The organism is Dyella kyungheensis (assembly GCF_016905005.1).
GTDB classification, from domain to species: Bacteria; Pseudomonadota; Gammaproteobacteria; order Xanthomonadales; family Rhodanobacteraceae; genus Dyella; species Dyella kyungheensis.
In genome coordinates this window covers 56281-171623 of sequence record NZ_JADIKC010000007.1, presented here as the reverse complement: position 1 = coordinate 171623, position 115343 = coordinate 56281, and the positions used below count along the sequence as shown (strand labels likewise).

Sequence of the window (115343 nt, the reverse complement as noted above, 5' to 3'; positions counted from 1 at the left end):
GCGAGCGGCCCTGCAGGCGCTCGCGTGCGTAGTTCAAGCTGTTCTGCAGCGCGCGCTCGGACAGCGCCAGGCCCTGCACGCCCACGCCCAGGCGTGCGGCATTCATCATGGTGAACATGGCGGCCAGGCCCTTGTGCGGCGCGCCGATCAGGTAACCCTCGGCGGCGTCGAAGTTCATCACGCAGGTAGCCGAACCGCGCAGGCCCATCTTGTGCTCGATGGCACCGGCGGCGACCGCGTTGCGCTCGCCCAGCGAACCATCGGCGTTCACCTTGAACTTGGGCACGATGAACATCGAAATGCCGCGGCTGCCAGCCGGCGCGTCGGGCAGGCGGGCGAGCACGAGGTGGATGATGTTCTCGGCCAGGTCATGCTCGCCGGCGCTGATGAAGATCTTGGTGCCGGTGATCTTGTAGCTGCCGTTCTCGCCCGGTTCGGCGCGGGTCTTGAGCAAGCCCAGGTCGGAACCCGCCTGCGGCTCGGTCAGGCACATGGTGCCGGTCCAGCGGCCTTCCACGATGGGCTTCAGGTAGGTGGTCTGTTGCGCCTCGGTGCCGTGCACTTCCATCGCGTGGCAGGCGCCCTCGGACAACAGCGGATACAGGCTCCACGCCAGGTTGCCCGACTGGAAGATCTCGGTGGTGGCGGTGCCCATCACGTTCGGCAGCGCCTGGCCGCCGAAGTGCTCGGCCTGGGTCAGGCCGGTCCAGCCGCCTTCGGCGAACGCCTTGAACGCTTCCTTGAAGCCCTTGGGCGTGGTCACGGCATGCGTGGCCTTGTCGAAGCGGCAGCCTTCCTCATCGCCGCTGGCGTTGACCGGAGCCAGCACGGCTTCGCTCAGGCGACCGGCTTCCTCGAGCACGGCGTCCAACAGGTCGCGCGTGTGGCCTTCGCCACCCTGCAGCTTGGTCAGCACGGCTTCTGCGCCGAGCACGTCGAAGAGGGTGTAACGCTGGTCGTCGAGGGGGGCCTTGTAGATCGTCATGGCGATGTTCCTTCGTGGGTCATGCAAGCGCTGAGATCAGCGCCAGGTATTGGGGATTCCCGGCACCGGCGACAGCCAGTCATTGCCGTGGAAACTGAAATCGCGGTTGTCCTTTTCCTGCTCCGGCTTGGCGTTGGCCGTCCCGGTCACGTTGTACGGCACGCTGCCCGCGCTGCCCTTGACGGCGGCGGCCTTGAGCGCGGCGCTCATCTCGGGCGTGGGCAGCAGGTCGAGCTGGGTGACGTCGGCGGCGAACGGAGGGATGTCGAGATCGAAGCGGGCATGCAGGCGCACCGGCACGAGTTCGGCGATCTGCAGCTGGCCGTCGAGCGAGTGGAAGTCCATCGAGCCGTAGCTGTTGTTCTGGATGCGCAGGGTCAGGCGCCACTGGCCGTCGGGCCGGGTGGCCATCTCCTGGATGCTCACGGTCGGCGGAAACACGCTCTTCTTCGGCGGCCCGCAAGCCACCAGACCCACTACCAGCACGAGCAGCGCCACACAGCCGAGCAGTCGTTTCATGGAAGGCACCTCAAACGATTGTTTGAATCTTAGCAGGAGCACCTCGGCCTCTGTCCATGGCTGCCTGCGTGGAAATTGATCTCAGGCCGAGTGCGATGACGCCTTGACGGGCGATGCGCGTACCGGCAGGAGGTTCCCATTGCGCAACGCAGCAGGCATCATCGCGAGTTCATCCCTCACCACACGCTGCCCATGACCCGACGTATCGTTGCCCGCCGCTCTCCCATCCATGGCAATGGCGTGTTCGCCGTGGCCCCGATCAAGAAGGGCGAGGAAATCGTCGAATACAAGGGCACCCTGATGAGCCACGCCGAGGCCGATGTGCTGTACGGCGATGGCGGTGAAACCGGGCATACCTTCCTGTTCACGCTAAACGACGACTTCCTGATCGATGCCAATCGCAAGGGCAATACGGCGCGCTGGATCAATCACAGCTGCGACCCGAACTGCCAGGCGGTGATCGAAGAGAGCGCGAACGGCAATCCGCGCAAGGATCGCGTGCTGATCGAAGCGATCCGCAACATCAAGCCCGGCGAAGAGCTGACCTACGACTACGGCATCACGCTGGACGTGCCGCACACCGCGCGCCTGAAGAAGCTGTGGCAGTGCCTGTGCGGTTCGCCCAAGTGCAGCGGCACGTTGTTGAAGGGCAAGCGCTGAGTTTCAGTTCGCGGAAAAACTGTAGGAGCGCACCCTGTGCGCGACCGCGGCCTGTCAGTACATCTCAATCATCGCTTTTCGTTGCTTCGTCCGGCGTCCATGGGGCGCCGGTCGCGCACAGGGTGCGCTCCTACAGAGATAGCCGGCATCTTCGTCAGCTGTCCTCGGGATAATCGATCCCGGTCAGCTCGATGACCACATCGCCCGCCGGCCGCTGCCAGGTCACCTCGTCACCCACCCGTGCGCCGAGCAGGGCCTTGGCCAGCGGTGAGACGTAACTCACCAGACCGTGCTCCACGTCGGCCTCGTCCTCGCCGACGATGCGGTAGCGCGCTTCGCCTTCCTCGCTGTCCACCGTCACCGCGGCGCCGAACGCCACGCGGTCACGCGGCTGCTGAGCCGGTTCGATCTCGATGGCGCTGCCGACGCGGGTGGTGAGCCAGCGCAGTTCGCGTTCCACCTCGGCGAGTTCGCGTTGTTGCGGCAAAGTATCGGCGGCGGCGCGCAGGGTGTCGCGTCGTTCGCGCAGCGCGACGAGGCGCGCACGCAGCTGCGCCAGTCCGCGCGGCGTCACGTAGTTGGGGTGTTCGCTCAGCGGGATCTCCGGCAGCCGTTCGCCGACGGATTCGTCCGCATCCTTCACGAAGGAGCGGCTCATCGCATGCCTCCAGCGCCGCCAGTGTCGGCGCGTTTCCATTATTCACATGCGGCGTGATGGCGGCGCCTCAAGGGTGCGCGTCGGCATGGCACCACAGCGGCCGCGCCCATGACGGCGGGCCGCCGGTCAGTCCTCGTCCAGATGCGGTTTCCAGGCCTCGGCCAGTTGCTTCTGCACCGGCGGAGGCACCGGTTCGTAGTGACTGAGATCGAGGCTGTAGCGGCCGCGGCCACCGGTCATCGCCTTCAGTTCGGTGGGATAGTCGGTGAGTTCGGCCAGCGGCGCCTGCGCCTTGATCACCAGCTCGCCGCCACGCAGCGAATCGGTGCCCATGATGCGCGCGCGCTTGCCCGCGAGCCCGCCGGTGACGTCGCCCACGTTCGCTTCGGGAATCGCCACTTCCACGTCCACGATGGGCTCCAGCACGATCGGCCGCGCCTTGCCGACCGCATCCAGGAACGCTTTTTTTCCGGCACTGATGAAGGCCACTTCCTTGGAGTCGACCGGATGGTACTTGCCGTCGTAGACGGTGACGCGCACGTCCTGAATCGGATAACCGGCCACGGCGCCGGCTTCCAGCGCCTGCCGTACGCCTTTCTCGATCGCCGGCAGGAACTGTCCCGGAATCACGCCGCCCTTGACCGCGTCGACGAACTCGAACCCAGCGCCGCGATCGAGCGGTTCGACGCGAAGGAACACCTCGCCGAACTGTCCCGCGCCGCCGGTCTGCTTCTTGTGGCGATGATGGCCTTCCGCACGTCCGGCAATGGTCTCGCGATAGGCAATGCGCGGCGGGTGGGTGGTCACTTCCACGCTGTAGCGGTCCTTCATGCGCTCCAGCATGATTTTCAGGTGCAGATCCGAGAGCCCGCGCACCACCGTCTCGTTGAGTTCCTTGTGATGCTCGACGCGGAAGCAGGGGTCTTCCTCGGCGAGGCGGCCGATCGCCTGCGAGAGTTTCTGTTCCTGTCCCTTGTGCTTGGGCTCCAGCGCCAGGCCGAACATCGGTTGCGGAAAACGGATCGGTGCCAGGTGGATGCGGTCTTCCTCGTGCGAGTCGTGCAGCACCGCGTCGAAATGGATTTCCTCCACTTTCGCCACCGCCACGATGTCGCCGGGAATGGCCTGGTCGATTTCCTCGTGCGTCTTGCCGCGCAGGCGGAACAGGTGTCCCACCTTGAACGGTTTCTTGTTGTCGTCGATGAACAACTGCGTATCGCGCTTCACCGTGCCTTGCCAGACGCGGAACACGCCGAGCTTGCCGACGAAGGGATCGTTGACGATCTTGAACACGTCGGCGATCACGTGTTGCTTGGGATCGGCATTGACGGTGATCGCCTCGTCCTCGCCATTGAGGAACGGCGGTGCGTTGCCTTCGGCCGGATTGGGCAGCAGGCGTTCGGCCAGTTCCAGGAATTCCTTGACGCCGGCGCCGGTGCGCGCGCTGACGAAGCAGATCGGTATGAGGTGGCCTTCGCGCAGGCATTGCTCGAAGGCATCGTGCAATTCGGCCGGCGTGAGGTCGCCTTCGCCGGAGTCGAGGTAATGCCCCATCACCGTTTCGTTGATCTCCACCACCTGGTCGAGGATGCGCTGGTGCGCGTCGGCCAGCGAGGAGAAATCGGTGGCTCCTTCGCTGTGGAAAAAGCAGTCGAGCACTTTCGTGCCGCCCTCGGCAGGCAGGTTCACCGGCAGGCATTGGGTGCCGAATTCCTCGCGCAGCGCCTCGACCAGGGGACCCAGCCGGGCCACGTCGCAATCGATCTTGTTGATCACCAGCACGCGCGCGAGCCGGCGTTCGGCGGCGCGTTCCATGATGCGGCGGGTGCCGTACTCGATGCCGTTGCTGGCGTTGACCACGATGGCCGCGGTCTCCACGGCGGCGAAGGCGGACAAGGTGGGGCCGCGGAAATCGGCGTAGCCCGCCGTGTCGATGAGGTTGATGTGGCAGTGGCCGAACGGAATGCCGGCGATGGCGGTGTCGATCGAATGGCCGCGCGCCTTTTCCTGTTCGTCGGTATCGGACTGGGTGGTGCCGCGCTCCACCGACCCTTGGGTCTGGATGACGCCGCCCGCGTGCAACAGGGCTTCGAACAGCGTGGTCTTGCCGACGCCGGCGTGACCGGCGAGTGCGATGTTGCGGATGTTTTCCGTGTTGTACGACACGATGCGACCCTCCCATGGCTGGGCGCGGGTTCGTGCCGACGTGACCTGCGGCGCCGCACGAAGCCGCGCAAGCGGCTGACGATGGCGGGCCGTCATGGTCGTCCAGGCGTGCAGGACGCGGGGGCGGTCATGGCGGGTACGGCCGGGTGGCCGTCTGTCTAGGTTTTCGCCAATGCGCGCCCGGGTCAAGTTGCAGTGCGATGAGGGCGGTGGAATCGGCGCGGGAACCCTTGGCGCTTCCACGGGTCTCCACCCTGCCTGGCCGGCCCGGAGCGGCGGCCGGCTTTCCCCGTATGTCGAACGAGAATCCCATCGAGCACACCGAGCAGGTCGAACACCATCGCTGGACGTCGCCGGATCCGCATTCGCGCGGGCTGACGCCTCTCGATGGACCCACGCGCGCAATGCTGCACCAGCTGCGCTGGCGAAAGGCACCGCCCAACCGCGGGCGTCGCTGGCTGGCCCTGGGCATCGTGCTGGCCTTGCACGTCTTTTTCGGCTGGCTCACCTGGCATGAAATGCAATTGAAGAAAGCGGCGGAACGGGCCGAGGAGCAACGCACCGGTGCGCTGCAGGTGCGGCTGATTCCGCGAGCGGTGACGCCCGCCGGACCGGCGGCCCCGCCCGAGTTGCTGCCTCCGCCGCCACCGGAGCCCGCGCCGCCGCCGCGCCCGGTGAACAAGCCGGTCGTGCATGAAGCACCGGCGAAGAACGCCATGACCGTCAGTCTTCCGCCGGAACCGCCAGCGCCGGCCACCTCCAGTCCGCCTTCGCCGCAGCCGGACCTCTACAACGACGCCGGCCAGGAGGTACTTCCCGCCACCGCCAGTACGGCGCAGCCTGCGCCGGAAGCGGGCTACGTGCAGAAAATGCCGCAGGGCGATTCGAACATCATGCAGCACACCACCAGCGTGCCCTACAAAGCCACGCGCTTCGAGAAGGACTGGCAGAAGGGCGGTGGCAGCTCGGTCGACGACGCGCTGAAGAAAGGCGTGGACAAGAGCACTGTCTCGCACACTTTCCACATCGCTCCCGGCGTACGCATCCACTGTTCCGTTTCGCTGCTGGCGTTGGGCGGCGGCTGCGGTGGCGATCCGCCGCCACCGCCACCGTCCAACGACGGCGACATGCGCATGAACATGGCCCCGGCCAACCAGCTGGCGCCCGGTTCGCCGCCGCCCAAGACGGTGAGCGTGGAAGAGTGCATCGCCATCTATCGCGCCGAGAAGCCGCTGCCGTATGGCTGTCCGGTCGATACGCCCACGCGTTCGGTTGACGCCGAGATGCAGGAACGGGCCGCGCATCCCGCGAAGCAGGACGGCCATTGAGGCGTGCGCGCGAAGTACTTTTCAGAACCTCATCGGTGCCCGTTACACTTCCCCCATGGAGAGGGAATCCGCGGGCCGGCTGACAGTGACGCTTCCATCGCCCAAGTCGGCGGCGGAGGGTGCGGCCGTCTATCGTCGGCGCCGCGCCGAGCGGCCACGCGATCGCTGGCTGCGCATCGTGGCGCTGGTCGGCGCGCTGTTCGTGCACCTCGCTTTCCTGGTCGGCATCATCCTGGGTCCGGCCTACGAACTCGATGAGCCCAACGACGAGACGCCGCCGCTGGTCGTGCGCCTGATCGAGAAGCCCAAGGAAGAACCCCCGCCGCCACCGCCGGTGCGCGGTACGCCGCCCAAGCAGGTCGGGCCGGTGCACAAGGGCAATGCGAGCAACGCACCGCGCACGGCGCGGCAGAGTCGCTCCTCCACGCGCACCAACAACGAGCTGACGCCGGTCACGGTACCGGCGCTGCAGACCCCGGTGGTCACCGACGTACCCAGGTCCGCGGCGCCCAAGCCGGAAATCACCGCCGCGCCGCTTCCGCCAGTGACGCTGCCCAAACCCGCACCCGCCGAACAACTGCAACCCGTGGTCGCCGCCGCGGAGCCGCCGCAGGTGACCCTGGAGACGCCGGCCGTCGATAAGCCCGCGCCACCGAAGTTCCAGCCCGAACCCATTCGCAAGCCGCAGGCGGAAGGCAACCAGCCGGTGCAGCCGCCGGCGTCGCTGGCCGTTGTGGAGGTGCCGCCGCAATCCGCGCCGGTGGTGACGCCGCCCAGCATCGCGATGGACAAGGCCGTGCCCGCGATCGCGCCGCCCAGCATCGCGCCGGTGCCACGCCCCGAGGCGCCGGCATCGCCACCCGAGCCGGAGCTTCAGTCCGTACCCTTGCCGGCGCAGGCCGCCCCCACCGTGAACCTGCAGCCGCAGGACCATCCGGTGGCCCCGGTGGTGCCGCGCGAACAGCCGAGCATCCAATCGCCGGCCATCCGTGTCGCGGAAGAGCCGCAACTGGAAGCCGTGCCATTACCGCCCAATCCGCAGCCATCGCTGGAGCGCCCGCAGGCGCCGCGCCTGGAAGTGGCGGCGCCCAAGGCGATCGCGCTGGACAACGCACCATCGATCGAACGGCCGCAGTTGTCCGAGACGCCCTCGGAAGCGACGCCCACCCAGAACGCAGCGCCCTCGTCGGCAGCCAGCGCGTCGACGCAAAGCGCCGCCAGCGCGGCGTCGAACACGGCCAGCAGCGAGTCGAACCCCTCGTCCAGCGAGAGCGGCGAAAGCAGTGCGCCGAACGCCACGCCGCAGGGCAGCCGCACCGGCTCGCCCGGCCAGGCCAATGGCGTGAACCAATCGCCGAATGTGGCCGGCGGCAAGGGGCTCAACCTCTCGTTGCCGCCCGGTCAGGGCAACGGCACGAGCCAGGGCAAGGGCGACAAGGAAGGGAAGGGCGGGCAGGAAGGCGTCGTCGGCACCTACGTGCAGCTCAAGCCGCACGGCAATACTGAAGTGATGTCGCATGGCACGCCCAACATCGGCTATGCGCCGACGCGATTCGAAAAGGACTGGACACCCGAGGGCGAAAGCTCGATCGACACCGCGCTGCGTCACGCGGTGGAAAAGACCACCATGCGCCACACCTTCCATCTGCCCCGCGGCGTGCGCGTGGAATGCGTGGTGATGCCGCTGTTGCCGATGGCCCTGTTCGGTTGCGGCAGCGGCGATCCGCCGCCGCAGCCGGTGGACGATGTGGTCTACGAGCGGATGAAGCTGGCGCCGACCAATCCGCTGGTGCCGCCCGCGCCCGTCACTGCCGCGCCTGCGGTGGCCACGGTGAAGCTCGACAACAGCGCCGAGTGCGCCGCCGCGCGCGTGGCCGGTGGCCCGATGCCGCCGAACTGCCCTGCGGACGTGACCCTTCCCACCGGCCCCGCGCGCAGTAGCAGTAGCTGGATTCCGGCGAGCGATCAGTTCCACTGAGCCGACCGGCAACGCCGCCAGGTGTCTGCGTGGGTGCCGTCACCCACGCAGTCTTTGTCCCGCTCAGCGCAGGATGCCGTCGGTCTTGAGTTTCGGGATCAGCGTCTGTGCCAGTTCGGTGGTGGCCTTGGGAATGTTGTTGCTGCCGATGCCTTCGGTGGTCACCGTCCACACCAGTTTTTCCGTGCGCGGATCCCACACGCTGGTCTCCAGCGTTACCACGTCGTATTGCTGCACGTCGGGTACCGAGGCCCACGCGCCGCCGTACCAACCGTAGAAGCCGCCGTACATCGGCCCGCTGGGCGTCACGCTCACACGCTGCTCCACGCGCTGCACGCGGGTCACCAGCACGGCTTGTGCGCCGCTGGATTTGACCAGGTCGCGCAGTCCGATCGCGCCGGTGGTGCCCGCGGGAATCTGCGTATAGCTGGGTGCGGCCTGGATGCCTGCCGCCTGCAGCTGCTGCGAGAAGGTGTCTTCGAAGATGTGGCGCATCGCGTCGCTGCGCGAAATGCCCACCACCACTACATGGGATGCCGGCGGTCCCGGCCACGACGGATCGCGCCACTGGTTGGTGATGCTGATGGTGGAACACGCACTCAGCACGAGGCCGGCAACGATGACGAGCAGACGCAACGCTTTCATGGCGATGGCTCCTGGTGAAAGGCCCACCCCGACGGGTGGGGGCAGCGCGATTGTGCGGCGGCGATCGTGCAGACTTCGCGATAACCGCTGCACGCCTTCTTCATCGGATCAGGGCGACGGCCGCAACAGCGAGCCGAAGGTGAGGTAGACCGAGTTGTGGCCGCCCTGGGCATAGCCGTAGCCCAGGAACAGCGGCCCCAGCGGCGTCTGGATGCCCAGGAACAGGCTGCTCGCATAGATCAGCGAATCGAGCCGCACCTGGCTCTTGCTCTGCCAGGTATTACCCGCTTCCAGGCTGGCGCCGATGTAGATGGGCGTGGAGAACAGCGCATCCATCTTGCCGGTGCGCCGGTACAGCACCGCGCGCGCCAACGCCGACTGGTTGCCGTTCAACGAACGCTCGGGGTAACCGGACAGATCGAGGAAGCCACCCAGAAAGCCCTGGGTCTCGAAGAAATTCTCGTTGTTGAGCGTGCTGGACGCGCGCAGGCCCAGCAGCAGGTGATATCGGCTGTCGGCCATGCCGAAGTCCGGCACCCAATCGGCATTGAGCTTGACCACATCCGCATTCACGTTGCCGCCCAGCCACGGCCGGTACCACTCGTAGTCGAGGTTGATATGCGCGCCGCGCGAGGGGAATTGCGCGTTGTCGAGGCTGTCCCAGTCGATGCCGACCTTGGCCATCGAGTATTCGGCCGTCTGGCTGGGTGGAAATTCGGTGGGGCTGCCAATGCGCAGGTCGCCGCTGTCGCGCCCGCGCTGGAAGGCGGTGAGCACACGCCAATAGGTCGAGGGCGACCAACCGGTCTCGACGCCCAGGTAACGACGCTTGATGCGGTACTCGGCCAGCTGCCGATCGCCGTCGCTGGTGAATACCGGGTAGTCCTCGTTGCGCAGCAGCGCATAAGGCATCACATAGCCGCCCGCGCCTTGCCAGAACGGCTGGTAGAACTCGGTGGCGGCGCCGCCGATGCGGCCGGCCCACAGGGTGCTGCGCCATTCCGCGCCGAGCGTGTTGATATTGGTGGCGGTGATCTCGCCGGAGAGGAGGTATTCGCTGCGACCGGCAAAATCGTCGTCCAACTCGAAACCGATCTTGCCGTAGACCGGTCCCCACGGCTTGTCGCGCGGAATGATCAGCAAGCCGCGATCGTTGCCCTGCTGCTGCAGGCGATAGTCGATCTGTTGGTAATTGCCGCGCCCGTAGATGCTGCCGATCTGCTCTTCCAGCTTCTTCGGATCGAACGGCTCGCCCACGTCCTTGGCCAGGCGCTGATCGACGAACTCCGCCGTGTCCGTGTGTTTGGCATCGACCTTGAGGAAGGCCACCAGCCCTGGATCGAACTGGCGCTGGCGATGCTGGGCTTCGAACTGCGCCCACTCATCCGGGGTGACCGACAGGGCCTTCAGCCGGGGCAGCGCCGCTTCCGCGGCCGCACGGCCGATGGCGATCGCCTCGGGGCCGCGGTTGAACTCGGCTGCGGTGATGTTGCCGAGCGGCGGCGTGATCAGGATGTCGTTCGGCCCGAGCGTGGCGAGCTGGCGCTGGGTCTTTTCCTCCATCAACGCACTCACCATCTGGTTGAGCACGGCTACGGGATTGCTCAACTCCTCGCGCACCGCCAGCGGCGAGCCCACGTTCACCACGATCAACTGGGTGGCACCCATGCTGCGCGCCACGTCCATCGGAACGTTGTCCATCAAGCCGCCGTCGACCAGCAACTGATCGTCCACGTTGGTGGGCGCGAAGGCACCGGGCACCGACATGCTGGAGCGGATCGACAAGGCCAGGTCGCCCGAACCGAACACCACCGGCTTGCCCGCCACGATGTCGGTGGCCACCGCGCGGAACGGAATCGACAACTGGTCGAAGTCGTGCACGTCCCAGGTGGAAATCAGCAGGCGGCGCAACAACAGCAGCAGCTTCTGTCCTTGCACCACGCCGGCCGGCGTGATGATGCGCCCCTTCTTGTAGCCCACCTCGAAATTGAGCAGATAGCGGTAGTCCGCATCCTTTCGGCGCATCGGCATTTCACCGCGTGCGGGGTTGTCGGAGAACAGGTCGTTCCAGTCCAGCGTGGTGATGATCTGGTGCATTTCCTGCGGCGAATAACCCGCCGCATACATGCCGCCCACGATCGAACCCATGCTGGTGCCGGAAATGCGACAGACGGGAATGTGCTCGCGTTCGAGCACTTCGAGCACGCCGATGTGCGCGGCGCCGCGTGCGCCACCGCCGCCGAGCACGAGACCGATGCATCGTGCCGGTGCCGGCGCGGACTGCGCCCAGGCCGGCATGACGACGCACAGGCACAGCAAGGCGATCAACGCGAACCAACGGTGCATTCCCACCCCCGCGCAAGAAAACGGCGTTACTTGAAGTAGCGCCGGTTCAGGGCATCCTAAGGCAGAACGAAAGGCTGCGCGTCCGTGAAATTACTCAAATCCCCGGGGCAGAATGCCCCAGATTTGTACACGCATTCCTCACAAAGCTGTCTGCACATCCGGGCCTTGCCCGATGTGCGGGGCAGGGCCTGCGCCCTGCCGGTTACAGCATGCGCAGCATTTCCTTCAGCAGCGGCAAACGACGCACGCGCACGGCGCTGACCCGGAACACCGCATTGGCCAGCGCCGGTGCCGCCGTAGGCATGCCCAGGAAGCTTGCGCCGGTGGGATCGCGGTCGCCGGGCACGATGATCACTTCGGTGGTATCCGGCAGCTGCGCCATGCTAGCCAGCGGATAGTCCTTCCAGCCGCGCTGCTGCACTTCGCTGTCCTTGTAGCTCACCGACAGGTTCAGTGCGGTGGAGAGCGCATCGAGCGTGGCGCCGGCGACCTGGCCTTCGAGGCCGGTCGGGTTGATCACGCGGCCCACGTCGACCGCGCACACGACGCGTTCGATGTTGAGCTTGTTGCCCTGCAGCGATGTTTCCACCGCATGTGCCACGTACGCACCATCGACGTGCCAGCAGGCGATGCCCAGGCCATTCACCGTGCGCAACCAGTTCTTCCACTCGATGCGGTCGGCGACCAGCTTGAGCACGTTGATCAGGCGCGCGGTATCGAGCGTGCGACCGTCGCCCAGCGGGATCTGGCGCGGTTCGCCGAGCAGGCGCAGGCGCGTGACCAGCGGATCTTCCTTCAGCGACTGCGCGATTTCATCGACGAAGCTTTCGACGGCGAACGCGTTGTTGACGTGCGGCATGCCGCGCGAGGGGCCGCGCAACATCGCCGACGGCAGCGAATACCAGTCGTTGCGCAGGTTCGGCACCAGGCCGGCCGGCAACTGGTGGGCATCCACTTCGGACGTCCACAGGCGATTGTCGGGAACGCCGCGCATGGCCAGTGCCGACGCACTGGCCATGCGCTGATTCCAGCTGGTGACCTGCCGCTTGCCGTCGAGCGTGGCGCTGAACTTGTGCACCGTGGCCGAGCGGTAGTAGTCCTGCGTCATGTCCTCGTCGCGCGTCCACATCAGCTTGACCGGCTTTTCGACCGCCTTGGCGAGCATCACGGCTTCGGCCACATAATCGTGGTCCAGGCGACGGCCGTAGCCACCGCCGACGCGCGGCACGCGGATCTCGATCTGCGCCGGCGCGAGGCCGGTGAGTCGCTGCACCACTTTCCACGCCTGCTGCGGTGCCTGCGTGGGCACCACGAGCACGGCAGCGTCCTTGTCGATCCGCGCCAGGCAGTTCATCGGCTCGGGCGTGGCATGGGCCAGCCACGGTTGCACATAGGTCGCCTCGACGCGGCGAGCGGCTTTCCTGGCGACCGCATCGACATCGCCGTCGTTGCGCACGCGCATCGCGGGCTGGGCGTTCTTGTCGTTGACGACGTCGGCGGCCTGCTGCTCGAACCAGGCGCTGCTTTCGCTCTGCGCGCCGGCCTTCCACTGCAGCTTGAGCTTGGCGCGGCCCTGCAGCGCGGCCCAGGTGTTTTCCGCCAGCACGGCGACGGCCGGCGAGCGCACGGTCTGGCCGAGCGGAATGCCCGCCTCGGGTTTGATCTGCAGCACCTTCACCACGCCCTTCACTTTCAAGGTTTCGGTGGTGTCGAGGCTTTCCACGCTGCCGTCGGGCCAGGGGCAATGCGACAACACGGCAATCAGTGCTTCGGCGGTGTAGCTGTCGAGTGCGTACGGCGCCTGGCCGGTGACGATGGCGCGCGCATCGATATCGCCTGCGCCTTGGCCGATCAGCGTGTAATGCTCCGGCGACTTGGGCGGCACAGGCGTAGTGGGCGGCGCGATCTTGGCGGCGGCATCGGCCAGCGAACCATAGCCGAAGCGGCGGCCGTCCGGAGCGACGACGCTGCCTTCTTCGCACCGCAGGCGATCAGCGGGAACGCCAAGGCGACGCGCCGCGGCCTGCATCAGCAGCCAGCGTGCGAGTGCGCCGGCGCCGCGAAGATCGGCCCATGCCGCGGGAATGGAATCGCCCAGGCCACTGGTCTGATGGCCGTAGATCCAGCGCGGCTGGCCGTTGTCGTCTTCCACCCCAAGGCCGAGCGAAACCACGCTGACCCGCGTCCAGTCCGCATCGAGTTCGTCGGCGATGATGCGAGCGAGCGAGGTGGAGGTGCCCGTGCCGGTATCCGGATCGCGCACGCCGATCACGATGTTGCCGTCCGCATCGATGCGCACATAGGCGCCCAGGCCGTACAGCGTGTCGCCCAGCATGGCGGCGGGCACCGGCGCGTCGGCGGCGTCGACGGCATCCACGAAGGGAATGCCCACGATCAACGCGCCGGCCGTGCCCGCGAGCACCTTGAGGAAACGGCGACGCGAAAGCGGCACGGTGTTGTCGTTCGCGTGGCTCATGCGTGGGCTCCCTTGGCGACGCGCTTGATGGCGCGGCGCACACGGGTCTGGCAGCCGCAGCGGCAGAGGTTGGGCAACAGGTCGATGTCGTTGTCGCTCGGTTGCGAGTGACGATTGAGCAGATCGAGCGAAGCCATCAGCCAGCCGGGCGTGCAATAGCCGCAGCCGATGGCGTCTTCGTCCACGAACGCCTGCTGCAGCGGATGCAGCGTGCCGTCGGCAGCGGCCAGGCCCTCGACGGTAGTCACCGTCTTGCCGGCCAGCTTGGCCACCGGCAGGCTGGTGGCTGAGGCGAGCTTGCCGTCGACCAGCACCAGGTCGTAGCCGCCTTCGCCATGTTCGCCGCTGTACTTGGTGCCGGTGAGGCGCAGCACATCGCGCAGATACCACAGCAAGGGCATCTGGTCGTCACCGATGTGGCGATAGCTCCTGCCGTTGATCTCCAGGTCGACTCCCTCGCGCACCTTCTCGGGCACGATGGTGTTGCTAGTTCCGGGTGTCGGTAACTGGTCTTGCGCCTGCGCCATCGCCTGAGAGCTCCTTCGGATATCCGCTCATTGTGGCATCGCAGAGGGATGCTTAGGAGGTAACCCGGCTGAACAGGCGTCGCCACACCAGGTAAACCGGGATGCCAGCGGCCATGATCAGCAGGCCGATACCGGTGTTCAGGGGGCTGGTGCGCAGGCTCTGCACCATCACCAGGCCGATGGTGGCGATGAAGATCAGCGGCAGCAGCGGGTAGCCGGGTACGCGGAAGCTGGCCTGATCGCCTTCGCGGCGGCGATACCAGAACAATGTGCCGACGCCAAAGGCGCAGGCGAGCCAATCGCCAAAAGTGGCGTAATCGAGCAGCTGGCCGTAACTGCCCGACCATACCAGCACGATCGCCCAGCCCGAGAGCAGCAACAGCGCGACATTGGGCGTGCGGTGCTTCGGATGCAGCCGGGCCACGCTGCGGAAGAACAAGCCGTCTTCGCCCATCACCTGCAGCACGCGGGCGCCCGCCACCAGAGTGATGTTGCAGAAACCCAATGCCGAAATCGCCACGCCGACCGCGATCAGCTTGGCCCCTGCCGTGCCGAAGACACGCTGCATCACATCGGCGGCCGGCGCGCGGCTGGCGGCAAGCCCGGCGTGGCCCAGCACGGCGAGATAGGCCAGGTTGACCAGCGCGTAGGCCGCAATGACCAGCAGCATGCCGATGAACAAGGCGCGGGGCAGGGTGCGTTGCGGCTCGCTGACCTCGCCCGCGAGATTGTTGAGATAGGTGAAGCCGGAATAGGCAAACAGCACCGGCAGCGCGGCGCCCATGAAACCCACGTCCGCTGTCTGTGGATCGGTGGCCAGCATGCCGTGACCGCTCACGCCGGCCAGGAACAGGCCACAGACCACCAGCACCGCCACCGCCAGCAGCTTGAGCAAGGTGAACAGGTTCTGCACCTGGGCGCCCAGGCGCAGCCCGAACAGGTTGATCAGCGCCACGAAGACCAGCGCGCCGATGGCCAGCGGCGTGGCGGCGCTGGCGGGCAGGCCGAACAGGGAAGCGGCATAGCTGGCGAAAATGGTGGCCACCGCCGCCGTCGATCCCGAATAGATCACCAGCAACATGCTCCAGCCGAACAGGAATCCGGCCAGTGGGCCAAACGCCTCGCGCAGGTACACGTAGCTGCCGCCGGCATGCGGACGCCGCGCACCGAGTTCCGCATAGCAGAGTGCGCCGATCAGGGTCAGCAGGCCCGCGCCGATCCACATCAGCAGCAGCGACAAACCCGACGATGTACGCATCGCCACGACGTACGGATTGAGAAAAATGCCGCCGCCGATGATGCCGCCGACCACGATCATGGCCGCGTCCCACGGGCGGAGGCGACGGACGTAGCCGCCGGACGTCGAGGTTTCGCTCATGAATGCTTCGCTGCCGGAAAGTGCAGCGAGCATGGCAACTGGGGACGCCGGCAGCAAGCCCTTGCGGGGACCCGCTGAAAAAGGAAGGGCCGGCATGGGCCGGCCCTTCGTCGACAATCAGCTGCCGATCATCAGAACACCGTCATGAACAACGCCAGGTTGGTCACGTTGAGCGTGCCCAGGCCCGCGCCGGGTTCATACCCGGAGACACCCTTGTAGAACCAGTTGTCGCCCGCCTTGACGTCGTTGAACGGCGAGAAGGCGCCGTAGCGGAAGATGTTCTGGAACGCATACAGCTGCGGGTTCCACAGGCCTTGCCGGCCATGCGTGGCCTGCGTCAGCAGCGCGGAAATGCCGTTGAGCTGCGGCGCCACGAAGCTGGTGCCGCCTTGTCCGGTCAGCACGCCGCTGCCGTCTTCCGACGACACGAACGCATAGCCCGTTTCCGGGTCGGCGTTCAACGAGATGTCCGGCACGTTGCGACCCTTGAAGTTCGCCGGCAACGTGTAGTTGATGTCGAACTGCGGGAGCAACCAGGTCTGCTTCTTCTCGCTCTTGCGGATGCCCGGGGTGAATGCCTGGTAGGTCGGCAACGGCCAGAACACGCTCACGCCGCCGCCCGCACCAACCGAGAACACTTCGTCGGTGATATCCACGCCGAAGTTCTTCTGGAAGTAGCTGGAGATGTAATCCCAGCCCCAGACGCTCTCCTGCGTGATCGAGGCCTTCGGGCCGCCGCTGAAGCTGAAGCTCCAGGGCACCGTGGTGCCGCCCGCCGTGGTAATGAACGGGTCGGATCCCGGGGCGTCCGCGGTGAGCGGCGGCGGCACCGGATCGGTCAGCGAACCGCCGAACCCGCGCACGGTGTCGTAGGCACCCGAGTCGCCCGAGGTGGCGAACATCGAGATGCCCTGGACCGCGGCTTCCAGGAACACCTGGTGGAAGGCGCGCAACTCGTCGGTGTAGTCGACGCCGCCTTCGGTCTGCGGGAAATACAGGATTTCCGGCTGGCCCCAGCTCACCGACAGACTGTCGACCTTGTTGTCGGACACGGCCTGGTTGAACACATCGAAGAAGCCCGCGTCGGTGTTCGGCGCGTCATAGACGATGATGTCCGCCCACGGCGCCAGGCCGCCGGACTGCTCCACATCCAGCGAGGTTTCGCCCGAGCCTTCCACGCTGCCCAGCGGTCCGCCGCCGTCCACATGCACCTGGGTGATGCGATTGGGCTTCACCGGCAGGCCGATGGCGCTCCAGTACGCATAGGCGTCTGCCGGCAGGAAGTTCGCCAGCGTGGCGATGCCGATGGTGGAACCCTTGCCGTTCACGCCCGCTTTGTAGAGCGGATTGATGTTGTAGCGGTTGGCCACGTCGCCCACGGTGAACGCACCGGGCGTGCAGGTGGCGGTCGGGTTGCCCGTGCAGGCGGGCGCCGCCGGAGCGGGTGCCGCCGCGGTCTTGGCCATCGGACTCATGGTGGCGGCCGCGGCGGGTGAGGTCGAGCTGAAGGAGGAAACGCGGTGCGAGCGATACTTCGCTTCCGAGCTGAGGCCCGAGGCCACGACCAGCGTGCTCGACAGCGTCGACGGCAATTTCGGCGTCGCGTTCGGACGATGGTAGGTCGTGCCGTCGGCGTTGCGGTAATCGTGGATGGACGTCTGGAAGGCCTGGTTGAACTGCCCGATCGTGCCGCTCACCTTGAGCGCCAGATGATTGGGCAGCAGTTCGACCTGGGTCAGCCCTTGCTGCTTGACGAAGGCCTGTACCTTGGCGATGTCGGCGGCCGTGGCGCCGAAGCGATCCGCGAACTGCGCGGTGGTGAGGAAGCGGTGATAGGACGGACTACCCTGGGTCACCGTGCTGTAGACAAGGCTTTCCAACGCGTCCTGATTGCGAAGTCCCAGCACCAGCGTGACATTCACTTTCGTGTTCGTATTGCTAGGACCGAGATCGGCCGGTGACTGACTGCCCGCGGCCATCGCTACCGAAGTAGCGCCACCAAAGAGCAGAAGGCCGAGAGAGACCGCGAGCGACTTGCGATGCAACGTCGAGAGCATGTTGTTTCTCCAGGGTAGATACAGCCGACGCTGCGCATCGACGACGCCCCTGCGCGCCGCCGCGCCTCTCAGCGTGACCGTAAAAAACGGACGTAATCGCTTTCCCCAAAATCCCAGCCCGCCCCCTGGAAATACATCCGCGCTGGTCGGCCGAAACTAGCGCTGATGGCTGTAGTCGTGAAGTGCCTGGCGAATCGTATGAAAATACGAAATCTGCATCGGGCTTGAGGCTGACTGCGTAATATATTGCGGATAGGCCGTTTGGCCGATACGCGAATGAGAGTCCGGTCACGAAACGCGGATGGTCTTAGGGCTAGGTCCCCTGTAACTTCCCGGCTTCGCCGCGGATCGATTGACGCCCGCGGTTCATCAGGCAGGGAAGCTCGCATGAAAAAGTTTGGCTTTGCCGCGGCTGCGGCCATCGCGTTTGCAACGATTTCGACGTCCGCGGTGGCGGCGGATGGGCAGTTCTTCGTCGCCGGAAGTCTGGGGCAGTCCAACTTCAATAGCAGCTTTGCCGATTCCACAGGCAGTCACGACAGGACCGATACGCAAGGCGCACTACGACTGGGCTACGCCTGGCACAGCGGTTCGCTCGATTACGGAGTGGAGGCTGGTTACGCCGATTTGGGCAAGACGTCGACACAAGGAAGCTACGTGGCCCTGATTAGGGGGCTCCTCTTGGTTGAACGCGTCGACTACCGCGATCAGTTTTCGGCGAAAGGTGGGATGTTGGGTGGCAATCTGAAATACAGTTTCAGATCGTGGTACGTGTCCGGGCACGCGGGGTGGTTCAACTCGAAAGTAGCCAGCGAAAACAACCAGATCTTTACCCCTGTCTATTTCCCTGCAAACACCTTTCCATCGAATACCAGGTATTCGCATATTCGCGATTCGGTCACGTCGACTAACGAATACGTCGGGGTTGGAGCAGGCTACAACGTTTCCAGATCCTGGAGCATTGGCGTCGGTTACGACTACTACGACCTTGGAAGCGACTACGGTCACGTGAATGCCTATTCGGCTACGGCGGAATTTCGTTTCTGAGAATCGATCCTCGAAGTACGGTTCCATCGGAAATTTATGGCCTCAAGCGCTCTGAACTTGTCAGGGCAACGAGGGCTAACCTTAAAGACGCAAGGAAGCAGTTCCATGGGTAAGTATCCTTTTTTCGCTGCACTGTTCGCTGCGATGGTCTCTACCTCGGCCGTGGCGCAGGCCGGACAGTTCTTCATGGATGGCGGCATCGGACGATCCAGTTACTCCCTCTCCACCGGCCAGTACGACAACGACAAGACCGACTGGGCAACGTCGATCCGCGCGGGCTACATGTGGCACGGATTCGTGGACTACGGTGTGGAGCTGGGTTATGCGGACCTGGGTCAGGAGGTGGATCGAAACGTCCAATTTCACAACAGCGGATCGGATTATGTGCGTTATTCAACGGCCACCAATGGGTGGCTGTTTGGGGGGAGGCTGGAATATCTGCTGGGCCAATCCTGGTTTGTAATGGCGCGGGGAGGATGGTTTCGGCCGCGCGTCATTGAAGAGAGCGCAGACTGGACCCTTACAAGGGGAGGGCCTGTCCATACGGTTCCGGCGTCCAGTTACTTCCACTATCAGGACTCAGTCGACACGGGCACTCAAACCTATTTCGGCGTCGGCGTCGGCTATTGCCTGACACCGGATTGGCGAGTGGGCCTGAACTATGACTATTACGACCTGGGTTCGCTGTTTTCTATTCCGGGATACCGTCAGCCCTCGTCTCACGTGAAAACCTACTCGGCATCGGTCCAGTTCAGATTTTGATTTTGCGCCGGTAATGGCTCGCGATCGGGCCAGTTCGTGGCCCCGAAGGCTGTCTTTTGGGCCCCGAGAGCCATTTGCGGCACAATAGGAGGGTTGTGCGTCGTGGACATCCCCGTTTTCGACGCCCTGATCCTCCGGAGTCGAAGCAGCCGCCATGACCACCATCAAGCAAGACGATTTGATCCAGTCCGTCGCCGACGCCCTGCAGTACATCAGCTACTACCATCCCGTCGACTACATCAAGAACCTCGCCGCCGCCTATGAGCGCGAGGAGTCGCCGGCCGCGAAGGACGCGATGGCGCAGATCCTGATCAACTCGCGCATGGCCGCCGAGGGCCATCGCCCGCTGTGCCAGGACACCGGCATCGTCACCGTATTCCTGAAAGTGGGCATGAACGTGCGCTGGGACGCCACCATGTCGCTCGATGACATGGTGAACGAGGGCGTGCGCCGCGCGTACAACGGCCCGGACAACAAGCTGCGCGCCAGCGTACTGGCCGATCCGGCCGGCAAGCGCAGCAACACCAAGGACAATACGCCGGCGGTGATCAACGTCTCCATCGTGCCGGGCGACACCGTCGAGGTGATCGTGGCAGCGAAGGGCGGTGGCTCGGAGGCCAAGTCCAAGTTCGCGATGTTGAATCCGTCCGATTCCATCGTGGACTGGGTGCTCAAGACCGTGCCGACCATGGGCGCCGGCTGGTGCCCGCCAGGCATGCTCGGCATCGGCATCGGCGGCACGGCCGAGAAGGCAATGCTGCTGGCCAAGGAATCGTTGATGGAGCACATCGACATCCAGGAGCTGATCGCCCGCGGCCCGCAGAACCGCATCGAGGAGCTGCGCGTCGAGTTGTACGAGAAGGTCAACGCGCTGGGCATCGGTGCGCAGGGCCTGGGTGGCCTTACCACCGTGCTCGACATCAAGATCAAGGATTACCCGACCCATGCGGCGAACCTGCCGGTAGCGTTGATTCCGAATTGCGCCGCCACGCGCCATGCGCACTTCACGCTGGATGGCACGGGCCCGGTCGCGCTTGATCCGCCGTCGCTGGAAGACTGGCCGAAACTCACCTACGACTCCAGCAAGGGTCGCCGTGTGAATCTGGACACGGTCACCCGCGAAGACGTCGCCAGCTGGAAGCCCGGCGAAGTGCTGCTGCTCAACGGCAAGCTGCTCACCGGCCGCGACGCCGCGCACAAGCGCATGGTCGACATGCTCAACAAGGGCGAGCCGTTGCCGGTCGATTTCAAGAATCGCTTTATCTACTACGTGGGCCCGGTCGATCCGGTGCGCGACGAAGTGGTGGGCCCGGCCGGTCCCACCACCGCCACGCGCATGGACAAGTTCACCGAGCAGGTGTTGGCGCAGACCGGTTTGTTGGGCATGGTCGGCAAGGCCGAGCGCGGTCCGGCGGCGATCGAGGCGATCAAGCAGCATCAGTCGGTGTATCTGATGGCCGTCGGTGGCGCGGCCTATCTCGTGTCCAAGGCGATCAAGGCATCCCGCGTGGTCGGTTTTGCCGACCTGGGCATGGAAGCGATCTACGAGTTCACGGTTGAGGACATGCCGGTGACCGTGGCCGTGGATTCCGCCGGTACATCCGTGCATCAGACGGGGCCGAAGGAATGGCAGGGGCGGATTGGCAAGATCCCCGTGGTCGTCGCGTAACACCACACTTCTCCTTCTCCCCTCCGGGGAGAAGGCCGGGATGGGGGCGGGTGCTCGTCCGAACGTTGCTAACTTGAACTCTCGCTCGGCTAGAAACCGAGGCTGGATTAGCCCCTCACCCCAACCCTCTCCCGCAGGGGAGGGGGAGGGGGAGCGGACTGCGGTACTCCGAAATCTCTCCGCATTTAGCCATCCAAACGCCTGCCTTTTTGAGTGGTTGCATTCCTCCTGCTGCGGCGCAACACTCACCGGATTGTCTTTCCCAACCACCACCGAAGGTACTCGTGAACCCGCAAAGCCCCGCGTCGCTCACCAACGACGCTCCCTGGATCGTGATGAAGTTTGGCGGCACCAGTGTCGCCACCCTGCCGCGCTGGCAGAACATTCTGGAGCTGGTAGCCAGCCGCCGCGCCGAAGGCGCCCGTGTGCTGGTTGTCGTTTCGGCGCTCTCCGGCATCACCGACGCACTCAAACAACTGTGCGCACAGGAAGACAAGGGCAAACGCATCGAGGCTGCCAAGGCGATCGAGCAGCGTCACTACGACTTGCTCGGTCACATGCAGCTGGCGGTTCCGGACACCCTCGGCGCCCGGCTCGCCGAACTCGCGCAGTTGGCCGTAGACGGCCCGTCGCTGTTGGGCGAGCTAGCCTGGTCGGCGCGTGTGCAGGCGCATGGCGAGCTGATGTCCAGCGCGCTGGGTTCGGCGTTCCTCACCCATAGCGGACTGGATACACAATGGGTCGATGCACGCGACTGCCTGGCGGCAATTGCGCTGCCCAACCAGAACGAGCGCACCAAGCTGCTTTCGGCGATGGTGGAAACCAAACCCGATCCGGCGCTCAATGCGCGTCTTGCGGCGCTGGGCGAGGTGTTCATCACGCAGGGTTTCATTGCGCGTGAAGCGCAGGGCCGCACGGTGCTGCTCGGCCGCGGCGGCTCGGACACCTCGGCGTCGTATTTCGGTGCCCTGCTGAAAGCGCAGAGGGTGGAAATCTGGACCGATGTGGCCGGCATGTTCACCGCCAATCCCCGCCAGGTGCCCAGCGCGCGTCTGTTGCAGCGCCTGGATTACGAGGAAGCCCAGGAAATCGCATCGACAGGCGCCAAGGTGCTGCATCCGCGCTGCCTGTCGCCGCTGCGCGAACCCCGTGTGCCGCTGTTGATCAAGGACACCAATCGACCCGAACTGGAAGGCACGCTGATCGGTCCGGAAGTGCGCGAGCATGCCCCCAGCGTCAAGGCCATCAGCGCACGCAAGGGCATCACGCTGGTGTCGATGGAATCGGTGGGCATGTGGCAGCAGGTCGGCTTTCTCGCCGACGTGTTCGCGCAGTTCAAACAGCACGGCCTATCGGTGGACATGATTGGTTCGGCCGAGACCAACGTGACGGTGTCGCTCGACCCCACCGAAAATCTGCTCGATTCCGATGCGCTAGCCGCGTTGGCCAGCGACCTGGCCAAGGTCTGCCGCGTGAAGGTGATTGCGCCGTGCGCGGCGATCACGCTGGTGGGTCGCGGCATGCGTTCGATGCTGCATACGCTATCCAGCGTGCTGGCGGAGTTCGGTCAGCTGCGCGTGCACATGATTTCGCAGTCGTCCAACAACTTGAACCTCACCTTCGTGGTGGACGAGAACGTCGTCGACGAACTCCTGCCGCATCTGCACGAACTGTTGATCACGGCGGGCGCGCTGCGTACCGACGACAGCGCCTTGTTCGGGCCGAGCTGGCAGGCGTTGTATGGAACAGGCGAGGTCGTGTTGCCGACGGCGTCATGGTGGCGCGAAGAGCGCCGTGCAGACCTGTTGAAGATCGGCGCGGGCGCCACGCCGCGCTACGTTTATCACCTGCCCACCGTGCGCCAGCAGGCGCGCGAGCTCAAGACGCTGGGTGCGGTGGATCGCCTGCATTACGCCGTGAAGGCCAATACGCATCCGGCCATCCTCAAGGCGCTTGCCGACGAGGGCTTCGGTTTCGAATGCGTGTCGCCGGGCGAGCTGAGGGCCGTGATGGCGGTCGTGCCCGAGTCGGCACCGCTGTTGTTCACGCCCAACTTTGCGCCGCGCGAAGACTACGAGTGGGCGCTCGCCACGCGCGCCACGCTGTCACTGGATTCGCTCTATCAGCTGGAAAACTGGGGCGAGCTGTTCCGTGGCCGCGAAGTGGTGCTTCGTCTGGACTTGGGCCGCGGCCTGGGTCATCACGAAAAGGTGCGCACGGGAGGCAGCGGCAGCAAGTTCGGTCTGCCGGTGGAACAGCTCGATGCGTTCCTTCGTCTTGCCGACGCTCACGGCGTCACCGTTCGCGGCCTGCATGCGCACTTGGGCTCCGGCATCCTGGACGACAGCCATTGGGGCGAGGTCTATGGCCAGCTGGCCAGTCTCGCCGAGCGCATCGGCAGCGTGACCTTCCTGGACATCGGCGGCGGCCTCGGCGTGCCGTCCCACCCCGGTGAGGCGCGCCTGGACATCGCCGCGCTCGACAAGGTGCTGCGCGAGGTGAAGGCAGCCTATCCGCACTACAAGCTGTGGATGGAGCCGGGCCGTTATCTCGTTGCCGATGCCGGCGTGCTGATCACCAAGGTCACCCAGACCAAGGGCAAGGGCCACGGGCAGATCCGCTACCTCGGCGTGGACACCGGCATGAACAGCCTGATCCGTCCCGCGCTGTACGAGGCCTGGCACGAGATCGTGAATCTCACGCGGCTGGACGAGCCGGCGACCTCGCTGTTCCAGGTGGTGGGTCCGATCTGCGAAAGCGGCGACGTGCTGGGCACGGATCGCCGCCTGCCGGAGCCCCAGGAAGGCGATGTGGTGCTGGTGGCCCAGGCGGGTGCATACGGCAAGGTGATGTCCTCGCCGTACAACCTGCGCGATGAGGCGGAGGAGATCATCCTCGAATAGCCCCAGTCCCCATGCCTTTCTCCCTCTCCCCTCCGGGGAGAGGGCTGGGGTGAGGGGCGGGTGCTCGCGGCAACCTTTCAACCAGGGACGCTCACGGATGAAGCGTTTGAATGTGGATCGCGCTAGATCGTTACGCACCGTCCACACAGACGCCGAGCAAGGGCTTTGGTATCACCTGCGCAGCAGGGATCTGCAGGGATGGAAATTCCGACGTCAGCACGAAATCGGTCGTTACATCGCCGATTTCGTCTGTCCGTATGCTGGCCTGATTGTGGAACTTGACGGCGGCCAGCATGGCGAGCAGGTGATTTACGACGAACTTCGTACTCTGGAGCTGGAAGCGATGGGCTACAGGGTCCTGCGTTTCTGGAACAATGATGTCCTGAAGAACATAGAAGGCGTTCTTGAGGTGCTAGTGGAGGCTTTGGCTAGGCCGGCCCCTCACCCCAATCCTCTCCCCGCAGGGGCGAGGGAGTAGCGTCGACGGAGACTTGAGCGTGACCATCAACATCAACCCCCGCCTGACCCAGGTATTCCGCTTCGTGCGGTGCAGCTATGCCGATGGCGTGGCCGAGCTGGTGTATGCCTTCGACCACGGCGAGGAGCTGATCGAACGCGTGCGCTTCCCGCATGCGCCGGCCATCCCGGCCAGCCACCAGGCGGCCTTCGATCAAGTGTTGAAGCTGCTGCATCTCATTGCAGGCGTCAGCTACTACAAGGCCGGCGTGCCCCCGCGCATCGAGGTCGTGGATGGTCCGCTGGACGACAGCACGGCAGGCCTGCTCGATGAGCTCTATCTGCACGGCTTGGCCGAATTTGCCTATCGCAACGGCTTGGATCTGCGCGGCCGCATCAACTTCCCGCGTGGCGGCGCGAAGCAGCCAGAAGCCAAGGCGCTGGGCCTGCCGCATCGCACGCTCGTACCCATCGGCGGCGGCAAGGACTCGCTGGTCGCGGTCGAAGCGATCAAGTCCATTGGTGGCGATGCCACGGCGGTGTGGGTCGGCAATTCGCCCTTGATCGCCGCGTGTGCCGAGCGCACCGGGCTTCCCATGCTCAACATTCAGCGCGAACTGGCGCCGGGCCTGTTCGAACTCAATCGATCGGGTGCGTGGAACGGCCATATCCCGGTGACTGCGGTGAACTCCGCCATCCTCTCGCTGGCGGCCATCCTCTACGGTTTCGACAGCATCGCCTTTGCCAACGAACGTTCCGCGTCGGCGGCCACGCTCGAGTACGACGGCCAGCAGGTGAATCATCAGTGGAGCAAGGGCTACGCGTTCGAGCAGTTGCTGGGTGAATGGCTGCAGCGGCACGTCGCCGCGGATCTCGCTTACTTCTCCTTGCTGCGTCCGTTCTCGGAATTGGCGGTGACGCGCGCGTTCGCCAAGCTCACGCCGTATTTCGACGTGTTCTCCAGCTGCAACCGCAACTTCAAGATCCTCGGCCCCAAGCCGGCGGATCGCTGGTGCGGGCAGTGCCCGAAGTGCCACTTCGTGTTTCTCGCGCTCGCCCCGTTCCTCGCCAAGCCGCGTCTGCTGTCCATCTTTGGGCGCAATCTGCTGGATGATGAAAACCTGGCGCCCGGTTTCGATGCCCTCTTGGAATACCAGGATCACAAGCCGTTCGAATGCGTCGGTGAGGGGGCCGAGGCACGTGCCGCGATGCTGGCGCTGAGTCAGCGTTCGGAATGGCAGGAAGACGCGCTGGTCGCGCGTTTCATCCGCGAGATCCTGCCGCAACTCGATGCGAAGGAACTGGCGCTGGAACCATGGCTGCAGCCATCGGCGGAGCAGCGCATTCCTGGCCGCCTGCTGCCGGCACTGGCGTTCTTCGAGTGAGTGCGTCGGCGCTGCGCATCGCCGATCTCGCCGACAAGCGGGTGGCGATCTGGGGTTTCGGGCGCGAGGGCAAGGCGGCCATCGCTGCCATTCGTTCGCGCCTGCCTGCGTTGCCGCTCACGCTGTTTTGCAGCGACGCAGAAGTTGCGGCCGCGCAGGCTTTCGATGCATCGCTGCGCGTACGTGGCGAGGAACCCGATGCCACGGCGCTGGCGATGTTCGATGTGGTGGTGAAGTCGCCGGGCATCTCGGCCTACAAGCCTGCGCTGCTGGCCGCGAAAGAGGCTGGTATCCGGGTGACTTCGGGCACGGCGCTATGGTTTGCCGAGCAGCCCGGTGCGCGCGTCGTCGCGGTCACCGGCACCAAGGGAAAGAGCACGACCACCGCGTTGCTTGCGCATCTGGCACGCAGCCTGGGTGTACGTACCGCCCTGGCGGGCAATATCGGCATGCCGTTGCTTGAACTCATCGATCAATCGGCTGAGCTTTGGGCCGTTGAATTGTCCAGTTTCCAGACGGGTGAGGCAGGCCCTGTCGAGCTGGGCGTCGTCACCAGCCTGTATGAGGAGCACCTCGACTGGCATGGCTCGCGCGAGCGTTACATCGAGGACAAGCTCAAGCTGGCCGACGTGTCCCGACAGCTGTTGGTCAATGCCACGCAGCCGTCGTTGCTGGAGCGCACGGCAAAGCATCCGCACCGCATCGTGTTCGGCGACGCCGCCGGTTGGCATCTTGCGGACGGCTTCATTCGTCGCGGCACTCAAGCCGTGTTCGCGATCGCGAGCTTGCGCGCACCGGGCGAACACAACGCACTCAATGCCTGCGCAGCGCTCGCTGCGTTGGAAGCCATGGGCTTCGACGCCATGAAGGCGGCGCCGTCGTTGGCCGGTTTTCGTCCCTTGCCGCACCGTTTGCAGCCGCTGGGCGAGCACGAGGGGTTCGACTGGATCAACGACTCCATCGGCACCACGCCACAGGCCACGCTGGCGGCCTTGCGCACGCTGGAGGGACGCGCCGTCACGGTGATTGTCGGTGGTCACGATCGCGGACTCGACTGGAACGATTTCGTTGTCGCCATGAAGGCGCACGCGCCGCATGCCATCGTGGCGCAAGGCGCCAACGGCCCGCGTATCGCACGTGCGTTGCGTGATGCCGGTGTTGCCGTCGAGGAAACGGCGGATCTCGCCACGGCCGTGTCGCGCGCCCGCGCGGCAACGCCTGCCGGCGGCATCATCCTGCTTTCGCCGGGCGCCCCAAGCTTCGATCAGTTTCACGACTACGCCGACCGCGGTCGGCGCTTTGCCGAGATGGCGGGCTTCGATGCCCATGACATCGTGGGTATCGAAGGGCTGGGTATTCACTGAGAGGCCGCAATGAGCAGCGCATTTGAAATCCGTGTCGACGACCTGCGCGGACCCGAAGTCGCCGCGCTGTTGCAGGAACATCTCGACGAGATGGCCTTGTATTCGCCACCGGAAAGCATTCACGCGCTGGATCTGGGGCGGCTGCGACGCCCGGAAATCACCTTCTGGACGGTATGGCAGAACGGTGAGCTGGTCGGCTGCGGTGCCATCCGGCAGCTCGATGCCACGCACGGCGAAATCAAATCGATGCGCACCTCTTATCGTCATCGTCGCAAGGGTGTGGCAGCAGTGATGTTGCAGCACATCCTCGATGAAGCCGTGCAGCGCAATTATCGGCGCCTGAGCCTGGAGACGGGCTCGCCAGCCGCGTTTGAACCGGCGCGACAGTTATATGCGCGGTATGGTTTTACCTATTGTCCGCCGTTCGGCGATTACGTCGAGGACGTTTACAGCGTCTTCATGACGCGGACGCTCTAGGCCGTTTGTCGGGCGTAAAAGCAGGGCCTTGCAGCATAGACTGCGGCCCTCGCTAACAGAGACGGGTGACGGTCATGAGCGACGTGCAGCGCCTCAAGCTTCTTCGCATCGCCTTGGTAGCGTTGGGCATCGTTTGCCTGCTGATCTATCCGCTGATGCAGTTGTGGCCTTCGGGCTGGAGCTGGCACGAAGGCTATTCCGACTATCCGTTGATGATCGCCGGTGTGTACGTCACGCTTGGGGTGTTCCTGATCCGCGCAGCCCGCGACCCGCTGGCCAACCTCAGCCTGATCTGGTTCACGGTGTGGTCGAGCCTGGTGCACGGCGCAATCATGGCGGTGCAGTCGTTCACGCAGCCGCAACACATGGGTCATCTGGTCGGCGATGTGCCGGCGCTGTTCATCGCAGCGATGGTGCTGGCGTTGCTCACGCCACGCGGCGCCATGCGAGCGGCTTAAATGAAAAGGCCACGTCTCTGGCGAGACGTGGCCTTGGTTTCATCGTAGCGACGCTGTTACCAGATCTTCACACGATCGGCCGGTGCGAGGTAGAGCGTCTCGCCCGCCTTCGGCTGGAACGCGTCGTACCAAGCATCCAGGTTGCGCACGGTCTGCGCGCGGAAGCGACCCGGTGCGTGCTCGTTGCCGATCACCCGCTGGCGCATTGCCGCCTCACGGATCTTCTCGCGCCAACTCTGGCCATAGGCGAGGAAGAAGCGCTGGTCGCCGGTGAGGCCGTCGATCACCGGCGCGGGCTTGCCGCCCAGCGACTTGTGATAGGCGATGTAGGCAATGGCCAGGCCGGAGACGTCGGCGATGTTTTCGCCCAGCGTCTGCTGGCCATTCACGTGCAGGCCGGGCAGCGCTTCATAGGCGTTGAACTGCTCGACCAGTTTCTGGCCGGCCGCCTTGAAATGCGCCTGGTCTTCCGGCGTCCACCAGTTCGCCAGGTTGCCTTGTGCGTCGAATTCCGCACCGAGGTTGTCGAAGCTGTGGCTGATCTCGTGGCCGATTACGGCGCCGATGGAGCCGTAGTTGGCGGCAGCGTCTGCCTTCGGATCGAAGAACGGCGCTTCGAGGATGGCCGCCGGGAAATTCAGCGCGTTCTGCAACGGCAGGTTCACCGCGTTGACGGTTTGCGGCGTCATCCACCACTCGCCGCGATCCACCGCCTGGCCGAGTTTGGCGAGCTGGTGTTCGTACTCGTACTTGGTGGCGCGCTGCTGGTTGCCCAGTGCATCGTCGGGGCGGATTTCCAGCGTGCGGTAGTCGCGCCAGGTTTCCGGATAGCCCACGCTCACGCGAATGCTGGCGATCTTGGCCTTGGCTTTTTCGCGGGTGGCGGGCGTCATCCAGTCGATGTTGTTCACGCGTTCGTCGAACGCGGCAAGGATGTTCTTCACCATCTGCTCGACCTGCTGCTTGGACGAGGCGGGGAAGTATTGCTTGACGTAGATCTGGCCCACCGCGTCGCCCAGCGCATTGTTGGTGCTGGCGATGCCGCGCTTCCAGCGATCACGCTGCTTGGGTGTGCCCGACAGCGTCTGCCCGTAGAAACCGAAACTGAGATCGGCGTAGGCCTTGGGCAACAGCGAGGCGCTTTCGTTGAGTGCGTGGAAGGTGAGGTAGTCCTTCCACGCCTGCAACGGCTCGCTGGCGGTCAGCGCGGAAAGTGCCTTGATGGCGGGCACCTGCCACACGTCGACGATCTTCTGCTGGTCGAGGCCGGCTGCCTTGAAGTAGGCATTCCAGTCCAGGCCCGGCGCGTTCTTGACGAACGCGTCCATCGGCCACGGATTGTTCGCCTTATGAATGTCCTGGCTGTCGACGATGTCGACCTGTGCCTTGGCGATCTTGGTTTCCAGCGCAAGGATCGCCTTGGCCTTCGCCTCGGCATCGGCGATGCCGGCCTGCTTCAGCAATGCGGCGATATAGGTCTGGTATTTGCCGCGCGTCTCCGCCATCGCCTTGTCGTCGGACAGGTAATAGTCGCGCGTGGGCATGCCCAGGCCGCCCTGCAGCAGGTACGGAATATTGCGCGAGGCATCTTCCAGCCCGTGCGAGACGAACAGGCCGAACAGGTGTTCGGTCTGGAAATTGGTGGCATTCACCGGATCCACATCGGCGCGCAGGCCTTCGCCGAGCACGCGGGCGAGATCGGCCTTGCCCTGGATGGCGTCGATCTTCTTCAGCTGAGGCTGCAACGGTTCGAGGCCACGCTTCTCGATGGTGGCTTCGTCCATGAAGGCGGTGTAGTAGTCGGCGATGCGGCGGTTGTTGGTGCCCGCGTCCGCCTTGGTCTTGCCCGAGGCGAGGCCTTGGATCAGGTCCGCATTGCGCTTCTCGGTCTTCTGGAACACTTCCAGGAAGATGCCGGTACTGGAGCGGTCCGCCGGGATTTCGGCGGTCTTTTTCCAGGTGCCGTTGGCGAAATTGTCGAAATCGTTGCCGGGCTGCACGCTATGGTCTATGCCGGCCAGGTCGATGCCGCTGGCGCCGCGTGCCGCCGCGTGGGCCGGTGCCGGCTGCGGGGCCGTGGCTGCCATGGCGCAGGTGGTAGTGAGCGCCGCGGCCGTGAAGATCCAACGAAGTTGCCGCATGAGCGGTCTCCAGGTAAGGGAAAGCACTAACGATAGTCCCTCATCCCGCTGCCGTGGGCATGACTTCTGGGCTATGGGCGGTGGCCCACCATTTCACTGTAGGAGCGCACCCTGTGCGCGACCGCCGCCCTCGCACGGGCGGTCGCGCACAGGGTGCGCTCCTACCACTGCGTTCACCGCTCGATGCGGTAATTGAGCGACGCGCGGTTGAAGTCCGTCGCGCTTTGCGCCTCGAAATTCCAGCGCGCATTGAAGTGGTAGCGCAGGGTGATCACCTGGCCTGGGTCGAACAGGCCCACGCCGTAGCTGATGTAGAGGCGTGGCGACAGGTATTTGCCCACAGTGAAGGCCGAGCCGCCGTTCAGTGCATCGTTGCTGCTGACGCCGATGTCGTCCACGCCCAGGCGCGAGCCGATGCTCTTGGCCAGCAGGTTGCCGGTAGCCGAGCCCAGTGCCTGCGCGGCCGCGCCCACCATGCTGCCTTCGCCGCCCTTCACCTGCGACAGCGGCTTGCCGGTGATGAGATAGGAGAGCGCATCGGACTGTTCCATTGGCGGTTGCGAGAACACCGTGAGCACCGGTCGTTTCGCGGTGCCCGCGATATTGAGGCCCACCTGCTGGCCGTCGTCGATGGTGGCGTTCGGATTGAGTTTGCGGATCGCGCGGATGTTCAGGCCCGGGTTGTCGATCGGCGTGCTGGCGAACAGCAGCTGTCCGCGATCGATCTGCAGGTTCTGGCCATAGGCCTTGTATGTGCCTGCCACGTCGATCTGGCCCTGGCCGGTGGTGGCGCGTCCCGGTCGTTCGCTCACCACCAGTTGGCCGCTCAGCTTGCCGTCCAGGCCCATGCCGACCAGGTGCGTCTTCCTGCCCAGGTTCACTGTGACGGTGGCCGAGAGAGGCATCTGGCTGGCCGCTTCCTCCTGCTGCTTTTCATCGACCACCACGACGTCGGGCGACGCCTGGGTGGCGCCTGCGCCTGGCAGCTTGTCGAGATTCACGTCGGCGCTGTCCAGGGTGACGCTGCCGGTGATGTCCAGGCCCTTGTCGTCATGACGCACGGCCAGATCGGGCGATATCGCCACCTTGGCCGCGGGAATGTCGACCGCCTTGAAGTTGCTGCCCTTCACCGACAACACGCTTTGCGCATCCGCGCCGAGCGCCGCCGTGCCGGCAAGCACCACATTGCCATCACCCGAATGCAACGTGCCGTCGATGCGGAAATGCTTGGCATCGGTGGTGCCGATGGTGACGCGACCCTGGTTGAGTTTCAGTCCCAGGCCGGGAATTTCCGCCGAGAAATCGGTGAGGTTGGCCTGACCGCTGATGGCCGGCTGCGACACTGTGCCAGCCAGGTTGAAGTCGCCGTTCATGGCGCCCTTGGGGTTCACCACTTCGGTGGTGAAGATCTCCAGCAGCTTGAGGTTGCTTACGTGGATGCCGACGTGCCCGCCGAGCGACTGTTGCGCCCCGCTGATGCTGACCTGGCCGTCGATGCGTCCGCTGTTGGTCAGGCCCGCGTGCAGTTCGATCTGCTGGTTCGAGGGACTCAGCTGCGCGGTGAGCGCGAGATTGTCGTAGGTCACCAGCGGCTGGTCGGCGCGGTCCGCATAGGCCACGGAGCCGCGTGGCGAGGTGATCGATGCGTTGCCGGTCAACGCGCCGGCCGTATTGCGGCGAAGACTGCCGCTGCCGTCGAGCGAACCTTCCACCCGCATCGGTACCTTGCTGGTGCTCACAGCACTCATGATCAAGGCGATCGGCAGGTTGCGCAGCCGATAGTTGGCATCGAGGTTCCCCGCCTTGTCCTGCTTGGCCGCGGCACACAGCAATGGCTCGCCCGCGGTGAGGCAGAGCTCGGAGAGATTGAGTGCGCCATCGTTGTAGCCAAGCTGTGTCGATTGCTGCAGCCGCCAGCGGGGCAGGCCGGCAAAATCCACATTGAGCGTGGACAGCGTTCCATTCCACGCCGAACCCTTGAGGCTGCCGCTCAGTGCGAGATCCGTCGACAGCGGCGAGCCGTGCGCACTCAGCGTGAGGCTGTGCCGCTCAGCGGTGCCGTCGCCTTTCACATTGACCTGGGTAAAGGCGAGGCCGCCCGCATCGACACCGGTCGTCTGCAGGTCGAGCTTGCCGCCGGGATGGCTGATGTCCGGCACGTTGGCGAGCAGGCGCAGCGTGTCGACCTTCTGCCCCGCATAGCTCAATGCGTTGCCTTGCAGGTTGGCTTCGACGGCGAGCTTGGGTTGCTTGCCGCGCATCTGGATCGTGCCCTGCAGGCGACCTGCGGCATCGGGCAGCCAATCGCCCAGCGACGCCACCGCCAGCTTGATGGTGATGTCGTTGCTGTGGCCTGGCCGTGCGTCGATCTGCGCGTCGCTGCCGCCCGAGACGAGGCGCAGCTTGCCATCGATCACGCCTTCAGGCGGAAGATGCAGCTTGCCGTCGCCATGCACGGTGCGGTCGCGCAGGCGGCCGTCGAATTTCTTGATTTCCAGCGTGACGTCGGGGTGGTCTTGCGGCAGCGTGCCTTGCGAGGCGACGTCGAAATCGAGCGAGCCGTTCCATTTCGCCAGCAGATGGCCCGGATCGAACTTGTTGGCCACGGCTTCCAACTGCCAACCAAAGGCCGGCTGCAGGTTCAGTGTGCCCTTCAGCTGCAGATCGCCCTGCGGCTGCTTGACGGTGAGTGCATGCAGGTTGATCAGCTTCTGCGTGCCATCCAGATCGAGCGTGACATCGGCGAGCTTGCCCGCCGGTCCGATGGCAAGCGTGCTCTGGGCGCGGAATTGTTCCACGCTGCCCTTGGCGGTGAGGCTGCCGTGGCTGAGCAGGGTTTGGCCGGCCATCTGCTCGGGCAGCACCACGTCTTTCCACTCGACGGTCAGATCGGCGGTGAGCGGTTTCGCCGCCAGCTGCACCACGCCGTGCACGCCGACGCCGCCCCTGAATTGCGGCGAGGCGATGCCGAGCTGTTCGACCGTCAACGTGTCGAGGTCGTCGCTGAAGCGCGCGGACAGCGGCTGCAATTGCAGCTGGTAATCGTTGAGACCCAGTTGACCGTTGAGCGTGCCGCTGCGGCGGTCGCCTTTGCCGGTGAGAGCCACGGATAAGCCAGTAAGCGAACTCTCGCCGAGCCATGGCTTGGGATCGAAGGGTGGGGCATCGAGCGTGGCCGTCCACGCGTAATCGCCGCCTTGCGCCAGTTCCAGCTGAAGCCGCATGGCGGTGGGCTGGGTCAGTTGCAGGTCGACGTGCGCCTGTTTGCCGTCGCCGCGCGCGGCGAGTTCACCGGCGTATTCGGTGCCGTTCGCGGTCCAGGCAAAACTTGCCTTGCTGTCGCCCTGATATTTGCTGCCGACCACGATGTTGCCGGCGAGATCCGCGTGGCCTTCCGGTGCGCGCAGGGCGAGCTGGCGAAGTTCGATGCCGCGGCTGCCGGTCCAGCTGCCTGCGAGGTCGAGCGAATCGGAGGCGAATACGGCCTGTCCCGCCTGCGTGATCTTCACCGACCCGACGTGCGCGCGTTCGAGCAACATGTCCAGCGGCGGCTTCCACGAGAAACTGCTCTCGCTCTCGGGTTGCTCGGGTTCGCTGGGCGGCAGCGCGATATCGACCCCGTCCACGTTGAGGTCGAGCACCTGCAGTCGTTTGCGGAAGAGGGCGGGTACGCGCGGGTCCAGATGCGCCTTGGCGATCTTGACGTCGAGCCCCTTGCCATCGGCATAACGCAATCCGACAAGATCCAGCGGCCCGACCAGGCGCCCTTCTGCCGACTGCACGGTCAGTTGCCCATCGGTGAAGCCTTGTGCCCGCGCCAGCGCAAAGCGCAGGCCGGGCGCCGTGCCCAGCAGCCAGGCGAGGAAGCCAAGCAGCACCAGCAGCAGCGCAAGCAACGACAGCAGCGTCCAGCGCAGCCAATGGCGGCGTGGGCGTAGCGTCGGAGTGGTGGCGGTCTCAGTCATCACATCTGCTCACAGATCCGGGCCGATCACGACGTGCAGTTCCACGCCGCGCTCATCGGGGTTGTGCACCGGCGTGCCCAGGTCCACGCGGATCATGCCCACGGGCGAGAGCCAGCGTACGCCCAAACCCGCGCCGATCTTCGGTCGGTAATCGGTGCCATTGAACGCGTTGCCCGCATCGACGAATGCCGCCATGCCCCATTGCCGCGTGAAGTAGTGCTCCACTTCCGTGCTGCCCACCAGCAGGTTCTCGCCGCCGATCACGCGGCCGAACGCATTCTTGGGACCGATGCTCTGGTAGCTGTAACCGCGCACCGAGCGGTCGCCACCGGCGAAGAAGCGCAGCTGCGGCGGCAGGTCATCGAAATTGTTGGTCCAGGTGGCGCCGGCCGAGCCGCGCACGATGAAACGGTTGTTGCCCCAGAACGAGGTGATCCATTTGCCGTCCGCAGTTACCTGGCTGAAGCTCGCGTCGGAAAGCAGCGAACCCACGGTGGAGCGCGCCGTGAACACCAGCGACCAGCCGCTGCGCACGAAGATCGGGTTGTCGCCCGATTTGCGCGACAGCGAGACTTCCGGATAGAACAGATTGCTCTGGCCATGCTCCAGACCCGGCACGTTGTCCGATTCGCCGGCCTTCTGGCCCACGGTGAACGTGCCGTCCAGCGCGTGCACGCCGATCGTTCGCACCCAGCCATGCCATTCGCGGGTCTCGTTGGCGACCAGTTCCAGCGTCTTGGATTTGGAGGTGTCGGTGTTGGAGTCGCGGTAGGTGGCGCCGTAGTTGAAGCTGCGCTGGTTGGGCCCGGGCAGCGGCACGGTGTACAGCGTCGACAGCGTCTTGAGCTTCTGCGCCACGATCAGCTCGTTCTTCCATTTGTGGCCGTTGCGGTTCACCCAACGGCGTTCCATGTCGGCACGCACGCCAAAGCCGGTATCTGTGCCGATGAACGGGCCGCCGCTGTAGATGGTGCGCTTGGCCGGCGACAGTTCCACCTTCACGTCGACCACGCCGTTCTTCTTGTCGTCGATGTCGGGCAGCACGTTCACCACCGAGAAGTAATCCGCGCCGTTCAAGGCCTGCTGCAGCTGCAGCAGCTTGTCCTGCGCGAAATACTCGCCGGCCTTGAAGGGCACGTAACGCTGCAGGAAACCTTCGTTGAACTGCGAGCCCTCGAAATGCACCTCGCCGAACTTGTAGCGTTGGCCGGCCTGCCATTCGAGATGGATCACCGCGCTGCGTTCGCCGCGATTGACGTCCACCCGATGGGTGACCAGTCGCGCGTCGAGGAAACCGTTGGCGGTGAGTGTGCCGCTGAGCGCATCGCGGCTACTGTCGTATTCGCCGTGATTGAGCGTCTGGCCCTTGAGGTTCTCGATCGCGCGCTGGGCGCGACGGATGGCGCCGATCTTCGCCGCCGTGGGATCGAGCTTGATCTCCACCCCGGTGACCTTCACCGGCTCGCCTGGCGTGACATGCAGCGTCACGCGCCAGTCGTTGCCCACGGGTTCCAGTTGTCCCTGCACCTTCGCTTCGTAGTAGCCGTAGGGCTCCAGCGACGTCTTGGCCTGGTCGAGCGATTGCTCATAGAGGCGGCGCACCTGCGCCTCGGTCACTTCGCGATTGGCGTATTCAGACAAATCCACGCCCGAACTCACGGCGAGCTTGAGCGGATCCTCCACGCCATCCACCACCAGCTGCACACCCGCGTGCGCCAGCATCGGTATGCATAGGAGTAGCGCAGCAAGGCGTTGGACAATCTGCATTCTTCTGGATCCGTCCTCGCCACCCCATCCGTTAGTGGAGGGCAGACTTGCCGTGGATATCTAGCAGCTGGGATGTCTGCGATGTATCAAGGATGCGTACTATCGAATGCCCCGCAGGATATTCGGCAGCATCTTCCAGGACTCGGCCGAACTCGCGTCATCGACATGGAATCCTTCACGGGGGGCATAGCAGAACCCGGCTTCGGCACGACGGAAGCCGGCATTACGAATCTGCTCGAGGATGTCCCACCCGAAGTTGTGGAACGTGTAGATGCCACTGCGGCTGAGTCCATCGCCGTGGTACTCCGGTGGCTGCAGGTGCTCGATCTGGCCCGACGAATCCGGGCGGCCACGGAGTATCGACGTGGGGTGATCGACGAGAAACGGAACGGTGAACAGCATGACGCCGCCCGGTTTCAGTACCCGAGCCGATTCACGCAGGGCGGCCGCCGTATCGTAGACGTGCTCCAGCACATCGCTGTGCGCCAGGAGGTCTAGCGAAGCATTCCCATAGGACAACGAGGTGATCGACTCGTGCCGGGTACGGCGCCATCGCCACCAGCGAGTGGACCACCAGTAGCTGCGGCCAGGCTGGCGATCGTCGCCCAGATATTCCGATCCACGCAGCCACGGCATGCGCGCGCGGGATCGTGCGTACAGCCGGGTGGTCTTCTCAAGCAAGGCGCCCTGGACACCTGGTTGCCGCTGGTCGCCACCGTTTGCGAGCATGGCCGAAAGCATCAGGCGCTGCCGCGTATTCAGCCGGCAGCGGATGCAGCACAGGTTTTCGCGCACGTTGGCACGGCTTAAGTCCGAGCCGGCAAGACGGAAGGTTGTTTGGCCCCCGCAGGCGATGCAATAACCCTCGCGCGAACGCGGTTCGCCCAGCCATTCGCCTTCCTGCGCGACATCGGCTTGAACGCTCTTCGCTGCTTCCGTCCATGCCGCTTGGGTTTCGAACCAACGTATCGTCGCCATACCGAATTCCGTTCGTGAGCCCGTTGCGCAAAAGGCAGCAGGCGGGCCGCTCAACCCGCTTTATCGCCAGCCTTGTGCGCAATCCATGCGCCAATCACCGCCGACACGTACGGGATGGACTGTGCGCCGAGGATGAACATCCACAGCGTGCCTTCGACGTAATGCGTGCCGAAGCGCATGCCCATGCCGACGATACAGCCAACCAGCGCGATCGCCATCAGAAATTCCTCGCGCACCGGCGCGAACGCGGCGAAATTGCTGCCGCCCAGGCGTCGGCTCTTGGCGGTCACCACGAACGAGGTTTTCTCTCGCGTGAGGCCGTGCAGGATGCCGCGGGCGATGGCGTGCGAGAGACTCATGCTGGCCAGCGACGCCATCAAGGTGTCGTACCAGCTGCAAGGGACACGCACCCGGTACAGCACGATGCCGAAGATCGCCTTGGCGAAGAAGAAGCCGATCACCGGGATCAGGAACAACTGCATCGGCAGGTTGAAGAGGGTGGGGAAGGCCACCATGCCCGCGGTCCAGAAGATCGCCATCATGGTGAAGATCAGGTGCAGCGCATCGGCGAACCAGCTGAACCAGCCGGTGAGGAAGTGGAAGCGCTGGCCGGAGCTGAGCGGGCCCTTCTTGGTCATCCAGCTCCAGCGGCCCTTGAGGATCTGCATGGCGCCGAACGCCCAGCGGTAACGCTGGCTCTTGTATGCCTTGAAGTCCGCCGGCGTGAGGCCCTTGCCCATCAGTTCGTCGACATAGACCAGCTCGTAGCCGGCGTGCATCAGGCGCAGGCCCAGCTCGGCGTCTTCGCAGATGGTCCATTCCGACCAGTTGCCGGTGCCTTCCAGCGCCGAACGACGCACCATCGTCATGGTGCCGTGCTGGATGATCGCGTTGCGCTCGTTGCGGTGGTGCATGCCGATGCGGAAGAAGCCGTCGTATTCCCACGCGGTCATGCGGCGGAAGCGGTTGTGCTCGTAGTCGCGATGGGCCTGCGGACACTGCACCACGGCCACCTTCGGATCGTGGAAGTAACCCGTGAGCGAAGCCAGCCAGTCTTCGCGCACCACGTAGTCGGCATCGATCACCGCCACCACGTCGGCGCGCGGGTCGGTTTCCTTCAGGCCGAAATTCAGCGCACCGGCCTTGAAGCCCGGCCACGGTTCCAGATGGAAGAAGCGGAACTTGCTGCCGAGCTTCTCGCAGTATTCCTGCACCGGCTTCCAGATCGCCGGGTCCTTGGTGTTGTTGTCGATCACCAGGACTTCGAAGTTCTCGTACTTCAGTTCGGCCAGCGAATCGAGCGTGACGAAGACCATCTCCGGCGGCTCGTTGTAGCAGGCCAGATGGATCGACACGAACGGCTGCTTCTCCACCGGATCGGGCGGCAGCAGGCCGGCATGGCGCACCCAGCCGCGGCGCCACAGCACCTCAGTGAACTCGAAACCATTGATCAGCAGGATGGCGAGGATCGCGATCTGGGCCGGGAACAGCAGCACCAGCATGGTCCAGTCGATCCAGCTCAGGTAGAAATTGAACGGCAGCGTGGCCGACCAGGTGACCAGGCCGCAGGCCAGCTGGATCAGTGCGCAGAAGAAGAACCGGCCGGTCAGCTTGAAGCGGCTGTAGCGACGCGCGAACCAGACCATCGGGATCAGCGCGAGCAGGCTGGCGCCGAGCGCCTTCCACGGCCACGCGGTGTCCTCGGTCACCGGGCCGGTGAACGGGAACTTCGGCTGGCGGTCGGCGTTGAACATGCCCCAGTACGCCTCGGTACGACCCGACAGCGCTTCCTTCCAGGGCTGGTCGAACGCTTCCATCACGTAGTAGTCGATGTTGCGCTTCTTCGCTTCGTTGAACCACGTGCGCAGGAAGATCGCTTCGTTGGACACCGACGGGTCGGCATACTTGTAGCGATCGCCATTCGACGGCCAACCGATCTCGCCGATCACGATCGGCTTGTTCGGGAACATCTTCTTGAGTGCGTCATAGCTGCCGAGCGCATCGCTCACCGCAGGGAACGCTTCCAGCCCCTTGCCCTGGCCGGTGACCGCGATGCCGTTCCAGTACGGGAACAGATGCACGGTGATGAAGTCGACGTGTTCGGCCAGCTCCGGATACTTCGCCCAGATGTGCCAAGGCTCGGCAATCGTCACCGGCTGATGGATCGCCGCGCGAACGCGGTCGGCATACGCCATCAGCTGTTCCGGCGGGATGTCGTTGCGGAACAGCACCTCGTTGCCCACGACCACGCGGTTGATCGAGTTGGGATAGCGACGCGCCTGCGCGATCAGCGTGTCGATTTCTTTCTCGTTGTTGTCCAGGCGCCGGTCGACCCATGCGCCGGCCATCACCTGCAGGCCTTCCTTCTCGGCCAGGCGATAGACCTGCGGGTTCTGCAGCGTCGAATAGGTGCGGATGCGCGGCGTGTAGCGCTTGAGCAGCTTCAGGTCGCTATCGATCTCCTCATCGGAGGGGAAATCGTTCTTCAGCGGGTTCTGGTAGCGCTGGAAGGCGGACAGGGCGAAGCCGCCGATCGGTCCGTTCCAGTTCTCGGGGCCGTGCGGCAGATTGCTCCACCACCACAGACCGATGTTCATGGCCGCCACGACCAGGGCGAGCAAAATGGCTGCAAGCAGCGGGTGCCGACTGTCGTGGTTGCTTGATGCGTTGCTCAAAACGATCCCCGTGGCTGCCTCACACGAGGCCGAAAAGCATTGGAAGCTTAACCATCAGGGGCATTTGTCTCAATCAATAAGGGGACCGGATGGTCAGCGCAAGGTCAGGCCGCTGTTGGCGCGGGCGCGCTCAACGGCAGGGTGCGGCCATCCGGCACAGCGCCGCGACCAGGGTGGCCTGGCTGTGTTTGACGGTTTTCTCGAAGACGTGCTTGAGGTGATTGCGCGCCGTACCTTCGCCCATGGCCAGCAGGCGGGCGCAATCGCGCAACTCGTGACCGTCGGCAAGCATGCCGGCCAGGGCGGCCTCGCGCGGGGTCAGGCCAAAGGCGGCGGTCAGGGCTTCCGGCGGCAAGGGGCGCAGATGTTCAGGAGTCGTGACGAGCAGCACCACCTCGGGCGACGGGCCGGGCAGCGGCGACAGGCGCAGCAGCAGGGGCGCGGCGCGGCGGGACCGGCGCGGCAGGCCGAGATAGCGGGTGAGGGCGGGGGCATCGTCGGTGTGACCCGAGGCGGCCATCAGCGCCACGGCGTGCCGCAGACGGCGGGTATGGGCGGCCGTGCCCGCCTTGAGTCCGGCCGGCGCGTCGATCAAGCCATCGTGCCGCGCCAGCAGATCGCGGGCCTGGCGGTTGACGAAGGAAAGACGGGCCTGGGCGTCCACCACGATCACGCCGATCAGCAACTCATCGAGCAAGTGCTGCAGCAGCGCGGCGCGCACGTCACCCTGGCGTACCGTCGGTACGTCGGCTCCCCCTGCCTCCAGGTGTCCACGCAGGCGCGACATCACGGACTCCCGCCACCGGCCTAGTGCTTTCGCGCTGTCCGGTATGGGACAGGCGCCTTTGCCAGCCGCAGCGTATGCAGGAGTTTCATCCTACTCCGCCGTTTCGAAAGACGGCGTCGCGGAGCATCGTCATGGCTATCGATGAACAAAGACTTCACGCTTTCCTGGGCCGGGCGGTCGGCGACCTCGGTGCCGCCATCAGCGCCACCCTGATCCAGATCGGCGACGAGCTGGGCTTCTATAAGGCGCTGGCGAAGGAACGCCTGACACCCACCGAGTTGGCCTCGCGCACCGGCACCCATGAGCGTTACGTGCGCGAATGGCTGGGTAACCAGGCGGCCGGCGGCTACGTGGAGTTCGACGAAGCCTCCGGCCGTTATGGCCTGAGCGAGGAACAGGCGTTGTGCCTGGCCGATCCGCACGGACCGGTGGATGTGCCGGGTGCGTATGCCATCGTCGAAGCGTTGTTCCATGCGAAAGAACGCACGCTGGAACATTTCCGCAATGGCGAAGGCATGGAGTGGGGCGAGCATCATCCCTGCCTTTTCCACGGTACCGAGCGCTTCTTCCGGGCGGGCTACAACGCCAACCTGATCGGCGCGTGGCTGCCGGCGCTCGATGGCGTGGTGGATAAATTGCGCATGGGTGGGCGGGCCGCCGATGTGGGCTGCGGGCACGGCGCCAGCACGATCCTGATGGCCAAGTCGTTTCCGGCGGCGCATTTCGTGGGCTACGACTACCACGCACCGTCCATCGACGTGGCACGCGAACGCGCCGCTGAGGCCGGCGTGGTCAACGCCTCGTTCGAAGTGGCCGATGCCACCGGCTACAAGGGCAAGGATTTCGACCTGATCGCCTTCTTCGACTGCCTGCACGACATGGGCGATCCGGTGGGCGTGGCCAGGCACGCGCGCGGCGCGCTCAAGCCCGACGGCAACTGCATGATCGTCGAGCCATTTGCCGGCGACAGCGTGCGCGACAACCTCAACCCGGTGGGGCGGGTCTATTTCGGCGCATCGGCGCAAATCTGCGTGCCGGTATCGCTGGCCCGGCACGGTCCTGCCCTGGGTGCCCAGGCGGGCGAAGCGAAGCTGCGCGAAGTGGTGGTGCAGGGTGGCGGCTTCCAACGCTTCCGGCGCGCCGCCGAGACGCCGTTCAATATCGTGCTGGAGGCGCGGCCCTGAGCGTTCAGGGCCGCGGCTCGTTTTGATGCTTACTTCAGCAGCGAGCGCAACATCCAGGCGGTCTTTTCGTGTTCCTTCAGGCGACCGGTCACGATGTCGGCGGTGCCTTCGTCGCCGGCGTCGTCGGCCACCTTGATCACCTGGCGGGCCGTGTGCGCGGCGATTTCATGGCCTTCGACCAACTGGCCGACCATCTCCTTCCAATCCGGCACGCCGGCTTCTTCCTTGATCGCGGTGAGCTTGCCGAACTGGCTGTACGAGCCCGGCGCGAACACGTCGAGCGTGCGGATGCGCTCGGCCACTTCGTCCGCAGCCAGCCACAGTTCGTTGTACTGGGTCTCGAACATGGTGTGCAGGCTGTTGAACTGCGGACCGGTGATGTTCCAGTGGAAGCTGTGCGTCTTCAGGTACAGCGAATACGTATCCGCCAACAGCTTGGACAGCTGCTCGCCGATCTGTTCCCGGTCCTTCTTGGCGATACCGATGGAAATGGCCATGTCTTGCTCCTTGTAAGGGTGATGGCATTGGAAGCTGTGCTCAGGTTAGTGAGCGTCCTCCATGCGGTGAAATGAATCCTTCCGATGCCCGCGATAGCCTGCGTCGATCGGTCCGCAAATTTGCGGCACGCCCGAACATGTGGGGGTTCCTGCATGGCATTCCGATACGGGCGCGACAAGCTGCCACGTTTCACTATCGATTTTTCGTATCGGGCGCTAAAGCGCAGTTGTGCTCAATGGCGATGCGGGTCATATCAGCGCTTGATGAATGCTGCGCGATGCGCTCGTCTTCGTTCATGGTGCCCCATCGATCCACATCGACGCAGGCGGGGTCGGCGGTGCCCGTGAAGACCTGGAACAGGCGTGCTATGCCGGCCAGGCCCTGGGTCTGCGGATTGGCTATGCGGAAACGAGGCATGCCCTTTACCGGTGTGCCGTCCGGCAGCGAACGGGCTGGCGTAGTCGCCGCTGCAAGAGCGCTGGAGAAACTACGACCACCAGGGATGTACGCGGGTGCGCTGGAGCTTTGAGGGAGGGGTATTGGTGAGTCCGTCGCTGCAACGTGTGGCACCGGCGTAGCGGTCGATGTCGTTCGGCGACGCCTTGGCAAAACCCCCGAGCGCGGCCTGGGGGCGGACGGTGGCGCAGATTCGATCCTGGGCGGCACCCGAGGCAGCAAGCGCATCACCAGGACGTTGTTTTGATCGAATAGGCCGCGAACAGGCGTGGTCTGGGACGGTGTTGTGGGTTGCAATAGCACGGCCAGCAGCGCGACATGTCCTGCCATGGCTATGGCTAGAGAGAGGGCTCTCCGGAATGAAAAAGAGAGCTTCTGGTCAGCCTTCCTTACGTTCAACATGCCAACATCCTTGTGTGGCCAGCCCTCCGGTGGACCCACGTTTCGCGGATTAGTGCCCGCCGATGCCGCATATGCCCGGAGTGCCCGTCAGCGGCTATCATGTGCGGTCCGATGACCCCGACTGCATCCAACGCCGCCTCCACCGACGCGCGTCTGCGTCCGCTGCGCCAGGCGCTCGACGACGTCACCAGCCGCGACTATGGCCGCCTGCTCGGCCGGTGGCGTGAGCTGTCGCGCCGTTTCGACGAGAAGAAACTGGCCGCGCTCAGCGCCGATATCGAAGCTTCGGTGGCTAGGCGCAAGGCGCGAGCCGCGGCCAAGCCGGCCATCCGCCTCGACGAATCGCTGCCGATCACGGCGCGCGCCGAGGAAATCATCGAGCTGATCCGCAAGCACCAGGTGGTGGTGATCGCCGGCGAAACCGGCTCAGGCAAGACCACCCAGTTGCCCAAGCTGTGCCTGGCCGCGGGTCGCGGCGAAGCGGGCATGATCGGCTGTACCCAGCCACGCCGTCTGGCGGCGCGCTCGGTGGCTCGCCGCGTGGCCGAAGAACTGGCCACGCCGCTGGGCGAGCAGGTCGGTTTCCAGGTGCGTTTCAACGACCAGGTATCCGAGCGCACGTTGGTCAAGTTCATGACCGACGGCATCCTGCTCGCCGAAACGCAGGGCGATCCGTGGCTGAGTGCGTACGACACCATCATCATCGACGAGGCCCACGAGCGCAGCCTGAACATCGACTTCCTGCTGGGCTACCTGAAGCGGCTGGCGGTGAAACGGCCCTCGCTGAAGATCATCGTCACCTCGGCGACCATCGACACCGAGCGTTTTGCCGAGCATTTCAGCGGTGCGCCGATCGTGTCGGTGGAAGGGCGCACCTATCCGGTGGAAGTGCGCTGGCGCTCCGTCGATGACGTCGCCGCGCGGCGCGGGCAACGGGCGGGCGATCTGCAGCAGGGCGGTGCTGACCATGTGGCGGCCGTGCTCGATGAGATCACCCACGACGATCCGCGCGGCGACGTGTTGATCTTCCTGCCCGGCGAACGCGAAATTCGCGATGCACATCTGTTGTTGTCGCGACGCCAGTACCGTGAGACCGAAGTGATGCCCTTGTATGCGCGCCTGTCGGCGGGCGACCAGGATCGTGTGTTCAAACCTGGGAACAAACGGCGCGTGGTACTCGCCACCAACGTGGCGGAAACCTCGCTGACGGTGCCGCGCATCCGCTACGTGATCGACTCGGGCCAGGCGCGGGTAAAGCGCTACAGCCAGCGTAGCCAGCTCGAACGCCTGCACGTCGAGCCGATTTCGCGTGCTGCAGCCGACCAGCGCAAAGGCCGTTGCGGCCGCGTGGGACCGGGCATCTGCTATCGCCTCTACGACGAGGCCGATTACGAAAGTCGCGCCGCCTATACCGATCCCGAGCTGCTGCGATCGTCGCTGGCCAACGTCATCCTGCGCATGCTCGCCTTGCAGCTGGGCGAGGTGGATGAATTCCCGTTCCTCGAAGCGCCCGATCCGCGCGTGGTGGCCGATGGCTATCGCCGCCTCGCGGAAATTTCCGCAATCGACGATGCGCGCCGCCTGACGCCCATCGGCCGCACGGTGGCCAAGCTGCCGATCGACGTGCAGCTCGCCCGCATGCTGGTGGAGGCGCAGCAATTGCAGAGCCTGCGCGAGGTGCTGGCGATCGTCTCGTTCCTCAGCATCCAGGACCCGCGCGAACGCCCCGCCGATGCACGCCAGCAGGCCGATGCGGCACACGCGGCGTTTGCCGATCCGAAATCCGATTTCGTCGGCGTGTTGAACCTCTGGCGCGAGTACGGCAAGGCGCACGAAGACTTCACGCAATCGAAGTTGCGCGACTGGTGTTCGCGCCACTTTCTTAGCTTCATGCGCATGCGCGAATGGCGCGAACTGCACCGGCAATTGCTGCTGGTGGTGCAGGAATTGGGATGGAAGCTGGAAGCCTCCACTTCTCCTTCTCCCCTCCGGGGAGACGGTCGGGATGAGGGGTCAACCTCGCGGGGAATCACAAAATCGCGAGCTGTTCTGGCCACCAAGAAGGATAGGCAGCCAACCCGCGAGCACCCACCCCTCACCCCAACCCCCTCCCCGGAAGGGAGAGGGAGCCAAGGCAAGGGCGAGGACGAGGCCGCGCGCCAATACGAATCCCTCCACCGCAGCCTGCTCGCCGGCCTGCCCACGCAGGTGGGTCACAAGGACGAGAAGGGCGTCTATCGCAGCACGCGCGAGCGCCGCTTCCAGGTGTTCCCGGGTTCGTCGCTTTCCAAGGTGCCGCCGAACTGGATCTTCGCCGCGCAGATCCTCGATGTCGGCGGTCGCGTGTGGGGCATGATGTGCGCGCGCGTCGAGCCACTGTGGATCGAGCAGCAGGCCGCGCATCTGTTGCGCTCCTCGTGCCGCGATGCGCACTGGTCGCGCAAGCGCGGTCATGTGGTGGCCTACGAGCAGGTGAGCCTGTTCGGGCTCACCCTGGTCGAGCGCCGTCCCGTGACCTTCCAGAAACAGGATCCCGTGCTCGCACATGAGATCTTCCTGCGCGAGGCGCTGGTGCGTTGCGATATCGATGCACGCGCCGATTTCATCCGCGCCAATCAGCGCGTGCTGGAAGATGCCCGCGGCATCGAGGCCAAGCAGCGTCGCGAAGGACTGCTCCGCCACGAGGACGAACTGGTCGCTTTCTTCGAAGGGAAACTACCGCAGGACATCGCGGACAGCCGCGCACTCGACGCCTGGTACCGCAAGGCACGCCCGGCAGAGCAGGCTGCGCTGCGCTGGTCGCTGGACGACGTCATGAGCGGCGGGGCAGGGCTCGATCCCGAAGCGTTTCCCGCATCGCTGGATGTACCTCCGCAAAAGTACCGCCTCGAATACCGCTTCGTTCCCGGCGACGATGCCGATGGCGTGACACTGCACCTCCCGCTCGCCATGTTGAATGCGCTGCCAGCCGCGCGCTGTGAGTGGCTGGTGCCCGGACTGCTCGCCGAAAAGGTGGCCGAGCTGATCCGCGGTCTGCCCAAGGCATTGCGCCGCAACTTTGTACCCGCCCCGGATTTCGCCCGCGCCTTCGCGGAGGCGGAGGCGCCACGGGACGAGTCGCTGACGAAAGCGCTCGCCACCTTCCTCAAGCGCGCCACCGGTGTCGATGTGTCGGCGTCCGAGTTCGATGCGGTGGAATTGCCGGCGCATTTCCGCATGCGTTATCGCCTGCACGATGAAAGCGGCAAGACCCTGGCGACGGGACGCGACCTCGCCGCGATCCGTGGCCAATGGGAAGGCCAGGCGCGCGAGGCGTTTTCACGCAAGACCGATATCGAACTCACCCGCGAGGACATCGCCAGCTGGGACTTCGAGGAAATTCCCGCACAGGTACGTTCGGCTGGCGGCTTGCTGGCGTTCCCGGCACTGGTCGACCTGGGCGATGCCGTGGCCTTGCGGGTGTTCGAACGCAGCGACGAGGCGCGCGAGGCACACGTCGAAGGCGTCATCCGCCTGCTGCGCAATGCGCTCGCCAGCGACATGAAACAGGCGCGCCGCCGATTGCCCGTCGGCAACCCGCTGGCCTTGAAGTACGCGCCGCTCGGTGGCGTGGATGGCCTGCGCGAGGATCTGGTCGAAGGCGGCTTCCAGGATCTGCTGGCGCGTCACACGCTCGACGTACGCACGGCGGGCACCTTCGAAGCCTTGCATACGCAGGCGGCGCGCGAGCTGTTCGGTGCCGCGGTGGAGCGACTGAAGCTGGCCGAGCCCATCATCGAAGCCCAGGCCGACCTGAAGCCGTGGCTGCAACCGCCGCTGATGGGTTTTGCGCGGGCGAGCTACGACGACCTGCGCGAGCAGCTCGACGCGCTGCTCACCGCGGGCTTCCTGCGTGAACTTCCCACCTCGCGGCTGGCGCACTATCCGCGCTATCTGAAAGCCATGCGTCTGCGCGCGGAGCGCTTGCGGCAGGATCCCGCCAAGGATCAGCAACGGCTGTTGCAGGTGCTGCCGTTCTGGCGCGACTACCTCAAGCATCGCGCGGCCGGCAACGAAGGCCTGGACGAATTGCGTTGGTTGATCGAGGAGTGGCGCGTATCGCTGTTCGCGCAGGAACTGAAGACGGCCGAACCCGTATCGGCCAAGCGCCTGACGCGAGCGCTGGAAAATCTCGCCTGAGTCGTTACCTCAATTTGTGGGAGCGCACCCTGTGCGCGACTGGCGCGACGATTGTCGCCAGTCGCGCACAGGGTGCGCTCCCACAGGAAGACCTTACTTCACCCGCGTCATCGGCGCCGTGTCGTTGCAGCCATCGACAGCCGCCATCCAGTTGCCCATCAGCGAACGACGAATGATGACCTTCGGATTCTCGCTGGAAAGGCAGGACACCTTGGTGCTGTCCGATTGCTGCCATACCTGGCCATTGTCCAGGGTGAGCTGGCCGTGGCCGTTGAAGCCCGCAAACGTTCCCTGCACGCGCGCCTGCACCGGGCCCGATTTCTCGCTGGTGGGATAGAACACCGGCTTGCCCGCCTGGTCGACCACCTTGGTGACGACCTTGCCGTGCCCGCTCAGCCAGTTGTCGAGATTCTTCAGCTCATCCGGCGACAGCTTGTCCAGGCCGGCGGCCTTGAATTCCTCCGGCGACATGCGCTGCTGCAGCGGCACGTACTGGTCGGCGGCAAAAGCGGCGACGGGCAGGGCAAGGGCGATACTCATCAGCAACAGCAGCGGGCGGGCCAGACGCATGGGGTGATCCTCTCGGGTACAAGGGATAATGCTTTGCTGGCGCAGCATACACGGCATGAATCGCCGGTTCATGCCGCCTGAGGGTAGCCCCCGGGGATGCTCTAGAATAAGCGGATGGTTCAAGCCGCCCTCCATCCAAGCTCGGGTCTCGCCGAGTGGCGCGAACGCGCCGGCAGCGTGTCGCCCGCGTTGGGCGAGGCGCTGGACACCTGCGCGGTGCTGCCGATGAACCAGGCCGAGTGCGTGGACGTGCTGGAGCTGCTGGCCATGCTCGGCTGCGACACGCAGACCCAGGCCGCGGCGCTGTGGTTCGAGGTGTCGCGCATCGATCCGGCGCTATGGGCGCTACGCGAACCCAGCCTGCCGCCCGACCTGCAGCGACTGGTCGGCGGGCAGGTGGCCGCCGAAAAAGTCTGGGCGCTGCACGCCCAGCACGGCGCGGACCGGGGCGCCGAAGGCTTGCGGCGCCTGCTGCTGGCGATCATCCGCGACCTGCGCGTGGTGTTCATCCTGCTCGCTCGCCAGCTGGCGCGTATGCGCGCGGCAAACGCATTGCCGGACCACGAACGCCAGCCGCTGGCGCGCCTCACGCAGGACATCCACGCGCCGCTCGCCAACCGCCTGGGTATCTGGCAACTGAAGTGGGAGCTGGAAGACCTGTGCTTCCGCTACCTGCAACCGGAAACCTACAAGCGCATCGCGCGCCTGCTCGACGAAAGGCGGGTGGACCGCGAGGACTTCATCCGCGAAACGCTGAGCGCGTTGCAGCGCTCGCTGGAAACGGCGGGCATCCGCGCGGAACTGGCCGGCCGTCCGAAACACATCTATTCGATCTGGAAGAAGATGCAGCGCAAGTCGCTGGAGTTTTCCGATCTCTACGACATCCGTGCCGTGCGCGTGCTGGTCGATTCCATCGGTGACTGCTACGGCGCGCTCGGCGTCGTGCACACCTTGTGGCCGCATCTGCCTGGCGAGTTCGACGATTACATCGCGCGCCCCAAGGGCAACGACTATCGCTCGCTGCATACGGCGGTGGTCGGCCCGCGTGGCAAGACGCTCGAAGTGCAGATCCGCACGCACGAGATGCATCGCATCAACGAACTGGGCGTGGCCGCGCACTGGCGTTACAAGGAAGGCGGCGCCGGCGACAGCGAATTCGAGGCCAAGATCGCCTGGATGCGCCGCCTGCTGGAACCGCGGCCGGACAGCGACGGCGATCTCGCCGCGGACCTGCACACCGAACTGCTCGAAGATCGCGTCTACGTGCTCACCCCCAAGGGTGAAGTGGTGGACCTGCCGCATGGCGCCACGGTGCTGGATTTCGCCTACCACGTGCACACCGAAGTGGGGCATCGCTGCCGCGGCGCGAAGGTCAACGGACGCATCGTGCCGCTCACCTTCCAGCCGTCCAGCGGCGATCGCATCGAAGTGCTGACGGCGAAAGTGGCCGAACCCAGCCGCGACTGGCTGTCGGCGCACCACGGCTATCTGCACACCTCGCGCGCCAAGGAAAAAGTGCGCACATGGTTCCGCCGTATCGCGCACGATGCCAATCTCGCGGCAGGGCGTGCGATCTTCGAAAAGGAGATCAAGCGTCTCGCGCTGCCCGCCGCCGACATCGGCAAGTTGCCTGCGCACTTCCATCTGAAGACGCACGACGAACTGCTGGTGGCGCTGGCGCTCGGTGAAGTGGCGCCGGGGCAGATCGCCCGCGTATTGCAGGAAGCCTCCGCGCCGCCGCCCGCCGTGCCGCCGCCGCTCGGACCCACCCAGGCGCGACAGGCGCTGCGCGACCACAGTGCGCTCAGCATCGAAGGCGTGGGCAACCTGCTCACCACGCTGGCGCGCTGCTGCCAGCCGTTGCCAGGCGATCCGGTGCGCGGTTTCGTCACGCGCGGACGCGGCGTCTCCGTGCATCGTGCCGACTGCGCGAGTCTCGCGCGGCTGGCGCGGCGCGATCCGGATCGCGTGATCGACGTCGAGTGGGGCAAGGCGGCTGCCCAGGCCTATGAAGTGGACATCGAACTGCGCGGCTACGATCGCAAGGGCTTGCAGAAGGACGTCACCAACCTGATCAGCAACATGGGCACGCACATCATTGCGTCGTCCAGCCGGGTGTTTGCCCACACCGGCGAGGTGGAGATGCGCTTCACCCTGCGTGTACGCGATTTCGAACAGTTGTCCGGGCTGCTCAGCCGGCTGGCGGCACTGCCCAACGTGGTCGACGCTCGCCGCGTCAGCGGTGCCTGAACGCCGCGCGTTCCCGACAGGGAGCCGGTGCAGCGCGATGTTAAGCTGCCACCCGTTGAACCCACCCTCGTGAACCCATGAACGGACGCAAAGACCAGCACGACCACGGCTCGTCGGGCCGCACCGAGCCCACGCTCGGCAATCTCGATAACCTGGACGGACCCGCGCCCAAGTCCCGGGACGACGACGGGCTACCCACGTTCACGCTCGATCCGGACCTTCGTCGCGGCGGTTCCTCGCGTCCGCCCGTGCATCGGCCCAAGCGTCGCGGCTGGCTGGTACCGGTGGTGGTGCTGATTGCCATCGGCGTGGGCACCTCGCTGTGGATCGGCCAGGACAGGCTGCGCGGCCTAGTGCCGAACACCGAACTCGACGGCATCCTGGGGCGCGCGGAAACGGCGCTGCAGCAAGGCCATCTCGATGGCAACGACGGCTCCAGCGCGCGCGAACTTTTCGAAGCAGCGCGCGCCCTGCAACCCGACAACGACCGCGCCCGCGACGGCCTGCGCAACGTGGGGCAGGCCGAGATCGCCCGCGCCGACGCCGCCTTGCAGGCCGGCAAGCTGGACGACGCCGATCAGGCACTCACCGCCGCACGCGAACTGCTCGGTGGCGGCAGCGATGTCGATCGCCTGAGCCAGTCCCTGGCCGCCGCACGCAATGGCAAGGTGCCCACCGATCATCTGGTCGAGCAGGCCCAGCAAGCCTTCGACGCGGGCAAGCTGCAGGGCGACGATGGCGCCGGCGAGCTTTATCGCCGCGTGCTGGCCGCCGATCCCAACAACGCCGTGGCCAAGCACGGCCTGGAACAAGTGGGTGACGCACTGGCTGGCCAGGCGCACAAGGCGCTGGATGCCGGCGACCGGGCCACCGCCTCGGCGCTGGTCGACCGCCTCGCCGTGCTGCTGCCCAATTACGGCGAGCTGCCGGCACTGCGCGCTGCGCTGGTGCAGGTAAACCAGCAGGACAACAGTGCCCTTACCGATGCGGTCAAGCAGGGCCAGAACGCCTTGCGCGACGGCCGCATCGTGGGTGCGGGCGACGACACCGCGCTGGCGCACTTCAAGGCGGCGCTGGCGATCGATCCCGACAACGGCGACGCCAAGGCCGGCATGGGCCAGGTGGCCCAGGCGCTGATCGTGCAGGCCAATGCGGCGCTCGACAATGCGGACAACACGCATGCACGCCAGCTGTTGGATCAGGCCGCGACCATCGCACCGCATTCGGCCGATCTTGCCGCAGCACGTGCGCGCCTCGGCGGCGGACGCAAATCCAACGCCGCGCAGGTCGCCAACGACATCGCCGGCGACGCCGCCGCAGACAACGACGACAACCTCCAGCATCCGCCGCTCACGCCACAGCAGAGCGCCGAACTGGCGCGCACCGTGCAACGCGCTGACGCGGCTGCCCGGCAGGGCAACCTGATGCTGCCGCCGGGCGAAAGCGCCTACGACCTCTACCGCCAGGCTTTGGCGCTGGATGGCAACAATGAAGCAGCGCGCCATGGCCTGGAATCGCTGCCCACGCTCGCCATCAACCAGTTCAACCAGGCCCTCGCCAGCGGCAATCTTGGCGCGGCCGGCAACCGTCTCGCCGACGTGGCCGACCTATCGCCCGGCAACGCCAATCAGGGCGAGCTGCGCTTGCGCCTTGCCGGTGCCTGGATGGATCAGGCCGAACAGCAATTGCAGAACGGCGATCGCGCCAACGCGGCGCAGTCGCTGGACAGCGCGCGCAAGCTCGCGCCCGGCAATCCGCGCCTGGCGACGTTGATGGCGCGGCTGCAATCGGGCGGCTGATATGACGGTGCTCGTGTTCGGGGCCAGCAGTCAGATTGGCCATTTCCTGCTGCCACGACTGCGCGCGCGCGGGGAATCGATCGTTGCGCTGAGTCGCAAACCGCGACCGACGCAGGCCGGCGTTCAATGGTTGCAAGGCGATCTGCCCGACCGCGTTCCCGCCGTCGCCCAGCCGTCCGCGGTGATCAATTTCGGTCCGCTCGCATCGTTTGCCGCATGGCTGGCACCCGCAGGCTTGCCATCGACGACGCGCATCATCGCCACCAGTTCGATGAGCGCCGAATCCAAGCAAGCCTCCGACGTAGCTGCCGAGCGCGAGCTCTCGCAGACGCTGCGCGATGGTGAAGCCGCCGTGGCCGCCGCCTGCGATCGGCAGGGCATGGCGTGGACGATTTTCCGGCCGACACTCATCTACGGCGCGGGCATCGATAAAAGCCTCACGCCGATCGCGCGTCGGGCCAGCCGCCTGCATGTCTTTCCACTGCCGGCGGGCCGCGGTCTGCGCCAGCCTGTGCATGCGGACGATATCGCCGCCGCGGTGATGGCGGCACTCGATCATCCGGACGCGGCAGGGCGGATCCTTCCGCTGGGCGGCGGCGAACGCCTCACCGCAGCTGAGATGTTCGCCCGGGTGCGCCGCAGCCTGGCGACGCCGACGATCCCGCTGCCGATTCCCGCCGTGCTTCTGCGCGCCGGGCGTCACGCGGTGCCGCGCCTGCGCGGCCCATTGACCCGGCTGGAAGCCGACCTGATAGCCGACAACAGCGAATTGCAGCGCCTGCTGGGCGTCTCGCCACGCCCGTTCCAGCCCGATGCCGCCTGCTGGGAGCCACACCTCCCCCTGTAGGAGCGCACTCTGTGCGCGACCGCCTCCTGCGCGGGACTGGGGCAAGGACCGGTCGCGCACAGGGTGCGCTCCCACAAGGGAGCGGATCGATCCTCCTTGTGGCCCATTCGTGCCCGCTTCCCGCCACATCTGGCGGCCCGCGTTCAGATGCCCGCCGGGAAGCAGGCCCTATGATCCCGGAGCCTCCCCGTTCAGGATTGCCCCTACTTGGACTTCATGACCCGTCTTCGCTCGATCTTCAGTGCCGTCTGGCCCTGGATCCGCATTCCGTTCTGGGTCTGCATGGGACTGCTGTTCGGCTTCGTGCTGCCGTACACCCTGGTGCTCAACAAGCGAGTGCAGGACCGCTTCAACGATCTGGTGTTCGCGGTGCCTACCCGCGTCTACGCGCGGCCGCTGCCGCTGGCGGCAGGCACGCCGATGACCTCCTCGACGCTGGAACTCGAGCTGACCTTTGCCGGCTACAGCAACGATGGCCACGCCGATGTCGCCGGCACCTGGGCCAAAGAGGGCAGCACTTACACCATTGCCTCGCGCGGCTATGCCGGCCCTGACGGCGGCGAAGTGCCCAAGCGCATCCGCGTCGCGTTGAGCAAGACGCAAGTCACCAGCGTGAAGGACCTGGCCAACGGCAAGCCGATCGAGATGACTCATCTCGATCCGGCGCGCATCGCCACCGTGTATGGCTCGCAGCAGGAAGAGCGCCGCATCGTGCGACTCACCGACGTACCGCCGCTGCTGCTGTCCGGCCTGCAGGCGGTGGAAGACCGCGACTTCAAGCATCACTTCGGCATCGATCTCACCGCGATCCTGCGCGCCTCGTTCGCTAACCTGCGTGCCGGCCACACGGTGCAGGGCGGTTCCACCCTCACGCAGCAGCTGGTGCGCAACCTGTTCCTCGATCGCGAGCAGAATTTCTCGCGCAAGTTGAACGAAGCGCTGATGTCGATCCTGATCGAAGCGCACTACGACAAGAGCCGCATCCTCGAGGCCTACGTCAACGAAGTGTTCCTTGGCCAGCAGGGCGGACAAGCCGTGCACGGTTTTGCCGCGGCCTCGGAGTTCTACTTCGGCCGCCGCATGGAAGACCTCAAGCCGCAGGAGATGGCGCTGCTGATCGGCATGGTGAAGGGGCCGAGCTACTACGACCCGCGCCGCTATCCGGATCGCGCGCTGTCGCGTCGCAACCTGGTGCTCGACCAGTTCAGCGAAACCAACCTGATCACCGCGGAACAGGCGAACGCGTACAAGGCCACGCCACTGGGCATCGTGAGCAACGGCCAGCTGCCGCACAACCGTTTCCCGGCCTTCATGGACCTGGTGCGTCTGCAGATCACCTCGGACTTCGACGACGACACGCTTTCCCAGGGCAACCTGAGCATCTTCACCACGCTGGATCCGGCCGCGCAGGTGTATGCGGAACAGGCCATCACGACCACGCTCGGTGGTCTCGGCAAACGCGGCGAAGCGGCGCAAGCCGCTGCCGTGGTGACCGAAGCGCAGACCGGTGCAGTGCTGGCCATCGTCGGCAGCAAGATACCGGGCGACCAGGGCTTCAATCGTGCGCTGGATGCGAAGCGCCAGATCGGCTCGCTGGTGAAGCCGCTGGTGTACCTGGTGGCGCTGACCAACCCGGAACGCTGGAATCTGGCCAGTCCGGTGGAAGATTCGCCGATCAGCCTGCGCCAGCCGGACGGCAGTTTCTGGACGCCGAAAAACGATGAGGGCGATGTGCACGGCTCGGTGCCGATGGTCGATGCGCTGGTGCATTCGTGGAATCTGGCCAGCATCAACCTGGGCATGAGCGTCGGCGTGTCGCGCATCAAGGCGTTCCTCGAATCGTTCGGCCTCAGCAACGTCAACCCGAGTCCTTCGTTGCTGATCGGCGCCGTCGACATGTCGCCGCTGCAGGCCACCCAGCTCTATCAATACATCGCCGCCGATGGCCACGCATTGCCGCCGCTGGCGGTGCGCGGCGTGGTGGATGCGCGCGGCCAGACCATCAAGCGCTATGAAGTGAAGACCGGCGCGGGCGAGTACCAGCCCGCTGTGCGTTTGACCACCTGGGCCATGCAGCAGGTCACGCGCTCGGGCACGGCGGCGTCGATCGGCACGGTCGGGCTGGGCTACCTCAACGCGGCGGGCAAGACCGGCACCTCCAATGACCTGCGCGACAGCTGGTTCGCCGGCTTCACCGCCGATCACCTGGCCGTGTTCTGGATGGGCCGCGACGACAACAAGCCCAGCGGCATGTACGGCAACACCGGCAGCCTGCGCGCCTGGCAGGAGCTGTTCAAGAAACTGCCCACGCGGCCACTGCCGGCAGCGCCGGGCCAGGGTCTGGAAATGGCGTGGGTCAACACTGCCGACGGCAAGCGTTCGGAAGAGGGCTGCGAAGGAGCGCGGCAGGTGCCGGTGGTCGCCGGTACACTGTCCCAGGACGCCGAGGGCTGTTTCTGGCAGCACGTCGGCAATTTCTTCAGCGGTAGCGACGCATCCCCAGCGCCAGCGTCCTCCGCCCCCAGCCGGGATTGATCATGTTTCGTCGTGCCCTTCGCCTTTCCGCCGCCCCCGCTTCGTTGGTCGTACTCCTGCTCGCGGCGTGCAGCCAGCCCGTGGCGCCTTCGCAGGCCACCCGTCCGACCGTGTCCGACGAGCAGATGCTTTCGTCCATCCGCGCGGCCGGCGAGAAGGAGAAATCCGTCATCGACGTGAACCCGTTGCGTGACCCCGGCGTCGCGGCGTTGCAGGATGCGGCCGAAGGCGATCTGCGCGTGGGCAAGTACAGCGATGCCGCCACCAAGCTCGACCAGGCGCTGAAGATCAGCCCCAATTCGCCGGACCTGCTGCAGGACCGCGCCGAGGTGGCGATCCGTTTGAAGGATTACGCCAACGCCGAACAGATGGCCCACCGCTCCTGGGATCTCGGCCCGAAACTCGGTCCGTTGTGCGCCCGCAACTGGCAGACCATCGCCGAGCTGCGCCGGCACGCCGGCGATGACGCCGGTGCGGCCAATGCCAGCAAGAGCGTGGCGCAGTGCCATGTGGAAGGGATGCAGCGTTATTGAGCGTTCGCCTCTTCTGCGGTGAAAGCGAGAAGGCCTGATTCGCCGAGCTGCGTCCACCGTTCCCAGGCCGCTCCGGCCTTGGCGAGATCAAGCTTCAGCGAGGCCCTGCAACGTATCGAGGCGGGCATCCAAGACCTTAGCGAGCCAGCGAGAGGCTAGCCTTCGCGGGTTCTCGGTGGAGAGAGAAAGGCTGATTTGGCGATCCGAGCCATGACATAGCTTGTTTGTAGTAACGTAACTACAAACGAGCTGCGTCGGAGCGCCATCATGACCATCACGACCCTATCGAGCCGCGAACTCAACCAGGACGTTACGAAGGCCAAGAAAGCCACCAAGGAGGGTCCAGTGTTCATCACTGACCGAGGCAGACCGGCGCACGTGCTGCTGAGCATCGAGGAATACCAGCGTCTTACCGGGGGACGCCAGAAGATTGCCGATCTGCTGGCCATGCCCGGCGTCGAGGACATTGAACTGGAAATCCCACCGCCGCGCGACCTTGCTCTACCGGCGGACTTGTCCTGATGCTTGTTCTCGATACCAACGTCGTGTCTGAGCTGCGCAAAGTGCGCGGCGGCAAGGCCGACAAACGCGTAGCGCAGTGGTCGGACAGCGTGGATGCCGCCGATCTGTTCGTTTCCGCGATCACGATCCAGGAGCTGGAAATTGGCGTTTTGCTGGCCGAGCGCAGAGACCCCTCGAAGGGTGCCGTGCTTCGTGCCTGGCTGAACAGTCATGTGTTGCCGGCTTTCGCAGGCCGCGTCCTGCCGGTGGATACCGCCGTCGCGCAGCGAAGCGCGAAGCTGCACGTACCCGCTCCGCAATCGTTGCGCGACGCTTTCATTGCCGCCACGGCGCAGGTACACGGCATGACCGTGGTGACTCGAAACGTGGCCGACTTTGCCGCATCCGGCGTCAACCTCATCAATCCTTGGACTTGGGAGGCTTAGCCAGGCATGCCGGGTGTCACCGATTGCCGACATGGGTCGCCTCACGCAAGTCAAACGGCCAGCGGCCGCCTGATCGCGATCAAGCCTGCCATGTCCACGGGTTGATCACGGCCACGCCGGCAGCCTCAAAAGGCGACGTGTCGCGCGTGGCTACCGCGAAGCCATGAATAGCTGCGATGCCGGCGATGTAACCATCCGTCGGCGCAATCGCTTTCCCAGCGGCGCGAGCGCGGGAACGCAGCGTGGCGTACGCATCCGATGCCGGCGCATCGAATGACAGTATGCGGCCGGCGAACAGGGGCAGCACGCGTTGCTCGAGACGCTGATGAAGTAGGTCACGGCGTTTGCCCTCAGGCAGCACGGCGACGCCGAAGCGCAGTTCGGCAAGGCTGATGGCCGAGAGGTACAACGTTTCGATGATCTGCGCGTCGATCCAGGCGAGCACGTTCATGTCGCCAGGCGCTTTGAGCGGCTCTGAAACAACATACGTATCGAGCAGGATCATTCAAAGCTCACCGGCTCGGATGCCGTCCTGTCGCGCTCGATCTCAAGCTCGACGCCGCCCACTTCCCGGCCCATGTCGGCCAGCAGGGAACCGAGCTTGATTCGGTTCTCGGGCCGGACAGCGTTTTCGAGAATCGCCCGGATTTCCGCCTCCGTGCTGCGTCCATGCGTAGCAGCACGTACGCGCAAGGCGCGATGGGTTTCTTCGGGCAGGTTGCGAATGGTGACGGATGCCATGGCGGGCGCCCTTTGCAGTGATATCAATGACTGCATTCAATCACCATTGATATCACGAAGGGCCTTTTTGCGGCGTTCGGGCAGGCGAGGACTAGGCGAGGAGGGTCTTCAAGGGCCTTCACCCTTCAGCCCTCGCTATCGGCCAGCAGTTGCACCAGGGCGTTGCGGCGGCGGGCATTCAACTTCCGCATCGCGGTGATCACGGCGCGCTCCTGCTCGGTCAGGACCTTATAGGCGCCCCCCGGTTCATGTACCTGCCCGGTCGACGGCAGGCGGCCCAGGATCAGCCAATCCAGGCTGCACTCGAACTCCTCGGCAACCTTTGCCAACCGGGCCGTTTCGGGAAAGGCCTGTCCCTTGAACCACTGGCGTACTGCTTCCTTGGACACATCAAAGCGCAACGAGAGCGCTTTGTTACGCCCTCGGCCACTCGGAATGTCCGCCAAATCGCAGGCTTCGTTCAGTCGGTCTGCGAATCCTGCGTACGTGTCAACTGATTTTCGTGTAGGCAAGTTAAACCTGGCTTTGGTGAGTTCAATTGCCAAGCCATTCTTGTAATTTTTGTAGGAAAAAGACCACGTTTGACTTGCTAATCGAGTTCTGATTGTCTGCTTCCCGCAGCGCGGAGGGCGCTGCATCCGGAGCGCGCTTCCGTTGGTGTCGATGACACCGACACGGACCGCTATCGACTTTTCACAGGGGAGCAACTCGAAATGATTTCTCGTAGCGGATCGGCTTCGTTCGATTTACGCCTGCTGGTGCTGGCCATCGCCTTGAGCCTGGGCAGCGGCAGCGCGCTGGCGCAGAGTACGGCGGGTGATATCTCAGGGACTGCGACTTACGCCAGCGGTGCAGTGGTGGTGATCAAGGGGTTGGACTCGGGCCTGTCCCGTTCGGTCGAGCTGACGCCCGACGGCAAGTTCCGCGTGCCGTCGTTGCCCAGCGGTCGATATGAAGTGCAGCTGGTGCGTGACGGTCATGCGCTCAACACCAGCCAGGTGACCGTGCTGGCCGGACAAACGGCACAGCTCAATCTTGGCACCGAGGCCGCACAGGCAACCCGCCTGAGTACCGTGACAGTCAGTGCCAATGCGATCCCGCCCATCGACGTCAACTCGTCGGAAACGCGCACCACCTTCTCAGCTTCCCAGCTCAACGCGCTGCCGGTGCCGCGCGATATCGTCAGCGTGGCGACGCTGGCGCCGGGCGTGGTCAAGGGCAACGGTGCGTTCGGCAACCTGCCGTCGTTCGGCGGCTCGTCGGTCGCGGAGAACAGTTACTACGTCAACGGCTTCAACGTCACCAACCTCTACAACAATCTCTCGTTCGGCGAAGTGCCATTCCAGGCCATCGACCAGTTGGATGTGCAGTCGGGCGGCTACGGCGCGCAATACGGGCTTTCCACTGGCGGCGTGACCTCGGTCAACATCAAGCGCGGCACCAACGAGTGGAAGGGCGGCGTGAGCTGGAGCACGGCACCGGACTGGGCTCGTGCAACCTCACCCAATGTCATGCGTGCCAACGGCACCACTTTCCGCGAGTACGATAAAAACACCAAGGCCAGCAACACTTACGACGCCTGGCTGGGCGGGCCGTTGATCAAGGACAAGTTGTTCCTGTTTGCGTTGGCTGAGTTCACCAAGACAAGCATCACCACTTACGGTGCTTCTTCGACTTCGAGTCTAAGCAATGCCAACTCGACTACTACCGCCAACGACCTCACCACCAGGAGTCCTTACTGGGTGGTAAAGCTCGACTGGAACATCAACGACGCCAATCATCTCGAATACACCGGCTTCAACAATACCGACAGCACCACTTACCGCTACTACAACGCTCCTTACGTCGACGGCGTGACGTCGAAGACGACCTACAAGGGCGATCTGCACAACAAGGTGGGCGGCCTGACCAGCATCGTCAAATACACCGGCTATCTCACCGAGGATCTGACCCTGACGGCCCAGTGGGGCAAGATGGACAGCGACAATTCCTCCTACACCGTCAGCCCGGCCGGCATCACCACCCGCTACAACGGCGATATCAACGCGCCCGCTTCCGGTTGTGCCTACACCGCGTACAACGGCGTGCCGTGGGGGCCGGCGACCTGTGCCATTACCAGCAGCGTCGACATCTACGGCGGCAAAGATCAGCGCGAGGCCTGGCGCGTCGATCTCGACTGGAGGCTTGGCGATCACGAACTTGGCGCAGGCTATTCCGACGAAAGCTGGTCGTCCGATGCGGGCAGCTCGTATTCGGGTGGTGCCTATCATTACTACTACTCCAAACCCAGCGCGAAAGCGCCGGGCCTGGTGATGACGAAGAACTTCCGCACGGGCGGTCGTATCGACATCGATCAAAAGGCCTGGTATCTGGAGGATCATTGGCAGGCGACCGAGAAGCTGATGCTGTACGGCGGACTTCGCAACGACAGCTTCAACAACAAGAACGGCGCCGACGAAAGTTTCGTCAAACAGGAAAATATCTGGCAGCCGCGCCTGGGATTTTCCTGGGACGTGATGGGCGACGCGTCGTTCAAAGTGGCCGGCAGTGCGGGTCGTTACTCCCTGCCGATCGCGGCCAACGTCGCCTTGCGCGCCGCGACCGCGTCACTCTTTGTCGAGGACGACAGCCTCTATTCGGCGATCAATCCCGATGGCTCGCCCGTGCTGGTAGGCACAAAGGGAAGCCAGGGGCACTACATCATCAACGGTGAGGATGGCAGTACGCCCGATCCACGTGCCGTGGCCTCCAAAGGCCTGAAACCGTACGTGCAGGACGAGTACATCCTCGGTTTCCAGAAGACGCTGCGCAGCGACACCGTCTTTCTCGACAACTGGACGGTAGGCATGAAGGCCACCTACCGGAAGCTGCGCACCACCATCGACGACACCTGCGATTCGCGGCCGTTCTACGCGGAAGCGGCAAGGCAAGGCGTGGATGGCGCCTGGGATGACGAGTGGTCGGTGCCTGCCGGCATGGTCGGCTGCTGGATCTACAACCCAGGCAGCGCGCTTTCGCTGAGCACCACGCTGGACGGCTCGCCTCGTACCTTCAATGTGACGATTCCCAGCAGCACCTTGGGACCGCGTGCCATGCGCTCCTATCAAGGCATCGTGCTCAGCGCGGAGAAGCAGTCGGAGACGTACTACCTCAACGCTTCGTACACCTGGTCGAAAAGCTACGGCAACACCGAGGGGCTGGTGAAGTCCAGCAACGGCCAGGACGATACCGGCACAACCTCCGATTTCGATTTCCCCGAAATCATGGTCGGCGCCAACGGCTATCTGCCGAACGACCGCCGCCACGCCATCAAGCTCTACGGCGCCTACAAGTTCACCTCCGAGTGGTCGGCGGGCCTCAACCTGCTGGCGCAATCGGGTGCGCCGATCAGCTGCTATGGCGGTGGCGGCGGCACGCTGGGCACTCGATTTGGCTATGGCGCAGCGTTCCATGTCTGCAACGGCGAGATCAGCGCTGAGGGAACCAGCGGGCGCACCCCATGGCTGTGGACAGTCAGTCCGAACGTGATCTACCAGCCGTCGTGGGCGAAAGGCTTGAGCATGCAGCTATCGGTGATCAACCTGTTCAACAACGACGCGCCGACCTTCGTCTACGAACAGTACGAGACCATTTCCAACAGCGGTCGCAAGACCATGTACACCCACTACAAGCTGCCGAAGTACTTCAACACCCCACGTTATGCGCGGCTGCAGCTGCAGTACGACTTCTCGCTGTAAATCTTCGCTGTTGAAGCGCTGGCGCCTTGTCGGTCGAAACGCAAGCGTCGGTGAGTGGAGTCGCTCCCAGCCCTTGGGAGCACGCCTCGATGAAGCGTCACCCCGATCGCGTCTCATTGAGGAAGCAAGCCGGATCCGCACGGGCGGTGCACGCCAGGAACATTTGGCGTGCATCCGGTGGCAGGCTCAGGCCCTGGCGCGTTCTTCCATCAGGCCCACCAGATTCCCGTCCGGGTCGCGCAGGAAGGCCAGCCACAAGGTGTGATCCGATAGCTCCGCCGTCGCCTGCGGCTCGCGTTCGCCCACCGCGCCATGATCGAGCAGTGCGCGGAACGTGTGCTCGATGTCGCCGACCGTGAAGTAGAGAATGGAATTGCCACCCACGCTGCCATGTCCTTGCGGCGTGGACAGCATCAGCCGCACGCCGCCGGCATCCAGGAAGGCCAGATTCGTGGCGGGCCGAAACAGGAACGGCAGTTCCAGGATGTCGCGATAGAACGACAGCGCTGTATCGACGTCGCTGACGGTGATGGCGATCTGGCCGATGCCGGTGATCCGTGAGGACATGGCGCAACTCCACGGCTGGGAATGCCGGCAGTCTAGAACATTCGCAGCCGCGGCTCAGGTCGGCGATACTTGGCCGATGATTGATCACGAGGACGTTGCCGCGCTGCTGGGCACGGAAGGCCCCTTCGCTCGCGAGCTACCCAATTTCGCCCCGCGCGCCGCCCAGCAGGCGATGGCGCGCGCGGTGCAGCACGCCATCGCCGAGCGCGAGACGCTGATTGCGGAGGCCGGCACCGGCACCGGCAAGACGTTCGCCTATCTGGTGCCGGCGTTGCTCTCGGGGGAGCGCGTGATCGTGTCCACCGGCACCAAGGCGCTGCAGGACCAGCTGTATTTCCGCGACCTCCCGCGCGTGCGCTCGGTGCTGGGCGCCCGCCTCAAGACGGCGTTGCTGAAGGGGCGGTCGAACTACCTGTGCCTGTATCGTCTCGACCAGACCGTGCGCGAGGGTGCCACTTTCGATCGCGCGCAGGCGTCGCAACTGGCGGCCGTCCGTGCCTGGTCGGCGCGAACACGGCGCGGCGACCGCATGGAGCTGGCGGAGGTGCCGGAGGAATCGCCACTGTGGCCGCGCGTCACTTCGACGCCGGAAAACTGCCTGGGCGTGGAGTGTCCGTTCTACGACGACTGCCACGTGATCAAGGCGCGGCGCGAAGCGCAGGAAGCCGACCTGGTGGTGGTCAACCATTACCTGCTGTTCGCCGATCTGGCGCTCAAGCAGGAAGGTTTCGGCGAAATCCTGCCGGGCGCGAACGCGTTCATCCTCGACGAAGCACACCAGATTCCCGAGCTTGCCGGCCAGTTTTTCTCGCAGAGCATCAGTGCGCGCCAGCTGTCGGATCTGGCGCAGGACAGCCTGAGCGAATGCAATGGTGTCACGGGTGCGATTGGCCTGGTGCTGGAGCCGGCCGAAGCGGTGCAGGATGCCGTGCGCAGACTGCGACTGGCGATGGACGTGTTGCCGGAGCGAGGGCCGTTCCATCAGATGGAGGCCAAGCACGAGATCGGCGATGCCTTGCATGCGCTACGCGACGTGCTGGCGGCATTGACCGACGTACTGGCGTCACAAGCGGAGCGCTCGCGCGGTTTCGCCAATGCGCATGAACGTGCCGCCTTGATGAGCGAGCGCCTCGATCGCATCGCCGAGCGCGAAAGCGAACGCGACGTGCGCTGGTACGAACTGTTTCCCCGTGGTTTTGCCCTGCATGCCACGCCGCTCGATCTGGCTGCGCCCTTGCGAGCCATGCGGGAACAGACCCAGGCGGCGTGGATCTACACCTCGGCCACGTTGTCGGTGTCGTCCAGCTTCGATCACTTTGCGCGCCAGCTGGGTCTGGAAGACCCGCAGACCCTGCATGTGGAAAGCCCGTTCGACTATGAGAAGCAGGCGCTGTGCTATCTGCCCGCAGGACTGCCGGATCCTTCCGCCCGCGACTACACCGACCGCGTGATCGAGGCCGTGTTGCCGGTGCTGCACGCCTCGCACGGACGCGCCTTCCTGCTGTTCACCTCGCACCGTGCCTTGCGCCGCGCGGCCGAATTGCTGCACGAGCGGGTGCCCTGGCCTTTGTTCGTGCAGGGTTCGGCACCACGCCACCAACTGCTGGAGGATTTCCGCCACAGCGGTCACGGCGTGTTGCTGGGCGCTGCCAGTTTCTGGGAAGGCGTCGACGTGGCGGGCGAAGCGTTGAGCGTGGTGGTGATCGACAAGCTGCCGTTCGCTTCGCCGGACGATCCCGTGCTGCAGGCGCGCCTCGAAGCGCTGGAGCAGGCCGGCATCAATCCCTTCATGGGCTGGCAGGTGCCCAGTGCGGTGATTGCGCTCAAGCAGGGCGCGGGCCGGTTGATTCGCGACGTGCACGATCGCGGTGTGCTTGTGTTGTGCGATCCGCGCCTCACCAGCAAGGGCTATGGACGGCTGTTCCTCAACAGCCTTCCCGCCATGCCTCGCACCAAGGAACTGGCGCAGGTGAAGGCGTTCTTCGACGATGAAGTGTCCGCACCGGCGTGAGCGTGCGATGTAGATCTTGCCTAAACATGCGTTTCTCGCCCGTCATTCCGCTGCAGGCCGGAATCCAGTAGCGAATGCGCCCAGTTATCTAGGCGGAGCAAAAGACGCTCTGGATATGCCCCCGCAACAACCCAACGCACGGCTGCTGGATTCCGGCCTGCGCCGGAATGACGGTGAGGGAAATGAGCTGGTTCTGCGTGGCCCACGGCACTGGATTCTGCTCGCTGGACGCACAACGATAAGCGCAGTCACTCCAACGAGGATTCGGACATGGCCAAGGTCACCGGTTTTGGCGGCATCTTCTTCAAGGCGCGCGATCCGGCAGCACTGGGCGAGTGGTATGCGCGGCATCTGGGCTTTCCGCTGGAAGACTGGGGCGGGGCGCGTTTCGAGGACGACGCGTCGCGTCCGGGTTATATCGTGTGGACGCCATTCGCCGCTGACACCACCTATTTCGCGCCCAGCAGCCAGCCTTACATGCTCAACTTTCGCGTGGACGATCTGGATGGCTTGCTCGCGCAGTTGAAGGCGGACGGCGTGGACGTCGACGGCCGCATCGAAGAGAGCGAATTTGGTCGCTTCAGCTGGATCATGGATCCGGAAGGCACGCGCATCGAACTGTGGCAGCCGCCGGGCTGAGCTTACGCGTTCGTTCCGGCGGCGCTGGCGGCCATGTCGCGCAGATGGCTGGCGGTCGCTTCGTCGGCGGGCACGAACGCTTCCAGGGCCAGTTCGGCCAGTGTGACGTCCATCGGCGTGCCGAACACCGTGGTGGTACTCAGCATCGACAGCGTGATATCGCCGAGCGCCAGTTCCATCGGTACGGCGATATCGCCGCTGACCACGCCGTGCCCCTCGGCATCATTGCCGGGATAGCTGCGCAACTCCTGTAGCAGGGCGACCAGTTGCGGGTCGTGCGTGGCATCGATCTGGCGACGCAGGCGATCGAGCAGATGCGCCCGCCACACCGGCAGATTGCGGATATGCGGCGCCAGCCCTTCGGGATGCAGGCTCAGGCGCAGCACGTTGATCGGCGGTTTGAGCCATTGCGGTACCAGTCCCGCCAGCATGCGTTGCGTGGCCTGGTTGCTTTCGATCAGGTTCCAGTGCCGATCGACGGCAAGCGCGGGATAGGGCTCCAATCCCTTCAACAGCAGACGGATCGAACCGAGCACCGCGGCAAACGCCGGATCGTCGAACGTCCGTTCGCGGTAGACCGGCGCAAATCCTGCCGTCACGAGCAGTTGGTTGCGTTCGCGCAAGGGAATATCCAGGTATTCGGCCAACCGCAGGATCATGTCGCGACTGGGCTGCGAGCGTCCCGATTCCATGAAGCTCAAATGGCGCGTGGAAACCTCCGCGCCGCTGGCCAGATCGAGCTGGCTGAGCCGTCGATGACGCCGCCACTCGCGCAAGAGATCGCCGACCGGACGAGCGGCGGACGGGGAGAGGGCGGAAGCCGTGGCGCTCATGTGCATCTCCGTGGGTACCTCGAGGGAGCGATGTTCCCACGAGGATGGATGGTAGGCCCATGCCGGACGGCGGGGTGCCGTCCGGCCATGGCCGTCAGGCCATTTGCGGCACCTTGTCGAGGAAGCCGAACACCTGGCCGATGCGTCCTTCCTGCAGCGAAGCGACGTCGAAACCGATCACCAGCGGTTCGGCTGCGCCCGGCGAGGCGAGATGCCACTGGAATCGCAGCGTGTCGTGATGCGCATCGACCACACCGGCGAGTGCGAAGCGGTGGCCGGGGAACATCGCCTGTACGGCCGACACGGTGGCGTCGATCGCTTCCCAGCCCTTCGCATCGACCATCGGATCGGTGTAGCGCGCGTGTTCGGCATAGACGTCTTCGATCAGGCTGCGACGACGCAGGGCATCGGTCTCGTTCCAGCTGGCGATGTAGCGTTCGGCGAGTGCGTGGGCGTGGGTGGTCATGGCGTGTTCCTCGTAGGTGGGTGTGGGAACAGAGTGCGGCGTACGAGGCACGCAAGCGATTACCTGCGGAGTAATGAGTTGCGCCATGGTTCCGCCACAAGTCGCATGCGAGTCGGCAGCAACTCGCCCGAAGGTTCGCCCCCGCGCCTGTTTTCCTGCAGGCTCCGAGACAAGGGATTGAGCCATGGGACACTGGATGAAGGGCTGGACCGCCAAGGTACTTGGCGTGGGCCTGCTGGCGCTGCTCATGTTGTTGCCGTTGTGGAAGGTGCAGTCGCTGGTGGAAGAGCGGCAGGGCATGCGGCAGGCGGCCATCGAGCAGATCGCGCAGGGCTGGGGCGGCGAGCAGGTGCTCGGTGGCCTCGTGCTGGCGGTGCCGACGCAGGAGAAGATCGCAACGACCGGCGGCGAGCTGCGCGATGTGGCCGATACCACGCTGCTGCTGCCCGACACGGCCGCCATGAGCATCGGCATGTCGGTGGACAAGCGCCGCTACGGCATCTACGAAGCGCCCGTGTTCGCTTCGACGGTGGAATTGCACGGTCGATTCGCTGCGCAGGACATCGCGCAGCGGCGACAGCTGGATACCGCCACCTGGCAGGATGGCAAGGCGGAACTGCGGCTGGTGGTAGGCGATCTGCGCGGTTTGCAGGACGTGAGCGAGTTGCAGGTCAACGGCAAGCCGCAACGCTTCGAATCGTCCGCGATGACGTTCGGCGGCTCGTCTTCCACTGTGGTCGTGCCGCTCGATCTGGCGGCGCTCAATGGCCAGCCCATCGAATTTTCAGTGAAGCTGCACCTGGCGGGGACGCAATCCCTGCAGCTGTTGCCGCTGGCGCGCAGCATGGAAGTGAACATGCGCGCGCCATGGCCCGACCCGAGTTTCATCGGTGCGGCTTTGCCGCTGGAGCGCAGCGTGAATGCGCAGGGTTTTTCGGCGCGTTGGCACATGCTGGATCTCAACCGGAAGTTCGGCCAGTCGTGGCACGCGAGCGATGCACGCATCGACGCCGCCGTGCATGACGCCGCGTTCGGCGTGGCCTTGTTCCAGCCAGTGGATGTCTATCAGCGCAATGTGCGGGCGGGCAAATACGGATTGCTGTTCGTCACCATGACATTCGTGGCGTTCTTCCTGTTCGAGGTGCTCAAGCGGCTGCGCGTACATCCCGTGCAATACCTGCTGGTGGGCGCTGCGCTCACCTCGTTCTATGTGCTGCTGCTGGCGCTGTCCGAGCAACTGGGCTTTGGTCTTGCCTACAGCGTGGCGGCCGCTTCGGTGGTGGCGATCGTCGGCGGCTATGCGATGGCGGTGTTGGGTGCGCGGCGGGCAGGGCTGCTGCTGGGGGCCTCGCTGGCGCTGGTCTACGCCATGCTTTACGTGGTGCTCGCGGCGGAGGAATACGCCTTGCTGATCGGCGCCATCGTGCTGGTGCTCACCGTGGCCCTGCTGATGTACCTCACCCGCCGCATCGACTGGTACGCCAGCATGCCTGCCGCGACCGGCCCGGCTATCATGGAGCAGCCATGAACCTGCTAGCCATCGAAACCTCCACCGAAGCCTGCTCCGTCGCTCTCGTCCACGGCGACCAGGTGATCGCACGCAGCGAAATTGCGCCGCGCCGCCACGCCGAGCTGGTCCTGCCCATGGCCGACGCCTTGCTGGCCGAAGCCGGCCTGGGTCGCCATGCCCTCGATGGGATCGCCGTGGGCCGCGGCCCGGGTGCGTTCACCGGGGTGCGTCTCGGCATCTCGCTGGCGCAAGGCATGGCGCTGGCGCTCGATGTGCCGGTGGTGACGGTGTCCTCGCTTGCCGCACTGGCCCTGGAAGCCCCGGAAGACGACGCCACCATCCTCGCGGTGATCGACGCGCGCATGGGCGAGATCTACGCCGCAAGCTACCGGCGCGACGACAACGGCGGACTGATCACGCTGGACGACGAACGCGTCTGCCTGCCCGCTGCGTTGGCGTTGTCACCTTCGCCCGCATGGCATGTGGTCGGTTCGGGCTGGAGCACGTATGCGGATGTGTTGCGTCCCCATCTCACCGGCGAATTGCGGTCAGCCGAGGGTGCGCGCTATCCGCAGGCGCGCCATGTGGCTGAACTCGCCGCTCGCGAGTTTGCCGCGGGAAATGCAGGTGCCCCCGAGCATGCCTTGCCGGTGTATCTGCGCGACAAGGTAGCGCTGACTCTCGTGGAGCAGGGCAAGGCCTGACGTCACTGTGAGAGCGCACTTGTGCGCGACTGGGGCAGCCTCAGTCGCGCACAAGTGCGCTCCCACAAAACGATCCGAGGCTCAGCCGAAATCAGCCCGCGACGACTTCAGCGGGCTTCGCTGCGATTTCTTGCTTGCGCGCTGCGCACTGAATGCTTTGCGCGTGTTTGATCGCCGGAAGCAACCCAGGGAAACGTTCCTCGATCTCACCGCACCGCGTGGTGTTGAGCATCTCCACGCCACGGCGCTCGCTGCGGATCAGTCCTGCTTCGCGCAAGGCGCGGAAGTGCTGTGACAGGGTGGATTTGGGGATGCAGCGGTCTTCGATCTTGAGGAAGACCGAGCAGCTGTTGGCGCTGTCCGCACAGGACAGTTGCCAGTAGATCGCCGCACGCACGGGATCGGAAAGGGCATGCAGGATGCCTTCCACGGTCACGTCGTCGATCGAGGGGTGGGTCAGGGGCCTCATATGTTCATTTTAGCAGCACTTGAAACTTAGTTCTTAAGTTCGTATGTTACGAACTATTGGAGTTCAGAACTCCCTCAGCTTCTCCTCCCAACCTGAACAGGTGTCTGTCATGAGCAAGCTCAAAGGTAAAGTGGCTGTCGTTACTGGCGCATCCAAGGGCATTGGCGCCGCCATCGCCAAGGCGCTGGCCGCCGAAGGCGCCTCCGTGGTGGTCAATTACGCCTCCAGCAAGGCCGGCGCGGACGCCGTGGTGGCCGAGATCACCAAGGCCGGCGGCAAGGCCGTTGCCGTGGGCGGCGACGTTTCCAAGGCCGCCGAGGCCAAGGCGCTGGCCGACGCCGCCGTGTCGAACTTCGGTCGCCTGGACATCCTGGTGAACAACTCGGGTGTGTACGAGTTCGGTGCGCTCGACGCCATCACCGAGGAACACTTCCACAAGCAGTTCAACGTCAACGTGCTCGGCCTGCTGCTGACCACCCAGGCAGCGGCGCGCCACATGAACGACGGTGGCAGCGTGATCAACATCGGTTCGCTGGTGTCGCGCATCGTGCCGCCGGAAAGCGCCGTGTACACGGGCACCAAGGGTGCGGTTGACGCCATCACCGGCGTGCTGTCGCGCGAGCTGGGCCCGCGCAAGATCCGCGTCAATGCGGTGAACCCGGGCATGGTCGAAACCGAAGGCACCCATGCGGCCGGCTTCATCGGTTCGGACTTCCACCAGGGCGCCATTGCCCAGACCCCGCTGGGCCGCATCGGCCAGCCGGACGACATCGCCTCCATCGTGACCTTCCTTGCTTCCAGCGACTCCTACTGGCTGACCGGCGAGCAGCTCTACGCCGGCGGCGGCATGCGCTGATCCATCGCGCAGGCCTGCGAGGCGCATCCCGGTGTGGGCCGGGGTGCGCCTTTTTTTATGCGTCGGATTAACGTGGCGGGACCGAAGATTCGTCGATCACTCCCAAGCAACGAGGCGTTCCGATGTCCAGCCCGGCCGATCACGGCATCGTGCAGTTCCGCTCGCCGTTCGATGTGAGCACGACCATCGGCAAGATCCGCGCGGCGCTGGATGCGCACGGCATCACCGTGTTCGCGCTGATCGACTTCAGTGGCGATGCCTCGCGCGCGGGACTCAGCATGCCGGCCGAGCAGATGTTGATCTTCGGCAATCCCAAGGGCGGCACGCCCTTGATGCAGCAGGAGCCGCGCGTCGGCCTGGATCTGCCGCTGAAGGCGCTGGTGTGGGATGACGGGCAGGGCGGCAGTTGGATCGCCTGCAACGCGCCGGAGTACATCATCGCGCGGCATGGATTGCCCGAGGCGCTGGCCGCGAATCTTGCCGGTCCGATCGCCCTGCTGAAGCAAATCGCCGCGGAGCCGTCCGCCTGATCAGGCCTCGCCTTCGACGATGCTCACGTTGGCGATCCAGTTCGCCTGTCGTCGTGCGAGTTTCGAAGATACGTCTTCTTCGCTGAAACTCGCCGGCCGGTGTTGAAGCAGGCTGGGATCGAGGTTGTCGAACGTGTTCACGTTGACCACCGCATAGACGTGTCCGTCGACGGTGCACGTCACTAGCGGCACGCCGCCGCATTCCCTGCAGATATGGAAATCCGCGGTGCTGGTGCCAAAGGCATAGCGGTGGAGTAGATCAGGCCTGCGCACCGTGACGCGCAGATCGCCATCCGGAACGGACGTCCAAACCGCGCCGTGCTTGGTGCAGAAGGAACAATCGCAGGCGCGGGCGGGAATCTCGGTCGGATCGGGCTTCCAATCGAGCGTGTAAGCGATGTTTCCGCAATGACACTGGCCGTGAAGCAGCATGCTGGCGTCCGTGATCGGCGTGACCGTGGGCGCCCAGCGTAATCGTTACAACTGCCCGATGACCAGTTGCACCAGCAGGCTGCTCACCGCCACCGCGGCCCACACACCAAGTCCCAGCAGGATCGGACGCGCCCCGGTGGAAGCCATCTTGCGCAGGTTGGCCGAAAGACCGATCGCGGTGAGCGCCACGATGATCAGGAATTCGGCGGCCAGGTGCAGCGCCGGCTGGATGGCCACCGGCACCAGGCCGGTCGTGCGCACCCCCGAAGCGACGAGGAACCACAGGATGAACCAGGGAAAGATGCGACGCAGGCTGAAATCGGTGGCGCCCTGCTTCTTCTGCTTCCAGGCCGTGGCAAAGGCCAGGATCAGGCAGATCGGAATGATCAGCGTGGCGCGGGTGAGCTTGACGATGGTGGCGTAGTCGCCCGCCTGCTTGCTGAAGCTGTAGCCCGCGGCAACCACCGACGAGGTGTCGTTGATCGCGGTGCCGGCCCACAGGCCGAAGCCGAGGTCGGACAGGTGCAGCACGTGGCCCAGCAGCGGAAACAGCAGCACGGCGACGAGGTTGAACAGGAAGATGGTGGAGATGGCGAACGCGGTGTCGTGCTCGTCGGGCTTGATGATCGGCGTGACCGCCGCGATCGCCGAGCCGCCGCAGATGGCGGTGCCCACGCCGATCAGGATCTTCAGTTTGTCCTGCACCTTCAGCAGGTGACCCAGCCCCCACGCCGCCAGGAAGGCTACCGTCATGGTCACCAGGGTGACCGACAGCGACTCCAGCCCGGTCTTGGCCACCTGGTCCAGGCTTAGCCCGAAGCCCAGCGCGATGATCGACCACTGCAGCACCTGCTTGCCCGCGAACTGGATGCCCGGCGTATAGCTGCCGCCCGGGGCCAGCGTGTTGCGCACCAGGATGCCCAGCACGATGCCGAACACCGGACCGCCGATCAGCGGCGCCAGCTTGCCCAGCCCCAGCGCGACCAGCGCGATCACGACCGACAGCAGCAAGCCGGGGAGGCGGGACGGGGTGGGTGAAGCGGGGATGGCGACGGCGGCATTCATGGCGTTCTCCAGCAATGCCGGCATTTTCCGTCTCGCCATCCATCAATAAAATTTTGAATTACTGATCGTTGATATAAGATCGGCTGATGATCAACATCAGCCCGCGCCAGCTGGAAGTGTTCGTGCAGATCGCCCGCCTGGGCAGCGTACGCGCCGCCGCCGAGACGCTGCACCTGACCCAGCCCGCGGCCAGCATGGCGCTGGCGGAAATGGAGCGGCAGCTGGAAGCGCCGGTGTTTGCCCGCGAGCGCGGCCGCCTGCGCCTCAATACGCGTGGCCGCGAACTGCTGCCGCTGGCGCAGGAACTGCTGGAGCGCTATGCCGAATTCGGTCGCGTGGGTACCGGCGGTGGCGATGAACTGGGTGGCGAACTGCGGGTGGGCGCGAGCAATACCGTGGGCAACTACCGCGTGGGCGAACTGCTGGGTGAGTTCGTGCGCGCGCACCCGCACGTATCCGTGCGCCTGCGCGTTTCGAACACCTCGGAAATCGTCGCCGCCATGCTCGATCACGCGCTGGAGCTGGGCTGTGTCGAAGGCCCGGTGGCGCACCCTTCGCTGGAAGTGCGGCCGTGGCGTGACGACGCGCTGGTGGTCTGCGCCTCGCCCGATCATCCGTTGGCACGCAAACGGCGCATCGAGGCGGAGGATTTCGCCGGCGCGCGCTGGGTGCTGCGCGAACCAGGATCGGCCACCCGCAGCCTCAGCGAGCGCGCGCTGTCGAGCCTGCCCGCGGGCGAAACCGTGTTGGAGTTGGATCAGGCGGAAGCGATCAAGCAGGCCGTGATTGCCGGCCTCGGCATCGCCTGCATTCCGGAAGTGGCCATCATCGATGCGGTGGCGGCCGGACGGCTGAAAGTGTTGCGCACGCCGTTCCTGGACCTGCATCGCAAGCTGTCGCTGCTGCTGCACCGGCAGCGCTATCGCGGCGCATTGATCGAAGCTTTTCTAGCCCGCGCCGGCTGAGCCTTCCCCATAACACGACTGTGGGAGCGCACCCTGTGCGCGACAAGCGCCACGGAGAACCCAGTCGCGCACAGGGTGCGCTCCCACAGGATCAGGTCAGGCTCTTGCTCAACCCGTGATGCTGGCCAGCAACGCCTCGGCTTCCTCGTGCGTACGCGACCGCAGAATGCGCGGCGCATGCGCGCGCAACGTCGCATGATCGAGCGTGGCAAGACGATCGCGCACATGCAGCAGCTGGCTGGGATGCATGCTGAATTCGCACAGGCCCAGCGCCAGCAGCAAGCCGGTGAAGTTCACGTCGCCGCCGATTTCGCCGCACAGGCTCACGCCTTTCTTGGCGCGGCGCCCTTCCGAAATCACATAGGCCAGCAGCCGCAGCAGGGCGGGCTGCAACGGGTTGTAGATGTTTTCCAGCGCATCGTTGCCGCGGTCCGCGGCCAGCACGTACTGGGCCAGATCGTTGGTGCCGATGGCGAGGAAGTCGGAGTGTTCGAGCAGCGCGCGCACATTGATCGCTGCCGCCGGCACTTCGATCATCGCACCGAGCTGGAGCTTCTCCGGCAGGTCGATGTTCTCGCGCTTCAATTCCTGTCGCGCGAGCTTGAACAGCGTGCGCACGGCGATCAGTTCGTCGGGTTGCGTCACCATCGGCACCAGCACCCGCACCGGGCCATAACAGGCGGCGCGCAGGATGGCGCGAATCTGCGTGCTGAACACGGCGGGATAGCGCAGCGACAGGCGTACGCCGCGCACGCCCAGCGCCGGGTTGTCTTCACCGCGCACCACCAGGCCCGCGGCATCGGCCTTGTCGGCGCCGAGGTCGAGCGTGCGAATGGTCACCGGCAGGCCGCCCATGCCGAGCACGAGGTCGCGATAGGCGATGAACTGTTCGTCTTCGGTGGGCAGTCCCTTCTGGCGAAGGAACAGGAATTCCGTGCGATACAGGCCCACGCCGTCGGCGCCGCGTGCACGCGCCATGGCGATGTCGGCGGGCATCTCCGCATTGGCGAACAGGCGGATGTCCACGCCGTCACGCGTACGCGTGGGCGCGTTGGCCAGCGTGGCAAGTCGGCGGCCTTCCGCGGCGGCTTCGCGCTGCCAGGCGCGATAGTGGGCCAGATCCTGGGCGGTGGGATGCACCACCGCTTCGCCGCGTTCGGCATCGAGCAGGATCAGGTCGTCGTCGTGGATGGTCGACAACGCGTCGCGCGCGCCCACCAGCATCGGCAGGTCCAGGCTGCGCGCAAGAATGGCGCTGTGCGAATACGGACTGCCCGAACTGGCGACCACGCCGAGCAGGCCGGCGCCAGCCAGATGCGCCATGTCGGCGGGTGCGATGGTGTCGGCGATCAGGATCTCGCCCACGCGCGCGGCCAGCTTGCGTTCTTCGCGGCTGGTCTGGCGCTGCAGGGCGGAAATGACGCGGCCGATCACCTGGTCGACGTCTTCCTTGCGCGAGCGCAGGTAGGGGTCGTCCATCGCCTCGAACACGGCGGCGAGGCGGTCGCGTTGCTTCTTCAGCGCGGCGCCGGGACGGTAATGGCCGATGCGCACCAGATCGTCCAGCCCGCGCAGCAGTTCCGGGTCGTCCAGCAGCAGGCTGTGCGCGTCGATGAACTCGTTCACCTCACGCGCAAGCGCGCCGTGCAGCTTGCCGCGCAGTTCGCGCAGTTCCTGGCGTGCGGTATCGAGCGCGCGATGCAGGCGTGCCAGCTCGCTCTCGACTTCGTCTTCGTTGAGCGGGCGGGTATCGACCAGGTAGCGGCTTGGCTGCACCAGGCGGGCGCGGCCCAGAGCCATGCCTTTCGCTGCCGTGGTGCCTGCCAGTACCTGTCTCATGCGTGCCTTCCATGGTAAAGCGGCCGGGCCGGCCGCGCGTGACGTCGGCATCCGGCCAACGTGTCGAATGCAGAACCAGAAAGATCGCACGACGCAGCCCACCGGGCCGTGAATACGGCCTCAGCTCGACATACGCGTGCCATATCTTTCGCCACTCAGGCTCCTTCGTCGAACTTGCGATCGAACAGCGCCACCACGGCTTCGATGGCGGACTGCTCGTCCGGACCATCGGCGCGAACGGTCAGCGGCGTGCCTATGCCGGCGGCCAGCATCATCACACCCATGATGCTTTGCGCATTCACCTCGCGGCCTTTGCTGACCAGCCACACGGTGGCTTTGAAACCCTGCACCAGCTGCACGAGCTTGGCCGAGGCGCGGGCATGCAGGCCCAGTTTGTTGGAGACAACGATGTCGCGTTCAAGCATGGTCGATGAAGATCCCTCCGCGGCCACCACTGGCGGCGATTTCCGCCAGCTCGTCCAACGGTTTTTCTGCGTAATTGAGGACGCGCAGCAGCATCGGGAGATTGAGCCCCGAGACGCAACGCAAGCGGACGCCCAGCGCACCGAGCGACAGGCCGATGTTGCACGGCGTGGCGCCGTAAAGATCGGCCAGCACCAGCACGCCGTCGCCTTCGTCCAGTTCGCGCGCATGCTTGGCGGTGAGCGTGCGCATCACATCCGGATCCGCCTGCGGTGGAACCTCGACGGCCTCCACGCGCAGCGGCAGCTTGGGCAGCACGTGGTGGGAGGCGGAGATCAGCGCCTGGCCGACCGCCTCGTGCGTCATCAACAACACGCCGACGCTCATGACGGCGTGCCAGTCCGCGGTAAAGGTATGGCCAGCATGGCTATCACTCGAGTTCGCGATGGAAGGTAAGCACGCCGTTGCGTAGCGCGCGGTAATGGGCGGCAAGCTTCTCCACCAGGTACACCGAACGGTGTCGACCGCCCGTGCAGCCGATGGCGATGGTGACGTAGCTGCGGTCGTCGGCTTCGAAGCGCGGCAGCCAGGTGTCGAGCCAGCGCGCGGTGTCGGCGTAGTACTCGGCCACGATCGGCTGCGTATCGAGGTAATCGCGCACGGCCGCGTCCTTGCCCGAGAGCGGGCGCAGCGTGGGATTCCAGTGCGGGTTCGGCAGGCAACGCGCGTCGAACACGAAATCCGCGTCCAGCGGCAGGCCGCGGCGGAAGGCGAACGACTGGAACATCAGCGTCAGGCCTTCGGTGGCCTCGGCATAGCCGGCGGCGAACAGGCGGCGCAACTGGTGCACGTTCAGTTCACTGGAATCGATCACCTTGTCCGCGATGGCCGAAAGCGGGCGCAGCACACGGCGTTCCTCGGCGATCGCGTCGGCCAGCGACAGGCCCTGCCACGACAACGGATGGCGGCGGCGCGTTTCCGAATAGCGCTTGATCAGCACCTCGTCGCGGCAGTCGAGGAAGATCAGGTGGGCCTTCACTCCCTTGGACGCCAGCTCCGACAGGATCGCCGGCATGCGCTTCAGGTCTTCGCCCGGATTGCGCACGTCCACGCCCACGGCGACATGGCGGCGCTTGCCTTCCACGTTGCCGCTCACCGCCGCCACCAGCTGCGGCAGCAGGGCCGTGGGCAGGTTGTCCACGCAGTAGAAATCGAGGTCTTCCAGCGCGCGCAGGGCCACCGTCTTGCCACCGCCGGACATGCCGGTGAGCACGATCAGGTTGACCGCGTCAGCTCGGTTGAGCGCGCTGAGGGAGTGGGTTTCGCTCATGGGTCACCACGGAGGCAGCCGGCGCATCTGGTGCGCCTGGCGGTCGATGAAAGTCTGTGCAGGGTCGATGCCCTTGCTCTTGAGCACGTGGTTGCGCACCGCCGCTTCCACCAGCACCGCCAGGTTGCGGCCGGGAGCGACCGGGATCGTCATCATCGGCACCGGCACCTCGAAGATTTCGCGGTGGCCGATGTCGCCGGTGAGGCGGGTAAGTCCATCCGTGTCCTCGCCTTCGCGCAGCGGCTTGAGATGTATCACCAGGCGAAGATATTTGGACGGCTTGACCGCGGTGTGACCGAACATCTCTCGCACGTTCAACACGCCCAGGCCGCGCACTTCAAGCAAGTCCTGCAGCAGCTCGGGGCAGGTGCCGTCGATCACGTCCGGGGCGATCAGGGTGAACTCGGTGGCATCGTCGGCCACCAATCGATGGCCGCGGCTGATCAGTTCCAGCGCCAGCTCGCTTTTGCCCGAACCCGACTCGCCGGTGATCAGCACGCCGATCGAGAACACTTCCAGGAACACGCCGTGCAGCGTGACCTTGGGCGCCAGCATGCGCGCCAGGTGGTATTGCATCCAGGTCAGCAGCTCGTGGCCGCGCTTGGAGCTGATCCACAGCGGCGTATTGGTTTCTTCCGCCACTTCGCGCAGGTCGGTGGGGATGGGCTGATCCTTGGTCACGATCATCGCCACCGGCTGGTAGGCGGCGATCTTGTTGATCGCTTCCCAGCGCTGGCGCGATTCCAGGCCGTCGAGGTAATTCAGCTCCTCGGTGCCGATGATCTGGATCTTGTTCGGGTAAATGACGTTGAGGTAGCCGATCAGCGAGGGACGACGCGTGGTCGTCGCTGCCTGCTCGAGCACGCGGGATTCGCCACGCATGCCGGAGACCCAGCGCAAGGCCATGCGCTCATGCACGCTGTCATAGAGTTGTCGGGCGGAGAGCCGGTCCAAGCCTTGTCCTTTGCGCCACCGGAAGAGGGCGGCTACCCGGATATTGTGCCAGTTCACACCGGCGGGCGCCTTGGACGTGCAGGGAAAGAGGGCAGAAGGCCCGCCCGGAGCCGGGCGGGCCTGGCGGAGATCAGCCGTACAGGCGCTCCTCGCGGGCGGCGCGCTGATGTTTGTCGCAGATCTTCTCGCGGTGCTTGCGCAACTGGGTCACCAGCTTGTCGAAGAGTACGTCGATGGAGACGTACATGTCGTTCTCGAGCGCTTCAGCGTGCAGGGTGCTGCCCGTGACATTGAGCGTGCCTTCGGCGCGCTGCTGCAGTTTGTTCACGGAGAGAACGATGCTCAGGCTGAGAATGCGTTCATCGAGGCGGGTGAGGCGGTCAAGCCGGCTGTTCACATGATCCCGGAGGGCCGGGGTGACTTCAATCTGCTGACCGCTGAGTTGTACTTGCATGTTGCGCCTCCTCTGGTACTTGCCGCGGACGCGGCTGGAATCGATGCGCCGGTCGCTCATGTCGTGGCCGACACACCTTTGAAAACTCCGGTATTGCGAGGTTTTGCTCCGGCCTCCTGACCACGTTGGGATAGTCACTATGCACCTCGGACGAACTGCTCGCGTTAGAAAGACCTTCACGCCTCAGACATGACAGGCTTTCTCTCGCGTCGTCCTGGCTATAGGTATGGGGACGTCTTTTTCGCGGCCAAGTTCCCGAGGCGGGATGACGCAGACACGGGCAAACCCGTTCAGCCAGCGCGCTGGCGCTCGCTGGAACTGGGAATACGCATGGCTTCGCGGTACTTGGCGACGGTGCGTCGGGCAACCTGAATGCCCTTGCGATGCAACTCCTCCGCGATGGCCTGGTCGGACAGCGGCTTGCGCGGGTCCTCGGCATCGACCAACTTGCGCAGCATGGCCTGGATGGCGGTGGCCGACGCGCTGCCACCGTCTTCGGTGGACACGCCGCTGGAGAAGAAATGCTTGAGTTCGAACGTGCCCCGCGGCGTATGGATGTACTTGCGGGTAGTTACACGTGAAATGGTCGATTCGTGCATGCCCACTTCCTCGGCCACTTCGCGCAGCACCAGGGGGTGCATCGCTTCGGGGCCGTAGTCGAGGAAGGCGCTCTGCCGCCGCACGATCGCCTCGGCTACCTTGAGCAGCGTCTCGGCGCGCGATTCCAGGCTCTTGATGAGCCAGCGCGCCTCCTGCAACTGGCCGCGCATCCAGCTCGCGTCGGTGCCGCGGGCCTGGGCGATGAGGCCGCAATAATGCTGGTTGAGGCCGAGCCGCGGCTGGCAGTCCGGATTAAGGCTTACACGCCAGCGGCCGGCATCCTTACGTGCGTAGACGTCAGGAGCGACGTATTCGACAGGCGTGACATCGAGCGCGGCACCAGGGCGTGGATCGAGGCTGCGGATCAACACGGCCGCGGCAGCGGTATCGTCTTCGCTCACTCGCAGTTTGCGAGCAAGACGCGCGATGTCGTTGCGCGCGAGCAGTTCCAGTTCGGCATCGACGATGCGCAGCGCGAGTTCGCGTTGCGGCGTATCGGGATCGAATTGTTCGAGCTGCACGCGCAGGCAATCGCGCAGGTCGATGCTGGCAATGCCGGTGGGATCGAAACGCTGCAGCATGCGCCGCACTTGCTCGACTTCAGCAGCGCTGGCCTTGATGTCGGCCGGCAGCGCAGCCACCAGCGACTCCATGCTCTCGGTGAGATAACCGTCGGCATTGAGCGCATCGATCAACACCGTGGCGATGGTGCGATCGCGCACGCTCATGTGCGTGAGGTTGAGCTGCCACAGCAGATGTTCCTGCAGCGTTTCCTGCGCGGCGCTTTGCGGCTCGAAGCCGTCTTCGTCCGGATTGCTGTTGCGCGAGGAGGCGCCGCTGAGCGAGAAGTCGACCGGATCGTCGCTGCCGCCGTCGCGCTCTGCCTCACCCCATTCGGGGGCTTCCGCATCGTCGACGGTATCGCTGCTGCTGGAACTGGAACTGGACGAGCTGACCGGGATCGCGTCCATCGGTGGCTCGGACTCGCGTTCGTCACCCTCGAGATTGTCGGGGTTGTCGTCGGCGAACTCGAGAAGAGGATTGCTTTCGGCGATCTGACGCAGCTCAGCCTCCAGCTCAAGCTGCGACAGCTGCAGGAGGCGGATGGCCTGCTGTAACTGTGGAGTCAGCGTGAGCTGTTGATTGAGGCGAAACTGCAGTCCGGGTTTCATGCCAGCGGGTCGGGATGAACGTGAAGGTCATCCTAACTCGTGCCTTCCGGGTCGGCCATAGGCTAGAGCGTGATCCCGGTCTCCCATAGCCCGCAATTCCGCGGGCCGGGCCTGTTCCGCCGCCGTTACAGGCGGAATTCGCGGCCCAGGTAGACCTCGCGCACCTTCTCGTCGGCGAGGATGTGCGCAGGCGTACCGCGCGAGAGCACTTCGCCGTCGTTGAGGATGTACGCGCGGTCGCAGATGCCCAGCGTTTCGCGCACATTGTGGTCGGTGATCAGCACGCCGATGCCGCGCTCCTTCAAATGACGCACGATGCGCTGGATTTCGCCGACCGAGATCGGATCCACGCCGGCGAACGGTTCGTCCAGCAGCATGTAGCGCGGATGTGCGGCAAGCGCACGCGCAATCTCCACGCGGCGGCGTTCGCCACCGGAAAGGCTGATGCCTTTCTGGTCGGCGATGTGCGCGATCTTCAGTTCGTCCAGCAGGCTTTCCAGTTCGTTGGTGCGGCGCTTTTCGTCCCAGCCTTCGCGCAGTTCCAGCACGGCCATGATGTTGTCGGCCACGGTCAGGCGACGAAACACCGAGGCTTCCTGCGGCAGATAACCGATGCCGAGCTTGGCGCGCTGGTGCATCGGCAGGCCGGTGATGTCCTGCTTGTCCAGCTTGATGGTGCCGGCATCGGCTTCGATCAGGCCCACCACCATGTAGAAACAGGTGGTCTTGCCCGCACCGTTGGGGCCGAGCAGGCCCACCACTTCGCCTTCGCGGATGGAGAAGGCGAAGTCGCGCACGACCTGGCGCGCCTTGAAACTCTTTTGCAGACCTTCAGCAGAAAGCATCGATCAATGGCCCTCGGCCGGCTTGGGGGCCGGTGGCGGCGTGGCAGGCGGCGTGCCCGGCTTCGGCGGCGTGGCGGCAGGTGCGCCCGGCTTGGCCTTGGGCAGGATCACGCCATGCACCAGGCCGTCGCCAGCGGCTTCACCGGTGATCAGCGAGGTCTGCGTGTTGTAGACCAGCTTGTCGCCATGAAACTCGCCGCGGCCCTGTTGACGCACCACGGCGTTACCCGTGAGCACCGCAATGCCGTTGATGTTGTCGTAGTCGAGCTGGAGCGCGTCGCCCTGCATCAGGTTGCCGGCGTCGTCGAGCTGTTCGATATGCGCCAGGTTTCCCGTCACCACGGCGCGCGCCACCTGGGTGTCGGCATCGAGATACAGCTTGGCCACGGCGCCGGTCAGCTTCATCGTGCCCTGCGTGGCCACGACATTGCCGGTGAGCGTAGTGACCGTGTTGGGCGCGTTGAACCCGTCCATGGACTTGGACGAGAAGTTCATCGGCTGGTTGCGGTCATCCTGCTTGGCCAGTGCCGGCTGCAGGATGAGCAGTCCCAGGCCCAGCAGGGCGAGGGGCAGCTTGAGACTTCTTGGGTCGCGGCGGAAACGAGCCGGTGACTTCATCGAACAGCTCCAGATGATTGGTGTTGAGGTTGGCACGCATGCCCACCCCGTTAAGTGTACGTGCGCCTTGCTTCATATGCGCTGGGGCGTCCGTCACCATTCGGTTTTCTTTTGGCCAGGCGGTGACGTCGGAGGTGTGCATTTCGGCCGCATCGGTCTGGGCAAAGGCCGCCCGGTGCATGTAGACCGGGCCTTGCAGCTTGAGCAGGGTGCCGCTCTTGTCGACCCAGGCGTACAGCGACTTGCCCAGCCACGGCGGCACGCCGGCCTCGTTGGACGGCAAGGTGAAGTCGGGCGTGTTGATGTACAGCGACTCGTCGTTCTCGCGGCGCTCCAGGTGCGGGGCGACCATCTCGAAGCTCGGCAAGCCGTCCACGTCGTACGACCACAGCTGGAAATTGGTCAGCGTATAGCCCGAGCGCGGCGGACCCACGAACTCGCTGACCTTCGGCGCCGGCGCCAGCCACCAGTACAACAGCTGGGCGCCCCCGGTAGCCAGGCCGATCAGCACGATCGCTACCGGCAGGCCGCGATCGCGCAGGTAACTGCGCAAGCTCACTTCCAGCGCTCCCGCTCGGCATCCGTCTTGCCCTGGGCGTGCAGGACCAGGTCGCAGACCTCGCGGGCCGCGCCCAGGCCGCCGCCCAGGCGGGTGCGCCAGTGCGATTGCTCGGCGACCCACGGGTGCGCATTGGCCACGGCCACGGCCAGGCCGACCTCCCGCATCGCCGGCAGGTCGGGCAGGTCGTCGCCCACGAAGGCGGCCTGTTCCGGCGTCAGGTTGAGCGCTTCCAGCAGCTGCTGCAGGCAGGCGCGCTTGTCGCCCTGGCCCTGGTAGACGTGGGCGATATCCAGTTCCTCGGCACGCAGTGCCACCGGGTGGCTGATGCGCGCCGAAATGATCGCCACCTGCACCCCATGGGCCATCAGCAACTTCAGGCCCAGGCCGTCGTGCACATGGAACACCTTGGTTTCGTGGCCGTCTTCGGCATACCACAGGCGCCCGTCGGTCAAGGTGCCGTCCACGTCGAACACGACGAGTCGGATCTTGGCGGCACGGGCGAGCACGTCAGCGGGAAGGTCAGCCAGGTACATGGGATCTGTCGGCAGAAGGGCGGGAGGGCGATACCGTCAAACGCCGGGCGGCGCAGACGGTGCACGCAGGAATTGATAGCAGCCGAGCCTTTCGATCAGACCACACGGGCGCGGAGCAGATCGTGAATGTTAAGCGCTCCCACCACCTGTTGCTGGTCGTTGACCACCAGCAGCGCGTGGATCTGGTGCTTTTCCATCAGCTGGGCGGCCTCGATGGCCAGCTTGTCGGCGCCGATGGTCTTGGGGCCGCGCGTCATCAGTTCGGCCACGGTGGCGCCGCGCAGGTCCAGGTCGTCGTCGTCCAGCGCTCGGCGAAGGTCGCCGTCGGTGAACACGCCGAGCAGGCGATGGTCGGCATCGACAACGGCAGTCATGCCCAGGTGCTTGCGGGTCATTTCCATCAGTGCCTGGGTGAGCGAGGCGTTCGGCGGCACGGCCGGAATGCCTTCGCCGGTATGCATGACGTCGCTGATATGCAGCAGCAGGCGACGCCCCAGGCTACCCGCCGGATGCGAGCGGGCGAAATCTTCCGAGGTGAATCCGCGCGCTTCCAGCAAGGCGATGGCAAGCGCATCGCCCATCACCAGCGCCGCGGTGGTGCTGGCGGTGGGCGCCAGGCCCAGCGGGCAGGCCTCGACGGCGATGCTGGCGTCCAGATGCACGTTGGCCTGGTCGGCCAGCGAGGAATGGGCGTTGCCGGTGATGGCGATCAATGGAATGCCCTGGCGCTTGATCACCGGCAGGATGAACAGCACCTCGTCGGTTTCGCCGGAGTTGGACAGGGCGAGCACGATGTCCTGCGGCAGGATCATGCCCAGGTCGCCATGGCTGGCTTCGCCCGGATGGACGAAGAACGCGGGCGTGCCGGTGGATGCCAGGGTGGCGGCGATCTTGCGGGCCACATGGCCCGACTTGCCCATGCCGGTCACGACCACGCGGCCGGCGCAGCTGATGATCAGGCGGCAGGCTTCCACGAATTCGGGTCCGATACGCGGTTCCAGCGCGCTGATGGTGGCCGCCTCGGTGGCGATCACGGTGCGCGCGCTCTGCACGATGGCATCGGCGTTGATCGCGTTCGGGTTGGCTGGGGCAACGTGGGCGTTCATGCGTCCTCGAAAGTCGGCCGGATTTCCGTCATCACCCTGAACAGGTGTTGGTAGAGGGAAAATTCCGCTAAATCATATTGTTGTGGGTGGTTAACGGCCCAGGGCCGGAAGGCGCCGACAGCACGTGTCGTTTCTGCGACAGAGGTTTTCCATTAACATGGCATATTCGCATTTTAACGTCATAGTCGCTGCCATTGGGTTCGGTTACTTACCGGATCGGCGGCGCTGACCCCATCAAAGCAAGTGGAACAACCATGGACGCTGCCACCATTCAGGCAATGATCGAACAAGGCCTGCCCGGTGCTCAGGCTTCCGTCAGTGGCGACGACGGCGTGCACTTCGAAGCCCAAGTGGTGGCGGAACAGTTCGCCGGCAAGCTTCCTTTGGCGCGACACCGCCTGGTTTACGCCACGCTTGGCGATCTCATGGGCGGTGCGATCCACGCGCTGGCCCTCAAGACGCTGACTCCCGCGGAAGTCGGTGCGCGCCGTTAAGGCGGCGCAGCGCTCCCCAGCAAACCATTCGCAAGGACATTCAATGGCCAAGATCCTGATCAGTGGCGGCGAGCCGCTCCACGGTGAAGTGGGTATTTCGGGCGCCAAGAACGCCGTACTCCCGATCCTCGCTTCCTGCCTGCTGGCCGACGAGCCGGTGGCGATCAGCAACGTGCCGCATCTGCACGATGTGACCACCTTCATCGAGCTGCTCGGCCAGATGGGCACGCAGCTGGTGCTGGACGACCGCATGAAGATGCACATCGACCCGCGCACCACCGACCGCCATTTCGCCCCGTACGACCTGGTGCGCACCATGCGCGCCTCGATCCTGGTGCTGGGCCCGCTGGTGGCCCGCTTCGGCGAGGCGGAAGTGTCGCTGCCGGGCGGTTGCGCGATCGGCTCGCGTCCGGTCGACCAGCACATCCGCGGCCTGCAGGCGCTGGGCGCCGAGGTGGTCGTGGAGAACGGCTACATCAAGGCCAAGGCCAAGCGCCTGAAGGGCGCGCGCATCTCGATGGACATGGTCACCGTCACCGGTACCGAGAACATCATGATGGCCGCCGCGCTGGCGCAGGGCACCACCATCATCGAGAACGCCGCGCAGGAACCGGAAGTGGTCGACCTGGCGCATTGCCTGATCGCCATGGGCGCGCAGATTGAAGGCGCCGGCACCTCCACCCTGATCATTCACGGCGTGGAACGCCTGCATGGCGCCGAGTACGAAGTGCTGCCCGACCGCATCGAAACCGGCACCTTCCTGGTGGGTGCCGCGATGACCGGCGGCAAGGTGCGCGCACGCAACGCCCGTGCCGATACGCTGGACGCAGTGCTGTCCAAGCTGGAAGAAGCCGGCGCGCACATCTCCACCGGTCCGGACTGGATCGAGCTGGACATGCAGGGCCGCCGTCCCAAGGCCGTGAACATCACCACCGCACCGTACCCGGCGTTCCCCACCGACATGCAGGCGCAATTCACCGCGCTCAACTGCGTGGCCGAAGGCGTGGGCGTGATCACCGAGACCGTGTTCGAGAACCGCTTCATGCACGCGCTGGAACTGCAGCGCCTGGGCGCGGATATCCGCCTGGAAGGCAATACGGCCATCATCAAGGGCGTGGAAAAGATGAGCGGCGCGCCGATCATGGCGACCGACCTGCGCGCTTCCGCGTGCCTGGTGCTCGCCGGCCTGGTGGCCGAAGGCGACACCACGGTGGATCGCGTGTATCACATCGATCGCGGTTACGAGAACATCGAGGAGAAGCTCGGCGTGCTTGGTGCGAAGATTCGTCGACTGCCGTCTTGAGTTGTTCAGACGTTGCATAAAAAAAGGCCGCGAAAGCGGCCTTTTTTATGCTCGTTCAAAACCTGCCATCGATGTGCATCTTCCTCACCGTCATTCCGGCGCAGGCCGGAATCCAGCAGACACTGTGTTGAGTTTTCGCGAAGCGCACCGCCGGCGATCTCGATGAATCGACGTACTCGCTACTGGATTCCGCCTGTGCCGAAATGACGGTGGGCGGTGACCGAGAGAATTTGGGAAGAAATGGTGTCAGGGGGAAATTCTCGCTAACCCATGGGGCGGTCAGAAGTAGTCAGGACCGGACTTACTCCTGGTGGTGGAGGGTCGGTGCTGAGCAGCGGGGCAACCATGCCGGCCCCTTATCGCCTGCGGTCGGATGCATACAAGGAAAACATTAGAAGACCCGTTATTCCTAGAAATAGGCCGGAACGGATGGACGCATGCGCAACGTGAGGCACGTCAAATTCCCCGCCACTTATGATGCTCATCACAAAGGCGAGAGCAAACACAAGAATGCATCCGAGCGCGAATGCAACAAGCCCAAATACCAATGAAAAGGCGGCCTTCTTCATTTCTCTTAGCCAAACAAAGGGGTCAGAACACTTTCTCTAAATGAGCGCCATCGCTTCCTTGCCTCTCCGCCTGGAAGCGCCTGTAGCTCAGCACCGCAGCCACGTCCAGCATTCCCAGCCAGCGCGGGGCGGTCGGCCACATCGGCTCGGTGTCCAAGCCCAAGGCCAGCAGAATGTCGCGGTGCATACAGCGCACATCTTGCCAGTCGAACGTATCACTGCTGAGCGACAGTCGACGCCACCGACTTCTCCGAATGAGCAGCGACAGCGTGCCCTTGTATTGGACGAGGCCCAGTTGCGCGATGTCCTCCAATACGATGACCCGTCGGCCCATGAGCCAAGTGCGTACAAGCGTTCGGTCATCAATAACAACACGGACCGTGGCCACATACGCCACGCCGGTGATGGCGAGCACAGCGCCTAGAGCAACGACGCCAGCGAGCAGCGGATGGTGGTTGCCCAGACCCCGCCACGCCATCCACAGGGCCACGCCACCGCAGAGCAGGAGCGCCAGGGTGTTCAACAGGCGCGTTTGGGGGCACGGGCTGTACTGTTTGCCCCCAGTGCCAGGGGCGGCGAGGGAGCCGTTGATATCTCCATGAGAAAGTGCTTCTCTCGCCTTCATTGCTTCTGCAAATTCGTCAGGTGTTTTCAAGCTCAAGCCCTCCTTGGGATGATTTGCACTGGTTGCTTCGAGAGGATGGGGCAGCGCCGCGGCGCCCAGAATCAGACTATTGCTCGCAGCTCCCTGCAGAGCTTTAGGTCCGATATGGTTGAAAGCAGACGCCGCTTTTCCGGGCCAATTGTCGCAGCATCCAGAGCAACCGCGGCGGAGGTAGTTAATTCGAACAATGGCGGTCGGGCTCAACGATCCCCATCCCGTTTGTCGTGTCGTGCTTTTGCCCTCAATCAACAAGAGGACGATAAGCGCGGACCACAGGCTTCGCCCTTTCCAGATCGTACCGCGCCTGAAGTGCCAGCCAGTAGAAGGCGGTGGTATCGAAGATGAGGGAAAGGCGTAGCGCGGTCTTGGGGGTGATGGGGTGGGTGTCGGCGATGAAGGCTTTAATGTGATCGGCAGGGATGCCGGAGCGACAGGCCAGTTGGGCGGGGTTGAGTGCGCTTGGGATCAGGTAGGCGTGCAGCAGGATGTCGCCGGGGGCTCGCAGCGGTTGCGAGGGGTCCACTTCCGAATGCGGGGTGAGCTGGATCAGTTCCATGGTGGTTCCTCCCTGTCGGACACGGCCGCGCAGCGGCTAAGCGCTTACAGCGCTCCGTGTCAGTGAATGCTTGGCAGCTTCGTCGGTGATCGCCCGAGAGCGGCGCATCACCATGAAGGCCGATGCGCCGTAAGGGCGATCATCGGAGGCGTGTGGTGTTCACTCGAGGCTCGTCACCGAGCAGGCGGGCGTACTGCTGAAGACAGTGGATGGCCGTGCCGAGGCTGGCCGTGACGGCCACGGGAAGCGGCCATGGCAGCGGTCTGCCGGGGAATCCGCGCGCCTGCGCGATGCGGCACTGCTCGCTGTCGAGACGCAAGCGCGTGAGGGCGAGCACCGCCAGAGCGATGTCACCGCGAGTGCTATGCCGCAGGGTTTCGGGCCATGCCGCCGCCGAGGACAACGGGTCGTCTGGCGGAGGAGTGAGGGTGTCGTCAGGGGGGACGGACGAGCGAATGCGTACCGTATGATCACGGGTAGCCATATCAACTCTCTATAAGTTGGTGATGGTTAGCGGGTCGTGGGTGTAGCAAGCACTCACGGCCCGCGCCTCATGACCTGGTAGTCATGGTCATTCGCGAGGCCTTGCAACACGACAGCGCGAATGGCGGACTGACCCTAACAAGCAGGGCTGGCATCGTCTGTCAGGGTTGGGCGAGATGGATGTCCGCGTGACCGCAGCCGAGCGTGAGGGCTCGGGTCTGACAAGATGTCAGTGCACTTTTCAGAAATGGCACTGTTGTTGATGTCAGAAATTGTCGCCGGCACCTTTTCCGGCGCCTTTTCCAGTGGGCGCAGATGGAAAGTCGGCTCTGGAGCATCCCGGCTGCTCTCGATCAAATTCCGCAGACCCCATTGCACGGCCCTTGCGTCTTCAATACTTCACTGATGTGTGACATTGCCCTGCGGATGTCTGCATCACTCACGGATGGCTGGGCTTCCATCACTCCTACGAGATATCGGCGAAAATCTTCAGGCAACGAGGTGGCGAGCGCATCAATGTTGGCAGCGAGGGAGGTGACGATAATTCTCCGATTTTCGACACTTATGCTTACGTCACTCGAAAGAGAGATGTTTCCAAGAATCGCGGCGCGAATGCCGTCGCGCATTTGCGCTGCCCCTTGGCGGCGAATAGGCGTCAATTGTTCTGGAGATAAGGACGCCAGAAATTCGTTCATCGGTGCAACTTCGCGGGACATGCATGCTATGGAAAAGGCCATGATGCCGGCCAATTCATCCTGATAGGTCACAGCGTTCTCTGTCTGAAGCTTTACCAGAGCTGCGGATAGCTTCACTTTGTCATTCGCCAGGGGCGTTAGTTGGTCGAACCCCTCCAAGGTGTAGCGCGCGGCGAGCTGCACGGACATGCCGCACACAGACATGAGCGATATCATGTTCGATGCTTCATAGGGGCCCGACCCAAGAATGCCTTGGACATCGGTAACCGTTTCAAGCCAGCGCGCTGTGACCGGATCCGACTTGCGGGGTGATGGGTCACGCAAAAGCAACTCGTTGGCAGCATCGATGTAGGTTCTCGCATTCAGTGCGCCACTGGCGGCCACTGAGCTGGAGGCGATAGCAAGAACCGTCGCTGTACCAAGCTTCCAATAGCAAATTCGAAGTCTCATTGCATGTTCCAAAACCGGGTGGTTGCAATCTGGTGGCGGAAGGGACTTTCAATGAGCCTAGATGGACGATCCGAGTGCTGGCCAGGCTGTGCTGGAATTGTCCCTGGCGCTTTTTTCCTGCCGTTACTGATCAATGCTTATCCGCCTGAGGTAGCGCCATGCATTTATTGGTATCTCTCAATGCGAATGTCAGCCATGGTCTCCTGACGTGCATCAGCACGTAGTAATCGGGTAACGAATGAGCCTCATTTGGCTCCCAGTACTTGTGGCTAATGATCCATAGATCGTCGTTCTTCGCATAAGCGATATCGATCAGGGTATAAGCATTCGGCCTGCGCAACGCTTCTGGGTATTCAGCCGGTGACAAAGGAGTCGCAATCTTCTTGATAGTCGCATCCACCGCCCTGAGTGCGGCTTCTGACTTCGGGATTAAATAGCTCTGCGCAACCACTGCGGAGCTACTGTCGACAATTTCCACCGCGGAAGCGATCACTGGGTACCCGGCCACTGAGCACATTCCCGTGGGAGCTCCATTGAATTGCATGAAAGTAGACGTCTTATAATCGCAGTGCCCGAACAAAGGCTTTCGTTCGGTTTGCTGCTCCGCGCTCATGACGGGCAATTCCTTCAATTGTTGGAGAATGACATCTGGCGAGCCTGTTAGCTGCAGATCAAGAGGGCACTCTCCCGCCATGGCGAGCTGCCCAGCGAGAGAAAGAAATAGAAAGCTTGCCAGCCAAGGTAAATAACGCATTGTCTTGTCTTGTCTTCGTTGGTCATGCTGACCCGCGGAATTCCGAGGGTTGCGTTTTCGTTGGAAAATCGTGAAAAGAAATCGTCCCCTATATGCTGGGGAGCGCTCGCCGGATCGATGCGCGGTTGACGGGGTATAGTCGTTCCTCATTGGGAGCGGATGGCATGATATGGCCATGGCTGCCATGGTGCCCGTCGGCGGCCTCTTCACTTGCTCGAAAGCTCCACTCTTTGCCCCCTGTTTTGCCTGTTTCGAAATCGTCCCTGGCACCTCTTACTTGCTTGGCACTTGCAAGCAAACGGGACGGAGGTGGTTAATTCGACTTAACGACATCCGTCTCGCTTGTCGCAGGCTTCGCCAATCAGAATCGGATTTCCTTTCCCCAGAGAAAGCGACCCTCGTGGTAGTCCAGTTCGAAGTAGAAGTCACCTGCGTACTCAATCCACGCAGTAACTCCGAATTTGCCATCAGCGTGCGTCCCGACATTACGAAACCACATTTTGGCGCCGGAAGGTACGTCGTAGGGCGTAAGCTCCCACGGAACATGCAGGCGGTAGCGTTCTCTGCCGAAGGCGTCGAGGACGTAACAGTTGTCGGTCTTGAAGCCTCTCTCAAAGCAAATGAAGCCGCTTGCATCAGGGAGTACATGCCAAGTCACTTGACCAATATCAACCGGTACACAGACGTCACGCCCATCGACCCTCCATGAAAAATGCGTGACGACTCCAAACTCTCCGGGTCCATTATGATCTCGCACCCAGCGAAGCCAATCGCTCTTTAAGACAGCATGGCCTGCAGCATCGTGCATTGTGAAGCCAGCGACTTTCGAACTCATCAATGCAACTCCTCACCGCCAACAAATTTGAATGTCTCAGCTCTCTGGCCTGGCGGAAGGTTGAAGTGCAACTGATTACCACCGCCCGCAGCACCCGGTTGTTCGCCGACAACGCCAATCTGCACATCAATAGGTTTCGTGACCTCGACTTGAATCACGTAACTTGCGTCTGCCTTCATGTCAGACGTGATGGCCAATTGGTTGCGGGCGTATGCTTGATTTGACACATCGTCAAAGGTCGCCCATCCACCAAATGCCCTGCTGGTATCAGCCCCTGGCGTCGTAAGGGCTTCATAGGTGGCCTTATCAACCACCATGTTCACCACCGTTCCCGGTTTGAGCGTGGCATCGGCCACCATTGTTCCGGATTGCCACGCAGGTGACCAGTTGTAAGTGTCCATCGTTGCGTTGACCGCATCCGCGCTTAAGAAACGGTTGACTGTACCGACATTGCCAACAATGCTCCGTGTGAACTGCTCCAGCCCCGCCGCATCGCCGCTCCAGCCTGCGCGAACCGCTGCGGTTATAGCATCGACGGCGGCCGATTTGGCAGCTCCTTCGATTACTGCAGCAGCACCTTTACCCGCGCCGGTGGCACCGATCAGGGTTAAAGACGAATTGAGGGTCGCCAAGGTCGCAGTGGCGCCGCTGACATCCTGCCCGTACACCGCCTGCAGCTGACCGTTCACCATTCCAGAGTTGAGGGCATAGGCGGCACTGTCGCCAAGGCCCTGTCCCGCCGCGTTGAACGTATCCACCGGATGCAAGATGGCGCCACCGATGCCAGCAATCGCTCCGGTGACGGCATTCCACGCGGTCTGGCCCTGGTTCAAGTACGCGTTGACGCCTGCTTGCGCCAACATCACCTGCAGGTTCGTGTTGACGCTGCCCGCGCCCGGCTGCACGTATTGCTGATAGAAGCCACGGTTGGCGCTGGCATCGGGCAGATACATCATCGGCTGCAGGAACTGGTTACCTTCCACCGTGAATAGTTGCTGCGCGTTGCCCAGCGTATTGGTGAAAGTGCCTTGCGCACCCGCCAGGTATTGGCGGGCGGCGCTGTCGTCGCCCGGTAGGGCAGCGGCCCAAAGCACATCGGTTTGACGGGCCGCCTGCTGCGCCAACTGCTTCGTCGCGGCATTGATTTGATCGGCGCTAGGATCGCAATCGCATTGCTGACTGGCGAAGTCTTTGGCGTGGCTGTTGATCCAGCTGATCTCGCTCGGGTGCAGCTGCCGATTGAACTGATCACCCTGTAGTGCGGTGGATGCACCCGCACCGCCTCCGACCGCACCACCGATTGCGGTGCTGCCCAGCTGCATTAGCGTGTTGAAGAGCGGGTCGGTCGGATTGAGGCCCTGCTGGATCAGGTAGTTCTGCATGGCGATGCTCGCGGCTTCGCTCGCTGCGGCACCCGTTGCCCCCTGCAGTGGATCGCCGCCACCCAGTGCGGCCGTCGCCGCGCCGACCAATCCGTGCAAGAGCACTTTGTTGGTGCCGCCATCACTCCACGCTGCCTTTTCGGCGTCGGTGGTCGCGTGATTCGCCATGTAAGTGGCAAGATCACCGGTGGCAGTCATGCCCACCTGCCCAGCAAGCATTCCGGCCTGCTGGTTGTCCTGTACCTTCTGCGCATCAAAGATTGTCTTGAGCGCCTGATTGTCCAGTGTGGGATTGCGATCCAAGCCACTCAGATCGGTGTTGCCGTTGCGGGTGACGATCGTGCCGTTGGCGATGCCGGCTTGAGTGGTGCTGCTTTCGCTGTCGTGTTGGGGGATGCCGATGCCACCGTTGATGCCGCCGCCCGATGTACCCATACCGCCGCCAATGCTGATGCTTTCGCTGCTATAGCTGGCCTTGTTCTGGATATCGCTGAACGTCAGCGAGCCCGTGTCGAGCAGGTTCTTTGAGGCATCAGCCGTGCTTGCGATCACGCCGCCCTTCAGATCGGTACTGCCGTTGACGTGGATGTCGAAGCCGCCGATGCCCGCGCCGATGCCACTGACATCGTTGACGCTGGCGTAGTTGCTCTTGGCCTGGCTGGCCGCCAGCGAGCCACTGACACCCACGCCACCCGTGCTCCAGCCGTACACCAGCGTGAGGCCCGCCTGCACGCTATGGTTGGCGTAGTCGTTGGTGTCCTGCTCACTGGCGATATTGAGATTGCCGCCGATGTTGCCCAGCACCGTGTTGCCCTTGGCTTGGGCGCCGATGATGTTGGTGTCGCCGCCGCTGATCAGGCTCAAGGTGTCGCTGGCGTTGACGCTGGTATCAGCGTGCGTGGTGCCGTTGCCGTGTCCTTGGGCTTGCCCGGCGGCGACGGTGAGATAGATGCCGGTGGTTTGGCCAATGCTGATGCCCACCTCGCCGCTGCTGTTGTGGCTGTCGCTTTTGTCGGAGTGCTGTTCGGCCTGGCTGAGCAGGTTGAGATTGTTGGCTGCCGCGAGGGCGACGTTGTTGCCACTGATCTGACTGCCAATGACATTGAGGTCGCCGCCCGTGGCAGCGATGGTGACGTTACCGTTGCTGTGGATGGTGCTGCCGTAAGCGGTGTCGTCGTGGGTGGTCTCGGTGTTGGTCGCGCTGCTGGCACCCAGGCCGATACGCAAGGAGATTCCCTGGGTGTTGCCTTGTGCGGCCTGGCTGATGGCTTGCGCCCCCGTTTGGCCATTCAACCCCATTGCGTTGCCAGCGCCGGGTGAGAACAGCGCTTGTGTGGCCTGTGCCGCGTATAGCGCTTGCACGCGCTTGTCGGTGGTATGACTGGCGCCGTGTGCATCGCCGACTACAGTGTTGGCGACGGTAGCTGCACCGCCGGTGAGGCCGAGGTGGATGCCTGCGCTGCTTTGCTTCTGGGTTTGGGTGATGTCGGTGGTGCCCACCGCCGCATCGATGGTGACATTCTTGCCAACGATGGTTGTGCCGGTCTGGCTGAGCACGTCGCTGCCGGTGATATGCACGTTGTTGCCGGCACTCATCGTCACGCTGCCATCGACGCTGCCCACCAGGCTGCCGGTATAGCTCGTTTCATTGACGGTAGTAGTGCTTTTACTACTTTGCTTGCCCGCCATCACACTCAAGCCACCGCCGTTCATCACGCCCGTGTGGCTCTTACCGGCCGTGTCGGTTTCGGTGTAGGTGTTCTGGCCGGCATTGAGGGTTAGGTTGTTGCCGGCTGCCATCACCACGTCGTGGGTGCCTACGACTTGCGCGTTGGTGCCGGTGAGGTCGTGGCCTGCGGCAACCGTCACGCTGTCGCCCGAGAGCAGCGTGCCCACGCTGGTGGATTGCGTGATGCTTTGCGTGCTGTTGCTGCTGCGCTTGTCCGGGTCGACGTTGCCGAAGCGGGGGTCGAGCACGTTGGTGTTGAACGTGCGCGAGGAGGTCTTGCTGACGTCGTGCTCTTCGCTGTGCACGTCGTGCGCATCGGTCAGGTTGACGTCGTTGCCGGCGGCGACGTAGATCGCACCGTTGGCCTGGACCTGCGCGGCTTGCGCGGTGAGATCGCGGCCCGCGGTGAGTGTCACCGCATTGCCACTGATCGCCGTGCCCACCGCGTCGGTGTCGCTGACGCTGTCGTGAGTGCGCGTGGTGCTGTGCGAGTTCCAGTTGCCGCTGGTGGTCTTGGTGTCGACGGTGCTGGTGTGGGTTTCGCTGCCGGCGTTGAGCGTGAGGTCGTTGCCTGCGCCCAGGGCTATGTTGCCGTTGGCGCTGGTGAACGTGGCGGCGGTGGCAGTGAGGTCATGGCCGGCCGTGGCGGCTACGCCGTTGGCGCCACTTAGCGTGGTGCCTCGCAGCGTCTCGTCCATGGTGGAGGTATTGGTGACGGTGTGACCCGATGCGGTCTTGCTGGTCACGCTCTGGCTATCGGTCACCGCGTTGAGCGTCATGTCGTGGCCGGCGGCCAGACCCAGCTGATTGCCTGCTTTGAGCTGTGTGCCCTGGCTGAGCAGATCGTTGCCAGCCGCCAACGCGAGGTTGCCGCCTGCGCTGATGCTGGTGACGCTGTGGGTGAGGTTCTCCTGCACGGTCTGGCCGCTTTGCGTGCGCGTCGTGCGGCCGGTGGCGTCGAGGGTGAGGTTGTTGCCGGCGATCAGCGATGCATTGCCGACGGCGGTGATGGTCGATGCCGTGGCGATGAGATCGCGACCGGCGACCATGGCGAGGTTGCCGCCGGACTGGATGGGTGCCACGCCCGTCGTCAGGTCACGGCCGGCAATCAACGCCATATCGCCAGCGGAAGTGATCGAACCCGTGTTGATCAGGTCACGCCCCGCCTGCACGCTGACGACACCACCGCTCAGCGTTCCCGCGTTGACGGTGTCGCCGCGCGTGGCGATGGCGAGCTGCTGGCCGCCGTTGAGCGCGCCCTGGTTGATCAGCGTATCGGCACTGATGGTGGTGCTTTGCGTGCCGGTGATGGTGCCGTCGTTGCGCACGGTGCCCGACGACTGGATGTTCACGTCGTTGCCGGCGATCAGCGCGCCATTGTTTTGCAGGGCATCGGCGGTGGCCTTGGACAGATACACCACCGGCACCAGCACATGCTGGCCATCGACCACCTGATCGACCAGCCACACGATGTCCGAGGACAGCGAAGAAATCTGTGCGCTGGTGAGCGGGGCGCCTAGTTGCAAGCCAAGCTGCGAGGCTTGGTCGGCTGCGTCGTTCATCAGGGCGGTGTACTGCGACATCGCGTCGCCACCGTTGAGGGTCTTGCGGCCGGTGAGCTGGAGGATCTGGTCCATCACCAGGCTCTGCTCGTAGTAACCGTCGCCCAGGCGCTTCTGGGTGGTGTCGGGGGCATCGCCCAGCGCGCTCAACAGGTAATCGGAACTCGTGACCGGACCCTTGGCGAAGCGCGGTGCGGTGGTGACCAGGAAAGGCGCGCTGGGATCGCCGTGCTGCGCATACATGGCGTTGTTGGGCGCCACGTAACCGGGCAACGGCGCGTTGGCGGTGCCGACCATTTGCGCGGTGGCGCCCGCTGCGTTGCCACCACCGTGCACCGTCTGGCCCTGCGTTGTACCAATGCCCGCGCCGCCTTGAATGCTCTGTCCTTGGGCACCGTTGATGGCACCCGTCGCGTCGATGGCTTGTCCCTGCGCATGATTGACATCGCCCGCGCCCTGCACGGCACCGGCCTGTGCGCCGTCCACCGGTCCGGCGCTGGCGGCTTGGGCAGTGTGTGCTTGACCCGTCGTATGGCTGCCGGGGCCGGCGATATTGCCGACGGTGACGGTCGCGCCATTGCCATTGCGACCCACCACGGTATTGGTGATGTCGCCGCCGTTGATGGTCAGGCTGCCGCCGGCGGTGATGGTGGAGGCCAGAGTCTCACCGGTCGCGTAAGTGATCCAGCCCGGCACGCTGCCGGGCGCCAGCACCACGCTTTGGGTGCTGCTGGTGCTGTCGTAGGTCCACCAGTCGCCCAGCAGCCATGTACGCGGACTATCGATGAGGTACTGCGACTGCACCTGATCGGCTTGCGTGGTTTGCACCAGCCCAGTGGGCACCCAGGCGATGTTCTGCACGTTGTCGCTGCTGGCGCTGCCACCCTGACCATTGATGGTGAGGTTACGCCCGGCGGCGATGGCGGAGGCACTGTTGAGAACGGAGCCTTCGAGCGTGATGTCGCCACCGGCCTGCAGGCGGCTTTGGGCGCTGGCGGCGGTGATCATGGTGACGGACAGCAGCGTGTCGGTGCTGGTGCCCTGATAGTTGGACGGGGCGCCGTTGTGGTTGCCCGACTGAAAGAACACGCAGCGCGTGCTGTCGGTTTCGTGTCCGGTGCAGTAGCTTTGCGCCTTGGCGATCTCGGCCGCGCTCACCACCTGCGTGGGATCGATGTTGGGCACCTGATGGGCGGTCGCCGAATCGTCGTAGAGATACATCGGCGAGGTCGAGCTCTGCGAGTTCGCCGCTTGCTCCGCGGCGGAGAGCGTGAAGGTACCCGTATCGATGACACGACGCGCATTGGTGAACTGCTGCGCGCTCAGCGACAGATTGCCGCCGGCTTCGATGTCGCCAGAGAGGTTGGTGACTGATCCACTGCGTGCGCCGCTGTCGTTACCGGCAATCAACAGATCGCCCTGGGAGAACAGCGTGGCGTCGCGGTTGAGCAGGGAGTCGCTCACATACACCGCCAGGCTATTGGCTGCGGCAATCATTCCACTCTGATAGGCGGCGTTGTCGGTTGCCGAACCGAGGTCCGCCCCGTTGGTGAGGGTGGCCGCATCGATGCGTATGGCGTTGCCGGTGATGTTGCCGGTGTTGGTGACGTCGTGGCCTTGCAGCGTGAGCGTGTCGCCTTCGAGTGAGCCACCGGTCTGGTTGTCGATGCTGCCACTGGCAGTGATGTGTGCGACGGCGCTTCCATTGTCCGCGCTGGCGTTGATCACGGCGCCATTGGTGTTGATGATGTTGGCGGCCGTGACGTCGAGTTCGCCGGATGTTTGCAGCGTGCCCTGGTTGGTCAGCGTGCCGTCGACGGTAAGGCTGAGCACGCCATCGCTTTCCAGGCGCTGGCCGGCAAGGTTCGTGTAGTCGCCGGTGATATGGGCGTCCAGCAGCTGGCTGCCGTAGATGCGCCCAATGCCGCTCAAGCCGCTCAGCGTGGCATGCACGTTGGTGCCATCCACTTCGCCGCCGTTGTTGTTGAGCGTGGGCGTGGTGAGCCACACCGTACTGGCCTGGATATGGCCGCCGCTGGCGTTGGTGATCGCGGCGAGATTCAGCGTGGCGGTGTTGCCGGCACCGAATTGACCGCCCGTATTGTCGAGCGTGGCGTTGCCGTTCTGGAAGCTGAGGTTGTTGGTGGCGTAAATGGTGCCGCCCGCGTTGTTGAGCGTGCCGAGGGCATCCAGGTTGAGATCGTGTTGGGCGACGACGGTGCCGCCCCCGCTGTTGTTGAGGCCGGTGGTGCTGACTACGACGTCACCGCCGCGACTGCCGAGCGTACCGCCTCGGTTGTCGAGGGTTCCGGCCGTGGTGACGTGCAAGCTGGCTGCGGCATTGCTGGTGCTGCCAGCGAGGATTTGGCCCGCGACGTTGCTGACTGAACCGGCGTTGACGGTGGCGGCGCCGGTGGCATCGATGCTGCCGGCGCTGTTGTCGAACGTGCCTAGGGAGGTAAGCGTCAAGGCGCCATTGGTCTGCAGTTGGCCGCCGTTGCGATTGAGCAGGTTGCCGTTGCTGGCGATCGTCAGGTCATGGCGGGCAAAGACGGTGCCGCCGCTGTTGTCGATGGAGCCGGCGTGGATCGATGCAGTGCCTTCGGCGCCAATAATGCCGCCGGTGGTGTTGCCCAGCGCCTGGGTAAGGTTGACGGTGAGCGCGCCGCTGTCTCCTCGCTGGATCAACTGGCCGCCGGAGTTGTTAAGCGACGTGCCGGTGACGCTGACCGCACCGGTGCCATCGAGTACACCACCAGCGTTGGTGAATGTACCGCCGGTGATGGTGAGTGCATCGCGGGCCTGCACTTGGCCCTGGGTGTTGTCGAGCGTCGCGGCGCCGAGCGTCACGCCTTGCCCATACAGGCCCGTGGTCTGCGTGGGGTTGCTGCCGACGGTTTGCCGGTTGAGCAGGGCCTGCGCCTGCACGTTGAGATCGCCGGCTGCGATGATGCTGCCGGCGGTGTTGTCCAGCGTGTTCCCAACGGTGGCGGTGACGGCTTGCTGGGCCTGCATCGTTCCGCCGCGATTGCTGAGGCCGCTGGCGGTGACAGCGAGGGCGCCGTTGGTCTGCACGCTGCCGCTGTCGTTGGTGAGCTGGCCGTCGACCCCGAGGGTCAACGTGGCGTTGCTTGCTGCCTGAAGCGTGCCGCCGGTGTTGTCGAAGGCACCGGCGTGCAGGGTGGTGGCGCCAGCCGTCGACACCGTGCCGTCTGTATTGTCGAGCAGACCGGTGACGAGCAAATTGGATGCGTCGCTACCGGCGGCAACCAGCGTGCCGCCCTGATTGTTCAGCGCACCGGCATCAAGCGCGATCGCGCCGTTGCCAACGACGGAGCCTGCGGTGTTGTCGAAAGTGTTCCGTACTGTCAATTGCAACGGACTGCTGCTCAACGCGAGCAGGTGGCCACCGGCGGTGGAGAGATCGCCGGTATCGACGCTGATGCGCTGCGCCTGCGTGGTGCCGCCGCTGAGGTCGGTGGTGGTGCCGGTCAGCGTGAGCGTGCCATTGCTGACGATGGTGCCGCCATGGCCGTTCAAGGTGGCGGCCTGAATGGTCGTATTGCCTGTTCCGGCGTGCTGGATGTTGCCCAGGGTGTTGTCGAGCGTGGTGGCGCTGAGCGACAGATCGCCATCGCTGGCGATGACGCCTTGCTGGCTGTTGTCGAGCAAGCCACTGGCGGTCACGCTCAGTGCGGCGCCGGTTGCTTGCAGCGTGCCGCCCTGATTGATCAGATCACCGGCCTGTACGGTGGTGCCACCCATGGCGGCCAGCGTGCCGTGCGTGTTGTCGAAGCGTTGAGCGACGTTGACCGTCGTGGCATTGGCGCCAGCAGCGGTGATCGTGCCATTCGCGTTGCTCAACGATTGCGCGGTGAGCTGCAACGCGCCATTGGTGGCGATGGTGCCGGCGCTGTTGTCGAAGGCGCCGCGCGCGGTGAGGTGCAGAAGATCGGTGCTCAGCGCGACCAGGTTGCCGCCGGCCGTGGAGAGATTGCCGGTATCGACGCTGATGCGCTGGGCTTGCGTGGTGCCGCCACTGAGGTCGGTGGTGCTGCCGGTCAGCGTGAGCGTGCCATTGCTGACGATGGTGCCGCCATGGCCGTTCAAGGTGGCAGCCTGAATGATCGCATTGCCGGAACCGGCGTGCTGGATGTTGCCCAGGGTGTTATCGAGCGTGGCGGCGGTAAGGGAGAGATCGCCATCACTGGCGATCACGCCTTGTTGGCTGTTGTCGAGCAAACCGGTGACGGTCACGCTCAGTGAGGCGCCCGATGCTTGCAGCGTGCCCCCCTGATTGACCAGGTCACCCGCTTGCACCGTGGTGGCACCCATCGCGGCCAGTGTGCCGCGCGTGTTGTCGAAGCGCTGGGCGATATTGAGCGCGGTGGCATCGCTGCCGGCGGCGGTGAGCGTGCCGCCGATGTTGGTCAGCGACTGCGCGGTGAGTTGCAACGCGCCGTTGGTGGCGACGGTACCGGCGGTGTTGTCGAAGGCACCGCTCAAGGCCACGTGCAGCGCATCGCCACTCAGCGCGATCAGCGACCCGCCCGCCGTGCTGAGTGAGCCACCGTCGACGCTGATGTGCTGCGCTTGCGTGGTGCCGCCGCTGAGGTCGATGGCATCACCGGTGAGCGTCAAGGTGCCGTTGCTGACCAGCGTGCCGCCGTGGCCGCTGAGCGTGGCAGCATCGATGCTCAACGTGCCATTGCCGGTCTGCTGCGACGCGGAGCTAGTCCCCGTTTGGGAGATGGTGCCCTGAGTGTTGTCGAGCGTGGCGGCCGTGAGGGACAGATCGCCATCGCTGGCGATGACGCCGTGCTGGCTGTTGTCGAGCAAGCCGTTGGCGGCCACTGTCAGTGCGGCACCGGATACTTGCAGCGTGCCGCCCTGGTTTATCAGGTCGCCGGCTTGCACGGTGGTGGCGCCCATGGCGGCCAGCGTGCCATTCGTGTTGTCCAAGCGTTGAGCGACGTTGAGCATCGTGGCGCCCGTGCCGGCAGCGGTGATGGTGCCGCCCGCATTGATCAGCGACTGCGCCGTCAGTTGCAGTGCACCGTTGCTGGCGACGGTGCCGGCGGTATTGTCGAAGATGCCGCTGGCGGTCAATTGCAGGGGATCGCTGCTCAGCGCCACCAGGCTGCCGCCGGCTGTGCTGAGGTTGCCCGTATCGACGCTGATGTGCTGCGCCTGCGTGGTGCCGCCGCTGAGGTCGGTAGTGCTGCCGGTCAGCGTGAGCGTGCCGTTGCTGACGATCGTGCCGCCGTGGCCGTTCAAGGCGGCGGCGCGAATGGTCGCGTTGCCCTGGCCGGTGTGCTGGACTACGCCTTGCGTGTTGTCGAGCGTGGTGGCGGTGAGGGAGAGATCGCCACCGCTGGCGAGAAGACCTTGCAGGCTGTTGTCGAGCAAGCCGCTGGCGGTCACCGAGAGCGGCGCATTGGCGGCTTGCAGCGTGCCGCCCTGATTGATCAGATCGCCCGCTTGTACCGTGGTGGCGCCGTTGGCGGCGAGGATGCCGTGGCTGTTGGTGAAGGCATTCGTGACGGTGACCTGCGTGGTACCCGTGCCGGCCGCGCTCAACGTGCCCTGGGTGTTGTTGAGCGCCGCCGCCTGGATGTTCAACGCGCCATTGCTGACCACGGTGCCGCCGGTGTTGTCCCAGGTGCCGCTGGCACGCACGTTCAGCGCATCGGTCGCGGCAGCTTGCAAGCTACCGCCGGCGGTGCTGAGCGTGCCCGCATCGATCGCCAGCGTGTTGGCGACCGTGCTGGCCTGACTGAGATCGATAGCGTTGCCCGCAAGTGTCAGTGCGCCATTGCTCGCGAGCGTGCCTCCTGCGCCGTTGAGCGTATCGGCATGAACGCTCAGCGTGCCCGTGCCCGACTGTTGCACGGTGCCGTGCGCGTTGCCGAACGTCGCCGCCGAAAGAGCGAGGTCGCCGTTGGTCTGGATGGTGCCGCCGTCGCTATTGTCGAAGGCGCCCGTCACTTGCAAGGCGTTGGCACCGGCACCGGAGGCGCTGATGATGCCGCCTCGGTTGTCGAGGCTGGTGGCATCGAGCGTCACTTGCGTGGCACTCAGCGTGGCGTTCTGGTGGTTCACCGCACCGGCCGCAAGCGATACCGCGCCGGCAGTGAGGATCTTGCCGCCGGCGCCGTCCAGCGCATCCGTGCGAATGCTCAGGCCATCGGTCCCGGCGTGCTCGATGACGCCGCCCTGATTGGTGAGGGTGCCCGCGTTGAGCGCGAAGGACGCGGCGTTGGTGGCCAGGGTGCCGCCAGTGTTGTCGAGCGTGCCAGCCACGCTCAGCGTCATGGGCGCGGTATCGGCCAGCGTGAAGGTTCCGCTGCGGTTGGAAAGGCCTTGCGCATCGATCGCCGCCGCCTGGGCGAAGCTCAGTGTGCCGCTGTCGTTGGTGATCTGGTTGGCGTGGATGGTGGACGCGCCATCGATGGTCAGCGTGCCGCCGCGGTTGCTCAGGTCGCCGCCGCTCAGGGTGAGCTGGCGCAGTTCCAGTTGACCGCCGTCGTTGGCGAGGCCGGTGCTGCTGGCAAGATCGAAACCGGCGGCGGCGTTGATGCGCCCACCGTCGTTGTCGAGCAGGCCGCTGATGTGCAGCACGCCGTCGGCCAGCGGTGCGATGGGCGTGGTGGGCGTGCCGGTTCCACCGGCAGGTGCGCCGCCGCTGCTACCTGCAGAGTTGTTACTTCCGCCAGTGCTGCTGCCGTCGTTGCCGCCGCTCGGTGTGCTCGTCGATCCGCCATCGTCCGTCGCCGGCTCGGTGGCACCAATGCGCCCACCGTTGCGGTTGGACAGCGCACCCGCGTTCAGCGTCATGCCCTGCGAGCCGGTCTGCGCGATGGTGCCGCCGGCGTTGCGCAGCGATGCCGCATCCACGGCGATGCGCGCGGCATTGATGTTGCCGTTGCTGTTGTCGATGTCGGCAGGCGTGGTGAGGTCGAGTTCGCGCGACGCACTGATCGTGCCCGCATTCGTCACGCCGCCCGTGGCAGCGATCTGCGTATTGGCCTGCGACTGAAGGTTGCCGGTGTTTTCCAGTCGCCCGTCCTGCGTAACGACGAGGTCGCCCGCGGAGGCGCCAATGGTGCCTGCATTGCGTGCGCCGACGCCGTTCTCGGTACCCAGCAGCACGATCTTGTTGGCGTACATGCCGCCCAGCGCGCTGACGTCGAGCGCGAGCGTGGGCTTCTCACCCGAGGCGGCGATAGCCGTGACCTGCGACTGGTCCACGTTGACCTGGTTGGTGCCCGTGGTGACTTGCAACTGCGGCGCCCAGATACCGCCATTCACTTGCACGGCGCGTGCAATGATGTCGGCGTAGTCGGCGCGGCTCGCGTCCAGTCCCTTGCCGTTGATTTGAATGGTGCCGCCGGTGACGCGATAGCCGTCCAATGCGCCATTGGTGAGCATCGGTGTGCCGGTGGTCAGCGTGAAGCGGTTGGCGTTGATCACGCCGCAGCCATCGCAGCTGATGCCGGCTGGATTGGCGACGATCACCTGCGCACGATCGCCGGCGACTTCGATGTAGCCGTTCAACGCACTGGGGTTCGGCCCGGTGACTTCATTGAGGATGATCTTGGCAGTGCCCGTGGCCAGCCACGGATTGCCAGCGACACTGCCCGCCAGTTGCGTGGTGGTGTTGGTACGCGAGTTGTTGAGCACCGCACCGGTGTCGTCGACATTGAAGTCGCTGTACGTGTTGCGGCTCACGCCCGCCTTGCTCGGCGTGGTGATGTTGATCACCGGCGCCACGTTGGGCGAACCCATCACGGTGGGACGCTGGTTGCCTGGCGCGTTCGGATCGGAGGCGATCTGGCCAGCAGTGGCAACGGACGCCAGGCCGATCCAGCCAAAGGCGATCCATAGACTCAGGCTGACCGGGCGTACCGCTGCCGCAACGATGCCATCGCTTGCCGAGGCGCCGCGCCCTGGTCGACGCACCAGCTCCGACACTGCCTGGAACAGCCCCAGTGCGTGGTTGAAGACGATGCGATAGAGGTGCTTGTTCATTCGAAACTTCCTTGAAAACGAATCAACGGGCAAACAACAAAGAGCAGCCAGCTGGGCTCGGTCAGAACGACCAGTTCAGACTGAAGCCAGTGGTGGGATTGGCAGTGGGATAGCCGTGCGGCTTGCTGATCGGCGCGCCGACAAACACATCCCACGCCCAGCCGTGCCAGCCGCCGCGCAGTCCGAGCGCGGCGCCTACCAGGGTCTGGCCGAGTTCCTCTGCGGTCGGCGGGCCGCCGACATGGCCGATATCGGCACCCAGGTACAATTCTTGACCGCCACCCACCGTCCAGCCGAGGTCGTTGCGGATCAACCAGCCGCGATCGCCGCTGAGTTGCAGTTCGCCGTCGAAGCCGCGCACGGTGTATCGGCCGCCGATGGCGAAGCGGTCCTGCGGCACCAGGGGCGTCTGGCTCCATTGCGCGCGCCAGCTGCCGATGTAGCGAAAGCGTTGATTGCCGAGTTGGAATGGCAGCGTGAGCTGCGCGTCGGCGGTGACGACTTCCGAACGCGAGGTACCTTCGTTGAAGGCCTCTTCCGGCGCGTGTAGCGCATTGAAGGCACCGGTACCCCGGCGATACGCGGCGTCGGCGTCGAGCGTGGCTGCGCCGATGAATTGCTTATAGGTGAAACCTGCTTCCCAGCCACCTTGGCGGCGGCGTTGCACCAGCACTTCCGTGTCATCGACGAAGTTGTTGGAGTCGCGCTCCCATGCACGCGCGTAGGCGCTCAGCTTGATGGTGGCGTTGCGATAGAGCATGCGGCTGAGCCGCACGTCGGCGTTGTGGCTGGTGCCGCTGTAAACGTAGTTCTGCTGGTAGCCCGCCACGGTCTGGTGATAGGCGTAGCTGCTGGCGGTGGCTCCCAACTGCCAGTAGCCGTAGGGCACGTCGTAGTGAACCGTGTAGTTGCGCGTGCCTTTGCGGTCGCCATCGAGCACGTCCTGGCCCAGGTTGGCGTAGAAAAGGTCGTTCCACGTCAGCAGATTGTCCAGCGACAGGGTGGTGCCGCCTTGCACCTTGCCGGTGCCCTTGCTGCCTGAATCGTCGAGCGAGAAGGCCAGGCGCATGCGCGAGGACTGCTTCCACACGATCAGCAGATCGCTTTCGCCGGCCTGCGCATCGCCATCGGCGGGCACGATCTTGATGTCCGCGTCTGCCGTCGGCACGCGCTTGAAGTTTTCCAGCGCTTGTTCGATGTCGCGCAGGTTGAGCAGGTCGCCAGGGCGCGCGGGCAGGGCATCGCGCCACGAGGTGGCGCGGACGTCCACGCCCGGTGCGAAGCGGATTGCACGAATGCGGCCGGGAATGACGGTAAGCGTCAGGATGCCGGCATTGAGATCCTGAGGCTTGGCCACGACCCGCGTCGTGACATAGCCGCGCGCGACGATGGCATTCTGGATGCGCTTCATCACCACGTTGACGCCGCGCGTACCGAGGCAGCGGCCAGTCGCAGGATCGTGCGGCACATCGGCTGCCTTGACCGCCCACGCAAACGCCGACGCGTCATCGCCGTCCAGGCGGATGGATCGAATGGGGAAGCACGGTGCCTCGTCGGCGGGAATGCGTTCGACCTGCGCTTGCACGGGCGCTGACAGGCGCACATCCGGCGTGCTCTGCTGCTGCTCGCGCAGGGCGCGTTCGCGTTCCTGCTGGCGCAGGAGTTCCTGCGTCGCGGTATCGGCCGATTGCGCCAGTACACCGGTTATCGGAAGGCAGCCGAGTGCCAAGGCCAGCCATGGCCCAAAAGTCTTCGTTCCCTGAATCACGCACTCACCTCAAAACGGACACGAGCCCGCGCCTGCAGCGCTGTCCTCGCATCCTTGATCAAAGCCAGAAAGGGGCGACCCGGAGGAACTCGATGCGTGCCCTGTCACGCGTAGCCGTCATTGGGCGCGGGGATTCGCCAATGCATGGCATGAGGCCGGCGGGTGCCGTAATCGATAAAGGCTATGGGGTGGGAGCGGCGGTGGAAATCAGATTTACCTGATTTTCATGTCGCCTCTCGAGAAGTGTGACGCGCGTCAACTTTTTTGGGGGTTGACGGGTCGCTCAGGTTCGAATTTGAGCAAGAGTTTTCCGCGCCGAAGCGATCGGGAAGAAGCCGAGGGGCGGGCTCAGCTTCGCAAGAAACTGTCGAACGATGCGGATGCGACCAGCGAGTCGCGCGCTCGCCGCATCCATCGAAGAAGCGGTCAGTTGCCGCTCTTGTAACTGACCAGCTGCAGTTCCAGATTACCGCCGTCGCTCTGCGACAACTTCACCGGCACCGGATATTTCTGCGGCGCGTACCACGCGCTGAAGGTTTTCTCGTCGCCGCTGCGCACCACGCGTTCGGTCTGGAAGCTGCCGGCCGGCACTTTCACCGCGTCCTTGCCGGTGACCTTGAACTCCTGTGTCTCGACATTGCGCTTCACCGCGACCGGCAGCGATACCGATTGCTTGCCGGCGCGCAGGGCGAGGCCAAGCGCGTACGAGGTGGTGTTGCGATCGACCAGGCCGGGCGCGCTGGCGTAGGTCATCGGTCCCTTGCCTTCGTCCACCGTGACCTGGTTGCTGCTCCAGTTCACCTCGGTGTGGCGCTGCTTATTCTTGAAACCGGCGTCCATCTTGTAGTCATAGCTGACGGTTTCGGGCGCACCGTTGTTCCAGCGGAAGGTGGTGGTTTCGTTCGAGTTGGCGCCAAGCGCCGCAGCGATGCCGCCGGTTCCCTTGATCTGGTTGCTGTACACCCATTGGCCGTTGCCGGCGGGCTTGAGCGTGACCACCGCTTCGCCGATCACCTGGCCGCCCTGCGAGACCTGATAGGTCGCGGTGAACGGCGTCGGCGTGGGCGTGGCAGCGAAGGCCGCCGTCGTTGAGAGGGCCAGTGCGAGACCGGCAGCGAACGTGCGGAGGGAATGGGATGAGGTCATGGGACCTCAGTCTACGGGCCGATCCTGAACGACTTGTAGAGAGCCCGCGGGCGCTCAGTCAACCAAACTGCCGTGGCGCAGTTGCAGCGGCGCATCGAGCAGCTTGCCGTCCAGCGCCACGCGGTTCGGTGCGACCAGCGCCAGACGTCCTTCGGCCATCAGCTTGAGCACCGAGGGCAGCAACTGATGCTCGAAGGTGAGCAGGCGCTGGGCCAGTATCGCCTCGTCGTCGCCGTCCCGGATGCTGATGCGGGCCTGCGCGATCACGGGACCGCCATCGAGTTCGGCTGTCACGTAGTGGACGCTGGCGCCATGTTCCTCATCGCCGGCTTCCAGTGCGCGCTGGTGCGTGTGCAGGCCCCGGTATTTCGGCAGCAGGGACGGATGAATATTGATCATGCGCCCGACCCACGGCGACAGCGCCTCGCCGTCGATGATGCGCATGAAGCCAGCGAGCACCAGCACCTGCGCACCGCTGGCATCGAGCCGGCGGAACAGTTCCAGGTCGAAGTCGCGGCGACTGGCGAAATCCTTGGCCTTCAGCGTGAAGGTGGGAATGCCGGCATCCTTGGCGAGCTGCAATGCGCCTGCGTTGGTCTTGTCGCTGCCGACCACGACGAAGTCGACCGGCAGCGCGCCCGCATCGCGGGCGACGATCAAGGCTTGCAGGTTGCTGCCGCGCCCGGACGCGAGCACGGCAACGCGAAGACGCGGTGCAGTCACGGGTTCAGCCGATGTGGACGCGCTCGTCGCCCTGCGCGGGCACGATCTCGCCGATCACCGAACTGCTCAGGCCGTGCTTGGCCAGCAGCTCGCTGGCACCGCTCACGGCGTCGCGCGGCAGGATCACCGTGAAGCCCACGCCGCAATTGAAGGTGCGCCACATTTCTTCCCGCGCCACGTTGCCTTCGCGCATCAGCCACTCGAACACCGGCGGCAACACGATGGCGGATGCATCGAGCTGGATGCCGAGGTTTTCCGGCACCACGCGGATGATGTTTTCCTTCAAACCGCCGCCGGTGATATGGGCCATGCCGTGCACCGGCTGGTTCTTCAGCAGATCCAGCATCGGCTTCACGTAGATGGTGGTGGGCGCCATCAGCGCGTCGGCCAGGGTGACGCCGCCGAGGTCCAGCTCCAGCGGATTGCCAGCGCGCTCCAGGATCTTGCGGATCAGCGAGTAACCGTTGGAGTGCGGACCGGAAGAGGCCACGCCAAGGATCACGTCGCCGGCCACGATGTCGTTGCCGCTGAGCAGCTGCGACTTTTCGACGGCGCCGACGGTGAAGCCGCCGAGGTCGTATTCGCCGGGCGGATACATGTCCGGCATTTCGGCCGTCTCGCCGCCGATCAGCGCGCAGCCGGCCAGCTCGCAGCCCTTGGCGATGCCGCCGACCACGGCCACGGTGGTGTCCACGTCCAGCTTGCCGGTGGCGAAGTAGTCGAGGAAGAACAGCGGCTCGGCGCCTTGCACCAGCACGTCGTTCACGCACATGCCGACTAGGTCGATGCCGATCGTGTCGTGGCGGCCCAGCTGCTGGGCCAGCTTCAGCTTGGTGCCCACGCCGTCGGTACCGGACACCAGCACCGGCTCCTTGTACTTGCCCGACAGGTCGAACAGGCCGCCGAAACCGCCCAGGCCACCCATCACTTCGGGGCGGGAGGTGCGCTTGACCAGCGGCTTGATGCGTTCGACCACGGCATTGCCCGCGTCGATATCGACGCCAGCGGCGCGGTAGGTGAGAGCGTCGGACATGGGGGCAACCCGGCGTAGGAAACGTCAAATTGTAGCAGCGTGGAGCCTAGGGATGCTTTGAGTTATTCCGCATGGGCGTCACCGGTTCTGCCAGGCCGCAGCTGGGTGTTGCGACGACGAAGGCAGGCTGGCTGCCTGTCGAGTCGGCGCGGCGCCCAGCTGCGGCCTGGCAGAACCGGCCCTTCGGGTGATCTCCAGAGAGTCCGCAGGGCGCGATGCGCGTCTTGCCCAGGCGGCCAGCCTGGGCTGCGACACGCCTCACGCCCTGCGGACTCTCTGGAGTCATGCCACCCATGCGGAATAGCTCAAAGCATCCCTAGTTTCCTGAGCGGCAGCCGCGAAGCCTGACGCCTTCGATGGACGCTACCGAGCGGATTGGGCAGACTCCCAGCGTGCCCCACCGGATTTTCTTCCCCATGCGCCTGACCCGCCTGCTGCTCGTTTGTTTGATGCTGGGCCTTGCCCCGCTGCTGTCCGTGCACGCGCAGGGGCAGGTGTCGCCGTACACCGTGGTCGTTGCCGTGGCCGATACCAGTGAGACCGCCCGCGACAGCGCCTTCGGCGACGCCCTGGCGCAGGTGCTGGCCCGCACCTCGGGCGGCCAGGACCTGAGCAGCAAGCCCGGTTACGCCGATGTGCTCAAGGGCGCCTCCGGCATCGTGCAGCAGTATCAGTACCAGCGGGCCGCCACCGGCATGGCCTTGCAGGTGACCTTCGACCAGGCGGCGGTGCAGCGCGCCGTGTCCCAGATGGGCATCTCCGGCGGCGGTTCGCGTCCGCCGGTGCTGCTGGTGGTACGTGCCGAGGACGGCAGCGTGCTCCCCCGCGACGCGCTGGCGGCGCTGACCCAGGCCGTGGCGGCCAAGGGCTACAGCACCGTGCTGGCCGACCCGGCCAAGACCGGCGATACGCCCAACCTGACCAGCGCCGAGCCCGACCAGGTCGCCGCGATGGCGCGCCAGTACAAGACCGGCCTGATGTTGCTGGGCCAGCTGCACGGCAATGCCGCGGACTGGGTGCTGGTCTCGGGCGGCGCGCAGCAGAAGTGGAACACGCAGGGCGCCAACGTCGCCGCCGTGCTCACCGATGCCGGCAACAACCTGGCGGACCGCCTGGGCAAGCAGCTCAATGTGATCGGCTCGGCCACGGTCGACGGCAAGCTGTGGGTCGCCCAGATCAACTCGGCCATGGATTACGCGAACTTGGTGGCGGTGTTGCGCGCCGATCCCAATGTGCGCCAGGTGACCACTCTCAGCGCGCAGGGCGACGGCATGCTGTTCTCGGTGAAATCCGGCCTGCCGATGGATGCCCTGGCCAACAGCCTCGCAGCCGGTGGCCGCCTGCTGCGCGGCGACTCTCACACCGATGCGGATGCCAGCCTGCGCTGGGTCCACTGACCGTAGCGCGGCGAAAGCCGCGACATGCGTGCGCCAGCCTGGATCCGGCGCGCGCTTCTTTCCGCCTAACTCATGGGATGAGCCATGTCGATGACGCCTGACAGCTCCCGCCGCTGGCAAATGCTCGCGATCACCGCGGTCATCCTTTATCTGTTCTGGCTGCTGGCGCCGGTGCTGATGCCGTTCGCCGTGGCGGCCATGCTGGCCTACCTGGGCGATCCGCTGGCCGACCGGCTGCAGCGACTGGGGCTGGGCCGCACGTTGGCGGTGAGCATCGTCTTCATCGTGCTGTTGCTGGTGACGGTGGGCGCGCTGATCCTGCTGATTCCGCTGATTTCCCGCCAGATCGACAATCTGGTGGAAAACATGCCGCATTACGTGGAATGGGCCCGCAATACGGCCCTGCCGTGGGTGCAGGCCAAGCTGCATCTCGATCCCCGCGCGTTCGACACCGATCGCCTGATCCAACAGATCAAGGATCACCTGGGCTCGATCGGCAACGCGGCCTCGGTGCTGCTGGGCAAGATTTCCCGCTCCAGCGTGGGAGTCATCCTGTGGCTCACCAACATGGTGCTGATTCCGGTGGTGGCGTTCTACCTGCTGCGCGACTGGGACCGCCTGGTGGCGTGGATCGACAGCATCCTGCCGCGTTCGATCGAGCCCACCGTGGCCCATCTCGCGCGCGAAGCGGACAGCGTGCTCGGCGCCTTCGTGCGCGGCCAGCTGCTGGTGATGCTGGCGCTGGGCATTTTCTATGGCGTGGCGCTCACGCTGATGGGGCTGTCGGTCGGCCCGCTGATCGGTATGATCGCCGGCTTGCTCAGTTTCGTGCCGTACCTGGGCTTCATCGTGGGCTTCGGCTCGGCCCTGATCGCCGCGTTGGTGCAGTACGGCGACTGGACCCACGTGTTGCTGGTGGCGGGCATTTTCACCGTGGGCCAGTTGCTGGAAGGCTATGTGCTGGTGCCGCAGCTGGTGGGAGACAAGATCGGCCTGCATCCGGTGGCGGTGATTTTCGCCGTGCTGGCGGGTGGCTACCTGTTCGGCTTCCTGGGCGTGCTGCTGGCGCTGCCGGCGGCCTCGGTGATCCTGGTGGTGCTGCGCTATCTGGCGGAGCGTTACCGACAAAGCGATCTATACATGGAGGAGGGCGCGGGCGATCCCGTACTCACCGAAGTGGATGTGGTCGTCGATACGCCGGGGGGTGAAGTGGAAACCCGCACGGTCGTCGACGAGAAAGGCAACAAGAAGGACGCAGTACCACCCCCATGATTTCGCAGTTGCCGCTTGCCCTGCGCTGGCCACGTCGCCAGCGCTTCGAACATTTCCATCCCGGCAGCAACGTCGTGACGCTGTCGGCCGTGGAGCAGTTGGCGTATGCACCGCATATGCCCTGGCTTTACCTTGCGGGGCCTTCCGGCAGCGGCAAGAGCCACCTGCTGATGGCGGCCTGCCAGGCAGCCATCCAGGGCGGTCGTACGGTGCAGTACCTGCCGCTGGCCAGCATCGGCAACAAGGCCGCGGCGATCCGTGGCGTGGCGGGCAGCGAATTCCTGGCGCTGGACGACCTGGGTGCCATCGCCGGCGAACGCGAGGCCGAGCACGCCTTGTTCGACGTCTACAACCAGGCCAAGGCCGAAGGCGCGGTGCTGTTGTTCGCCGCCGAGATCCTGCCGGCACAACTGGGGCTGGTGCTGCCGGACCTGCGCTCGCGCCTGGGCGCCTGCCAGCAGGCTTTGCTGAAACCGCTGGATGATGCCGAGCGTCGCGCCGTGTTGCGCAAACAGGCGGCCGAGCGCGGCATCGAGTTGGACGACACCGTGCTTGATTGGCTGTTCAACCGCTATGCACGCGATCTTGGCGCGCTGCTCGACCTGCTCGACCGTCTCGACCAGGCTTCGCTGGCGGCGCAGCGGCGCATCACGGTGCCGTTCCTGCGCGGTTTTTTGAAAGAGAGCGAACCGGGAAGCTAAGCCTGGCCTCACCCTTGTGGGAGCGCACTTGTGCGCGACTGGGGTTGGCCGTGGCGCTGCTGTCGCGCACAAGTGCGCTCCCACAAGGGTGGGGCAGATTGGCAAAGAAAAAGGCGCCCGCAGGCGCCTTTTTTCGTCGCGGACAGCGCGGCTTTACGCCATCAACAACCGCGGCGTCGCATGCGTGCCGATGGCATCGACCATCGCCTGTGCCACGTTGAGGTTGCCGGCGATGATGTTGCCGCTCTCCGGGATACCGTCGCGGCCCGCGAAATCGCAGCAGCGACCACCGGCTTCGCGCACCAGCAGGGCGCCGGCGGCCATGTCCCACGGCTTCAGGCCGATCTCGAAGAAACCGTCGAAACGCCCAGCGGCCACGTAGGCCAGGTCCAGCGCAGCCGAACCGGAGCGGCGAATGTCCTCGGCCTGGCCAAGCAGGGCGCGGGTCATATCCAGCTGGGCATCGAGGTGCGAACGCTGGCGGTAGGGGAAGCCGGTGCCGATCATCGCGCCGCCGAGATTCTCGCGCTTGGCCACGCGCATGCGGCGATCGTTGATATAGGCACCGTCGCCCTTGCTGGCGGTGAACAGCTCGTCGCGCAGCGGATCGAACACCACCGCGTACACCGGCTCGCCCTTGTCGAGCAGGGCAATGGAGACGGAGAAATGCGGGATGCCGCGCAGGTAGTTGTGCGTGCCGTCGAGCGGATCGATCACCCATACCAGCGGACCCTTGCCGACCGCTCCGCTTTCCTCGGCGAGGAAGGCGTGGGTGGGGTAGGCGCGCTTGAGTTCCTTGACGATCTCGGCTTCGGCCAGGCGGTCGACTTCCGAGGCGAAGTCCATGCGTTGCTTCTCGACGATGTTGAGTCCGTCGATGCGATTCATGTAACGCAGGATGATGTTTCCTGCGGCGCGCGCGGCGCGCACCGCGACATTAACGGCGGGTCTTGGCATGGCTTCGGCTTTCAAAAGAACGGGGTTTCGGCCGCGGAGTCTAGCAGAGACATGGCCGCCGGTCAGGCGGGTGGGAGGCGCGACGTTTGACATGGCGGGCGGACATTTCCAAGCTTTGCGCCCGTTTGCCCGAAATCCTGGCCCCCATGAGCGCTGAATCCGACCTCGCCGCCCGCATCCGCTACGTGCTGGTGCGCACCTCGCACCCCGGCAATATCGGCAGCGCGGCGCGTGCCATCCGCACCATGGGGTTCGACCGGATGGCCCTGGTGGCCCCGCACCGTTTCCCGGACAAGGAGGCTTCGGCCCTGGCGGCCGGTGCCGACGACGTGCTGGAGAACGCCAGCGTGAGCGACGGCCTGGTCGATGCCCTGGCCGGGACCAGCCTGGCACTGGGCCTGTCGGCCCGCCGCCGCGGGGTGGACCTGGAGGAGATCAGCCCCCGCGAAGCCGCCACCCGCGCGCTGGCCGCGGCCGCCCGTGGCGAACAGGTGGCGCTGGTATTCGGCAACGAACGGACCGGGCTGGAGAATGAGGAGCTGGCCCGCTGCCACGCCATGGTGCGCATCCCCAGCGTGGACGATTTCAGCTCGCTGAACCTCTCGCAGGCCGTGCAAGTGATGGCCTATGAATTGCGCGTCGCTTCGCTAGGCGAGGTCAGCGTGCCGGTGCGCGCCGACGCCGAACCGCCGGCGGATGCAGCGCGGATGGAACGCTTCTTCGAGCACCTTTCGCAGATGCTCGACGACATCGACTTCCACAAGGGCCGCGCCCCCACCACCATCATGTTGCGGCTGCGCAAGCTGTTCCAGCGTGCCCAGCCCGATGAGCGCGAGCTGCGCGTGATGCACGGCATCTTTGCCGATGCCCAGCGCATGGCGCAGATTGCCAACGACAAGCTCAAGGCACCGAAAGGGGATTGAAGCCCCGCATTTTTTTGTGGGAGCGCACTTGTGCGCGACAGGGCTGCACCGTGGCGCCGCAGTCGCGCACAAGTGCGCTCCCACAAGTGGGCGCTTTGTATCGGAGCATCTCTTCGTCCACGTAGCCGTCTTGTTGTGGGAGCGCACCCTGTGCGCGACGGTCTCAGTCCCGATGGATGCCTCGCAGTCGCGCACAGGGTGCGCTCCCACAGTGACGGCATCGACGGGTTTGCTTAGAACCCGTCTTCGTCCACGTCGATCTTCGGCAGTCGCGTGATCAGCAGTTTGTCGATGCGCGCGCCGTCCAGATCCACCACTTCCACGCGAAAACCGCGCCATTCGAAGGTTTCGCCGGTGAGCGGGATATGGCCCAGCACGGACATCACCATGCCGGCGGCGGTGCGGTACTCGTGTTCTTCTTCGCCGGGCAGTGCATCGACCTGCAGCAGTTCGCGCAGGTCGTCGGTGGAGAGCGAAGCATCGACCAGCCAACTGTCGTCGCCGCGCGGCGTGATCAGCGGGCTTTCCTTGGTCTCGTTGCTGCCCAGCTGGGTGGCGCCCACGATGGCGGCCAGCAGGTCGTTGAGCGTGACCAGGCCCTCGATGTCGCCGTACTCGTCCACCACCAGCGCCAGCTGGGTCTCCGCGTCGCGGAACTCTTCCAGCAAGTCGAGCGCGCGCGCGGTGGCTGGTACGTAGAGCGGCTTGGACAGCTGTCCGAACAGGTCGGGCTTGCCTTCGGCGAAGCCGCGGAGCAGGCGTTTCACCTCGACCACGCCGAGAATGTCGCTCTCGTCGCCGCGGTACACCGGGTAACGCGAATACGGCGTGGTGCGCAGGATTTCCGCGTTTTCTTCGTAGCCTGCCGCCGAGTCCATCCACACGATGCGCGTGCGGGGCGTCATCACGCTGTCCACCGTGCGATCGCCCAGGCGCAGGACGCGATTGACCATGTTGTGTTCGTCGCGGTCCAGTACGCCGTGTTCGGCGCTTTCGGCCACCAGCAGGCGGATCTCTTCTTCGGTCGCCACGTCGCTGCCGCGCCCCTTCACGCGCAACAGCCGCAGCAACGCGCCGCTGCAGAGGTTGAGCAGCCACACGAACGGCGCCGTCACGCGCGACAGCAGCATCATCGGCATCGATACATAGCCCGAGATCAGCTCGGGCGAGGACAGCGCGAGCCGCTTGGGTACCAGTTCGCCGATGACGATATTGATGAAGGAAATCAGCACGAAGCCCAGCACCAGGCCGATGCCCTTGGCATAGGGCTCGATCCAGGCCGCCTGCCCGCCATGGATGGCGTTGGCGATGTGGTCGCCCAGCGCGTCGCCCGCGAGGGCGCCGGTCACCAGGATCACCATGGTCATGCCGACCTGGACGGTGGAGAGGAAGCGTTCCGGCGCCTCGGCATTGCGCAAGGCCATGCGAGCCCGGCGGCTGTCGCGGGCCATCCTCTTCAGCCGGCTCTTGCGCGAGGCCACCAGGGCCATCTCCGACAAGGCAAAGAAGCCATTGAAGAGGGAAAGGAGAATGACGATGGCGATGTCGGTCAGCATGAGGGGCGCCGGCCGGTGAATAGGTCGCGTTTGGACATGAGACGCAGTGTAAGGCCTAAGCGTGCCAGCCGGGGCCTGGGCCGCCCTGATGCGGCCCGGCGGACGGCTCCTGTAACATAGTCGTCATTTTCCGCCCCCGCACCCCCAGGCCATCACCGCATGTTTTCATTGCAAACGATTTTCGGTAAAGGCGACAAGTTCTACGGTCTGCTCGAGCAGAGTGCCGAGGCTGCGCACGAAAGTGCGAAAGCGCTGCACGAACTTGTCACGCGCAAGGATCACGCCCCCGTGATGGCCGCCTTTGCCGCTGCGCGCCAGCGTGAGAAGGCGCTTGCGGGGAAGATCAGCGAGGAGCTGGTGAATACCTTCGTCACCGCGCTCGACCGCGAGGACATCGAAGCGCTCAATTCGGCGCTGTACAAGATTCCCAAGACCATCGAGAAATTCGCCGAACGCTACGAGATCGTTGCCGCTCGCGTGAGCGACGTGGATTTCGCCGCGCGCGCGCAGGTGCTCGAACAGGCCTCGGCGGTGGTGTCGGAGATGATCGGCGAGCTGCGTCGAGGCCTGCGCATCGATCCGGTGAAGAAGCTGCAGGACCGCCTGCAGACGCTGGAGTCCGAAGGCGACCGCATGCTGCTCTCGCCGTACCGCACGCTGTATGTGGAAGGTGGCGATGCCATGCGCGCGATGCTGGCGAAGGACTTGTTCGAGCTGCTCGAGAAAGCCATCGACAAGTGCCGCGACGTGGGCAACACCGTGTATTCGATCGTGCTGAAGAACTCCTGAGGCGCGACCTGATGACCTCCTTTCCTTCGAGCCACCCGGTCACGCTCCGGGGCCGCGGCGTTGTGCGCGAGGTGCGTGCATGAGCATCGGGCTTGCTATCGCCGTCGTGCTCATCGCGCTGGCTTTCACGTACATCAACGGCTTCCACGACACCGCCAACTCCATCGCCACCGTGGTCGCGACCAAGGTGCTCACGCCGGGACAGGCGGTGATGATGGCGGCGATCACCAACCTGATCGGCGCGCTATGGGGCACCGCGGTGGCCAAGACCATCGCCTCCGGCCTGATCGACACCCACGTGATCGATGCGGGACCGCAGCTGCTGATCTGCGCGTTGCTGGCGGCGACCGTGTGGAATCTCATCACCTGGTGGTGGGGTTTGCCGTCCAGTTCCAGCCATGCGCTGGTGGGCGCATTGGTCGGCGCGGCCATCGCGGCATCCGGCAACAATTTCGCTTCGGTGATCTGGATGCAGGGCGGGGCGCACTGGTGGGACGGCAAGGGCGTGATTCCCAAAGTCATCGTGCCCATGGTCATTTCGCCCTTGCTGGGTTTCGTCATCGGCTTCCTGTTGATGGGCGCGCTCTATGCGTTGCTCAGCTGGTTCTCCAGTCGCACCGGTTTCCTCCGGCGCTTTGGCCGCACGCCATTCGTGAACGCGTTCTTCGGCAAGGCGCAGATCGTTTCGGCCAGCGCCATGGGCCTCGCGCACGGCATGAACGACGCGCAGAAGAGCATGGGCATCATCGCGCTTGCCCTGGCGGGTGCGACGGCGGCAGGCCAGTTCGACGGCCTGCCCGAATGGTTGGGCTTCCTGCGCATCCACGGCGCGGCCAACGGCGGCTTCAATGTG

General features: G+C 64.7%; 90 protein-coding genes (2 of these 90 only partly in view). 37 read left to right on the top strand and 53 right to left on the bottom strand.

Annotated elements, in window-relative coordinates; translation table 11 throughout:
* Window positions 1-985 carry the 5' portion of an acyl-CoA dehydrogenase C-terminal domain-containing protein gene (locus ISP20_RS15440; RefSeq protein WP_204637008.1) on the bottom strand. It extends 791 nt beyond the left edge of the window, so the window shows 985 of its 1776 coding nt (coding positions 1-985); the start codon lies at window positions 983-985; the stop codon falls past the left edge of the window.
* A 36-nt stretch (window positions 986-1021) separates the two neighbouring features.
* A complete protein-coding gene (locus tag ISP20_RS15435; RefSeq protein WP_204637007.1) occupies window positions 1022-1504 on the bottom strand; it encodes a hypothetical protein in 483 nt (160 codons plus the stop codon).
* A 192-nt stretch (window positions 1505-1696) separates the two neighbouring features.
* Here ISP20_RS15435 and ISP20_RS15430 point away from each other — a divergent pair, with 192 nt between their 5' ends.
* Window positions 1697-2164 (top strand): SET domain-containing protein, encoded by a 468-nt coding sequence (locus tag ISP20_RS15430; RefSeq protein WP_204637006.1) that lies wholly within the window; start codon window positions 1697-1699, stop codon window positions 2162-2164.
* A gap of 154 nt (window positions 2165-2318) precedes the next feature.
* On the opposite strand, the gene ISP20_RS15425 is transcribed toward ISP20_RS15430, so the two are convergent.
* A complete protein-coding gene (locus tag ISP20_RS15425) occupies window positions 2319-2822 on the bottom strand; it encodes a GreA/GreB family elongation factor (protein ID WP_204637005.1) in 504 nt (167 codons plus the stop codon).
* A 126-nt stretch (window positions 2823-2948) separates the two neighbouring features.
* Entirely contained in the window at window positions 2949-4988 is a 2040-nt protein-coding gene (gene fusA / locus ISP20_RS15420; RefSeq protein ID WP_204637366.1) for an elongation factor G, read from the bottom strand.
* 293 nt (window positions 4989-5281) lie between these two features.
* Between fusA and ISP20_RS15415 the strand changes: the two genes are divergently transcribed.
* Window positions 5282-6316 carry a hypothetical protein gene (locus ISP20_RS15415; RefSeq protein ID WP_239535944.1) on the top strand — a complete coding sequence of 345 codons (1035 nt, stop codon included), beginning with the start codon at window positions 5282-5284 and terminating at the stop codon, window positions 6314-6316.
* 85 nt (window positions 6317-6401) lie between these two features.
* Window positions 6402-8294 carry a hypothetical protein gene (locus tag ISP20_RS15410; protein ID WP_239535942.1) on the top strand — a complete coding sequence of 631 codons (1893 nt, stop codon included), beginning with the start codon at window positions 6402-6404 and terminating at the stop codon, window positions 8292-8294.
* A gap of 63 nt (window positions 8295-8357) precedes the next feature.
* Here ISP20_RS15410 and ISP20_RS15405 read toward each other — a convergent pair whose 3' ends face one another.
* From ISP20_RS15405 to ISP20_RS15380, 6 genes are all read right to left on the bottom strand, one after another.
* Window positions 8358-8939, bottom strand: coding sequence for a DUF4136 domain-containing protein (locus tag ISP20_RS15405; RefSeq protein ID WP_204637003.1), 582 nt, complete (start codon window positions 8937-8939; stop codon window positions 8358-8360).
* Window positions 8940-9047: 108 nt separating this feature from the next.
* Window positions 9048-11285: a patatin-like phospholipase family protein gene (locus ISP20_RS15400; RefSeq protein ID WP_204637002.1), complete on the bottom strand. Its 2238-nt coding sequence runs from the start codon at window positions 11283-11285 to the stop codon at window positions 9048-9050.
* 202 nt (window positions 11286-11487) lie between these two features.
* Window positions 11488-13761, bottom strand: a complete 2274-nt coding sequence (locus tag ISP20_RS15395) for a xanthine dehydrogenase family protein molybdopterin-binding subunit (protein WP_204637001.1) — start codon at window positions 13759-13761, stop codon at window positions 11488-11490.
* Window positions 13758-14288: a (2Fe-2S)-binding protein gene (locus ISP20_RS15390; RefSeq protein ID WP_204637000.1), complete on the bottom strand. Its 531-nt coding sequence runs from the start codon at window positions 14286-14288 to the stop codon at window positions 13758-13760. Before ISP20_RS15390 ends, ISP20_RS15395 begins: the two co-directional genes overlap by 4 nt.
* Window positions 14289-14340: 52 nt before the next feature.
* A complete protein-coding gene (locus ISP20_RS15385) occupies window positions 14341-15666 on the bottom strand; it encodes an APC family permease (RefSeq protein WP_204636999.1) in 1326 nt (441 codons plus the stop codon).
* Window positions 15667-15797: 131 nt separating this feature from the next.
* Complete coding sequence (locus tag ISP20_RS15380) at window positions 15798-17723, bottom strand: S53 family peptidase (protein WP_204636998.1); 1926 nt, start codon at window positions 17721-17723, stop codon at window positions 15798-15800.
* A 387-nt stretch (window positions 17724-18110) separates the two neighbouring features.
* Here ISP20_RS15380 and ISP20_RS15375 point away from each other — a divergent pair, with 387 nt between their 5' ends.
* The 9 genes from ISP20_RS15375 to ISP20_RS15335 all read left to right on the top strand — a co-directional run bounded on the left by ISP20_RS15375 (window position 18111) and on the right by ISP20_RS15335 (window position 28244).
* Entirely contained in the window at window positions 18111-18770 is a 660-nt protein-coding gene (locus ISP20_RS15375; protein WP_204636997.1) for an outer membrane protein, read from the top strand.
* Between the two features lie 105 nt (window positions 18771-18875).
* A complete protein-coding gene (locus ISP20_RS15370) occupies window positions 18876-19532 on the top strand; it encodes an outer membrane protein (RefSeq protein WP_204636996.1) in 657 nt (218 codons plus the stop codon).
* A 154-nt stretch (window positions 19533-19686) separates the two neighbouring features.
* Entirely contained in the window at window positions 19687-21201 is a 1515-nt protein-coding gene (locus tag ISP20_RS15365; protein WP_204636995.1) for a fumarate hydratase, read from the top strand.
* 284 nt (window positions 21202-21485) lie between these two features.
* Complete coding sequence (locus ISP20_RS15360) at window positions 21486-24104, top strand: bifunctional aspartate kinase/diaminopimelate decarboxylase (RefSeq protein WP_338031017.1); 2619 nt, start codon at window positions 21486-21488, stop codon at window positions 24102-24104.
* Between the two features lie 97 nt (window positions 24105-24201).
* The gene (locus ISP20_RS15355; RefSeq protein WP_204636994.1) at window positions 24202-24582 is read left to right on the top strand and encodes an endonuclease domain-containing protein; all 381 of its coding nucleotides are present in this window, start codon (window positions 24202-24204) and stop codon (window positions 24580-24582) included.
* A 19-nt stretch (window positions 24583-24601) separates the two neighbouring features.
* Complete coding sequence (gene murL, locus ISP20_RS15350) at window positions 24602-25945, top strand: UDP-N-acetyl-alpha-D-muramoyl-L-alanyl-L-glutamate epimerase (RefSeq protein ID WP_204636993.1); 1344 nt, start codon at window positions 24602-24604, stop codon at window positions 25943-25945.
* Window positions 25946-25956: 11 nt separating this feature from the next.
* Entirely contained in the window at window positions 25957-27309 is a 1353-nt protein-coding gene (murD, locus tag ISP20_RS15345; RefSeq protein WP_204637363.1) for a UDP-N-acetylmuramoyl-L-alanine--D-glutamate ligase, read from the top strand.
* 9 nt (window positions 27310-27318) lie between these two features.
* Window positions 27319-27786, top strand: a complete 468-nt coding sequence (locus ISP20_RS15340) for a GNAT family N-acetyltransferase (RefSeq protein ID WP_204636992.1) — start codon at window positions 27319-27321, stop codon at window positions 27784-27786.
* A gap of 74 nt (window positions 27787-27860) precedes the next feature.
* Window positions 27861-28244 carry a DUF6632 domain-containing protein gene (locus ISP20_RS15335; RefSeq protein ID WP_204636991.1) on the top strand — a complete coding sequence of 128 codons (384 nt, stop codon included), beginning with the start codon at window positions 27861-27863 and terminating at the stop codon, window positions 28242-28244.
* Between the two features lie 56 nt (window positions 28245-28300).
* Here ISP20_RS15335 and ISP20_RS15330 read toward each other — a convergent pair whose 3' ends face one another.
* The 6 genes from ISP20_RS15330 to ISP20_RS15305 all read right to left on the bottom strand — a co-directional run bounded on the left by ISP20_RS15330 (window position 28301) and on the right by ISP20_RS15305 (window position 40557).
* Window positions 28301-30385: a M13 family metallopeptidase gene (locus tag ISP20_RS15330; protein ID WP_204636990.1), complete on the bottom strand. Its 2085-nt coding sequence runs from the start codon at window positions 30383-30385 to the stop codon at window positions 28301-28303.
* 173 nt (window positions 30386-30558) lie between these two features.
* Window positions 30559-34350, bottom strand: a complete 3792-nt coding sequence (locus ISP20_RS15325) for a translocation/assembly module TamB domain-containing protein (protein WP_204636989.1) — start codon at window positions 34348-34350, stop codon at window positions 30559-30561.
* Between the two features lie 9 nt (window positions 34351-34359).
* Entirely contained in the window at window positions 34360-36117 is a 1758-nt protein-coding gene (locus ISP20_RS15320; RefSeq protein ID WP_204636988.1) for an autotransporter assembly complex protein TamA, read from the bottom strand.
* 99 nt (window positions 36118-36216) lie between these two features.
* Entirely contained in the window at window positions 36217-37095 is an 879-nt protein-coding gene (locus ISP20_RS15315; protein ID WP_204636987.1) for a class I SAM-dependent methyltransferase, read from the bottom strand.
* 50 nt (window positions 37096-37145) lie between these two features.
* The gene (locus ISP20_RS15310; RefSeq protein WP_425490851.1) at window positions 37146-39692 is read right to left on the bottom strand and encodes a glycosyltransferase; all 2547 of its coding nucleotides are present in this window, start codon (window positions 39690-39692) and stop codon (window positions 37146-37148) included.
* A gap of 208 nt (window positions 39693-39900) precedes the next feature.
* Entirely contained in the window at window positions 39901-40557 is a 657-nt protein-coding gene (locus ISP20_RS15305) for a helix-turn-helix transcriptional regulator (RefSeq protein WP_204636985.1), read from the bottom strand.
* A 131-nt stretch (window positions 40558-40688) separates the two neighbouring features.
* Between ISP20_RS15305 and ISP20_RS15300 the strand changes: the two genes are divergently transcribed.
* Window positions 40689-41741 (top strand): class I SAM-dependent methyltransferase, encoded by a 1053-nt coding sequence (locus ISP20_RS15300; RefSeq protein WP_204636984.1) that lies wholly within the window; start codon window positions 40689-40691, stop codon window positions 41739-41741.
* A gap of 29 nt (window positions 41742-41770) precedes the next feature.
* Here ISP20_RS15300 and ISP20_RS15295 read toward each other — a convergent pair whose 3' ends face one another.
* Both ISP20_RS15295 and ISP20_RS15290 read right to left on the bottom strand, forming a co-directional pair.
* Window positions 41771-42238 carry a Dps family protein gene (locus ISP20_RS15295; protein WP_204636983.1) on the bottom strand — a complete coding sequence of 156 codons (468 nt, stop codon included), beginning with the start codon at window positions 42236-42238 and terminating at the stop codon, window positions 41771-41773.
* A 193-nt stretch (window positions 42239-42431) separates the two neighbouring features.
* Window positions 42432-42656, bottom strand: coding sequence for a hypothetical protein (locus ISP20_RS15290; RefSeq protein ID WP_204636982.1), 225 nt, complete (start codon window positions 42654-42656; stop codon window positions 42432-42434).
* 552 nt (window positions 42657-43208) lie between these two features.
* On the opposite strand from ISP20_RS15290, the gene hrpA reads away from it, so the two are divergent.
* Entirely contained in the window at window positions 43209-47276 is a 4068-nt protein-coding gene (hrpA, locus tag ISP20_RS15285) for an ATP-dependent RNA helicase HrpA (protein ID WP_204636981.1), read from the top strand.
* 93 nt (window positions 47277-47369) lie between these two features.
* On the opposite strand, the gene ISP20_RS15280 is transcribed toward hrpA, so the two are convergent.
* Window positions 47370-47846: a hypothetical protein gene (locus ISP20_RS15280; protein WP_204636980.1), complete on the bottom strand. Its 477-nt coding sequence runs from the start codon at window positions 47844-47846 to the stop codon at window positions 47370-47372.
* 114 nt (window positions 47847-47960) lie between these two features.
* On the opposite strand from ISP20_RS15280, the gene ISP20_RS15275 reads away from it, so the two are divergent.
* The 7 genes from ISP20_RS15275 to ISP20_RS15245 all read left to right on the top strand — a co-directional run bounded on the left by ISP20_RS15275 (window position 47961) and on the right by ISP20_RS15245 (window position 56757).
* Window positions 47961-50096, top strand: coding sequence for a RelA/SpoT family protein (locus ISP20_RS15275; RefSeq protein WP_204636979.1), 2136 nt, complete (start codon window positions 47961-47963; stop codon window positions 50094-50096).
* A 77-nt stretch (window positions 50097-50173) separates the two neighbouring features.
* Entirely contained in the window at window positions 50174-51895 is a 1722-nt protein-coding gene (locus tag ISP20_RS15270; protein WP_204636978.1) for a tetratricopeptide repeat protein, read from the top strand.
* Window position 51896: 1 nt separating this feature from the next.
* Complete coding sequence (locus ISP20_RS15265; RefSeq protein ID WP_204636977.1) at window positions 51897-52742, top strand: NAD(P)H-binding protein; 846 nt, start codon at window positions 51897-51899, stop codon at window positions 52740-52742.
* A 216-nt stretch (window positions 52743-52958) separates the two neighbouring features.
* A complete protein-coding gene (mrcB, locus tag ISP20_RS15260) occupies window positions 52959-55277 on the top strand; it encodes a penicillin-binding protein 1B (protein WP_204636976.1) in 2319 nt (772 codons plus the stop codon).
* 2 nt (window positions 55278-55279) lie between these two features.
* Entirely contained in the window at window positions 55280-55810 is a 531-nt protein-coding gene (locus ISP20_RS15255) for a tetratricopeptide repeat protein (protein WP_204636975.1), read from the top strand.
* 267 nt (window positions 55811-56077) lie between these two features.
* Window positions 56078-56332 carry a type II toxin-antitoxin system Phd/YefM family antitoxin gene (locus ISP20_RS15250; protein WP_204636974.1) on the top strand — a complete coding sequence of 85 codons (255 nt, stop codon included), beginning with the start codon at window positions 56078-56080 and terminating at the stop codon, window positions 56330-56332.
* Complete coding sequence (locus ISP20_RS15245; RefSeq protein ID WP_204636973.1) at window positions 56332-56757, top strand: type II toxin-antitoxin system VapC family toxin; 426 nt, start codon at window positions 56332-56334, stop codon at window positions 56755-56757. Before ISP20_RS15250 ends, ISP20_RS15245 begins: the two co-directional genes overlap by 1 nt.
* A 79-nt stretch (window positions 56758-56836) precedes the next feature.
* Here ISP20_RS15245 and ISP20_RS15240 read toward each other — a convergent pair whose 3' ends face one another.
* The 3 genes from ISP20_RS15240 to ISP20_RS15230 all read right to left on the bottom strand — a co-directional run bounded on the left by ISP20_RS15240 (window position 56837) and on the right by ISP20_RS15230 (window position 58043).
* On the bottom strand, window positions 56837-57262 hold the full coding sequence (locus ISP20_RS15240) for a type II toxin-antitoxin system VapC family toxin (protein ID WP_204636972.1): 426 nt from the start codon (window positions 57260-57262) through the stop codon (window positions 56837-56839).
* A complete protein-coding gene (locus tag ISP20_RS15235) occupies window positions 57259-57498 on the bottom strand; it encodes a FitA-like ribbon-helix-helix domain-containing protein (protein ID WP_204636971.1) in 240 nt (79 codons plus the stop codon). The genes ISP20_RS15240 and ISP20_RS15235 overlap by 4 nt, the downstream gene beginning before the upstream one ends.
* A 125-nt stretch (window positions 57499-57623) precedes the next feature.
* Complete coding sequence (locus ISP20_RS15230; RefSeq protein WP_204636970.1) at window positions 57624-58043, bottom strand: helix-turn-helix domain-containing protein; 420 nt, start codon at window positions 58041-58043, stop codon at window positions 57624-57626.
* Window positions 58044-58211: 168 nt separating this feature from the next.
* Here ISP20_RS15230 and ISP20_RS15225 point away from each other — a divergent pair, with 168 nt between their 5' ends.
* Entirely contained in the window at window positions 58212-61235 is a 3024-nt protein-coding gene (locus ISP20_RS15225; protein ID WP_204636969.1) for a TonB-dependent receptor, read from the top strand.
* A 186-nt stretch (window positions 61236-61421) separates the two neighbouring features.
* Here ISP20_RS15225 and ISP20_RS15220 read toward each other — a convergent pair whose 3' ends face one another.
* A complete protein-coding gene (locus ISP20_RS15220) occupies window positions 61422-61802 on the bottom strand; it encodes a VOC family protein (RefSeq protein WP_204636968.1) in 381 nt (126 codons plus the stop codon).
* A gap of 76 nt (window positions 61803-61878) precedes the next feature.
* On the opposite strand from ISP20_RS15220, the gene yoaA reads away from it, so the two are divergent.
* Window positions 61879-63813 (top strand): DNA repair helicase YoaA, encoded by a 1935-nt coding sequence (yoaA, locus tag ISP20_RS15215; RefSeq protein WP_204636967.1) that lies wholly within the window; start codon window positions 61879-61881, stop codon window positions 63811-63813.
* Window positions 63814-64083: 270 nt separating this feature from the next.
* Window positions 64084-64452, top strand: a complete 369-nt coding sequence (locus ISP20_RS15210) for a VOC family protein (protein WP_204636966.1) — start codon at window positions 64084-64086, stop codon at window positions 64450-64452.
* 2 nt (window positions 64453-64454) lie between these two features.
* Here the strand turns inward: ISP20_RS15210 and ISP20_RS15205 are convergent, their stop codons facing one another.
* Together ISP20_RS15205 and ISP20_RS15200 are read right to left on the bottom strand one after the other, a co-directional pair.
* Window positions 64455-65285: a helix-turn-helix domain-containing protein gene (locus tag ISP20_RS15205; protein ID WP_204636965.1), complete on the bottom strand. Its 831-nt coding sequence runs from the start codon at window positions 65283-65285 to the stop codon at window positions 64455-64457.
* Between the two features lie 94 nt (window positions 65286-65379).
* Window positions 65380-65751 carry a nuclear transport factor 2 family protein gene (locus ISP20_RS15200; protein ID WP_204636964.1) on the bottom strand — a complete coding sequence of 124 codons (372 nt, stop codon included), beginning with the start codon at window positions 65749-65751 and terminating at the stop codon, window positions 65380-65382.
* A 184-nt stretch (window positions 65752-65935) separates the two neighbouring features.
* Between ISP20_RS15200 and creD the strand changes: the two genes are divergently transcribed.
* Both creD and tsaB read left to right on the top strand, forming a co-directional pair.
* A complete protein-coding gene (gene creD, locus ISP20_RS15195) occupies window positions 65936-67279 on the top strand; it encodes a cell envelope integrity protein CreD (protein ID WP_204636963.1) in 1344 nt (447 codons plus the stop codon).
* Window positions 67276-67965 carry a tRNA (adenosine(37)-N6)-threonylcarbamoyltransferase complex dimerization subunit type 1 TsaB gene (tsaB, locus tag ISP20_RS15190; protein WP_204636962.1) on the top strand — a complete coding sequence of 230 codons (690 nt, stop codon included), beginning with the start codon at window positions 67276-67278 and terminating at the stop codon, window positions 67963-67965. The genes creD and tsaB overlap by 4 nt, the downstream gene beginning before the upstream one ends.
* 91 nt (window positions 67966-68056) lie before the next feature.
* Here tsaB and ISP20_RS15185 read toward each other — a convergent pair whose 3' ends face one another.
* Complete coding sequence (locus ISP20_RS15185) at window positions 68057-68395, bottom strand: ArsR/SmtB family transcription factor (RefSeq protein ID WP_338031016.1); 339 nt, start codon at window positions 68393-68395, stop codon at window positions 68057-68059.
* Window positions 68396-68543: 148 nt separating this feature from the next.
* On the opposite strand from ISP20_RS15185, the gene ISP20_RS15180 reads away from it, so the two are divergent.
* A complete protein-coding gene (locus ISP20_RS15180; protein WP_204636960.1) occupies window positions 68544-69290 on the top strand; it encodes a glucose 1-dehydrogenase in 747 nt (248 codons plus the stop codon).
* A gap of 122 nt (window positions 69291-69412) precedes the next feature.
* Window positions 69413-69820, top strand: coding sequence for a DUF302 domain-containing protein (locus ISP20_RS15175; RefSeq protein ID WP_204636959.1), 408 nt, complete (start codon window positions 69413-69415; stop codon window positions 69818-69820).
* On the opposite strand, the gene ISP20_RS15170 is transcribed toward ISP20_RS15175, so the two are convergent.
* Entirely contained in the window at window positions 69821-70252 is a 432-nt protein-coding gene (locus ISP20_RS15170; protein WP_204636958.1) for a GFA family protein, read from the bottom strand.
* A 45-nt stretch (window positions 70253-70297) separates the two neighbouring features.
* Window positions 70298-71317, bottom strand: coding sequence for a YeiH family protein (locus tag ISP20_RS15165; RefSeq protein WP_204636957.1), 1020 nt, complete (start codon window positions 71315-71317; stop codon window positions 70298-70300).
* An 86-nt stretch (window positions 71318-71403) separates the two neighbouring features.
* On the opposite strand from ISP20_RS15165, the gene ISP20_RS15160 reads away from it, so the two are divergent.
* Window positions 71404-72282, top strand: a complete 879-nt coding sequence (locus tag ISP20_RS15160; RefSeq protein WP_204636956.1) for a LysR family transcriptional regulator — start codon at window positions 71404-71406, stop codon at window positions 72280-72282.
* A 108-nt stretch (window positions 72283-72390) separates the two neighbouring features.
* Here the strand turns inward: ISP20_RS15160 and ptsP are convergent, their stop codons facing one another.
* From ptsP to ISP20_RS15100, 12 genes are all read right to left on the bottom strand, one after another.
* Window positions 72391-74121: a phosphoenolpyruvate--protein phosphotransferase gene (gene ptsP / locus ISP20_RS15155; protein ID WP_204636955.1), complete on the bottom strand. Its 1731-nt coding sequence runs from the start codon at window positions 74119-74121 to the stop codon at window positions 72391-72393.
* A gap of 155 nt (window positions 74122-74276) precedes the next feature.
* Entirely contained in the window at window positions 74277-74546 is a 270-nt protein-coding gene (locus tag ISP20_RS15150) for an HPr family phosphocarrier protein (RefSeq protein WP_204636954.1), read from the bottom strand.
* Window positions 74539-74931, bottom strand: a complete 393-nt coding sequence (locus ISP20_RS15145; protein WP_204636953.1) for a PTS sugar transporter subunit IIA — start codon at window positions 74929-74931, stop codon at window positions 74539-74541. The genes ISP20_RS15150 and ISP20_RS15145 overlap by 8 nt, the downstream gene beginning before the upstream one ends.
* Window positions 74932-74974: 43 nt before the next feature.
* Window positions 74975-75874, bottom strand: a complete 900-nt coding sequence (rapZ, locus tag ISP20_RS15140; RefSeq protein ID WP_204636952.1) for an RNase adapter RapZ — start codon at window positions 75872-75874, stop codon at window positions 74975-74977.
* A 3-nt stretch (window positions 75875-75877) separates the two neighbouring features.
* Window positions 75878-76828 (bottom strand): HPr(Ser) kinase/phosphatase, encoded by a 951-nt coding sequence (gene hprK, locus ISP20_RS15135; RefSeq protein WP_204636951.1) that lies wholly within the window; start codon window positions 76826-76828, stop codon window positions 75878-75880.
* 130 nt (window positions 76829-76958) lie between these two features.
* Entirely contained in the window at window positions 76959-77282 is a 324-nt protein-coding gene (gene hpf / locus ISP20_RS15130; RefSeq protein WP_204637362.1) for a ribosome hibernation-promoting factor, HPF/YfiA family, read from the bottom strand.
* A 290-nt stretch (window positions 77283-77572) separates the two neighbouring features.
* The gene (locus tag ISP20_RS15125) at window positions 77573-79054 is read right to left on the bottom strand and encodes an RNA polymerase factor sigma-54 (RefSeq protein ID WP_204636950.1); all 1482 of its coding nucleotides are present in this window, start codon (window positions 79052-79054) and stop codon (window positions 77573-77575) included.
* A 125-nt stretch (window positions 79055-79179) separates the two neighbouring features.
* Window positions 79180-79899, bottom strand: a complete 720-nt coding sequence (gene lptB / locus ISP20_RS15120; protein WP_046973274.1) for an LPS export ABC transporter ATP-binding protein — start codon at window positions 79897-79899, stop codon at window positions 79180-79182.
* Window positions 79900-79902: 3 nt separating this feature from the next.
* Window positions 79903-80517: a lipopolysaccharide transport periplasmic protein LptA gene (gene lptA / locus ISP20_RS15115; RefSeq protein ID WP_204636949.1), complete on the bottom strand. Its 615-nt coding sequence runs from the start codon at window positions 80515-80517 to the stop codon at window positions 79903-79905.
* Window positions 80408-81076: an LPS export ABC transporter periplasmic protein LptC gene (gene lptC / locus ISP20_RS15110; RefSeq protein WP_204636948.1), complete on the bottom strand. Its 669-nt coding sequence runs from the start codon at window positions 81074-81076 to the stop codon at window positions 80408-80410. The genes lptA and lptC overlap by 110 nt, the downstream gene beginning before the upstream one ends.
* Window positions 81073-81612, bottom strand: coding sequence for a KdsC family phosphatase (locus ISP20_RS15105; protein WP_204636947.1), 540 nt, complete (start codon window positions 81610-81612; stop codon window positions 81073-81075). The genes lptC and ISP20_RS15105 overlap by 4 nt, the downstream gene beginning before the upstream one ends.
* A 95-nt stretch (window positions 81613-81707) precedes the next feature.
* Entirely contained in the window at window positions 81708-82718 is a 1011-nt protein-coding gene (locus tag ISP20_RS15100; protein WP_204636946.1) for a KpsF/GutQ family sugar-phosphate isomerase, read from the bottom strand.
* A 254-nt stretch (window positions 82719-82972) separates the two neighbouring features.
* Here ISP20_RS15100 and ISP20_RS15095 point away from each other — a divergent pair, with 254 nt between their 5' ends.
* Window positions 82973-83212, top strand: a complete 240-nt coding sequence (locus ISP20_RS15095; RefSeq protein ID WP_204636945.1) for a BolA family protein — start codon at window positions 82973-82975, stop codon at window positions 83210-83212.
* Window positions 83213-83255: 43 nt separating this feature from the next.
* Window positions 83256-84515: a UDP-N-acetylglucosamine 1-carboxyvinyltransferase gene (murA, locus tag ISP20_RS15090; RefSeq protein ID WP_204636944.1), complete on the top strand. Its 1260-nt coding sequence runs from the start codon at window positions 83256-83258 to the stop codon at window positions 84513-84515.
* Window positions 84516-85106: 591 nt separating this feature from the next.
* Here the strand turns inward: murA and ISP20_RS15085 are convergent.
* The 11 genes from ISP20_RS15085 to purM form a co-directional block, all read right to left on the bottom strand.
* Window positions 85107-85739: a hypothetical protein gene (locus ISP20_RS15085; RefSeq protein WP_204636943.1), complete on the bottom strand. Its 633-nt coding sequence runs from the start codon at window positions 85737-85739 to the stop codon at window positions 85107-85109.
* 250 nt (window positions 85740-85989) lie between these two features.
* Window positions 85990-86304, bottom strand: a complete 315-nt coding sequence (locus ISP20_RS15080; protein ID WP_204636942.1) for a HigA family addiction module antitoxin — start codon at window positions 86302-86304, stop codon at window positions 85990-85992.
* A 139-nt stretch (window positions 86305-86443) separates the two neighbouring features.
* Window positions 86444-86788: a hypothetical protein gene (locus ISP20_RS15075; protein ID WP_204636941.1), complete on the bottom strand. Its 345-nt coding sequence runs from the start codon at window positions 86786-86788 to the stop codon at window positions 86444-86446.
* 352 nt (window positions 86789-87140) lie between these two features.
* Entirely contained in the window at window positions 87141-87932 is a 792-nt protein-coding gene (locus ISP20_RS15070; protein WP_204636940.1) for a hypothetical protein, read from the bottom strand.
* Window positions 87933-88062: 130 nt separating this feature from the next.
* A complete protein-coding gene (locus ISP20_RS15065) occupies window positions 88063-88686 on the bottom strand; it encodes a hypothetical protein (protein ID WP_204636939.1) in 624 nt (207 codons plus the stop codon).
* Between the two features lie 361 nt (window positions 88687-89047).
* Window positions 89048-89521, bottom strand: a complete 474-nt coding sequence (locus tag ISP20_RS15060) for a hypothetical protein (protein ID WP_204636938.1) — start codon at window positions 89519-89521, stop codon at window positions 89048-89050.
* A complete protein-coding gene (locus tag ISP20_RS15055; protein ID WP_204636937.1) occupies window positions 89521-102225 on the bottom strand; it encodes a two-partner secretion domain-containing protein in 12705 nt (4234 codons plus the stop codon). The genes ISP20_RS15060 and ISP20_RS15055 overlap by 1 nt, the downstream gene beginning before the upstream one ends.
* A gap of 61 nt (window positions 102226-102286) precedes the next feature.
* On the bottom strand, window positions 102287-103993 hold the full coding sequence (locus ISP20_RS15050) for a ShlB/FhaC/HecB family hemolysin secretion/activation protein (RefSeq protein WP_204636936.1): 1707 nt from the start codon (window positions 103991-103993) through the stop codon (window positions 102287-102289).
* A gap of 426 nt (window positions 103994-104419) precedes the next feature.
* The gene (locus ISP20_RS15045) at window positions 104420-105139 is read right to left on the bottom strand and encodes a DUF3108 domain-containing protein (RefSeq protein ID WP_204636935.1); all 720 of its coding nucleotides are present in this window, start codon (window positions 105137-105139) and stop codon (window positions 104420-104422) included.
* 54 nt (window positions 105140-105193) lie between these two features.
* Complete coding sequence (gene purN, locus ISP20_RS15040) at window positions 105194-105862, bottom strand: phosphoribosylglycinamide formyltransferase (RefSeq protein ID WP_204636934.1); 669 nt, start codon at window positions 105860-105862, stop codon at window positions 105194-105196.
* A 4-nt stretch (window positions 105863-105866) separates the two neighbouring features.
* Complete coding sequence (purM, locus tag ISP20_RS15035) at window positions 105867-106895, bottom strand: phosphoribosylformylglycinamidine cyclo-ligase (RefSeq protein ID WP_204636933.1); 1029 nt, start codon at window positions 106893-106895, stop codon at window positions 105867-105869.
* A gap of 416 nt (window positions 106896-107311) precedes the next feature.
* Here purM and ISP20_RS15030 point away from each other — a divergent pair, with 416 nt between their 5' ends.
* The 3 genes from ISP20_RS15030 (at window position 107312) to hda (ending at window position 110265) form a co-directional block, all read left to right on the top strand.
* Window positions 107312-108292: a DUF2066 domain-containing protein gene (locus ISP20_RS15030; RefSeq protein WP_204636932.1), complete on the top strand. Its 981-nt coding sequence runs from the start codon at window positions 107312-107314 to the stop codon at window positions 108290-108292.
* A gap of 90 nt (window positions 108293-108382) precedes the next feature.
* Window positions 108383-109564, top strand: a complete 1182-nt coding sequence (locus ISP20_RS15025) for an AI-2E family transporter (RefSeq protein ID WP_204637361.1) — start codon at window positions 108383-108385, stop codon at window positions 109562-109564.
* Window positions 109561-110265, top strand: coding sequence for a DnaA regulatory inactivator Hda (gene hda, locus ISP20_RS15020; RefSeq protein WP_204636931.1), 705 nt, complete (start codon window positions 109561-109563; stop codon window positions 110263-110265). The genes ISP20_RS15025 and hda overlap by 4 nt, the downstream gene beginning before the upstream one ends.
* Window positions 110266-110418: 153 nt before the next feature.
* On the opposite strand, the gene ISP20_RS15015 is transcribed toward hda, so the two are convergent.
* Window positions 110419-111222, bottom strand: coding sequence for an inositol monophosphatase family protein (locus ISP20_RS15015; protein WP_204636930.1), 804 nt, complete (start codon window positions 111220-111222; stop codon window positions 110419-110421).
* 146 nt (window positions 111223-111368) lie between these two features.
* Between ISP20_RS15015 and ISP20_RS15010 the strand changes: the two genes are divergently transcribed.
* Window positions 111369-112145: an RNA methyltransferase gene (locus tag ISP20_RS15010; RefSeq protein WP_204636929.1), complete on the top strand. Its 777-nt coding sequence runs from the start codon at window positions 111369-111371 to the stop codon at window positions 112143-112145.
* 233 nt (window positions 112146-112378) lie between these two features.
* Here the strand turns inward: ISP20_RS15010 and ISP20_RS15005 are convergent, their stop codons facing one another.
* Window positions 112379-113701, bottom strand: coding sequence for a hemolysin family protein (locus tag ISP20_RS15005; RefSeq protein WP_204636928.1), 1323 nt, complete (start codon window positions 113699-113701; stop codon window positions 112379-112381).
* A gap of 159 nt (window positions 113702-113860) precedes the next feature.
* On the opposite strand from ISP20_RS15005, the gene ISP20_RS15000 reads away from it, so the two are divergent.
* Window positions 113861-114490 (top strand): DUF47 domain-containing protein, encoded by a 630-nt coding sequence (locus ISP20_RS15000; protein ID WP_204636927.1) that lies wholly within the window; start codon window positions 113861-113863, stop codon window positions 114488-114490.
* A gap of 79 nt (window positions 114491-114569) precedes the next feature.
* On the top strand, window positions 114570-115343 hold the 5' portion of the coding sequence (locus ISP20_RS14995) for an inorganic phosphate transporter (RefSeq protein ID WP_204636926.1). It continues 348 nt past the right edge of the window; the window shows 774 of its 1122 coding nt (coding positions 1-774); the start codon lies at window positions 114570-114572; its stop codon lies off the right edge, out of view.

Bases quoted from the DNA above. Each gene is read 5' to 3' on its own strand.
- hpf (WP_204637362.1), bottom strand. From the start codon at position 77,282: ATGCAAGTACAACTCAGCGGTCAGCAGATTGAAGTCACCCCGGCCCTC.
- ISP20_RS15305 (WP_204636985.1), bottom strand. From the start codon at position 40,557: ATGTCGCGCCTGCGTGGACACCTGGAGGCAGGGGGAGCCGACGTACCG.
- ISP20_RS15240 (WP_204636972.1), bottom strand. From the start codon at position 57,262: ATGATCCTGCTCGATACGTATGTTGTTTCAGAGCCGCTCAAAGCGCCT.
- ISP20_RS15010 (WP_204636929.1), top strand. From the start codon at position 111,369: ATGAGCGCTGAATCCGACCTCGCCGCCCGCATCCGCTACGTGCTGGTG.
- ISP20_RS15075 (WP_204636941.1), bottom strand. From the start codon at position 86,788: ATGGCTACCCGTGATCATACGGTACGCATTCGCTCGTCCGTCCCCCCT.
- ISP20_RS15055 (WP_204636937.1), bottom strand. From the start codon at position 102,225: ATGAACAAGCACCTCTATCGCATCGTCTTCAACCACGCACTGGGGCTG.
- yoaA (WP_204636967.1), top strand. From the start codon at position 61,879: ATGATTGATCACGAGGACGTTGCCGCGCTGCTGGGCACGGAAGGCCCC.
- ISP20_RS15225 (WP_204636969.1), top strand. From the start codon at position 58,212: ATGATTTCTCGTAGCGGATCGGCTTCGTTCGATTTACGCCTGCTGGTG.
- ISP20_RS15105 (WP_204636947.1), bottom strand. From the start codon at position 81,612: ATGTACCTGGCTGACCTTCCCGCTGACGTGCTCGCCCGTGCCGCCAAG.
- ISP20_RS15070 (WP_204636940.1), bottom strand. From the start codon at position 87,932: ATGAGACTTCGAATTTGCTATTGGAAGCTTGGTACAGCGACGGTTCTT.
- ISP20_RS15275 (WP_204636979.1), top strand. From the start codon at position 47,961: ATGGTTCAAGCCGCCCTCCATCCAAGCTCGGGTCTCGCCGAGTGGCGC.
- ISP20_RS15435 (WP_204637007.1), bottom strand. From the start codon at position 1,504: ATGAAACGACTGCTCGGCTGTGTGGCGCTGCTCGTGCTGGTAGTGGGT.
- ISP20_RS15425 (WP_204637005.1), bottom strand. From the start codon at position 2,822: ATGAGCCGCTCCTTCGTGAAGGATGCGGACGAATCCGTCGGCGAACGG.
- ISP20_RS15145 (WP_204636953.1), bottom strand. From the start codon at position 74,931: ATGAGCGTCGGCGTGTTGTTGATGACGCACGAGGCGGTCGGCCAGGCG.
- ISP20_RS15295 (WP_204636983.1), bottom strand. From the start codon at position 42,238: ATGGCCATTTCCATCGGTATCGCCAAGAAGGACCGGGAACAGATCGGC.
- ISP20_RS15045 (WP_204636935.1), bottom strand. From the start codon at position 105,139: ATGACCTCATCCCATTCCCTCCGCACGTTCGCTGCCGGTCTCGCACTG.
- lptB (WP_046973274.1), bottom strand. From the start codon at position 79,899: ATGCTTTCTGCTGAAGGTCTGCAAAAGAGTTTCAAGGCGCGCCAGGTC.
- ISP20_RS15370 (WP_204636996.1), top strand. From the start codon at position 18,876: ATGGGTAAGTATCCTTTTTTCGCTGCACTGTTCGCTGCGATGGTCTCT.
- rapZ (WP_204636952.1), bottom strand. From the start codon at position 75,874: ATGAGCGAAACCCACTCCCTCAGCGCGCTCAACCGAGCTGACGCGGTC.
- purM (WP_204636933.1), bottom strand. From the start codon at position 106,895: ATGTCCGACGCTCTCACCTACCGCGCCGCTGGCGTCGATATCGACGCG.
- ISP20_RS15405 (WP_204637003.1), bottom strand. From the start codon at position 8,939: ATGAAAGCGTTGCGTCTGCTCGTCATCGTTGCCGGCCTCGTGCTGAGT.
- creD (WP_204636963.1), top strand. From the start codon at position 65,936: ATGGGACACTGGATGAAGGGCTGGACCGCCAAGGTACTTGGCGTGGGC.
- ISP20_RS15245 (WP_204636973.1), top strand. From the start codon at position 56,332: ATGCTTGTTCTCGATACCAACGTCGTGTCTGAGCTGCGCAAAGTGCGC.
- ISP20_RS15060 (WP_204636938.1), bottom strand. From the start codon at position 89,521: ATGAGTTCGAAAGTCGCTGGCTTCACAATGCACGATGCTGCAGGCCAT.
- ISP20_RS15375 (WP_204636997.1), top strand. From the start codon at position 18,111: ATGAAAAAGTTTGGCTTTGCCGCGGCTGCGGCCATCGCGTTTGCAACG.
- ISP20_RS15080 (WP_204636942.1), bottom strand. From the start codon at position 86,304: ATGGAACTGATCCAGCTCACCCCGCATTCGGAAGTGGACCCCTCGCAA.
- ISP20_RS15150 (WP_204636954.1), bottom strand. From the start codon at position 74,546: ATGCTTGAACGCGACATCGTTGTCTCCAACAAACTGGGCCTGCATGCC.
- ISP20_RS15380 (WP_204636998.1), bottom strand. From the start codon at position 17,723: ATGCTCTCGACGTTGCATCGCAAGTCGCTCGCGGTCTCTCTCGGCCTT.
- ISP20_RS15180 (WP_204636960.1), top strand. From the start codon at position 68,544: ATGAGCAAGCTCAAAGGTAAAGTGGCTGTCGTTACTGGCGCATCCAAG.
- ISP20_RS15065 (WP_204636939.1), bottom strand. From the start codon at position 88,686: ATGCGTTATTTACCTTGGCTGGCAAGCTTTCTATTTCTTTCTCTCGCT.
- ISP20_RS15325 (WP_204636989.1), bottom strand. From the start codon at position 34,350: ATGACTGAGACCGCCACCACTCCGACGCTACGCCCACGCCGCCATTGG.
- ISP20_RS15355 (WP_204636994.1), top strand. From the start codon at position 24,202: ATGAAGCGTTTGAATGTGGATCGCGCTAGATCGTTACGCACCGTCCAC.
- ISP20_RS15395 (WP_204637001.1), bottom strand. From the start codon at position 13,761: ATGAGCCACGCGAACGACAACACCGTGCCGCTTTCGCGTCGCCGTTTC.
- ISP20_RS15330 (WP_204636990.1), bottom strand. From the start codon at position 30,385: ATGCGGCAACTTCGTTGGATCTTCACGGCCGCGGCGCTCACTACCACC.
- mrcB (WP_204636976.1), top strand. From the start codon at position 52,959: ATGACCCGTCTTCGCTCGATCTTCAGTGCCGTCTGGCCCTGGATCCGC.
- ISP20_RS15255 (WP_204636975.1), top strand. From the start codon at position 55,280: ATGTTTCGTCGTGCCCTTCGCCTTTCCGCCGCCCCCGCTTCGTTGGTC.
- ISP20_RS15290 (WP_204636982.1), bottom strand. From the start codon at position 42,656: ATGCCTCGTTTCCGCATAGCCAATCCGCAGACCCAGGGCCTGGCCGGC.
- ISP20_RS15385 (WP_204636999.1), bottom strand. From the start codon at position 15,666: ATGAGCGAAACCTCGACGTCCGGCGGCTACGTCCGTCGCCTCCGCCCG.
- ISP20_RS15030 (WP_204636932.1), top strand. From the start codon at position 107,312: ATGCGCCTGACCCGCCTGCTGCTCGTTTGTTTGATGCTGGGCCTTGCC.
- ISP20_RS15100 (WP_204636946.1), bottom strand. From the start codon at position 82,718: ATGAACGCCCACGTTGCCCCAGCCAACCCGAACGCGATCAACGCCGAT.
- hrpA (WP_204636981.1), top strand. From the start codon at position 43,209: ATGACCCCGACTGCATCCAACGCCGCCTCCACCGACGCGCGTCTGCGT.
- ISP20_RS15390 (WP_204637000.1), bottom strand. From the start codon at position 14,288: ATGGCGCAGGCGCAAGACCAGTTACCGACACCCGGAACTAGCAACACC.
- ISP20_RS15200 (WP_204636964.1), bottom strand. From the start codon at position 65,751: ATGACCACCCACGCCCACGCACTCGCCGAACGCTACATCGCCAGCTGG.
- ISP20_RS15335 (WP_204636991.1), top strand. From the start codon at position 27,861: ATGAGCGACGTGCAGCGCCTCAAGCTTCTTCGCATCGCCTTGGTAGCG.
- tsaB (WP_204636962.1), top strand. From the start codon at position 67,276: ATGAACCTGCTAGCCATCGAAACCTCCACCGAAGCCTGCTCCGTCGCT.
- ISP20_RS15340 (WP_204636992.1), top strand. From the start codon at position 27,319: ATGAGCAGCGCATTTGAAATCCGTGTCGACGACCTGCGCGGACCCGAA.
- ISP20_RS15315 (WP_204636987.1), bottom strand. From the start codon at position 37,095: ATGGCGACGATACGTTGGTTCGAAACCCAAGCGGCATGGACGGAAGCA.
- ISP20_RS15015 (WP_204636930.1), bottom strand. From the start codon at position 111,222: ATGCCAAGACCCGCCGTTAATGTCGCGGTGCGCGCCGCGCGCGCCGCA.
- ISP20_RS15250 (WP_204636974.1), top strand. From the start codon at position 56,078: ATGACCATCACGACCCTATCGAGCCGCGAACTCAACCAGGACGTTACG.
- ISP20_RS15265 (WP_204636977.1), top strand. From the start codon at position 51,897: ATGACGGTGCTCGTGTTCGGGGCCAGCAGTCAGATTGGCCATTTCCTG.
- ISP20_RS15170 (WP_204636958.1), bottom strand. From the start codon at position 70,252: ATGCTGCTTCACGGCCAGTGTCATTGCGGAAACATCGCTTACACGCTC.
- ISP20_RS15400 (WP_204637002.1), bottom strand. From the start codon at position 11,285: ATGCACCGTTGGTTCGCGTTGATCGCCTTGCTGTGCCTGTGCGTCGTC.
- ISP20_RS15175 (WP_204636959.1), top strand. From the start codon at position 69,413: ATGTCCAGCCCGGCCGATCACGGCATCGTGCAGTTCCGCTCGCCGTTC.
- ISP20_RS15210 (WP_204636966.1), top strand. From the start codon at position 64,084: ATGGCCAAGGTCACCGGTTTTGGCGGCATCTTCTTCAAGGCGCGCGAT.
- ISP20_RS15025 (WP_204637361.1), top strand. From the start codon at position 108,383: ATGACGCCTGACAGCTCCCGCCGCTGGCAAATGCTCGCGATCACCGCG.
- ISP20_RS15005 (WP_204636928.1), bottom strand. From the start codon at position 113,701: ATGCTGACCGACATCGCCATCGTCATTCTCCTTTCCCTCTTCAATGGC.
- ISP20_RS15310 (WP_425490851.1), bottom strand. From the start codon at position 39,692: ATGAACATCGGTCTGTGGTGGTGGAGCAATCTGCCGCACGGCCCCGAG.
- ISP20_RS15235 (WP_204636971.1), bottom strand. From the start codon at position 57,498: ATGGCATCCGTCACCATTCGCAACCTGCCCGAAGAAACCCATCGCGCC.
- ISP20_RS15125 (WP_204636950.1), bottom strand. From the start codon at position 79,054: ATGAAACCCGGACTGCAGTTTCGCCTCAATCAACAGCTCACGCTGACT.
- ISP20_RS15280 (WP_204636980.1), bottom strand. From the start codon at position 47,846: ATGCGTCTGGCCCGCCCGCTGCTGTTGCTGATGAGTATCGCCCTTGCC.
- ISP20_RS15160 (WP_204636956.1), top strand. From the start codon at position 71,404: ATGATCAACATCAGCCCGCGCCAGCTGGAAGTGTTCGTGCAGATCGCC.
- hda (WP_204636931.1), top strand. From the start codon at position 109,561: ATGATTTCGCAGTTGCCGCTTGCCCTGCGCTGGCCACGTCGCCAGCGC.
- ISP20_RS15320 (WP_204636988.1), bottom strand. From the start codon at position 36,117: ATGCAGATTGTCCAACGCCTTGCTGCGCTACTCCTATGCATACCGATG.
- ISP20_RS15205 (WP_204636965.1), bottom strand. From the start codon at position 65,285: ATGAGCGCCACGGCTTCCGCCCTCTCCCCGTCCGCCGCTCGTCCGGTC.
- ptsP (WP_204636955.1), bottom strand. From the start codon at position 74,121: ATGAGACAGGTACTGGCAGGCACCACGGCAGCGAAAGGCATGGCTCTG.
- ISP20_RS15220 (WP_204636968.1), bottom strand. From the start codon at position 61,802: ATGTCCTCACGGATCACCGGCATCGGCCAGATCGCCATCACCGTCAGC.
- ISP20_RS15415 (WP_239535944.1), top strand. From the start codon at position 5,282: ATGTCGAACGAGAATCCCATCGAGCACACCGAGCAGGTCGAACACCAT.
- ISP20_RS15300 (WP_204636984.1), top strand. From the start codon at position 40,689: ATGGCTATCGATGAACAAAGACTTCACGCTTTCCTGGGCCGGGCGGTC.
- ISP20_RS15000 (WP_204636927.1), top strand. From the start codon at position 113,861: ATGTTTTCATTGCAAACGATTTTCGGTAAAGGCGACAAGTTCTACGGT.
- ISP20_RS15430 (WP_204637006.1), top strand. From the start codon at position 1,697: ATGACCCGACGTATCGTTGCCCGCCGCTCTCCCATCCATGGCAATGGC.
- ISP20_RS15270 (WP_204636978.1), top strand. From the start codon at position 50,174: ATGAACGGACGCAAAGACCAGCACGACCACGGCTCGTCGGGCCGCACC.
- ISP20_RS15165 (WP_204636957.1), bottom strand. From the start codon at position 71,317: ATGAATGCCGCCGTCGCCATCCCCGCTTCACCCACCCCGTCCCGCCTC.
- ISP20_RS15095 (WP_204636945.1), top strand. From the start codon at position 82,973: ATGGACGCTGCCACCATTCAGGCAATGATCGAACAAGGCCTGCCCGGT.
- ISP20_RS15365 (WP_204636995.1), top strand. From the start codon at position 19,687: ATGACCACCATCAAGCAAGACGATTTGATCCAGTCCGTCGCCGACGCC.
- lptA (WP_204636949.1), bottom strand. From the start codon at position 80,517: ATGAAGTCACCGGCTCGTTTCCGCCGCGACCCAAGAAGTCTCAAGCTG.
- murA (WP_204636944.1), top strand. From the start codon at position 83,256: ATGGCCAAGATCCTGATCAGTGGCGGCGAGCCGCTCCACGGTGAAGTG.